Genomic DNA, 113718 nt, shown 5'->3' with positions numbered 1-113718 from the left:
CCGCATGATCACGAGCGTCCAGCGGTCCCCGATCACCGCGCTCGACCGCGCGACGGGGCACTGCGTGCTCGTGATCTCTGACCAGCCAGCCATACCGACGTCCTCCTCGTGAACTCGTTCCGCCCCCATCATCGCAGAGATCGAACGAGTGTCTATGAAAAACAGAGTTGGTAGCTATGTTTTTTTGAGTTACTCTCTGGGTGAGCCGAGAGAGCGTCCATGTGGCAAGGCGTGGACTCCTCGGCGCTTCTGGAGGCACCACTCATGACCGATACGCAGTACGACCCGGCGCACACGGGGCTGCTCCTGGTGGACCCGTACAACGACTTCCTCTCCGAAGGGGGCAAGGTTTGGCCTCTGGTCGAAGAGGTCGCCAAGGAGGTCGGCCTGCTCGACAACCTGCGCGCGGTGGTGGCCGCCGCGCGTGCGGCCGGCATCCAGGTCTTCGTCGTCCCGCACCGTCGCGGGCGCGAGGGCAACTACGCGAACTGGAACTACCTCACCCGGGACCAGGCCGCCGCCAAGGAGAACCTGGTGTTCGAAGACGGAGCCTGGGGCGGCGACTGGCACCCGGACTTCGTTCCCCAGGCGAACGATGTAGTGATCCACGAGCACTGGGCGCAGAGCGGGTTCGCCAACACCGATCTCGACTTCCAGCTCAAGAAGCACGGCATCACCCACGTGGTGACCGTCGGCATGCTGGCCAACTCCTGCATCGAGTCGACCAGCCGCTTCGCCATGGAGCTGGGCTACCACGTGACCCTGGTACGCGGAGCGACCGCCGCGTTCAGCCGGGAATTGCTGCACGCGGCCCACGAGCTGAACGGTCCGACGTACGCCCACGCCATCCTGAGCACCGACGAGCTCGTCACCGCCTTCAAGGGCGCACACGTCTGACGCTCACCACAGAATCGCCCAACGGGGGCGATATCTCTCGATTGCAAATGCATAGGTGACTCACTGCTCATGCGGTGCGTTGCACTGAGAAAGGATCAGATCTTGTCGAACGACCAGGTGGTACACACCCTGCAGATGACCGCGTCAGAGGTGACGGCTAAGGTCGACGCGCCGATCGAGGCGGTCGACATCGCTGACTGGGTGCTGAACCTGCCCGACGCGGAGTACCAGCGTTGCGCGCCGGGCGAGCACATCGCTGCGGGCCGGACGACCACGGATGACGGGCGCCCGATGGTCATCTGCGTGGAGAACGTCGGCGGCAGCCTCATCATCCAGCACTACGTGGCCGAGGTGCACGAGCCGCACCACTGCCGCATGGTGTCGCTGACCGATGCGCAGACAGCGGGCGTCTGGACCAAAGCCCAGGTCACGTGGGACCTGCGGGTGGAGCCGATCGATGACAAAACCTGCCGTCTGACCAACACCGTGACCGTCCACCCCACCCAAGGCTTCCTGGACCTTCTCGCTCAGGGTGGCGTGAGCTTTGACGACGCCGCCGCGCAACAGCAGGCCTCGACCCACGCCCACAACCAGCGCGAGACTCCGCTCTACGCGGCCAGCTTGGCACGCAAGGCACTGGCCAAGTCGGCCGTGAGCTGATCTCTCCGTCTCGGCGGCCACTGCTGCGCCGTCGCCCGCGCCCAGCGCCAGCTGCTGGGCGCGGGCGACGGCTTCCAGGACGGCCGGGGAGACGCCGGCGAGGTTGCCGCGCTCAAGCTTCGCGTAGTACTCCACGCTCATCAGCCCGGACACACGCCGTCGAGAACCGGCAGGCAGGCCGGCCTGCTCCGGGGTGATCTTCGCTCGCCGCGACGTGAGGAACTCGCACCGTCAAGGGTCCCGCCGACTGGTTCTCCGGAGACGTCTACATCGACGCCGTCGCCGCAGCGCCCGAGCCGTCCCGGGTCAGCACCGCCCTGGTGCACTTCACGCCCGGCGCGCGCACCCACAGGCACCGCCACCCGCTCAGCCAGACCGTCTTCGTCACCGAAGGAATCGGTCTGTGCCAGCGCCGGGGCGGACCGATCGAGGTCATCCGACCCGGTGACCGGGTGCTGTTCGAGGCTGACGAGGAGCACTGGCACGGCGCCGCGCCGAACCGGCTGATGGTCCACCTGGCCATCAACGAAAGCGACGCCGACCACGACGTCGTGCACTGGCTGACCCCCGTCACCGACGAGGAATACGCCGCTTCCCCGGCCACCGACTGACACCTGACCCGAACCAGCCCCCTGAACGAGGAACATCTGCGCATGCGCGTCAACGCCTACGCCGCCCCCGCCGCCGGCGAGCCCCTGACCCCCACCACCATCGAACGCCGTGACGTCGGCCCGAACGACGTCCTCATCGCGATCCAGTACGCCGGTATCTGCCACTCCGACATCCACACCGTCAACGGCGACTGGGGCCCCCAGCCCTTCCCCGTCGTCCCCGGCCACGAGATCGTCGGCGTCGTCGCCGAGGTCGGTGCCGACGTCACCAAGTACCAGGCCGGCGACCGCGTCGGCGTCGGCTGCATGGTCAACTCCTGCGGCGAGTGCGCCCACTGCCGAGGCGGCGACGAGCAGTACTGCATAAACGGCGCGGTCCTCACCTACGCCGGCGCCGACCGTGATGGCACCACCACACAGGGCGGCTACTCCACCCACGTCGTCGTGGACGCCGACTACGTCCTGTCCGTCCCCGACAGCCTCGATGCAGCCGCCGCCGCGCCGCTGCTGTGCGCGGGCATCACCACCTACGCCCCGCTGCGCCGGTGGGGCGCGGGCCCCGGCAAGAAGGTCGCGGTCGTCGGCCTCGGCGGCCTCGGCCACATCGCGGTCAAGATCGCCCACGCCATGGGCGCCGAGGTCACCGTGCTGTCGCAGTCGCTGAAGAAGCAGGACGACGGTCTGCGGCTCGGCGCCGACCACTACCACGCCACCTCCGACCCGGACACCTTCACCCAGCTCGCCGGCCGGTTCGACCTCATCGTCAACACCGTCAGCGCCGACATCGACACCAACGCCTACCTCGGCCTGCTGGCCCTCGACGGCGCCATGGTGAACGTCGGCATTGCCCCGGGGCCGCTGAGCGTAGGCGGAATCCTGCTGGGCAGCCCGCGGCGCATTCTCACCGGGTCGATGTTCGGTGGCATCGCCCTGACCCAGGAGATGCTCGACTTCTGCGCCGAGCACGGCATCGGCGCCGAGGTCGAGGTGATCTCCGCCGACCGGGTCAACGAAGCCTACGAACGCGTCCTGGCCTCCGACGTCCGCTACCGCTTCGTCATCGACACCGGCACCATCGCCTGACCTGCGGACGTGTCCGCCGAGAGGGCCGCACACCCTCTCGGCCTTGGCACCGCCAGGCACGGGCATCCTGCGCAGGTGCGCACGGTGCCAGGCAAGCACTGCCGGTACACCCCCTCCACAAAAACTCCTGACCGCCGCCCAACGCGCTTGCGTTGAAAGCTGTCGAGTTCCGCGGTGCCCAGACGCCGCTGCTGACTCCGTCTTCTCGCCCCTGTTCGATTGGAGCCGTGTGAGCCCCCCCCCGTGACCCCGAGCGTGCCGCGCGAGCGGACGGACGGTCGGTCGTGCCCTGGCCGTCGTTCTCGCGCTGCTGACCGTCTTCGGGCCGATTCGACCGCCGGCCCAGGCCGCCGAGCGGCGCGGCGGATCAGACGGGAAACGGTCCGTTCCGTGGCATCGGAGACCGGCCTCGTGGCGCCCGCCGCGAAAGCATCGCCCACCTTCACGCAGATGTAGATGACGGTCGCCGCCAGCGCGTCGGTCAGTTCGAGCCCGATCGAGTTGGGAATGTCCCGACGACGTTTCCTGCCGCCGTTCCGCAGCCTTCGGCGGGCGCCACGCACATGTCCCGCGATATCCGGCTCGAAAGCGGACGCCTCTTCCGGTGCCACCTCACGGAGCACGCACAGGGCGAAATTCTCCATCCATGTCAGCGGTGCCGGTTCGCTTGGTTTCACATGCACGAGGCGACCTCACATCAGCGGTGAGGGTCGGCCTTCAGGGCGTCGATGAAGGTGACGAAGGCCGCGGCCGGGATGGAGAGGGGTGGTGTGGTCGGGGTTTTTGAGTCGCGGATGGCTATGTGGGTGCGTCGGTTGGCGATCTCCACGCATGCGTTGCCGTCGCCGCCGCCGGAGTAGGACGACTTGCGCCAGTGGTCGGGGGTGGCCATGGGTGCCTCACACTTCCTTCGACAGCCTGTGGATGAAGTCACGGGATCGCTCTGCATTGAGTGACACCGCCTCCACTCTACGGAAATGCGTTCGGAATACGGTCAGTTGTGCCTCGGAGTCGATGAAGACCGTGCCATGAGGTCCATCGCGGACGACGGTGTCCAGCTTCGAGACGGTGCCGCCCGCGTACACCATGGCGGAGCCGAGGTCGGCGAAGTTCTCCAGCTCGAAGGGGATGACGCGCACGGTGATGTGGTCCTGCTCCGAGTGCTCCAGTACGCGGCCGAGCTGAGTTCGCGAGGCGGCGCGCCCGCCGACCCTCATGCGCAATGCCGCCTCGTGGATCAACGCTTCGTACGGGACCGGCGGCTCCTTCTCGATGATGCTGCGCCGCTGCATGCGGTGCTGGACGCGCAACTCCATGTCTTCATTCGGAAGTTCGGGAACCCGGGACGAGAAGAGAGCCCGCGCGTACTCCTCCGTCTGGAGGAGCCCGGGAACATGCAGAAATTCCACGTCCCATCGGTAGGAGGCGTAGTGCTCCAGCTCCGACAGGTCCAGGAACGACGTGGGGAGGAGGCCTCGGTACTCTTCCCACCAGCCATGCGTCCGATCGGCCGCCATGGTCGCCAGAGCGTCGATCAACTCAAGATCCGTGCAGGCGTAGTGAGCCGCGATCCTGCGTAGGCGTGCCTCGCTGACGCCCGCGAGGCCGGCCTCGATCTGGCTCACCTGGGCGGAGTCCGTCCCCAGCAGTGCGGCAGCCTCGCGTCCCCTGAGCCCTGCAGCCTCACGTAGTTTCCGCAGCTCGGCGCCCAGGCGCTCCTGGCGTGCAGTGGCCTGTTGCCTGCGTGGCATGGCTTCCTCCCTGACGCAACTGTCGTGCAGCGGCAACTCGTTCGTGCGGCAGATTACGGCAACGACTTGCGCGGGACCAAAATTGGCCCCTACCGTCAGTGACGCGACGCGCACCCTGCGGAACCCCGGGACCCCGGAAGCGCACCGCCCCGTCCTGCCATGACGGCTGCGGCAATGCCACCGCCCGCCGACCGCCACCCCCACCACTTGAGCGGAGTTGCCGCATGCCCGAAGGTGAAAACGAAGGCGAACCCTGGGAGTACTCCCTCTCCATCCCGAACGATCCCCGAGCCGTCACCATCAGTCGCCGCACCCTCCGTCTGATCCTCACCGTGCACGGACTGATCCGTCTCACCGACGTCGCCGAACTGCTCGCGACGGAGTTGGTCTCGAACGCCGTACGCCACACCAAGGGGCCCGCCGCACTGCGCGTGCGCTGGTCGGCCGGCGTTCTGCGTATCGGGGCGTGGGACGCGGACCCGGAGCCGCCCGAGCCGCCGGGCTCGTTCGAACAACCCGGAGAAGGGGAGGGTGGGCGGGGGCTCGCCCTGGTCAGAGCGTGTGCCGATCTGTGGGGGTGGCAGCCGCAGGCCCGCAACGGCAGTCGGGGCAAGTACGTGTGGTGCGAGCTTGCGGCCGCCTGAGCGGCCAGGCCCCCGTATCCCGACCCGATGGGGGAGCCGCGATCGAGCGTCGAGCAGAGATCGGCCAACAATTAATGCAAGCATGCTTGCTTGTTTTTGACCCCGCTGCCATGCTCCCCCCATGGCCGACCCGACCCCCGTGTTCGACGACCTGTATGCCGAAAGCGCCGAACTCGACCAGCTTGTAGCCGAGTTGAGTCCGGAGCAGTGGGCGCTGGCCACCCCCGCCCCCCGCTGGACCATAGCCCACCAGATCGCCCACCTCGCCTGGACTGACCACTCCGCACTGCTGGCGGTCACCGACGCGGACGCGTTCCAGCCGCTGGTCGAGAAGGCGCTCGCCGCGCCCGGGGCGTTCGTGGACGAGGGTGCGGAGGAGGGGGCGCGGCTCCCGGCCGCCGAGCTCCTGTCCCGGTGGCGGGAGGGGCGGGCAGCGCTCGACCGGGCCATGCGCCAGGCCCCGCCCGGCGCCCGCTTCCCCTGGTACGGGCCGCCGATGTCCGCCGCCTCCATGGCCACCGGCCGCCTGATGGAGACCTGGGCCCACGGCCAGGACGTCGCCGACGCGCTGGGAGTCACCCGTACTCCCACCGACCGCCTCCGACACGTCGTCCGCATCGGCGTACGCGCCCGGGACTTCGCCTTCGGCGCACATGAACTGTCCCCGCCGGCCGACGAGTTCCGCGTCGAACTCATCGGCCCCGGCGGCGACTTGTGGTCCTACGGTCCGGAAGGCGCCGTCCAACGCGTCACCGGCCCCGCCCTCGACTTCTGTCTCCTGGTCACCCAGCGCGCCCACCGCGCCGACCTCGCCCTGCACGCGGAGGGCCCGGACGCCGACCGCTGGCTGGACATCGCCCAGGCCTTCGCGGGCCCGCCGGGCACCGGGCGTCCGCCGAAGGGGGGCACGCCGTGACGGTGCTGCGCATAGGCAACGCCTCCGGCTTCTACGGTGACCGTTTCGACGCGATGCGCGAGATGCTCACCGGCGGTGAGCTGGACGTCCTGACCGGCGACTACCTCGCCGAGCTGACCATGCTGATCCTGGGGCGGGACCGGCTCAAGGACCCCGGCGCCGGGTATGCCCGCAGCTTCCTCCGCCAACTGGAGGAGGGCCTGGGCCTCGCGCACGAGCGCGGGGTGAAGATCGTCAGCAACGCCGGCGGTCTCAACCCGGCCGGACTCGCCGACGCCGTACGGCAGTTGGCCGAACGACTGGGCATTCCCGTCCGTGTCGCCCACGTCGAGGGCGACGACCTCACCGCCACCCACCCCGGCAGCCTCGCCGCCCACGCCTACCTCGGTGGCTTCGGCATCGCGGCCTGTCTGCGGGAAGGCGCGGACGTGGTCGTGACCGGGCGCGTGACGGACGCGGCGCTGGTCACCGGGCCCGCCGCCGCGCACTTCGGGTGGGGGCCGGGGGAGTACGACCGGCTGGCGGGGGCCGTCGTCGCCGGGCACGTGCTGGAGTGCGGGACGCAGGCCACCGGCGGCAACTACGCGTTCTTCGCGGAGGGCGGCCGCGATGTCCGCCACCCCGGCTTCCCGCTCGCCGAGATCCACCAGGACGGCACCGCCGTCATCACCAAGCACCCCGGCACCGGCGGCTTCGTCGACGTCGGCACGGTCACCGCGCAGCTCCTCTACGAGACCGCGGGCGCCCGGTACGCCGGCCCCGACGTCACCGCCCGCCTCGACACCGTACGGCTCACCCAGGACGGCCCCGACCGGGTACGGATCGAGGGCGTACGCGGAGAGGCTCCGCCGTCCACCCTCAAGGTCGGCCTCAACCGTCTCGGCGGCTTCCGCAACGAGGTCACCTTCGTGCTCACCGGGCTCGACGTCGAGGCCAAGGCCGCGCTCGTGCGTGGGCAGATGGCCGACGCGATGGCCAAGTCCCCGCCCCGAGAGGTCCGTTGGGACCTCGTGCGCACCGACCGGCCGGACGCCGCCACCGAGGAGACCGCGAGCGCCCTGCTGCGGCTCGTCGTCCGGGACCCGGACCAGAACGTCGTCGGGAGGGTGCTCAGCGGGGCGGCGGTGGAGCTGGCGCTGGCCAGCTACCCCGGCTTCCATGTGCTGGCGCCACCTGGAAAGGGCGCGCCCTATGGGGTCTTCGAGGATGTGTACGTCCCCCATGGTGCCGTCGACCATGTGGCGGTCCTCGATGACGGGCGCCGGATCCCTGTGGCCCCGGCCCACGACACCCTCGTACTCGACGACACCCTCGTACTCGACGACGTACCGGAACCCGCCCCACCACGACCTCTGCCGCCCGGACCCACCCGCCGCGCCCCCCTCGGCCTGGTCGTCGGCGCCCGCAGCGGCGACAAGGGCCCGAACGCCAACGTGGGGGTGTGGGCCCGGACGGAGGACGCCTGGCGCTGGCTCGCCCACACGCTCACCGTCGACGTCCTGCGCGACCTGCTGCCGGAGACGGCGGGTCTGCGCGTCACCCGGCACCCGCTGCCCGAACTCCGCGCCCTCAACTTCGTCGTCGAGGGCATCCTCGGCGAGGGCGTCGCCGCCCAGCACCGTTTCGACCCCCAGGCCAAGGCCCTGGGCGAATGGCTGCGCTCCCGCCACCTGGACATCCCGGAGGCCCTGCTGTGACCGTCATCAACTCCGGCCTGGACACCGGCGGTTCCGAGTACCGGGCGGCCCGCGACGCCATGCTCGCCAAGCTCACCGACCTCGACGCCGAACACGCCAAGGCCCTCGCGGGCGGCGGCGAGAAGTACGTGGCCAGGCACCGGGAACGCGGCAAGCTGCTCGCCCGCGAGCGCATCGAACTGCTCCTCGACCCGGACACACCCTTCCTGGAGCTGTCGCCGCTGGCCGCCTGGGGCAGCGAGTACACGGTGGGCGCCTCGCTCGTCACCGGCATCGGGGTCGTCGAGGGCGTGGAGTGCCTGATCACCGCGAACGACCCGACCGTGCGCGGCGGCGCGAGCAACCCGTGGTCGCTGAAGAAGGCCCTGCGCGCCAACGACATCGCGCTCGCCAACCGGCTGCCCTGCATCAGCCTGGTGGAGTCCGGCGGCGCCGACCTGCCCTCCCAGAAGGAGATCTTCATCCCCGGGGGCGCCGTCTTCCGGGACCTGACGCGGTTGTCGGCGGCCGGCATCCCCACCGTCGCCGTCGTCTTCGGGAACTCGACCGCGGGCGGCGCGTACATCCCCGGCATGTCCGACCACGTGATCATGGTCAAGGAGCGGGCGAAGGTGTTCCTCGGCGGCCCGCCGCTGGTGAAGATGGCCACCGGCGAGGAGAGCGACGACGAGTCGCTGGGCGGCGCCGAGATGCACGCCCGCGTGTCGGGCCTCGCGGACCACTTCGCCACCGACGAGCCGGACGCCCTGCGACAGGCGCGGCGCGTGATCGCCCGCCTCAACCACCGCAAGGCGTACGGCGATCCTGGCCCGGCCGCGCCCCCCAAGTACGACGAGGAGGAACTGCTCGGCATCGTCCCGGGTGACCTGCGCACCCCCTTCGACCCCCGCGAGGTCGTCGCACGGATCGTCGATGCCTCCGACTTCGACGAGTTCAAGCCGCTGTACGGGACCAGCCTCACCACCGGCTGGGCCACCCTGCACGGCTACCCGGTCGGCATCCTCGCCAACGCCCAGGGCGTCCTGTTCAGCGAGGAGTCCCAGAAGGCCGCCCAGTTCATCCAGCTCGCCAACCAGCGCGACATCCCGCTGCTGTTCCTGCACAACACCACCGGCTACATGGTCGGCAAGGAGTACGAGCAGGGCGGCATCATCAAGCACGGCGCGATGATGATCAACGCGGTCTCCAACTCCCGCGTCCCCCACCTCTCCGTCCTCCTGGGCGCGTCCTACGGCGCCGGCCACTACGGCATGTGCGGCCGCGCCTACGACCCCCGTTTCCTCTTCGCCTGGCCCAGCGCCAAGTCGGCCGTCATGGGCCCGCAACAGCTCGCGGGCGTGCTGTCGATCGTCGCCCGCCAGTCGGCGACCGCCAAGGGCCGGCCCTACGACGAGGACGCGGACGCCGCCCTGCGCGCCATGGTGGAGCAGCAGATCGAGTCCGAGTCGCTGCCGATGTTCCTGTCCGGACGGCTCTACGACGACGGCGTCATCGACCCCCGCGACACCCGCACCGTCCTCGGCCTGTGCCTGTCCGCGATCCACACCGCTCCCTACGAGGGCGCCCGCGGCGGCTTCGGCGTCTTCCGGATGTGAGGCCCATGATCACGACACTCCTGGTCGCCAACCGCGGCGAGATCGCCTGCCGCGTCTTCCGCACCTGCCGCGACCTCGGCATCAGAACGGTCGCCGTGCACTCGGACCCGGACCACGACGCGCTCCACACCCGCGCGGCCGACGCGACGGTACGGCTGCCGGGCGCGGCGCCCGCCGACACCTACCTGCGCGGCGACCTGATCGTGCGGGCGGCCGTCACCGCGGGCGCGGACGCCGTGCACCCCGGCTACGGCTTCCTCTCCGAGAACGCCGACTTCGCCCGCGCCGTCCTCGACGCGGGCCTTGTCTGGATCGGCCCGCCCCCGGAGGCGATCGAGGCGATGGCGTCCAAGACGCGCGCCAAGGAGCTGATGGGGATCCCGCCGCTCGGCGAGGTCACCGAGGCCGACCTGCCCGTGCTGGTGAAGGCGGCCGCGGGCGGCGGCGGGCGCGGGATGCGGATCGTGCGCCGGCTGGAGGAGCTGGACGCCGCGCTGGAGGGCGCGCGCGCCGAAGCCGCGAACGCCTTCGGCGACGGCGAGGTGTTCATCGAGCCGTATATGGAGGGCGGCCGGCACGTCGAGGTGCAGATCCTCGCCGACACGCACGGCACCGTCTGGCCCCTGGGCACCCGCGACTGCTCCCTCCAGCGCCGCCACCAGAAGGTCATCGAGGAGGCCCCGGCACCCGGACTCCCCGAGGAACTCACCCGGGACCTGCACGAGCTGGCCGTGCGCGCCGCCCGCGCGGTGGACTACGTCGGCGCCGGCACCGTCGAGTTCCTGGTCGCCGACGGCAGGGCCCACTTCCTGGAGATGAACACCCGCCTCCAGGTCGAACACCCGGTCACGGAAGAGATCTTCGGCCTCGACCTGGTAGCCCAGCAGATCCGCGTCGCCGAGGGCGCCGCACTGGAGGCCGACCCGCCGCTCCCGTCCGGCCACGCCGTGGAGGCCCGCCTCTACGCCGAGGACCCGGCGACCGACTGGACCCCCCAGAGCGGCACCCTGCACCGCCTCGCCGTCCCGGACGGCGTCCGCCTCGACACCGGCTACGGCGACGGCGACCGCGTCGGCGTCCACTACGACGCCATGCTCGCCAAGGTCGTCGCCCACGCGCCCACCCGCGCCGAGGCGGTCCGCAAGCTGGCGTCAGCCCTGGACAGGGCGGCACTCCACGGTCCGCTCACCAACCGGGACCTCCTCGTACGGTCGCTACGGCACCCGGAGTTCACCGCCGCCCGCATGAACACCGGCTTCTACGACCGCCACCTCACCGACCTCACCAAGCCCGCACCCGACCCGTACGCCCCCCTGGCTGCGGCCCTCGCCGACGCCCACGGCCGCTCCCGCTTCGGCGGCTGGCGCAACGTCCCCTCCCAGCCGCAGGTCAAGCGCTACGTCATGGCGGGGGAGGAGACCGAGGTCCACTACCGCCACACCCGGACGGGCCCGGCGGCGGACGGGGTCCGGGTCGTGCACGCCGACGCGCGTCTGGTCGTCCTCGAAGTGGACGGCGTACGAAGGAAGTTCGAGGTGACGCGATACGGCGACGAGCTGTACGTGAACACCACCGCGCTCAGGTCCCTCCCCCGCTTCCCCGACCCGACGACCCAGCTGGCCCCCGGCTCCCTGGTGGCCCCCATGCCGGGAACCGTGGTGCGCGTGGCGGAGGGCCTGGAGCCCGGATCGTCGGTGGAGGCCGGCCAGCCCCTGCTGTGGCTGGAGGCGATGAAGATGGAACACAAGATCACCGCACCGGTCACGGGCACGCTCAGCGCCCTGCACGTGGCACCCGGCCAACAGATATCGGTCGGCTCTCTGCTGGCGGTAGTACAGCCCACCTAGGGGCGCGGGGAACTGCGCGACCAGCCACAACGAAGCCCGCAGACGAAGGATCCAGCCCATGAGCCCCGTCATAGAACCCGACGAACACAAGGCCCTCCGGGCAGCCGTAGCCGCCCTCGGCAACCGCCACGGCCGCGGTCACGACCGAGAAGCCCTCTGGTCAGAGGCCGGCAAACTCGGCTACCTCGGCGTCAACCTCCCCGAGGCGTACGGAGGAGGCGGCGGCGGAATAGCCGAACTCTCCATCGTCCTGGAAGAGTTGGGCGCCGCAGGCTGCCCCCTCCTCATGATGATCGTGTCCCCGGCGATCTGCGGCACGGTGATCGCCCGCTTCGGCACCGACGACCAGAAACAGCAGTGGCTCCCCGGCCTCGCCGACGGCACCCGCACCATGGCCTTCGGCATCACCGAACCCGACGCCGGCTCCAACAGCCACCGCATCACCACCACCGCCCGCCGCGACCCCGACACCGGGGACTGGCTCCTCACCGGACGCAAGGTCTTCATCTCCGGCGTCGACCTGGCGGACGCCACCCTGATAGTCGGCCGCACCGAAGACGCCCGTAAGGGCACGCTCAAGCCCTGCCTGTTCATTGTCCCGCGTGACACACCCGGCTTCGAGCGACGACAGCTGGACATGGAACTCTCCGCCGCCGAGAAGCAGTTCGAGCTGACCCTCGACGACGTGCGCCTGCCCGCCGACGCCCTGGTCGGCGACGAGGACGCGGGCCTGCTGCAACTCTTCGCCGGCCTCAACCCCGAACGCGTCATGACGGCCGCGTTCGCGATCGGCATGGGCCGCCACGCCCTCGCCCAAGCGGTCAGCTACGCCCGCGACCGCACCGTCTGGGACACCCCGATCGGCGCCCACCAGGCCATCGCCCACCCGCTGGCGCAGGCGCACATCGACCTGGAACTCGCCCGCCTGATGATGCAGAAAGCGGCCCACCTCTACGACGCCGGCGACGACACGGCTGCCGGGGAGGCCGCCAACATGGCGAAGTACGCGGCGGGGGAGGCCTGTGTGAAGGCGGTCGACCAGGCCGTGCACACCCTCGGCGGCAACGGCCTCACCCGCGAGTTCGGGCTCGCCCGCTTGATAACGGCCTCGCGGGTGGCTCGTATCGCTCCGGTGAGCCGGGAGATGATTCTCAACTACGTCTCCCACCAGACCCTCGGCCTGCCCAAGTCGTACTGACCAGGCGCCGCGCCGCGCGAGGAGGAACCATGTTCCGCAGCGAGTACGCAGACGTGCCGCCCGTAGAACTGCCCATCCACGAGGCGGTGCTGGGCCGCGCGGCCGAGTTCGGCGACACCCCCGCCCTGATCGACGGCACCGACGGCACCACTCTCACCTACGACCAGCTCGACCGCTTCCACCGCCGGGTCGCCGCCGCACTCGCCGAGGCCGGAGTCCGCAAGGGTGACGTCCTCGCCCTGCACAGCCCCAACACGATCGTCTTCCCGACCGCGTTCTACGCCGCCACCCGCGCGGGCGCCCTGGTCACGACCGTGCACCCGCTCGCCACGCCTGAGGAGTTCGCCAAGCAGCTCGCCGACTCCGCCGCCCGCTGGATCATCACGGTGTCGCCGCTGCTGGAGACGGCACGCAAGGCGGCGGACCTGGCGGGCGGCGTCCAGGAGATCTTCGTCTGCGACAGTGCGCCCGGGCACCGGTCGCTCATCGACATGCTGGCGTCGGCGGCCCCCGAACCCGAGATCGCCGTCGACCCCGTGCAGGACGTGGCCGTCCTCCCGTACTCCTCGGGCACCACCGGCATCCCCAAGGGCGTGATGCTCACGCACCGCCAGATCGCCACCAACCTCGCCCAGCTCGAACCGGTCATCCCGGCGGGCCCCGGCGACCGCCTCCTCGCCGTACTGCCGTTCTTCCACGTCTACGGCCTCACCGCCCTCATGAACGCGCCGCTGCGGGTGGGCGCCACCGTCGTCGTCCTGCCCCGCTTCGACCTGGAGACCTTCCTCGCGGCCATCCAGAACCACCGCATCACCGGCCTGTACGTCGCCCCGCCGATCGTCCTGGCCCTCGCCAAGCACCCGCTGGTCGCGCGGTACGACCTGTCGTCCCTGACGTACATCGTCAGCGCCGCCGCACCCCTGGACGCCCGGCTCGCCGCCGCCTGCTCACAGCGCCTCGGCCTGCCCCCGGTCGGCCAGGCCTACGGCATGACGGAACTGTCCCCGGGCACCCACGCCGTCCCCCTGAACGCCGTGCGCGAGGCACCCCCCGGCACCGTCGGCAAGCTCATCCCCGGCACCGAGATGCGGATCGTCTCCCTCGACGGCACCGACAACGGCCCTGACAACGGCCCCGACGGCGACCCTGCCAACGACCCCGGCAACGACCTCGGCGTCGGTGAGTCCGGCGAGATCCTCATCCGCGGACCTCAGGTCATGAAGGGCTACCTGGGCCGACCCGACGCCACCGCCGCCATGATCGACGCCGACGGCTGGCTGCACACCGGCGACGTCGGCCATGTCGACGCCGACGGCTGGCTCTTCGTCGTCGACCGGGTCAAGGAACTCATCAAGTACAAGGGCTTCCAGGTGGCCCCCGCCGAACTGGAGGCACTCCTGCTCACCCACCCCGGTATCGCCGACGCCGCCGTCATCGGCGTCCCCAACGAGGACGGCAACGAGGTCCCGCACGCCTACGTGGTCCGCCGGCCCACCGCCACCGACCTGTCCGAAGGCGAGGTCATGATGTACGTCGCCGAACGCGTCGCCCCGTACAAGCGCGTCCGCCAGGTCACCTTCATCGACGAGGTGCCCCGGGCCGCCTCCGGCAAGATCCTGCGCCGCCGACTCAGGGAGCGCACATGACGACCCTGGTCGCCGCCACCCACGAACGCGGCATCACCACCCTCACCCTGGACGCACCGCACCGCCGCAACGCCCTCTCGGCCGCCCTCGTGGGCGAACTCGCCGACGCCCTGGAGCAGGTCGGCGAGGACGACGCCGTACGCGCCATCGTCCTCACCCACACCGGCACCACCTTCAGCGCGGGCGCCGACCTGCGCGACCCGCCCGACCCCGAGGCCCTCGCCGCCCTGCTGCGGCGGATCGTCGCCCTGCCCAAGCCCGTCGTGGCCAGGGTCACCGGACACGCACGGGCCGGCGGCCTCGGACTGATCGGCGCCTGCGACCTCGCGATCGGCTCCGACACGTCCACCTTCGCCTTCACCGAGGTCCGCATCGGAGTCGCCCCCGCCCTCATCAGCCTCCCCCTCCTGCACCGCCTCGAGCGCCGCGCCGCCGCCCGCTACTTCCTCACCGGCGAGACCTTCGGCGCGACCGAGGCGGCCCGCGTCGGCCTTCTCACGGCGACCAGCGGACAGCAGGACGCCGACGACGCCCTCGCCCCCGTCCTCGACGGACTGCGCCGGGCCGCCCCGCACGCCCTCGCGGAGACGAAACGGCTGCTCACGGCTAAGGTGCTGGAGGCCTACGACGAGGACGCGGGCCGGCTGACCCGGCTCTCCTCCCGCCTCTTCGCTGCCGCCGACGCCCGCGAGGGCATGACAGCCTTCCTCGAACGACGGGATCCACCATGGGTGCTGTGAGCACGGGTTCTGGAAGCCCGGGTTCCGGGATCGCGGGTTCTGGGATCGCGGGTTCCGGGAGCGCGGGTTCCGGGAGCGCGGACTCGGTGAGCACGGCCGAGCACGCACCCGGAGAGCGCGTCCCCAAGCAGGACCGCAGCCGCGTCACCCGGCAGCGGCTCCTGGAAGCCGCCGTGGCCTGTCTCGCCGAACGCGGCTGGGCCGGGTCCACGGTCACCGTCGTCGCCGAACGCGCCGGTGTCTCCCGCGGTGCTGCACAACACCACTTCCCCACCCGCGAGGACCTCTTCACGGCGGCGGTCGAGTACGTCGCCGAGGAACGCTCCACCGCCCTGCGCGCCCTCTTCCCACGGGGGGCGGCGGGCGACCACCGGGCGGTCGTGTCCGCCCTGGTCGACCTCTACACCGGCCCGCTCTTCCGGGCCGCCCTCCATCTGTGGGTCGCCGCCTCCAACGAGGAACAACTACGGCCGCGAGTAACGGAGTTGGAGGCCCGCGTCGGCCGCGAGACGCACCGGACGGCCGTCGAACTCCTCGGCGCCGACGAGTCCCGCCCCGGCGTCCGCGAGACCGTGCAGGGCCTGCTGGACATGGCCCGGGGCCTCGGCCTCGCGAACCTCCTCACCGACGACACCGGCCGCCGGGAGCGCGTCGTCACGCAGTGGGCGGGACTGCTGAGGGAGTCACTGAGCTGACCGTTCCACCGGGTCGGGGCGTTGTCGTCGCCGGTGCTCAGGGACTCAGCCGCTCCACCCGCCAGTTCCCGTCCGTCTCCGCCACATACCGCAACCGGTCGTGCAGCCGGTTCTCGCGGCCCTGCCAGAACTCCACCGCCTGCGGCGTCACCCGGAAACCGCCCCAGTGCGGCGGCACCGGCACCGGCGTGCCCTCCGGATACCGGGCCTCCAGCTCCGCGTAGTGCGCGTCCAGCCCGGCCCGGTCCGCGACCACCGTGGACTGCGCGCTCGCCCAGGCGCCCAGCTGGGAGCCGTGCGGGCGGGAACGGAAGTACGCGGCGGTCTCCTCCCGGCCGGTGCGCCGCGCGACGCCCGTCACGATCACCTGGCGGGCCATCGGATGCCACGGGAACAGCAGCGCCACGTGCGGGTTCACCGCCAGGTCGCGGGCCTTGCGGGAGTCGTAGTTGGTGTAGAAGACGAAGCCCTGCTCGTCGAAGGCCTTCAACAGCACCGTCCGGGAACTGGGCCGGCCCTCCGCGTCCGCCGTGGACACGACCATGGCGTTCGGTTCGAACAGCCGGCCCTCCGTCGCCGCCTGCCGGAACCAGCGCGCGAACTGTTCCACCGGGGTGGCGGCCAGATCGGACTCGCCGAACCCCTCCGCCCGGTACTGCTGGCGCATCGAGGCGGGGTGGAAGTGGTCAGGGCCGGGGAAGACGGTGTCTGCGTCGGTCACATCGTCATCCTGCCGCACCCGGGACCACCACACCGGAGGTGGCACTGAGTGCCGCGAACTCTCCCCAAAGGTGGCACTCAGCGATATGGTGCAGAAGCCATTCCGGTGGGGCGAACGTCGGCCGGACGGGCACCACCGGGGTGACCGCCCAGGACCGCGAGTCCCCGCACGGGACCGTGGATCCACCGGCGCCACCAGTCGTACACATCTCGAGGAGCCGCCTGATGTCCGACTTCGTACCCGGACTCGAGGGAGTCGTCGCGTTCGAAACGGAGATCGCCGAACCCGACAAGGAAGGCGGCGCCCTGCGATACCGGGGGGTCGACATCGAGGACCTGGTCGGCCACGTCTCCTTCGGCAACGTCTGGGGCCTGCTCGTCGACGGCGCCTTCAACCCCGGCCTGCCGCCCGCCGAACCGTTCCCGATCCCCGTCCACTCCGGCGACATCCGCGTCGACGTCCAGTCCGCCCTGGCCATGCTCGCCCCGGTCTGGGGCCTCAAGCCCCTCCTCGACATCGACGCCGACCAGGCCCGCGCGGACCTGGCCCGCGCCGCCGTCATGGCCCTCTCCTACGTCGCCCAGTCGGCCCGCGGCCAGGGCCTGCCCATGGTCCCGCAGCGCGAGATCGACAAGGCACAGTCCGTCGTCGAACGCTTCATGATCCGCTGGCGCGGCGAGCCCGACCCCAAGCACGTGGCCGCGGTGGACGCCTACTGGACCTCCGCAGCCGAACACGGCATGAACGCGTCCACCTTCACCGCCCGTGTCATCGCCTCCACCGGCGCCGACGTGGCCGCCGCGCTCTCCGGCGCCGTCGGAGCCATGTCCGGCCCCCTGCACGGCGGAGCCCCCTCCCGCGTCCTCGGCATGATCGAGGAGATCGAACGCACCGGCGACGCCGAGGCCTACGTCAAGCAGGCCCTCGACAACGGCGAACGCCTGATGGGCTTCGGCCACCGCGTCTACCGCGCCGAAGACCCCCGCGCCCGCGTCCTGCGCCGCACCGCCCGCGAACTAGGCGCCCCCCGCTTCGAGATCGCCGAAGCCCTGGAGAAGGCCGCCCTCGCCGAACTCCACGCCCGCCGCCCCGACCGCGTCCTCGCCACCAACGTCGAGTTCTGGGCCGCCATCGTCCTCGACTTCGCCGAGGTCCCGGCCCACATGTTCACCTCGATGTTCACCTGCGCCCGCACGGCAGGCTGGTCCGCCCACATCCTGGAACAGAAACGCACCGGCCGCCTGGTCCGCCCCTCCGCCCGCTACACCGGCCCCGGCACCCGCGACCCACGGGAGATCGAGGGCTACGACGACACCACGGCGGTCACTCGTTAGGGCATGGTCCGCCGCAGGGCAGGCCTGGGCCCGTACACCAGGCCTGGGCCCGTACACGCAGACGACCCGCGAGCTCGGGTCCCTCCGCCTGGCGGCGGAGAAGCCGGCCGGACGTACCGGCGAGCTCGCGGGTCGGGTGACTGCTTGAGATTGGGCCGGCTGCACGTGTCTCGCACGCACTGGTCCGGCACCGCACTGAATGTGGTGACGGGCCGCTAGCCCGCAGCCACCTCGCGCGTCCGGGTTTCATACATGTACCCGATCACCTCCTTTCGGCGTGAGACACACCCTAGGAAGCCGTCGGACACGGATCAACCGATTTTCCGGGATGTTGACCGCGCTGGTTCTGACCGGCTGCTGTACCCGTATCCATCGCCTCGTTGCAGAAGCCGCAGATTCGTGTGGGACACGTTGATCCGGCCTGCCGAGGTGTGCAGGCTGTGCTGTCCTCTGGCGCGGACAGAGATGCGCCCGGTCCACGTGCCTGCCCACTTGCCGGTCGGCACGGTGGCCCGGACGAGATCCCCCGTGACGTACCCGAAGTGCTGCTTGGCGCGAGCCCGCCGAAGCCGAGGGAACCCGAATCGGTCCGGAGTGGTGCGGGCATAGGACCCGCGTCCGGTGGCTTTGACGACGAGCACCTGGCCCGGCAGCCGCACAATGGCGTCGCCGCTCTCGTGATCCAGCCGTCCGACCGACAGCGCGTCCAGGGTGTGTGTCTTCTCCAGGCCCATGGCGTCGCGGTTCCACTTGGTACGGCCGCCCGACCAGGTGTGTACGGGGTTGCCGAGATCGCTCAGTGCCTCCACGAGCTGCCACCGGGTCGCGTTCATGGTGGCGGCGTCGCGGAGTGGCGTGGAGAGTCGCTGGAGGATCTTCGCGAGACGCTCGGGCCGGTGAGTGAGGAAGGCCTCGACGGATGTGTTGCCCTTGGCCTGGTTGCAGGGGACGCAGGCCAGGACGAGGTTGGAGATGCGGTTCGAGCCTCCTCGACTGCGGGGCCTGACGTGGTCGATGTTGAGGGGGATGCCGCTGGCGTCGCAGTAGGCGCAGGCGCTGTTCCACTGGGCGTGGAGGTAGGCGCGGGTTTCGGTTCCGGCGAGGGTGCCTTGCTGGTACTCGATTGCGGTCAGGGGTCTGCCGGCGCTCATGGCGTGGGTGTCGAAGGCGACGTGTTCGACGTGGATCTCGGTGACGGGTGCGTAGCGGCAGAGTCGCGCTGCCTGGGAGAAGGTCGTGTCGACCCGGTGGCGGAGGGACGGCGGTAGCCAACCTGTGCGGCGGGGGCGGTTGTGGAAGCGGGGTGCGCGGTGGCGGAGGTTGGCGGACCGGCGTCGGTGTCGGTATCCGGCGCGTTGTTGCATGGCCTTGTGGATCTGGTTGCCGCGGTGCTGGAGTTCGACGGCGACGAGTCCGCGTCTCACGGTGACGACGACTCCCTGCTGATCGATTTCCTTCTTCTCGTCTGTGAGGGAGAGGCCGGTGCCTTGGGAGCCGGGGTCGACGCGTAATTGCACGCCGTCGACTTCGGATTCGGCGCGGGTGCGGTCTTTGAGCCGGATGGTGAAAGGCATCTGCCGGGCGACCACGGCTCGCCCTTTGCTCAGGAGTTCGCGGGCACGGGCGGGGTGGCAGGGCATGAGGGGCGTTCCGTCCTTGGACAGTACGAAGACCCTGTTCGCGCCGATGCCGCCTGTGTAGGCCGGTTTGTGTGGGGGAGCGTCACCGCTCGCGTTCTCTGCCGCCTTCGCTGCCGTGGCAGCGTTCTTGGCGTGACGCCGACGGGTTTCGGTGCTGTGCCCGTCGGTCTCCCCTCGCCCATGTTCCCGGCCGGTGCCTCGCGCGGTGGCGAGGTGTCCGTGAGCCGTTTCGTCCCTGCTCCCAGGGGTGTCTGCTCTCACGGGTTCCAGAGCGGGCTGCTGAGGAAGCACAGCCTGGTGGGTCTGCTCGCCTGCGGGGAACGTAGTCATCGGGGCACCTCCCTGATCTTGCGGATCGCGATGACTTGGGCTGGTCACTCGGCCTGACTCTCTACGAGAGACAGGACCAGCTTTGGGCTGGTGGAGCGAGTGACCTCCTCTCTTCGGTGTGCATACAAAGCTATGGATGAAGCAGCGGTATGGAGGCCTGATCCATGGATAGCCCACGTCTGTGCGAAGATCGCTGATCCGTAGAACATGTAGCCGACAATGCTGCTAGGCGTCGCCTTGTGAGCGGTGGAGACCGTCGGCTGGTCACCCGGTGCCGCATCAGGCAACGTTCGCCCTGTCTATTTCCAGCGCTGTCAGCTCGCGCTGAGTGGTTCGGTTTGCTCAGTGTCGAGTTGGTGGTCGGCCCAGATGTAGCTTTCGGGAAGCAGGTCGGTGATGGAGACGGTCCGGAGGCGGTCGCCTGCCCCGACGATGACCTTCAGTGCCGGGAAGTAGTCGACGAGGACCTGGCGACACCGTCCACAAAGAGAAACGACCCCCGGTCGCGGTCGCCCACGGCGACGATCGTGTCGGCGTGGTCGATGCCGTCGAGGTGAAGTAGCGCAGGGCGGTGAACTGGGCCTCGATACGGTTCGAGCCGTGCTGGCCGGTGTTGGCGGCGGGCGTTCGGGGAGCTGTGTCCGGCGGGGGCGACCATGGTGATGTGGTGGGCTCGCGGATCCCTCGTATGCGGATCGAGATCGAGGTGTACGCGCGAAACGCGAGAGGTGGGGCAGCCGATGTCCGAGTTGCGTACCGAGGCCGTCGTGGGCGACGTCATGCTGGAGCAGTGGCGGCATGTGCACAACGTGATCGTGCCGCCCGCCGCGCTGGATCTGGAGGAGGTGCGGGAGCGGAGTGGGCGCAACCGGCTGGAGAACGCGTACCTGGGGGACGTGCTGGTGGGCTGCTCGACGGTCCGGCCGCCCGCCGGGGAGGAGGCCGTGGCGACGGTGATCGCGCGGGTGCTGCCCGGGTTCCGCGAGCGCGGGTTCGGGGCGGCGCTGTACGAGTGGGGTCTCGCGCACGCGCGCGGGCTGGGTGCCCGGGTGATCGAGACGTGTGTGCTGGCCGCGAATGTGGAGGGGCTGCGGTTCGCCTCGGCCCGCGGTTTCGTGGAGATCGAGCGGTATGTGCTGGAGGATGACGGTGATCTCTGGGTTGACCTGCGACTTCAGTAGGTGTTCGACTGCTGGGGTCGGCGTCGGCGCGGACATGGGCGGGTGGCTCGCGTACAACGATTCCTTCAATCTTGTGGGAACCCGGTGTGTGCTGCGTCACGTTCGAGTTGAATGATTGTTAGTGAGCGAACCCGCGTGCGGTGCACGTGGACGCGGCAGCCTGCAGGGGGTCGAGGTGAGTGCTTCCCGGCGTAGTGGGACCACCGACGAGATCGGGCCGGACGAGCCCGAGCGGGACGGTCCGGAGGGTTCGGACGGCTCGGATCTGCTGGCCGCGCTTCTCGACGGGATGGACGCGGCCCTGTGTGCCTTCGACGCGGACGGGGTGGTGACTCACTGGAACCGGGAGGCGGAGCGGATCCTCGGCTGGAGCGCGGAGGAGGCCGTGGGGCGGCACGGGTTCGCCGGGTGGGCGGTGCGCAGCGCCGACGCCGAGGAGGTCGAGGGGCGGCTGCTGTCCGCCATGCACGCGCCGGGCCGTCAGGTGCACGAGTTCGCCCTGCTGACCAAGGACGGCGGCCGGGTGCTCGTACGGACGCAGTCGGCGGCGGTGCGGGGGCCGGACGGGAAACCGGCCGGGGTGTACTGCGCGTTCAGCGAGGTGCACACGCAGATCGACCTGGAGCGTTCGATCGCCCTGAGTGAGGCCCTGTTCGAGGACGCTTCCTGGGGTGTCGTGCTCGTCGACGTCGATCTGCGGCCGGCCGTGGTCAACGCGCACGCGGCCCGGGCGCTGGGTGTCGGGCGTACGTCCGCGCTGGGGCGGCCGCTGGGTGATCTGCTCGTGCAGGGCGTGGAGGAGCTGGAGAGCGCGCTCGCCCATGTGCTGGCCGAGGGCGCCCCGCCGGCGCCCGCCGAGATCTGGGTGAGCGTGCGGACCCCGGAGGGCGAGAAGCGGCGTTGCTGGCGGTGCGGGTTCGTACGGCTGGCCTCGCCGCTCGCGGAGGAGCCCGTGCCGCTGGGGGTGGGCTGGCTCTTCAACGACGTCACGGAGGCCAGACAGGGCGAGCAGGAGGCGTCGCTGCTGCGGTTCCGCACGAACCAGCTGCACCGGGCGGCGCGGGCGGCAGCCGAGTGCGAGGACCCCCGGGAGGCGGCCGTCGTCCACCTCGATTTCGCGCTGGCGGGCTTCGCCGACCACGCGTTGATCGACCGGGTGGCGGGCGGTGCGGTGGCCGATGGCGAGGCCACCGGCCCGCTGCGGTTGGTACGGGTCGCCGCGACGCCGTCCGGCGCGCCGGGGCCGAGCCCGCTGACCGGGCAGGCGGGGTTGCCGGTGCGGTACCCGGAGGGGCATCCGGCGTTGCAGTGTGTGGAGCGGATCGGGGCGGTGCGGGCGAGCGCGGGGGCCATACCGGCCGAGGAGGTGCGGGAGTGGGCGTCGACCCGGCAGTGGCCGGAGGACGCGGTGCACGCGCTGTGCGCGGTGCTGCGGAGCCGGGGCCGGACGCTGGGTGCCGTGACGTTTCTGCGGAGTGCCGGGCGGAGCCAGTTCGAGCGGGCTGACGCGGTGTACGCGGAGGATGTGGCCGTGCGGATCGCGGGTGCGCTGGATCTGGGCGAGGTGCTGGGCGCCGTAGACGGGGACGGGCAGGGGTAGCGGGGCGGGAGGGGAGAGGGCCTTACCGGCAGCGGCAGCATTACCGGCTGGCAGCGGCGGCGCTACCGGCAGCGGCAGCACCACCGGCAGCGACGGCCCTACCGGTAGCGGCAGCACTACCGGTAGTGGCGTCAGGCAGGCGGCGGCCTCGTCAGCGTCGGTAGAAGATGCGTTCCGCGTACTCCTCGAACACGCGCCGGTTCCACTCGTGGCCGCCGTCCACGTTCCCCGAGCGCAGCAGCGGCGGCTCGATGCCCCGGTCGGTCAGGGCGCCGGCGGCGGTCGCCATGACCGCCTGGAGGATGGCCGCGGTGACCACCGTGGAGGCCGGGGCGAAGGGGGCCGGGACGGTGTCGAGGGTGAGCTCCGCGTCGCCGACCGCGATCTTGGAGTCCAGGACGACGTCGCAGTGGTCCTTCAGATACGTGCCGGAGGAGTGCCGGGACCCCGTCTGCGAGGCGTACGCCACCGACGTCACGCCGATGACCCGCACGCCCAGCGCACGGGCGGCCATGGCCATCTCCACCGGGAGGGCGTTGCGGCCGGAGAGCGAGATGATCACGAGGGCGTCGCCGGCGCGGAGCGGTGAGCACTCCAGGGCGGCGCTCGCGAGGCCGTCGACGCGCTCCAGGGCGGAGCCGAGGGTGGCCGGCATGACGTCCACGCCGACGACACCGGGGACGGCCAGCAGGTTCATCAGGGCGAGGCCGCCGGCGCGGTAGACGACGTCCTGCGCGGCGAGCGAGGAGTGACCGGCGCCGAAGGCGAACAGGCGTCCGCCCGAGGCCACGGTGTCCGCGAGGAGGTTCCCGGCCGCTTCGACGGACGAGGCCTCCTCGTCCCGGACCCGCCGCAGCAGGTCGATCGCGGCGTCGAGGAACTGACCGGACAGCGTGCCGTCGCTCATGCGGGCCCCTTCGGAGCGTCAGGGAGATGTCGAGGTGCCTGTGCCGCGGATCACCGTGCGGTCTGGACCACTGGGATGTCAATACGGCCGCGCGGCCCCCTTCGACACCCCTTGGTTACGACGGCGCGGCACGGTTGTCAGTGGTATCCGGCAGAATTGGGTTCAGGGCCAGCGCACGCGCCGCGAAGCTGTCGTGCTTCGGGCAGATCTCATCAAGGGGCACGTATGTCCGGACTGATCGACACCACGGAGATGTATCTCCGCACCATCCTCGAGCTGGAGGAGGAAGGTGTGGTCCCCATGCGCGCCCGGATCGCCGAGCGACTCGACCAGAGCGGGCCCACGGTCAGCCAGACGGTGGCGCGGATGGAGCGTGACGGCCTGGTGGGCGTCGCCACCGACCGCCATCTGGAGCTCACCGACGAGGGGCGCAGACTGGCCACCCGGGTGATGCGCAAGCACCGGCTCGCCGAGTGCCTGCTGGTCGACGTGATCGGCCTGGAGTGGGAGCAGGTGCACGCGGAGGCGTGTCGCTGGGAGCACGTGATGAGCGAGGCCGTCGAGCGGCGCGTCCTCGAGCTGCTGCGGCACCCCACCGAGTCGCCGTACGGCAACCCGATCCCGGGTCTGGAGGAACTCGGCGAGAAGGACGGCGCCGACCCCTTCCTCGACGAGGGGATGGTGTCGCTCGCGGACCTCGATCCCGGCCTGGAGGGCAAGACGGTCGTGGTGCGCCGCATCGGCGAGCCGATCCAGACGGACGCGCAGCTGATGTACACGCTGCGTCGGGCGGGCGTGCAGCCCGGTTCGGTGGTGAGCGTGACGGAGTCGGCGGGCGGGGTGCTGGTGGGCAGCGGGGGCGAGGCGGCCGAGCTGGTGTCGGACGTCGCCTCGCACGTGTTCGTCGCCAAGCGCTGAGCCGGACGCCGACGCGCCGGACGCCGGATGCCCGGCGCGGACGCCGTACGCCGGACGTCTGACGCCCGATGCCCAGCGCCCGTCGCCCAGGGCCCGAGACGTCGGCCGAGCGGAGTGGCCCGTTCCGCTCAGGGTTCGTCAACTCCTGGTGACGGTGAGGTGGTTGTGGCGCCTCGAAGATGTCGTCGAATCCGAGATTCAGTGTGCCGAATCGCAGCGTTCGGACGATTCGCGTGCGAGGCTGTCGCGTGAGGCATATGACCTGAGGGGCTCTTGGCGCGGGGCGGTGGTGCAACCGTCCGGCCGGGGAGGGGGCTGGGATGATGTGCCGTGAACATGGAGAGGGCCCCGGCGCCGTACGGCGCCGGGGCCTGTCCTCCCCTGTGCTGACCCGGAGCCCCGAGCTCTCAGGGTCATCCCCTGCGGACCGATTTCCCCGAGCGGTCCGCCTCCCGCTGAAGATCTCCCCGCGGTGGCGGCGATCATTCCTTGAGCGGGGTCACTCGAACGAGGGGTGTTACCGGTGAGATGGCGTCTTTCGAATGGACATTCGATACTCTTCGGGTGACACATCACACGGAATCTGCGCTTCAGGGGTGTCGGCAGGCACGACAGACACGGTAGGCAGGACGCGGTTCACAGGACCGTCCGCCCCGAGCGGGAGCGAGCGGTCCGAGCGGAGCTAGGGGGGTGCCAGACCTATGGCGCGACGCATCAACGTGACCGGGGCGGGGGGCGTACGCCTTGCGGCCTGGGAGTTCGGCGACCCTCCCAAGACCGATCCGGCGACGGACGGTCTGGGGGAGAGCGACCGGAACCCGGGGGTGCTGTTATTGCACGGGCTGATGGGACGGGCCTCGCACTGGGCGTCCACCGCCCGCTGGCTCTCCGAACGGCACCGGCCCGTCGCCCTCGACCAACGAGGCCACGGCCAGAGTGACAAGCCCCCGCGGGCGGCCTTCACCCGCGAGGCCTATGTCGAGGACGCCGAGGCCGCCCTCGAACAGCTCGGCCTCGGCCCGGCCGTCGTGATCGGGCACGCCATGGGCGCCCTGACCGCCTGGCAGCTCGCCGCCAAACGTCCCGACCTGGTCCGCGGGCTGATCATCTGTGACATGCGGGCCTCCGCGCTCGGTTCCGCCTCGCAGCGCGAGTGGGAGGCCTGGTTCAAGGCCTGGCCCGTCCCGTTCACCACCCTCGCCGACGTCCGCAGGTGGTTCGGCGAGGACGACCCCTGGGTGGAACGCCCGACCCCGTCCCGCGGCGAGTTCTACGCCGAGGCCATGCAGGAGTCCCCCGACGGCTGGCGCCCGGTCTTCGAACCGGAGCAGATGCTGAAGTCCCGTGAGACCTGGGTGTACGACGCGCACTGGGAGGAGCTCACCCAGGTGCAGTGCCCCGCCCTGGTGGTCCGCGGTCTGGACGGCGAGCTGGGCCGCGCCGAGGCCCAGGAGATGGTCCGGGTACTGCCCCGCGGCCAGTACGCGGAGGTCGCGAACACCGGCCACCTCCTGCACTACGACCAGCCGGAGGCCTTACGGGGCGTCATCGAGCCCTTCCTGGACGGCATCCTCACCGACCTCAAGGGCTGACCGGCCCCGCGAGATCGGCTCACCCCTTGCTGACCGCCCCCAGGATCTCCGGCAGCTGCCGGGCCGTCCGCGGCGCCGCCAGTCGCAGGCCCCCCACGGTGACGGCCGCCCCGTAGACCGCCCCCAGCGGCAGCAGCAGCCAACTCCACTCGTCGCCGCCCTCGCTGACGTTCAGCCAGATCGTCCCGGCGATGACGGGGGCGCACAGCAGGGCGGCCGACACCATGCCGCCCAGGACGGCCATGAAGGCCAGCCCGGACTGCCCGGGGGCCACGTTCTTGTAGCCCTCCTGCGGTATGGAGTACGGGAACCGCGCCGACGTCCACGCGCCGGTCGCCAGCATCGCCCCGAGCAGCGCGAACGACAGCCCGAGCACCTCGGGCAGCTTCGGCCAGTCACCGAGCAGCGCGGTCGTCAGGACGGTCACGAGGGTCGCGTACGGCAGGGTGATCGCCAGCAGCGCGAACGCCCGCGCACGCAGCTCGACGTACGCGTCCCGGGTCGACGAGATCGTCATCGCGACCATCCAGAACGCGGACGTGTCCTGCCCGAACTGGTTGTACATCTGCACGCCGAGCATCCCGGCGGCGAAGCACGCGAAGTAGATCGAGCCGGTGCCCTGCAGCGCGTTGAACACCGGCACGATCAGACCGATGGCGAGGGAGGTCACCCAGGCCGCCTTGGTCTTCGGGTCCCGCCACACATAGCGCAGGCTGCGCTCCATGACGGTGCCGGTCCGTCCGCCGGGCAGCAGCCGGGACAGCCCGGCCGAGTGCTGCCCGCGGGCCTTGGAGTCGGCGGCCTGGAGGGTGGAGCCGTCCGGCGCGGTCATCAGCCGGGTCAGATGCCGGGACCACACCACGAGCAGCGCCACCAGGGCCGCGGCGCTCAGCGCCAGCTGGAGGACGGCGACCCCGTACGATCCCTCGCTCGCGGAGTCGGCCGCCCCGATCGCCGAGGCGGGCGGCACCCACTTCAGCACATCGGCCGGACCGTCCAGCTGGGCCAGCCCGCCCGAGCCCAGCCGTTGCGCGCCGAAGTTCACCACCTGCGCCCCGACCGCGATGAGCAGTCCGCTCAGCACCGCCAGATCGCGGCCCTTGCGGCTGGTCAGCAGCCGGATGTTGGCGACGGCCACGGTCCGCGCGAGGGCCACGCACACCAGCAGCGCGAGCACCACACCGACGACGCCGACGACGTATGCCACCGCGCCGTGCGCGACCGACACGACGGAACCGGCGAGCAGGCTCACCGTGAACAGCGGCCCGATCCCCACCAGTGAGGCCGCGAGCAGCGCCCGGACCAGCGGGCCGGGCCGCAGCGGCAGCATCACCAGCCGGGTCGGGTCGAGGGTCTCGTCGCCGCTGGGGAAGAACAGCGGCATCACCGCCCAGCCGCCGGCGAGCACCGCCACCAGCAGCACCACCAGCGACCCGGCGTGCGCGTGCCCGCGCAGCGCGACCAGGCCGATCAGCTGCACCACGGAGTACAGCAGCACCGCGACGGCCGACCCGATGTACGCGGCCCGCCGCCCGGCGGACTGCTTCAGGCCGTTCTTCAGCAGTGACAGTTTCAGTCGTACGACGACAGCGGTGACGCCGGTGACGGGGGTGACAGGGGTGACGGAGGTGACGGGGGTGCTGCCGACGCTCACCGGGCCGCCCCGCCGCCCAGCCAGTCCAGATCGGACCCGGTGTCCCGCGCGCCCGCACCCACGAGTTCGAGGAACGCCCGCTGCAACGAGGGCGCGCCGCCCCGCACCTCGGCGAGCGTCCCCTGGGCACGGATGCGACCGGCGGCCATGACGGCCACCCAGTCGCACAGCGATTCGACGAGCTCCATCACATGGGAGGAGAAGACGACGGTCGCGCCGGACGCGGTGTACCGCTCCAGCACCCCTCGGATGGTCTGGGCCGACACCGGGTCGACGCCCTCGAACGGCTCGTCGAGGAAGAGCACCTCGGGATTGTGGAGGAGGGCGGTCGCGAGCCCGATCTTCTTGCGCATGCCGGTCGAGTAGTCGACGACGAGCTTGTGCTGGGCACCGGCGAGATCAAGGACGTCGAGGAGCTGGGTGGCCCGCTTGTCGACCTCGGCCGCGGGCAGGCCGCGCAACCGCCCGTTGTAGCTGAGCAGTTCCCGCCCCGACAGCCGCTCGAACAGCCGCAGCCCCTCGGGCAGCACCCCGATCCGCGCCTTCACCGCCACCGGGTCCCGCCACACGTCGTACCCGACGACCTCCACGGACCCCTGGTCGGGCCTGAGCAGCCCGGTCACCATCGACAGGGTGGTGGTCTTGCCGGCTCCGTTCGGCCCGACGAGCCCGATGAACTTCCCCGCGGGCAACGCCAGATCGATCCCCGCGACGGCGACCTGCTCCCCGAACCGCTTCCAGAGCCCCTGCACACGTACGGCGGCTGAACCCACCACTGCTCCCGACGTCATACCTGAACCCTACGGTTTGCGAGCGGGCCTCAGGAGCGCGGGGAGACCATGCTCGGACGGCGGGACGGCCCTGCGGAATCCCGGCGGGTCGGTCCCGGCCCATCGGTCCCGGCACTGCCGTGCCCGCTCTGCCGTGCCCGCTCTGCCGAGGTCGCTCCTCGATCGGGCAGGCCGGGGAGGAGCGGCCCTACGCTGCACGGTCGTTGAGGAACCAGCAGCATTCAGCGATCGGAGACAGATCCATGGCAGGCATCGAATTCGAGACGAAAGTCCTCGACATCGACCCCGCGAAAATCGCAGCGCTCATCACAGAGACCAGAGGCACCTGCACCACCGGGACCCGTCTCGTGCGCCGGTACGTGTACGACACCATCCCGGCCGTCCCTGGCCGCTGGGTGCGGCTACGCGACACCGGAACCGACGTCACCCTGTGCGTGAAGCAGATCACCACCGACGCCGTCGACGGGACCCACGAGACCGAGGTAACCATCGACAGCTTCGAGGAAGCCGTCGCCCTGCTACAGCTCACCGGCCTGACACCGCGCAGCTACCAGGAGAACCGGCGCACCTCGTACACCCTCGGCGCCGTCCGCCTCGAGGTCGACGAATGGCCGCGCATCCCGCCGTACCTGGAGATCGAGGCCGACGACGAAACGCAGGTGTGGACGGCCGCCACCACGCTGGGCATCGACCACGACCACCTCACATCGATCAACACGGTGAAGGTCTACAGCCTGTACGGCATCGACCTGAACTCCATCGCCGACCTGCGCTTCGAGTAGCCCGGCGCCTGCTGCTCCGGCCGCGGCACCGCGCCCCGGCCACGCCGACTTCGCCCTGGCCCTCGCCGCCGTCCGCGGCAGCGACTGACCAGATCACTCCGTCACGGGCAGGCACTCGGCGAGCAGGTCGACGACGTCGTGCCAGGCTCGCTGCGCATGCCGTGGGTGGTAGCCGACGCCAGGGACCATGGGATGGTCGACCGGCGGGTGGTGGAAGGCGTGCAAGGCGCCGCCGTAGACCACGAGGCGCCAGTCGACGCCCGCGACCTGCATCTCGGCCGTGAATGCGTCCCGTTGCGCGGGCGGCATGATCGGGTCTTCCGACCCGACCCCTGCCCACACCGGGCAGCGGATGCGCGCCGCCTCGCCCGGTCGGCCGGTGGTCAGCGCGTTGACGGTCCCGATCGCGCGCAGGTTGACGCCGTCGCGCCCGAGTTCCAGCGCGATCGCGCCACCGGTGCCGTAGCCGACGGCGGCGATCCGGTCGGAGTCGCTCCGCGGTTCGGCGCGCAGCACATCGAGCGCCGCGTGGCCGATGCCCCGCATCCGGTCGGGGTCGTCGAGCAGCGGCAGGCACCGGGCCAGCATCTCCTCGGGGTTGCCCAAATAGCGCCCGCCGTGGATGTCGAAGGCAAGCGCCACGTACCCCAGTTCGGCGAGGGCATCGGCCCGGCGGCGCTCGACGTCGCTGAGCCCCATGCCCTCTGGGCCAAGCAGCACTGCGGGCCGGCGGTCGATACCGGCCGGGAGCGCGAGGTGCCCGATCATCGTCAGACCGTCGGCCAGATACTCGACCGTGCGCGTGGTAATCGTCGTCATGAGACTGGACGGTAGTGATCGTTGGACCCGGTCGGGCTGGGTTCACCGCTGGCAGAACAGCGCGGGGTGTCCCTCTGGCCGCGCCAGAAACCGCTGAAGATACGGATGTTCCTCAGCTGCCGTGTCCGTGGGACGTCAGCTGCTGGAACCGATCGTTCCTGGTGCTGGCTGCCTCGGTGGCGGAGTCACTCGATGATTTCGTCGGCGCTTCCAGGGCTTGCAGGCGGCGACTGAACTGCTCGGCGAGGTGTTGGTAGGGGCGGTGCGGGAGGAGCCGTCACGGTTCTTCTTCGGGTAGCAGCCGGTGCGGGTGATCCCGGCCATTGCGGCGAGGGTCTTGGTGTCGCGTCGGCTGTCCTTTGTCGCACGCTGGTCGGCTGGCGCCTTCTCGGCGGGGCTCCCCGGTGGCCCCGCCACCCGGCCACTCCCCGCCGGTCCCGTCCTACCGCCCCGCCCTACCGATCCCTCCCACACGCATACGCCAGTGGCGAGATCAACTCCTCCGCGTCCGGCAGCCAGCGGTTCGCGGCCGTCGGGCGGCAGGCCCACTGGACGGCCCCCGAGGAGCCGAACCGGGTGGGCGGGCCGGCGACGTAGGAGCCTTCGCCCAGGGCGACGAGGTCGAGTGAGGGCGGGGACCAGCCCAGTTTGCGGACCAGCTCCGGTACCTTCGCCGTCGCCCCCGGCAGCACGAAGAACTGCATCCGCCGGTCGGGCGTCAGTGTCACCGGTCCCAGCGTCAGCTCCATCCGCTCCATCCGGGCCAGCGCCAGGAACCCCGCGGTCTCCGGCACCGAGATGGCGTCGAACGTCCGCCCCGTCGGCAGCAGGATCGACGCCGTCGGCTGCTTCTGCCACATCCGGCGCGCGACGGTCGCACTGCCCGTGGCCTGCGACGCCCAGTCCGCGCGCGCCGGATGCGCCCCGGGGGCGGCGCACGCGATGTCCTCGCACGAGCAGCGCTGCTCCCCCTCGACGGCTTCCAGCCAGGTCCCGGGGACGACGTCCCAGTGGCGTTCCTCGGCGTAACGGACGGCTGTCTCCAGCAGCGATTCCCCGCGCTGCTTCGGAATCTGAGCGGCTTCGGTACTCACGATCGTCTCTTCCACGTTCCACTCAACTCCCGCGTCCACCTGTAGTTACGGCCGGGCCCGTGCCGGGGGCGTGCGCGGGGGAGGAGCATCGATTCCGCGTCCGGGGCGCATGGGGGCATGTGCGGGGGCGCGCAGGAGGAACCCAGGAGTGACGTGGGTAACCAGGTACGGGGGCGGCAACTGCATTTACCCCGGCAATCCTCGCATGCCTCGCATTTTCGCCGTGTTTGTGGGGCATTGATCTTCACGGCCGGATCTTTTCGTTCCTGACGAGACCTGACGAGACCTGACGAGCAGCGAGTTCAGGAGTCCGGCCGTGGAAGACACGTCAACTCGGTGCGTGGGCAGGCACCGCAGCCACAGGGGGTACGCCATGGCCGCAAGGCCTCTCGTCGCGCGGCAGCCGAACGAACGGTTGCAGGCGCTCATCCAGGAAGCGGGCTGTTCGAACGCCGGGCTCGCCCGCCGGGTCAACATGTGCGGCGCGGAGCACGGACTCGACCTGCGCTACGACAAGACGTCCGTGGCGCGCTGGCTGCGCGGACAGCAGCCACGCGGACGGGCTCCGGCGATCATCGCGGAGGCGCTCGGCCGCAAACTCGGCCGTACGGTCACGATCGACGAGATCGGCATGGCCAACGGCAAGAACCTCGCCTCGGGCGTCGGCCTGCAGTTCTCGCCGACGGTGCTGGGAGCGATCGAGCAGGTGTGTGAGCTGTGGCGCAGTGACGTGGGCCGCCGGGACTTTCTGTCCGGCTCCTCCGTCGCCGCGTCGGCGCTCGTCGAGCCCAGCCGCGACTGGCTGATCTCGGCGCCCGACTCGCAGGTCTCACGCGCCGCCGGGCCCCGGGTGGGGCAGTCCGACGTCGGGGCGGTGCGGGCGATGACCCAGGCGCTGGTCGACCTGGACCACCAGTACGGCAGCGGGCACGTGCGTCCCGTCGTGGTGCACTACCTCAACAGCGTGGTGTCCGGGCTGCTGGCGGGCTCGTACCGGGAGGCGGTCGGCCGGGACCTGTTCGCCGCGGTGGCCCGACTCACCGAACTCGCCGGCTACATGGCCGTCGACACCGGCCAACCGGGCCTCGCGCAGCGGTACTACATCCAGGCGCTGCGGCTGGCGCAGGCGGCCGGTGACCGCGGCTACGGCGGGTACATCCTCGCCGCGTCGATGAGTCACCTCGCCGCGCAGCTCGGAAACCCGCGGGAGATCGCGCAGTTGGCGCGGGCGGCGCAGGAGGGGGCGCGTGGACGGGTGACCCCGCGGGCGGAGGCGATGTTCCACGCGGCCGAGGCGCGCGGGCACGCGTTACTGGGTGACGCGCGGTCGGCCCAGTCGGCGTCCGGGCGCGCGGTGAACGCGCTGGAGCAGGCGGACCCCTCCACCGGGGACGACCCGGTGTGGATCGCGCACTTCGACGAGGCCTATCTGGCCGACGAGTTGGCGCACTGCCACCGGGACCTGGGACAGGCCGAGGCGGCGGAGCGGTGTGCGCGGGAGTCCCTGGACGGGCACCCCGAGTCGCGGGCCCGCCGCCGGGCGATCGGCTATGTGCTGCTGGCCACCGCTCAGGTGCAGCAGCGGGAGGTGGAGCAGGCGTGCAACACCGGCCTGAAGGCGGTGGAGCTGCTGGAGACCCTCCGCTCCAACCGGGGCGCCGAGTATCTGGACGACTTCCAGCAGCGCCTGGAGCCGTTCCGGGACGAGCCGGTGGTGAGGGAGTTCGGGGCGCGCCTGGATCTGCAGGTGGCCGCGTGAGACACCGCCGTACGAGGGTGTGAACGGACGGAAAAGAAGGTGCGGGTGGGGAAAGGGGGCTGAATACGGCGAATGGGGGAAGGTTTCCGGCAGCACGGACATCAGGACGTGTGCGTGGATCTGTTACGGCGGTCACAGGGACCCAGGTCACGGTCTGAGCTGCGTAGCACCGTGCTCTGAGGACCCGGTAGCGTGAGCCGACGATTCCGCAAGTCCCCCATTCGTAGGAGTCCCGGTGACGCAGAGTGGACAGGGCGAGGAGCCCGAAGCGCGCGAAGCGCGTGAAGGCATCGTGCTGCCCTCCGACGGCGGGGAACCCCTGCTGCCGGGCATGACAGGCGGATACGGCGGCGGCCCGCCGGACCCGGCCGCTCCGGCATCCGGCACGGCGTACGGCCGGACGTCCGGTGAGCCGTACGACCAGGCACCGGGCTCGGCGTCCGGACCGGAGCGCGGGCAGGCGCCTGGACAGGCGTACGGGCAGGACTCGGGATCGGCGTACGGGCAGGACTCGGGATCGACGTACGGGCAGCGGCCCGGATCGGCGTACGGGCAGCCGAACGACCAGGCATACGGCGAGACGTACGGGCAGGCATACGGCGAGACGTACGGCCAGACGTACGGGCAGGCATACGGCGAGACGTACGGCCAGACGTACGGGCAGAGCTACGGACAGCCGCACGAGCAGGGCCACGGTCAGATACCGGGGCAGACGCCGGGGCAGGTTCCCGGTCCCGGATCGGCACCGGCCGGTGGTCAGGCCTGGGGCACGCCGTGGGGTCCGGACCAGGCCGGGGCGCAGGCCCCGGCCACGCAGCAGCAACAGGGCTGGTCGGCTCCGCCCGCCCAGCCCTGGAGCACCTCCGACTCCGGCCACCCGGCACCGCCCGCCGACTGGGGAACGCCCCAGGCGCCCGGCCAGGCCGCGTCCCAGGCCCTGCCCCCGGAGGGCGGGGGGCAGCAGTCCTCGGGCTACGGCGAGGCCTACGGTTCCCCCGGGGCGGCCGCCTCCGCGCAGCCCGCGGGAGCCGCCCAGGACCCGCCCACCTCCTACTACCTGCCGCCCGTCGGCCAGAACACCCCGCCGCCGCCCTCCGCGGACGCCTACGGCTCACCCGCCGCCGCGCCCCTGCCGCCCGCGGCGCCGGACGCTCCCGGCTCCGCCCAGCCGCCCGCGCGCCGCGCCGCCCCCGGCGCCGCTCCCCTGCCGCCGGCCGACGAGGGCGCCACCCAGTACATCCCGCCGGTCGCACCCGGGACCGGGGACGGCTCGACTGGGTATCCCGGGCAGCCCCCGGCGGCCGCGAGTGAGGGCGCGACCCAGTACCTGCCGTCGGTCGGGCCCGGGGCGCTGCCGCCCGAGGCGGGGTCGGGATCGTCCGCCGAGGCGACCCAGTTCCTCGGCCGCGCACCCCAGGGCGACTCCCGGCAGGGCGCCGGACCGCTGCCGCCCGCCGCCGGACCCGACGCCGAGGCCACCCAGTTCATCGCTCCCGTTCCCGGACAGCAGCCGCAGGCCGCTCCGTACGGCGGACCGCAGGGCGCGGACCGGCAGCCGCCCGCCGAGTTCGACAACCTCTTCCGCGGCGGCCCGGCCGACGAGCCGGCCGGCGCGACCCAGCAGATGCCCCGCCTCCAGCAGCCCGAGAGCGGCTACGGCGCCCAGCCGCCGTACGGACAGTCCGCGCAGCCGTCGTACGCCCCGCCCGGCGGCGGTGGACGCGGCGGCGCGTACGACGACGGGGACGACGGTCACGGTGGCCGGGGCGGCCGGCGCGGATCACGGGTGCCGGTGATCGCCGCCGTCGGTATCGGCATCGCCGTCCTCGGCATCGGGGCGGGCGCGCTGCTCGCCGGTGGCGGGGACGACGGCAAGAAGGCGGACGACAAGAACCAGACCGTGTCCGCGACGAAACCCGCGTCCGGTTCCGCCTCGCCGTCCGCCGATCCGGCCGAACAGCAGGCCGTCGCCCTGGACAAGCTGCTCGCGGACAGCGGCGGCAGCCGTACGACGGTGATCAACGCCGTGGAGGACGTGAAGTCCTGCGACAGCCTGGCCCAGGCGGCCAAGGACCTGCGGGGCGCGGCCCAGCAGCGCACCGGTCTGGTGACCCAGCTGTCGAAGCTCGAGGTCGACAAGCTGCCCGACCACGCCGAGCTGACCGATGCCCTCACCAAGGCGTGGCAGGCGTCCGCGTCGGCCGACAACCACTACGCGGCGTGGGCGGACCAGACGGCCGGCAAGAAGGGCTGCAAGAAGGGCCAGGCCCGGGTCACCGGCCAGACCCAGGCCGCCAACCGGGCGAGCGGCACCGCCAGCACCGAGAAGGTCAGGGCGGCGAAGTTGTGGAACGCGATCGCGAGGTCGTACGGCCTGACCGAGCGCCAGCCGACCCAGCTGTGACCGGGAGGCGGGACCCGGTACGGCCGGGTCCCGCAGTCCCGCAGTCCCTCAGCCGCTCGCTCAGTCCCTCAGTTCAGTCCCTCAGTTCAGGTCGGCGTTCCGCAGGGTGTCCGTGACGTCGGTGAAGCCCTTCTTGGCCAGCACCAGCCGGCCCTGCCTGACGACCTGAAGGGACACGTCGGTGTTGGCCAGGCGCGGGAAGCCGACGGCCGCGAGCGGGCCCTGGAACTTCCACTGGAGCGACGGGGTCAGCCCGCCGGTGCTGACCTTGATCCCGTCGTCCAGGGCTTTGCGTACGGTGTTGGAGGTCACCTCGCCGGTCAGTGACTCGACGACGTGCTTGAACGCGGTGTACGCGATCCAGGTGGTCTGCACCCCGGTGTCCGCGGCGTCGATGCGGTCGTCGCCGAAGGCCTGCTCGCTGATGACCTTCTTCATCGGGTCCCAGCGCGGGTCGGTCTCCACCGGGTACCAGCCGGTGATGTACGACCCCTCGTAGGGCCCGGCCTGCCCGCCGGAGGCGTTGATCTCCGTCTGGTCGACACTGCCGAGCACCATGGCGGTGCGGACCGGGGGGTATGTCCCGCGGTCGCGCCGGAAGGAGTCCATGAAGGTGCCGGTGCGGTCGCCGAGCGCGGGCACCACGCAGCCCTTCCTGGTCGGGTCGGTGGTGGTCTGCCGGAGCGCCCGGTCGGAGTTCTCGGCGTACTCGGTCGCGTCCTCGGGCGCCCGCAGGTCCTTGGTGGCCGCGTGTCCGCCGGCGGTCAGACCGGAGTCGAGCAGGCTGGAGAGTTCGTCGCCCGCGACGGTGTCGGGGCGGACCAGCGCGACGGGCCCGCAGTCGGACAGGGCCTTGCCGAGTCCGGCCAGGAGGGTGGGCTGGCCGCCGTTGACGGGGTAGGACAGCGGGCTGGTGAACTCCTCGGAGGTGACGCCGTAGCCGCCTATGTAGGGGATGCCGGCGCCCTCCAGCGGTGGCAGGAAGGAGTCGGCGTACTGGCTGTAGGAGCCGACGACCGCGACGACGCCCTCGCTGACGGCGCGCTGGGCGCACCGGGCCGCGGCCACGCTGTCGTTACGGTCGTTGCAGGTCAGGACGGTGATCTTGTGGCCGTTGAGGCCGCCGTGGGCGTTGACCCAGCGGGCGTAGGCCTTCGCGAAGGCGGGCATGCCCGGCTTGTTGGTGGCGTTGGTGTTCTCCGGGGCCCACGTCATGACCTTGATCGGATCGTCCCCGGAGCCCCCCGTGACCCCGGGGACGACCCCGCAGCCGGCGGTGAGCGACACGCACGCCACCAGAGCCGCCGCCGAGAGGGCGGTTGCTCTGACGGGCCGGGTGCACGTGGGGAGGAGAGTGCTGCGGAAGGGTCGCCTGCCGGTCATGTACGGACACGCTTCCCCCACACCGCTAACCAGAGTGTGATCCTCGGTGATGGGCGGGTGGCGTGAGGGTGAACAGCGGGGGGCCGGTGGGGCGCCCGGTGAAGGGAACGTACGATCGATGACCGTGCAAGGTTCGGAGAACTCTTCCCGTCGCGGCCGTCGCTCATCCACCATGGGTGACATGCCACAGAACGACATGCCGTGGTGGCGCTGGCGCAGCAATGTGCGCTCCGCGCTCCACATGCTCTCCGACCCGGTGTTCCAGAGAGATGTCTGGCTGGCGGGCGTGGAGGGGTACGGAGACGTCACCGACGCCGTGTACCGCCTCGTCGAGGACACCTGGCTGGACAACTGGTCCGCCGAGAAGTACGTCGGCACGATCTTCCGGGACTCCCAGGAGGCGGCGCTCGTCGACACCGCCGTCCTGCGGGTGCTGCGGATCATGCACCAGGTGGGGCCGGACGCCCCCGTCTCCGCGTACGTCGACCACCAGGGGTGGCCGGACGCGGTACGGGCGGCGCGTGACGCGCACGTACGGCTGGCGGTGGCCGACGGGGAGGACCCGGACGCGCCCCCGCGCACGCTGGAGGTGCTGCGGATACTGACGCGGTCCGCGTAGCGAGTCCGGTCTGCGTAGCGGGGGCCCGGTCTGCGTGGCGAGACGGCAGGGCGCCCCCGGCCCCGGGTATGGGACCCTGTCCGGCATGAATGAGCAGTCCGCCCGCGCCGCCGCCGCCGACCAGTACGTCCTCACCCTCTCCTGCCCCGACAAGCAGGGCATCGTGCACGCCGTGTCGAGCTACCTGTTCATGACCGGCTGCAACATCGAGGACAGTCAGCAGTTCGGCGACCACGACACGGGACTGTTCTTCATGCGCGTCCACTTCTCGGCGGACGAGCCGGTGACCGTGGACAAGCTGCGGGCGAGCTTCGCGGCGATCGGTGACGCGTTCCACATGGACTGGCAGATCCACCGGGCCGACGAGAAGATGCGCATCGTCCTGATGGTCAGCAAGTTCGGCCACTGCCTGAACGACCTGCTGTTCCGGTCACGGATAGGCGCGCTCCCGGTGGAGATCGCGGCCGTGGTGTCCAACCACACGGACTTCACCGAGCTGGTGGGCTCGTACGACATTCCCTTCCACCACATCCCGGTGACGAAGGACACCAAGCCGGAGGCCGAGGAACGGCTGCTGGAGCTGGTGCGCGAGCTGGACGTCGAGCTGGTCGTGCTCGCCCGCTACATGCAGGTCATCTCGGACGACCTGTGCAAGCAGCTCAGTGGGCGGATCATCAACATCCACCACTCCTTCCTGCCGAGCTTCAAGGGCGCGAAGCCGTACCACCAGGCGCATGCGCGGGGCGTGAAGCTGATCGGGGCGACCGCGCACTACGTCACCGCGGACCTCGACGAGGGGCCGATCATCGAGCAGGAGATCGAGCGGGTCGGGCACGATGTCACGCCGAATCAGCTGGTCGCGATCGGGCGGGACGTGGAGTGCCAGGCGCTGGCGCGGGCCGTGAAGTGGCATGCGGAGCGGCGGATTCTGCTGAACGGGCGGCGGACGGTGGTGTTCGCCTAGGGGGGCGGGGGTTCTGTTCGGGGGCGGCTGCGGGTGCTTCGTGGCTGGTCGCGCAGTTCCCCGCGCCCCTGGAGGTTGGGGCGGTGGTCCCGCGTTCATGGGGGCCGGGGGTTGTGTTCGGGGGTGGCTGCGGGTGCTTCGTGGTTGTTCGCGCAGTTCCCCGCGCCCCTTGGAGGTCGGCTCGCTATCCCACCCTTGAGGGGCGCGGGGAACTGCGCGACCAGCCACAACGCACCCGCAGCCGCCGACGAAACCTCGGCCGCCCCTACATCCGGCTCAACGACGCCGCCGCGAACAGGACGTCCCTGATCGCCTCCCGGTCCCCGACCTGCCCCGCCGCAGCTTCCGCAGGAGACACGTGGCCGGCCGCCAGGTGGCAGAACTCCACGTCGTCGAGCGCCACGTGGGCGACCTCGTGCGCGGCGGAGCCCACCGCCGCCGGGGAGTCGAGAGGGATCAGCCACTCTCCTCCGCCATGGCCCTCGATCTCCAGGCGCAGGCTGCGGCCCGGCTCGCCGGCCGATACGAGGTGGCGGCCCTGAGCCGGGGAGGCCAGCCCCGCATGGCGGCGCGCCGCCAGGACGGTCGGCAGCATCCGGGCCGCGAGGTCGATCATGCGGTTGAGGTGGCGCGGCGAGGGCGGGTCGTACGGGTAGTCCACCGCCTCGGCGATGTCCTCCGCGTGTACCCAGCACTCGAAGGCGCGGTCCAGCATCGCGTCGCGCAACGGCAGCTCGAAGTCGCCGTAGGGCACGGTCAGTTGCCTGGTACCGCCGGTGAAGGACACCCCGCGCACCAGGTCGTGGCTCTGCTCCCGCCACGGGACGCGCACCCCGCGGGTCGGCGGGAAGTGCGAGGCCCGCCAGTACGCCTCGGTCCGCGCGGCCGGTGTCGGCGCCAGCGCGTCCACCTCACCCAGCGGGTCGTCCAGGCCGAGCGCGACCGCGACCAGGCCGTCGACCGTGAGCAGGTGCGCGATGACCCCGGCGACCGTCGTACGACGGCTGGTCGCGCCCTCGCCCTCGAACCAGCGCAGCCGCACCGGCGCGTGCCACTCGGCGTCGCCGATGTCCTGGAGCAGGGCGTCGAGCCGGGCGGTCTCCGCGTCGTACGGCGTCGCCCACCGGGGCACCGGGATGCGCGGCGGGCGCCGGTCGAGGCAGCTCTCCAGGACGCGGGTACGCAGACCGGGGTCCAGGTCGAGGCTCTCCGGGCGGTGCAGCAGGCCGACCGCCTCACGCAGTCGCAGTGCCTCGTCCGCGCAGTTGCCGCAGTCGCCCAGGTGTTCCTCGACGGCCGCCGTCTCGGCCGGCGAGCAGGCGGCCAGCGCCCACGCCCCGAGCATCGACTTCAGGACGTGGTGCTCCAGGACCAGCGGGGCGGGCGGGGGCAGCAGGTCACCCAGCTCCTCCAGCGTGGGCAGGGGGCGCCCGGTGTCCTCGACGGAGGCGCGGGGCAGGGGGATGCGGGGCGGAGCGGGCTCACCGTCGCCGTGCGGGCGGCGGCCGTCGCCCGAGCCGCCCCCGGGCCGTTTGTCGTCCCCCTTGTCCCCGCCCATCCCGTCATCCCGGTCGTCCTGGTCCTCGCCGTCTTCCCCGTCGTCGTACGCCTTGAAGCGGCCGGCGTCGTTCACGCGGCACCCCCGTATCCGGGTGGCGCCCCGGGTGCGCCGGCGTCATGGGCGGTGGACAGCAGTTGCAGGCCCAGGCGGAGGCGGCGACGGGCCTCGTCCTCGGTGACGCCGAGGTCGACGGCGGTCTGGCGGTAGTCGCGGCGCTGGAAATAGGCCAGCTCCAGGGCGGCCCGCAACGGCGCCGGCATGGACTGGACGATGTAGTCGGCGCGGGCGGCGACCGAGGCGTGGCGGACCTTGCTCTCCAGTTCCTCGGTGCTGCCGTGGCCCTCCGCGGCGAGCGCGGCGGTCTCGGTGGCGCGCAGCCGCTGCACGGCGAGGCGGTGGGTCAGGGTGGCCACCCAGGTCCGCAGGGGGCCCTGCCTGGGGTCGTAGGTGTCGGGGTGTTCCCAGACATGGGCGAAGACCTCACGGGTGATGCCGTCCGCGGCGCGCTCGTTTCCGAGCACACGATGGGCGAGACCGTGCACGAGTGAAGCGAAACGGTCGTAGAGCTCGCCGAGGGCCGCCGCCTCGCCGCGCGCGAGCCGTTGCTGCATCCTGCGGTCCCAGCGGGGCGGTGCGTCCTTCTTCGCCATGCGGCCCTCTCAGCCTGCCCTTGTCCCGGCCCGTGTGCTTGTCGAAACCTGCGCCCACCTGCTCCTCGAATGTAGTCGGCACCTCTGGCGGCGCACGCCCCTTTGTCGCAATGTGCGCCCCCTGCGGAGCCAAGGGTGGTAGTGGGCGTTCGCCTACCCGTCCACGTGTCCGCCAGACACGATCGAACAGGATCGAATGTGACTAAAACAAGCCCCCTTCCCTTGCCATCTGTTTCTGGGCCCGTGTTTCAGGGAACGGCCGCTGGGCAGCCGCGCTGCAAGGAAGCGTAGGGAAGGCTTCCGTTTGCTTTCCGGCGAACGAAGGGAATGGTGGTGGCGTTCAATGTGACCGGCAACGGGCAGGGCGAGTGGGCCGTGCTCGAAGTGTCGGGCGAGCTGGACCTGGTGACGTCGCCGGTCCTGCGTCAGCGGGTGCACGACGAGGTGGCCGAGGGCCGCCACAGTCTCGTACTCGACCTCTCCGATGTGTTCTTCTGTGATTCCAGCGGCGTCGGCGTGCTCATCGCCTCCCGCCGCCTCATGAGTTCCTGCCAGGGCCGACTGCGTCTGATCCTCCCGGCCCAGGGCGCCGAGGACGGCTCCCACGTCAACCGGGTACTGGGCGCCCTGGGCGTCCGCCGACTGTTCGACGTCCACCCGGACGTGGCGTCGGCCGTGCGGGAGGACGCGGATCCGCTGTCCGCGTGAGCGGCGCGGGAACCGACACGGACCGGTACCCGGTCCGACGCGTACGGCACCGGAGTCGGCGCGAGCAGCACCCCGTGCGTCCGGTTCCGGGCGAGGTGAGTGCCACACCGTTGTCCCGAAATCCCCTCGGTCTTGGCACAAGCGTCACTTTCGCGCGCCCGGAGAGGCCTTCCCGTCGTACGCTCCGTGGCAGATGCACCCGATGTGATGTGAGGCGGTCCGAACAGACATGGTCAGCAGCGAGTACGAGCGCAGGATCGCCGCCCGCTTCGCCACCTTCGACCAGGACGGCAACGGCTATATCGACCGTGCCGACTTCAACGTGGCGGCCAAGTCCCTGCTCGCGGAGTTCGGCACCGCCGCCCGTTCCGACAAGGGGCAGTCCCTGTACATCGGCGCCGAGGCGTTCTGGCAGGGCATGGCCGGCATCGCGGACCGGGACGGCGATCAGCGCATCACCCGGGAGGAGTTCGTGAACGGCGCGGTCAAGCGCCTGCGCGACAATCCGGAGCGGTTCGCCGAGATCGCCCGCCCGTTCCTGCACGCGGCCCTCGCCGTGGCGGACGCCGACGCGGACGGCCGGGCCACCGTCGAGGACACCGTGCGGGTGCTGAAGGCGCTCGGCGCGAGCGAGGAGGCCGCCCGCACGGCAGCCGCCGCCCTCGACACGGACGCCGACGGCAAGGTCGCCGAGACGGAGATCGTGACGGCCTTCGCCCGCTACTTCACCGTCCCCGAATGAACCCGCCCGCGCACCGGCCTCTCCGGGAACGCCAGGCACCCTGACCGGACCCGTCCCCAGGGCCTGTCGTTCGGATCAGGCCCTACGCCCCCGCATACCGCTCCCGCAGCTTGTACTTGAGCACCTTCCGCAGCGTCTCGCCGCGCGGCAGGGCGTCCACCACCTCCACCTGCTCCGGCAGCTTGTGCGTCGACAGCCCTTCCGCGCGGAGGTACGCCGTCACCGCCTCCAGGGTCGGCCCCTGGGCCCCCGGCACCCGCTCCACCACCGCGCACACCCGCTCCCCGCGCTCCGCGTCCGGCAGCCCGACCACGGCCACGTCCCCGACGGCGGGGTGCGCGTGCAGCAGGTCCTCGATCTCCTTCGCCGAGATGTTCTCGCCCTTGCGGATGATCACGTCCTTCAGCCGCCCGGTCAGCACCAGGTGCCCGCTGTCGGTGACATGCCCGAGGTCCCCGGTGCGCAGGAACCCGTCCGCGTCGAACGCCTCCGCCGTCTGCGCCGGATCCAGGTACCCCTGGCAGACGGCCTCCCCCCGCAGCCGTACCTCCCCGTCCACGATCCTTATCTCCATGCCCTCGGGCGGTCGCCCCTCCGTCGTGGCCAGGTTCTCAGGGGTGTCGTCGGGCGACCCCATCGTGATCATCGGCACCTCGGTCATGCCGTACCCGTGGGTCAGCTGCACGCCCATCTCCCGTACGACGGAGTAGTAGACCTCCGGCGGCTTGGGCGCCCCGCCGCCCGCGAGCAGCCGTAACGACGGAATGACCGGCACCCCGGGCTGCTTCCGCTGCTCGGCGAGGAACATCGAGTAGAACGCCGTCGACCCGCCGGCCACCGTCACCCCGTGCCCGCGGTACCCCGCCAGCGCGTCCGGCAGCGCGAACTGCTCGAACATCACCGCGGGGAAGCCGTACAGCAGCAGCATCACCGTGTAGTCGGGGCCCGCGATGTGCGCGTAGGGGAAGGCCATCGAGCCCACGTCGGCCGCGGACAGACCCAGCGCGTGGGCGAGGCACGATCCGCCCGCGATCAGCGAACGGTCCGTGTGCAGGACGCCCTTGGGGGCGGAGGTGGTCCCGGAGGTCCAGTAGATCCAGCGCACCGAGGTGCCCTCGGAGGGCGGGGCGGGGAGGACGGCCGGGTCGCCCTCGGGCAGCTCGTCGTACGCCTCGAAGACGCCCTTCGCGCCCAGCCGACGCGCCATCGCCGTGTGGTCGAAACCGCGCCACTCGCCCGGCACCGCGAAGAACTCCGCCTTCGACTCGCGCAGCGCGAACCCGACCTCGCGGTCCCGGTAGAACGGGATGACCGGGCTCTGTACGGCGCCCAGGCGGGCCAGCGCGAAGGACAGCACGGCCGTCTCGATCCGGGTGGGCAGCTGCCAGGCCACGACCGTGCCGGGCCGAACGCCCATGTCGTACAGCCCCGCCGCGACCCGCTCGGCCCGATCGCGCAGCCCGCCGAAGCTCAGGGAGCGGCTGTCCTGGAGGAGCAGGGGCCGGTCGGGGGTGAGGTCGGCGCGGCGGGCGAGCAGGTCCCAGAGGGTGCGGGAGGTGCTGAGCGCGTGGGCGGTGTCGGTCACGGCGGCCCCCTGTGTAGCTGACGGGTAGTCAGATGCTGCGCAGAGCGTAGGGCTCGGCGCCTTGTCGGTCCAGGGGTGCGCGACTAGCCTGCTGGGCAAGTCAAATCTGACGAACCGTCAGATCGCTGCGTGTCGGCAACCGTGTGTCAGGCGGAGGGGACCCCATGACCGAACTGCCCCGCATCATCAGCGTCGACGACCATGTCATCGAGCCCGCGCACCTCTTCGAGACCTGGCTGCCCAAGAAGTACCGGGACCGCGGCCCCAAGGCCCTCACCGCCGGCATCGGTGAACTCGCCTACGTCGGCGGCAAGTACCAGATCACCATGGACCCGGACGGCCAGCCGACCGACTGGTGGATCTACGAGGACCTGAAGTTCCCGTACAAGCGCAACATCGCCGCCGTCGGCTTCGACCGGGACGAGATGACCCTGGAGGGGATCACCCGCCAGGAGATGCGGCGGGGCTGCTGGGATCCCGTCGCGCGGCTCGCGGACATGGACCTCAACCACGTCGAGGCGTCCCTGTGCTTCCCCTCCTTCCCCCGCTTCTGCGGCCAGACCTTCGCCGAGGCGCACGACAAGGAGGTCGCACTGGCCTGCGTGCGGGCCTACAACGACTGGATGGTCGAGGAGTGGTGCGGGGACAGCGGCGGCCGGCTGATCCCGCTGTGCCTGATACCGCTGTGGGACATCGACCTCGCGGTCGAGGAGATCCGGCGCAACGCGGCCCGCGGGGTACGGGCCGTGACCTTCTCCGAGATCCCCACCCACCTGGGGCTGCCGTCCATCCACTCCGGCTACTGGGACCCGTTCTTCGCGGTCTGCCAGGAGACCGGCACGGTCGTCAACATGCACATCGGCAGCAGCTCCCAGATGCCTGCCGCCTCGCCCGACGCGCCGCCCGCCGTGCAGGCCGCCCTCAGCTTCAACAACGCGATGGCCTCGATGATGGACTTCCTCTTCAGCGGCGTGCTGGTGAGGTTCCCGCGCCTCAAACTCGCGTACTCCGAAGGGCAGATGGGCTGGATCCCGTACGCCCTGGAACGCGCCGACGACGTCTGGGAGGAGCACCGCGCGTGGGGCGGCGTCCGCGGCACGATCCCCGAGCCGCCGTCGACGTACTACTACCGGCAGATGTTCTGTTGCTTCTTCCGCGACAAGCACGGGGTCGCCTCGCTGGACGTCGTCGGCCGGGACAACGCGACCTTCGAGACCGACTACCCGCACGTCGACTCGACCTTCCCGCACACCAAGGAGGTCGCCCTCGACCATGTGAAGGGCCTCGACGACGAGACGGTGTACAAGCTGATGCGGGGCAACGCCATCCGCATGCTGGGCCTCGACCTGGACCGCTAGTGGACCTCACCGACACACCCGAGGAGCAGGAGTTCCGGGCGCGCCTGCGGGAGTGGCTGGCCACAGCGCTGCCCACGCTGGCGCCGAAGCCGTCCCCGGACGACTGGCCGGCCCGCCGCGCCCATGACCTCGGCTGGCAGCGGATGCTGTACGACGCCGGGTACGCGGGGCTGCACTGGCCCGCCGACGCGGGCGGGCGGGGCGCCGGCCCCACCCAGCACCTGATCTTCCTGGAGGAGACGGAGAAGGCGGGGGCGCCCTACGTGGGCGCGAACTTCGTCGGGCTGCTGCACGCCGGGCCGACCATCGCCGCCGAGGGGACGGCCGGACAGCGGGCGCGCTGGCTGCCGCCGATCCTGCGCGGCGAGGAGGTGTGGTGCCAGGGCTTCAGCGAACCGGACGCCGGATCCGACCTCGCGGCCCTGCGCACCCGCGCCCGGCGGGACGGCGACGACTACGTGGTGAGCGGGTCCAAGATCTGGACCTCGCACGCCGAAGTGGCCGACTGGTGCGAACTGTTGGTGCGGACCGATCCGACCGCCGCGAAACACCGGGGCATCACCTGGCTCGCCATGCCGATGGACGCGCCCGGCATCACCGTACGGCCGCTGCGGACCCTCGCCGGGTCGGCCGAGTTCGCCGAGGTGTTCCTCGACGAGGTCCGCGTCCCGGTCGCCAACCGGGTGGGCGAGGAGAACGACGGCTGGCGCGTGACCATGGTGACCCTGGCCTTCGAGCGCGGCACGGCGTTCGCCGGTGAGGTCGTGGCCTGCCGGCGCGTCCTCGGCGAACTCGCCCGGGAGACGCGGCGCACCGGCCGCTGGGACGACCCGGTGCTGCGGCGGCGCCTCGGGCGGCTGAACGCCGAGTTCCGCGCGCTGTGGCGGCTGACCCAGTGGAACGTGAGCGAGGCGGAGGCGTCCGGCCAGGTACCCGGCGCCGCGGGCTCGGTCTTCAAACTGAGGTACTCGCACGCGCGTCAGGAGCTGTACGACGCCGCCGCCGACGTCCTGGGCGACGCGGCACTCGACCTCGACCGGCCCTGGGTCCTCGACCGTCTCTCCTCGCTCTCGTACACCATCGCGGCCGGTACCTCGCAGATCCAGCACAACATCGTGGCCGAACGGCTCCTGGGCCTGCCGAAGGGGCGCTGACGTGCGTTTTCAACTGTCCGAGGACCAGCGCGCCTTACGGGCGGGCGTACGGGAACTGCTGGCGCGGCGCTTCGACGCCGAGGCTCTGCGCGCCGCCGTGGACCGTCAGGGGCTCGACCGTGCGCTGTGGCGGGAGTTGGGGGAGGCCGGGTTCTTCGCGCTACGGCTGCCCGAGGCGGACGGCGGGGTGGGGCTCGGGCTTCCCGAGGCGGTACTCGCGTTCGAGGAGGCGGGTCGCGCCCTGCTGCCCGGGCCGCTGATCGCCACCCACCTCGCGGCGGGCACCGTACCGGGGGCGGCGACCGGCGAGACGGTCGTGGCGGACATCGACGGCGGCCTGGTGGAGTGGCTGGCGGAGGCGGACGTCGTGCGCGGGGGCGGGACCCCGCTGCCGCGGACGGAGGAGGCCGTGCCCCTGAGGTCGGTGGACCCGTTGACGCCGCTGCACCGGTGGGCCGGAGAGCCGACGTGGTCGCCGGACCCCGTCGCGGTCCTCCTCACGGCCGCAGAGCAGCTCGGCACGGCCACACGGGTGTGCGAGCTGGCCGTGCAACACGCGCGGACCCGTGAGCAGTTCGGCCGGCCGATCGGCGCCTTCCAGGCGATCAAGCATCTGTGCGCCGCCATGCTGGTACGGGCGGAGACGGCCCGCGCGGCCGTGTACGCCGCCGCCGTCACCTCCGCCCCCGTCGACATCGCGGCCGCCCGGCTGCTGGCCGACGAAGCGGCGCTGCGTAGCACGCGGGACTGCCTGCAAGTGCACGGCGGCATGGGGTTCACCTGGGAGAGCGAGGTGCACCTGCATCTCAAGCGGGCCTGGGTGCGGGCACAACGTGGCGGAACCGACACGGAGAGTGAGGAAACCCTCGCCGCCGACCTCCTGGGCTGACGGCCGCGAAGGGTCGCTGGGCTGGGACGACGCCGGAACGCCCGGAGCGGATGTCACGGACCGTGGCACACCGGGATCACGGAGCGTTGATATCGGGTTGTGTCCTACGCGTGACTCGTGGGTCCCGGAGACGGCCGCGCACTCCGGTACCTTGTGTGAAATGCGAGTGGCCCCGAGCACCAACCATGCCGGTGTTACCCCTGTTTGTTCGAGCCCTGGAGACGAGCGTCGCACAGTATGCCGCACGGGTACTCCTTCCCACTGGAATATGCCCGAAGCGCTTGTTGGCGTGACTGTAGGTCAACCATGCTGTCTCACAAGGGAGTCACGTTCGGTGACCCTGACTCCTGCCGTTGTTCTGGTCATGCAAAAAATGGCTACGATCGTGGCCCTCGTGAGGCGCGCGGTGATGTGTCCGCCGGTTCGGATGGTGTGAGCAGTGCAGGTGCTTCAAGTGCAGCTGGAGATCCGGCCCGACCCCGCGGAGGTGGCGCGGGCCCGCAGCTGGGCCCGCTCCCGCCTGGCCGGGTCGGGGATAGCGGCGGACGAGTCGCTCGCCGAGACCCTGATCCTGCTCGTGTCCGAGCTGGTCACCAACGCCGTGGTGCACACCGGCTGCCCGGCGGTGCTGCGCCTCTCGCTGCCGCTCGCGGCGGCCGAGCGGGCCACGGTCCGCCTCGAGGTGGCCGACCGCAGCGACCGCGCCCCGGTGCCACGCTGTGCGGACGGCGACGAGACCGGTGGCCGGGGCCTCGCCCTCGTGGACGGGCTCGCCGACCGCTGGGGCTGGCTCCCCGAGGGGGCGGGCAAGCGCATCTGGTGCGAGCTCGACCGGTACGCGCAGTCCCGGTCCGCGGCGACGACCTGCGGCAGTGACGCGTCGGCGTACGAGGGGCTGGCGTACGAGGCGGTGTGAGCGGTCTGCCGCGGGACGCGCGGTGGTTCGTGGCCGCGGATGTGCGGGGGCCCGCGGCCGCGGGGCGTCCGGCGGGGTGAGGTCGTGGAATGGGCGGTGCACGGACGCAGAATGCGCTGCTGTCCTTGATCGGCGCTGCATCCGTGCGCCGGGATGTGCTTCTGTGCGCGCCCACGGCAAACAGTACATACGTGATAAATCCCCGAACGGGTGTTGACGCCACGTGTCCGTTTGATCACGCTTGTGGTCAGCGATTCGCCGCGAGGGGACGCCGAGGGCTCCGGTGACGGGGGCCCTCGACGAGTGTGGGTCGTGATTCGGCGTCGGTTCCCTCAGGGCCGGGAGAACCGGGGCGGGTACGCCGGAGGCGGATGGCGGTGCGCGATGCCGTGCTCGGGGCGGGTGTCGCGCACCGCCACCCGACGGTCGGGCGGGCCGGCGGTCCTCACAGGATCGCGACGGGCGCCACCGGGGTCCCCGTCGCGCCGACGAAGGGCTCGGGCATCGCCGAGAGCAGGAACGAGTACCGGCCCTCTTGTCCACAGACTGTGGACAACTCTTCGAGATTCCAGTTCTGGCCCTGCAGCATCCCCATCTCCACCAGGTCGAGCGCGTGCACGGGCAGCCACAGATCCTCGATCTCGGGCGGGAACACCTCGAAGGTGAGGGTGTCGTTCGCGACCGCGGCGACATCGCGTGCGTGGAACCACTCGGGCGTACGGATCGACAGGCCCGGGGACGGATAGCCGTACGCCTCCCGACCGCCCGTCAGGTACACCTGCACCTGCCCGGTCCGCACCAGCACGATGTCACCCGCACGCACCCGCGTACCGGCGAGTTCCTCGGCGGCGTCGAGATCCTCGGGGGTGACGGCGTGCGCACCGTCCAGGCGGTCCCTGCCGTGTGCCCGGGCCACGTCGAGCAGCACCCCGCGCGAGACGATGTGCCGTGCCTTGTCGATCCCGCTGAACTCGGCCCCGCCGTGCGCGGTGATGGTGCCGGCCGGGCGGCCGTTGTAGAGGCGGCCCGAGTGCGAGACATGGGTGAGCGCGTCCCAGTGGGTGGCCGCCTGGAGTCCCATGGTCACCGCGTCGTCGCTGCACGCCACCGTTCCCGGACCGAAGATCTCCTGGTTGATCTGCACCATGGCGTGCAGTGGGTTGACCCGGCCGGGGATCAGTCCGGTCTGTACGCCGTCGTGTCGCAGGGGCAGCGCGAGAGGGACCCGGTGGCCCGTGCGGACCTCGGCCGCCGCCCGGCGTACCACCTCGTCGGTGATCAGGTTGAGGGTGCCCCTCTCGTCGTCCGGACCCCAACGGCCCCAGTTGTTCACGCGCTTGGCGATGTCGTGGAACGCGGGATGGAGCGCGGGCTGTGACATCCGTCCTCCCCGGGGCTTGTCTCCGGTCGGCCTGCCGGTGAAAAATCTAACGGACCGTCAGAAACCGCGGGAAGGGGCCGGCATGGGGAACTTCTTGGCAGGCAAGGTGGTCGCCGTGACCGGCGCCGGACGGGGGATCGGCCGGGCGGTGGCGCTGGCCGCGGCGGCCGAGGGCGCGCGGGTCGTCGTCAACGACTACGGCGTCGCCATGGACGGCGCCTCGCCGACCAGCGAGGTCGCCCAGTCCGTGGTCAAGGAGATCGAGGCGGCGGGCGGCGAGGCGGTCGCCGTGGCCGACGACATCTCCACGATGGCCGGCGGGCAGCGGGTGGTCGACGTGGCGCTGGCCTCCTACGGACGGATCGACGGGGTCGTGTGTGTCGCCGGGATCCTGCGCGAGCGGATGCTGTTCAACATGGCCGAGGAGGAGTGGGACCCCGTCCTGGCGACCCACCTCAAGGGCACGTTCACCCTGTTCCGGGCGGCCTCGGCGGTGATGCGGCGGCAGAAGTCGGGCACCCTCATCGGCTTCACCAGCGGGAACCACCAGGGCTCGGTGGCGCAGGCCAACTACAGCGCGGCGAAGGGCGGGATCATCTCGCTGGTACGCAGCGCCGCCCTGGGGCTGCACAAGTACGGGGTGACCGCCAACGCGGTGGCCCCGGTGGCCCGTACCCGGATGTCGGCGAACGTCCCCATGGAACTCACGGAGATCGGCGAACCCGAGGACGTCGCCGCGATGGTGGTCTACCTGCTGTCGGACAAGGCGCGGGAACAGGGGATCACCGGCCAGGTGTACACGATCGCCGGACCCAAGATCGCGGTCTGGGCCCAGCCGAGAGAGCTGCGGGCGGCGTACGCGGACGGCTCCTGGACGCCGCAACGGATCGCGGACTTCCTGCCGGGGACGGTGGGCGTGGACCCGATGCCGCTGCTGGAGCGGGTGGCGGGGATGGAGCGGGCGGCGCGGGAGGGCGACCGACCGAACGCGTAGCCATCCCCCGCCCGCATCAGTCCCAGCGACCTCCCAGGAAGGCGTATCCATGGACTTCGCATTCACCTCGCAGGACGATGCGTTCCGCGCCGAGGCGAGGGGGTGGCTCGCCGCCCACGCTGACGGCACGCAGGACCGCCGTACCTGGGAACGCGTCCTCGGCAAAGCCGGCTGGATAGGGCTCGGCTGGTCCCAGGAGGGCTACGGCAACCGCACCGCCACCCTCACCCAACAGGTCGCCTGGGCGGAGGAGTACGCCCGCTCGCCCGCGCCCCCTCGTTCCGGACACATCGGCGAGAACCTCCTCGCCCCCACCCTCCTCGCCCACGGCACCGAGGAGCAGAAGGCCCGCTTCCTGCCCCCGATCGCCGCGGGCGACGAACTCTGGTGCCAGGGCTACAGCGAACCCGGCGCCGGTTCGGACCTGGCCGGGGTGCGCACCGCGGCCGTCCGCGAACCGGACGGGACCCACTACCGGATCACCGGCCAGAAGATCTGGACCTCGCTCGCGCACGAGGCCGACTGGTGCTTCGTGCTCGCCCGTACCGAGCCCGGCTCCCGGCGCCACCACGGGCTGACGTTCCTGCTCGTGCCCATGGACCAGCCGGGCCGCGTCGAGGTCCGGCCGATCCGGCAGCTGACCGGCACGAGCGAGTTCAACGAGGTGTTCTTCGACGGGGCACGCGCGCGGGCGGAGCATGTCGTCGGCGCGGAGGGTGAGGGCTGGCGGGTCGCGATGGGACTGCTCGGCTTCGAACGCGGGGTGTCGACCCTCGCCCAACAGATCGGCTTCGCACAGGAGTTGGACAAGGTCGTCCGGACGACGGTGGCCACCGGCACGGTGCACGACCCCGTCGTACGGGAGCAACTGGTGCGACAGTGGGCCGAGTTGCGCGTGATGCGCTGGAACGCCCTGCGCACCCTGGGTGGTTCGGCCGACGCGGGCGCGTCCAGCGTGGCCAAGCTGCTGTGGGCCGGCTGGCATCAGCGGCTGGGGGAGCTGGCGATGCGGGTGCGGGGCGCGGCGGCCGCCGTGGGTCCGGTGGAGTGGTCGGCGGCGGCGCCGTACGAACTCGACGCGTCGCAGCACCTGTTCCTGTTCTCCCGGGCCGACACGATCTACGGCGGCTCGGACCAGATCCAGCGCACGATCATCGCCGAGCGGGTGCTCGGCCTGCCGCGGGAACCCAGGGGCCGACAGGGGGCTGTGTGATGCGAGGCGTGGTGTTCGACGGGAAGCGGGTCGAGGTCGTCGACGATCTCGTCGTACGGGATCCGGGGCCGGGTGAGGTGCAGGTGGCCGTCTCGGCGGCGGGGCTGTGTCACAGCGACCTGTCCGTGGTGGACGGGACCATACCGTTCCCCCTTCCTGTGGTGCTCGGCCATGAGGGGGCGGGCGTGGTGACGGCGGTGGGCGCCGGGGTCACCCATGTGCGCCCCGGCGATCACGTGGCCCTGTCCACGCTCGCCAACTGCGGTACCTGCGCGGAGTGCGACCGGGGACGGCCGACGATGTGCCGGCAGGCGATCGGGCGGCCGGGGCAGCCGTTCGCGCGGGACGGGCAGCCGGTGTTCCAGTTCGCCGCCAACTCCGCCTTCGCGGAACGGACCGTGGTGAAGGCCGTGCAGGCGGTCCGGATCCCCGAGGACCTTCCGATGCCGTCCGCCGCGCTGATCGGGTGCGGGGTGCTGACCGGCGTCGGCGCCGTGCTCAACCGGGCGAAGGTGGACCGCGGGGACAGTGTGCTGGTGATCGGCACGGGCGGGGTCGGGCTGAACGTCCTGCAAGGAGCGCGGGTCGCGGGCGCGCTGCGGATCGTCGCCGTGGACGCCAACCCGGCGAAGGAGGAGATGGCCCGGCGGTTCGGCGCGACACACTTCCTGACCTCCACGGACGAGGTGCGGGAGGTGCTGCCGACGGGCGCCGACCACGCCTTCGAGTGCGTGGGCCGGATCGAGTTGATCCGGGCGGCGATCGACTCGCTGGACCGGCACGGGCAGGCGATCCTGCTCGGTGTCCCGCCGGCCACGGCTCAGGCGTCCTTCCTCGTCTCCTCGCTGTACCTGGACAAGTCGATCCTGGGCTGCCGCTACGGATCCTCCCGTCCGCAGCGCGACATCGCCCTGTACGCCGAGCTGTACCGGGAGGGCCGGCTGCTCCTCGACGAACTGGTGACCAGGACGTATCCGGTCGAGGACTTCGAGAAGGCGGTGGCGGACGCGGAGGCGGGACGGGTGGCACGCGGGGTGCTGACGTTCTGACGCGAGGGGTCCCTCAGGGCGGGCGCGGTACCGGAGCCGTTCAGCGCAGGGCGCTGCTCACGTCCCCGGCGGATCCGTCGACGTCGGACGCGGCACCACCGGCTCCGTCGACGCCGGACCGGAAGGTGCGGCGGTACGCGGTCGGGGTGACCCCGAGAGCCGTCTGCAGGTGTTGCCGCATCGACTGGGCCGTGCCGAAGCCGCAGTCGCGGGCCACCAGGTCGACGGACAGGTCGGTGGACTCCAGGAGGTGCCGGGCCCGCTCCACCCGCTGCTGGGTGAGCCACTGGCCGGGGCTGACGCCGACCTCCTCGCGGAAACGGCGGGTGAAGGTGCGGACCGACATGGCCTCCTGCTCGGCCATGTCCCGCAGCTGGACCGGCTCGTGCAGGCGGCCCAGCGCCCAGGCGCGGGCGGTCCTCGTGGACGCCAGCTGCGGATCGGGCACGGGCCGCTGGATGTACTGCGCCTGCCCGCCGTCCCGGTGCGGCGGTACGACCGTACGGCGGGCCACGTCGTTGGCGACCGCCGTGCCGTGGTCGCGGCGCACCATGTGCAGGCACAGGTCGATCCCGGCCGCCACGCCCGCCGACGTCAGGACGTCGCCGTCGTCGACGAACAGGACGTCCGCGTCGACCTCGATCCGCGGGAACAACCGCTGGAAGTGCTCCGCGTGGGACCAGTGCGTGGCGGCCCGGCGGCCGTCCAGGCGGCCGGCGGCGGCCAGGACGTATCCGCCGGTGCAGATGGCCGCGAGCCGGGTGCCGGGCCGGATGTGGTCGAGGGCGGCGGCCAGTTCGTCGGTCAGCACGCCCTCGTCGAACACCGGACCGAGTTCGTACGACGCCGGGATGACGACCGTGCCGGCGGTGGCGAGGGCCTCAGGTCCGTGCGCGACCTGGACGGCGAAGTCGGCGTCGGTCTCCACCCGGCCCGGTGGACGGATCGAGCAGGTGACGATCTCGTACAGCGGCCGGCGTTCGGTGTCCCTGGGGGAGCCGAAGATGCGGTGCGGGATGCCCAGCTCGAAGGGGAGCAGGCCGTCCAGGGCGAGGACGACGACGCGGTGGGGGCGGAACTCCGGCTCACGACGCTCACGACTGGAGGGCATGGCCCGATCCTAACGAATGCTGTCCTCCGGGCCACTCGTTTGCGGCCGTTCCGGGATGGAAGCTCTCTTTCGTGACCCACACAACCGAGGCCGCAGCCGCCGCAGAGACCACCCCGCCGGTCAGAAAGCCCCGCATCCATCGCGCGTGGTTCGTCGCCGCCGTCACCTTCGTGACGATCATCGGCGCCGCCGCCTTCCGTTCGCTCCCCGGCCTGCTCATCGATCCGCTGCACGCGGAGTACGGCTGGTCGCGGGGCACCATCGGCGCCGCGGTCTCGGTCAACCTCGCGCTGTACGGGCTGACCGCTCCCTTCGCCGCCGCGCTCATGGACCGCTTCGGCATCCGGCGGGTGGTCGCGGTCGCGCTGACCGTGATCGCGCTCGGCTCGGGCCTGACGGTGTGGATGACGGCGGCCTGGCAACTGATGCTGTGCTGGGGCCTGTTGGTGGGCCTGGGCTCCGGTTCGATGGCGCTGGCCTTCGCCGCGACGGTCACCAACCGCTGGTTCGCCGAGCGGCGCGGACTGGTCACCGGCATCCTCACCGCCGCCTCGGCCTCGGGCCAGCTGATCTTCCTGCCGGTGCTGTCCTGGATGGTGGAGACCCACGACTGGCGCCCGGCGGCCGTGACGGTGGCCCTGGCCGCCCTCGCGGTCGTCCCCTTCGTCTGGCTGCTGCTGCGCGACCACCCGGCCGACGTGGGCCAGAAGCCGTACGGCGCCGAGGAGTTCGTACCGAAGCCCGCGCCGGTCCCGGGCGCCGCCCGGCGCGCGGTCAGCGTGCTCTTCAAGGCCGCCCGGACCGGCCCGTTCTGGCTGCTGGCCGGTACCTTCGCGATCTGCGGCGCCTCCACCAACGGACTGATCCAGACCCACTTCGTGCCCGCCGCCCACGACGCGGGCATGCCCGCCACGACAGCGGCCTCACTGCTCGCGGTGATCGGCGTGTTCGACGTCGTCGGCACGATCGCCTCGGGCTGGTTCACCGACCGCTTCGACGCGCGTCGGCTGCTGGCGGTGTACTACGCGCTGCGCGGCATCTCCCTGCTGTTCCTGCCGATGCTGCTGGTGACGTCCCGGGTCCATCCGCCGATGCTGTTCTTCATCGTCTTCTACGGCCTCGACTGGGTCGCCACCGTCCCGCCCACCGTGGCGCTGTGCCGGGAGCACTACGGCGAGGACAGCGCGATCGTCTTCGGCTGGGTCCTGGCCTCCCACCAGGTCGGCGCCGCGCTGGTGGCCTTCCTCGGGGGTGTCGCGCGGGACGTCTTCGGCACGTACGACATGGTCTGGTACGCGTCGGGCGCGCTGTGCGCGGTGGCGACGCTGATGGCGCTGGTGATCCGGCGCGGGCCGACGGCCACGGCGGTGCCGGTGCGGGACCTCGCGGGCACCGCCTAGAGGAAGTGCCCCTTGTGGAACAGAAGGGGCGCCGCGTCCTCGTCGTCGCCCGTGCCCAGCGCGTCGACCCGGCCCACGACGATGAGGTGATCGCCCCCGGTGTGCACCGCGTGGATCGTGCAGTCGATCCACGCGAGCGTGCCGGTGAGGCGGGGGGAGCCGGAGGCGGGGGCCGGCGTGTGCTCGACACCCGCGAACTTGTCCGCGCCGCGCACCGCGAACGCGCGGCACAACTCGCCCTGTCCGGCGCTCAGGACGTTCACACAGAAGACCCCGGCCCGTGCGATGCGCGGCCATGTCGTCGATGTGCGGCCGACCATGAAGGCGATCAGGGGCGGATCGAGGGAGAGGGAGGAGAAGGACTGGCAGGCGAAACCGGCGGGGGAGCCGTCGGGCTCGGTCGCGGGTGCGGTGACGACGGTCACGCCCGTCGCGAAGGCGCCCAGTACGCGACGGAACTCGGTCGGGTCGACGGGCGCGCGTTCGTTCTCCCCGACGCACCGCAGCTCCGGCCGCGGCAGCGCCTCGACGGGGCGCGTGAGCGGCGCGGCGGCGGCCGACCTGAGGTAACGGACGGCGGCTTCGGCCATCCCTGCTTGTCCCATCATGCCTCCCATTGAAGCTGACGGTATGTCAGATAGGAAGGTCCAGGGGCTTGAGGACCTTTTATGACGGATGGCGCCGCGATCACCCGACTCAGGAAACCCGGCCTCCCCCGCGCGGTTCGACCGGTGTGAGAACTCCGAGCCGGTCCTCGACCGCCTGGGCCGCGTCCAGGCACAGGTCCTCCCGGAACGCCCGCCCGACGATCTGCACTCCACAGGGGAGCCCGTCGACCAGCCCGGTCGGTACGGCCACACCGGGCACGCCCACGAAGCTGGTCACGGTGCACAGACGCATCGCCGACCCGACCCGTTCCCTCCCTGACCTGTCACGCGACTCCAGCCCCGGCTCGACCGGCGGCTCGGTGAAGACCGGGCCGAGCAACAGGGGGTATGCGTCGAGGAATTCGGCCCATGAGCGGCGGATGTTCATCCAGGTGCCCATCAGCTTCATGAACTCGTCCGCGCTCGCGGGCGGGGTCCGCTCCATCGTCATCTCCATATAACGGTCCCCGCCCCTCCCGAGCAGCTTGCGCACCACAGGCCAGGTCGGGGCGAACTCGGTCACAGTGATCCGGCCGTACGCCTCGAGGGCCTCGTCCATCCGCGGTACGCCCCGCACCTCGCGCACGTCGTAGCCGGCGTCGCGGAGCGCGTCGGCCGCGATCGCGACGGCTCCGAGCACCGTCGGGTGCACGCCGTGTCCCCCGGGGTCCGCCACGACCGCGACCTTCACCGGCCCGGCGAGCGGTTCGCCGTAGGCGGGCACCGGCACGGCCCGTGGGTCACGCGGATCGGTCCCGGCCAGCACCTCGTAAGCCAGCCGTAGGTCGCCCACGCTCCTGGCCAACGGGCCGTCGGTGACCAGTATCTGGGACGCGGGGCCGGGGTCGTCGGGGCCGAGGACGCGGTGGTCGGCGGGGAACCGGCCCGTGGAGGGCTTCAGCCCGGCCACGCCGCAGAACTGGGCCGGGATACGTACCGATCCACCGGAGTCGTTGCCGAGCCCGAGCGCTGCCATGCCCGTGGCGACGGCCACCGCGTCGCCTCCGCTGGAGCCGCCCGGGGTGCGGCTGCTGTCCCACGGGTTGACCGTGTCGCCGAACAGCTCGCTGCGCGTGTGCATCCCCGCCAGGATCAGGGTGGGGATGTTGCTGTGCCCGATGGGGATGGCCCCGGCCGCGCGCAGCCGTGCCACCGGGGGAGCGTCGACGTGCGCCACCACCGCGCGGAAGCGCTCCGCGCCGAACGTGGTCGGCACGCCTTCGATCGCGGTGCTCTCCTTCACCGTGAACGGCACGCCCGCGAGCGGCCCCAGCGTTTCACCGGCGGCCCGCCGACGGTCCAGCTGTGCCGCGGTCTCGCGTGCGCGCTCCGCCAGGAGCTGCGTGACGGCGTTCACCCGCGGATTCACCTCGACGATGCGATCCAGGTGACTGTCGACCAGTTCGACGGCCGAGGCTTCCGCGCTGCGCACAGCCTCCGCCTGCGCGGCGGCCGGCATTTTCCACAGGGCGTCCCGCATGGCTCTTCCCTCCCCTTCCCCGTACCAATGCACTTGCATCGGAACCGTACCCTTGGAACCGATACGAGCGCATCGCATAAAGTGCCGGGGAGCAGAGCGCTGTGCGACAGGGAGGTGACCGGGCATGCCCAAGCAGGTGGATCACGTGAGCCGGCGCCGCCTCATCGCCGAGGCCGTCTGCCACCTCGCCGACGAACGCGGACTGGAGGGCGTGACCCTTCGCGATGTCGCCGCCCGCGCGCAGGTCTCGATGGGCGCCGTCCAGCGGTGCTTCCGCACCAAGGAAGAGATGCTGGTGTTCGCTCTCGCGCACATCGGCGAGCGGATCAGCGAGCGTGTACGGGCCCGCCTCGTCAGGAGCCCGGCCCAGTCGGCCGGCACCGCCCTGGGGCACGCGGTCACCGAGATCTCACTGCTCCGGGAAGAGCACCGCGCCGAGGCCAGGGTCTGGCTGGCTTTCGTCGCGCAGGCGGCTGTCAGCAAGGCGCTCGCAGGAACGTTGCAGGCGAACTACGCAACCCTGCAGGAGGCGTTCACCCGCCTCATCTCGGAAGCCGGCGAGGGCCCTGACCGCACCGGGCCACGCGATCCGCGACGCGAGGCCCGCACCCTCCTCGCGCTCGCGGACGGCCTCACCACGCACGTACTCATCGGCCACCTCGCCCCGCAAGAGGCGCACGACGTCCTGCACGCGCACCTGGCCGGCCTCTGGGAGCAACCGGCCCGTCCTCCGCACACCACCTAGAACCTCTCGAACCGGCCGAACGCGATCCGACTCACCGTCCGCCGTCCGGGTCGATCCGACATGAATGCTGCTCGAGCCCCGTCTAACGCCCCCCGTACTCGGGGCTCCTGCGTTCCACGAAGCTCCGCACGCCTTCCCGCGCGTCCGCCGTCGTCATGTTGATCTCCTGCGCGGCGGCCTCGGCGGCGAAGGCGGCGGTGCGGTCGGTGTCGAGGGAGGCGTTGACCAGCTGCTTGGTGAGGGCGAGGGCGCGGGTCGGGCCGGTGGCGAGACGTGCCGCCCACACGCGGGCCGTCTTGTCCAACTCGGCGTCCGGAACGACTCGGTTGACCAGGCCCAGACGTTCCGCGTCCGGCGCCGGGAGCGCGTCGCCGAAGAACATCAGCTCCTTGGCGCGGTGCGGGCCGAGGATGCGGGGGAGCAGGTACGCCCCGCCGCCGTCGGGGACGAGGCCCCGTCGTACGAACACCTCGATGAACCGCGCCGACTCGGCGGCCAGTACGAGGTCGCAGGCGAACGCGAGATGCGCGCCGAGGCCCGCCGCCGTGCCGTTCACCGCCGCGATCACCGGCTTCTCGCAGTCCAGGACGGCCGCGATCAGACGCTGCGCGCCGAGCCGGATCGTGCGGGCGACATCACCGGCGACCGGTTCCCCGGCGGGGGACGCGTTACGGAGGTCCGCGCCCGCGCAGAACCCGCGCCCCGTGCCGGTGATCACCACGGCCCGTACGTCCGGATCGGCCGAGGCGTCCGACAGCAGTCCGATCAGGTGGTCCCGCAGCTGCGGCGTGAGGGCGTTGAGGGCTTCGGGCCGGTCGAGCGTGATGTGCGAGACCTGACCCTCGGTCTCCTGCCGCAGCCCCGCCGCCTCCCGCATCCGTGCCGTGTCCCCCGTCACCGGCACACCGCCAGTGCGTCCAGCGCCACCGCTCCCTGTCCCCTGGGCAGCACCATCAGCGGATTGATGTCGAGCTCCGCGAGGTCGTCCCCGAGTTCCAGGGCCATGCGCTCCACCCGCAGCACCACCTCGACCAACGCGTCGAGATCCGCCGGCGGCCGCCCCCGGACCCCGTCCAGCAGGGCCCGCCCGCGCAGTTCGGCGCACATGTCCCGGGCCTGCTCCTCGGCGAACGGCGGTACCCGGACGGCGGTGTCCCGCAGCACCTCCACCAGCACCCCGCCGAGCCCCACGGTCACCGTCGGGCCGAACAGCTCGTCGTGGGTGACACCGACGACCATCTCGACGCCCCGCTCGACCATCTGGCACACCAGGACACCGTCCAGCGGCACGTCCTCGTAGCGCGCGATGTCGGTCAACTCCCGGTAGGCGTCCCGGACCTGGCTGGCCGAGGTCAGCCCGATCTTCACCAGCCCGAGCTCGGTCTTGTGGGCGATCCGCGCACCGGACGCCTTCATCACCACCGGGTAGCCCACCAGCCCCGCCGCGCGCACGGCCGCCGCCGCGCTGGTCACCAGCTGCTCGCGCGGCACGCGAATGCCGTAGGCCCGCAGCAGTTGCTTCGCGGCGTGTTCGCTCAGCTGCTGGCCCGGCCGCATCAGGGCCTGCGCCTTGCGGAAGGAGGGAGAGACGGTGCGGGCCGCGGCGTCGAAGGGGGAACGGTAGCCGGTGGCGAACCGGTGGTGGTCGAGATGGGCGCGGACGGCCGTGATGCAGTTGGCGACCGTGCGGAAGGTGGCCACCCGGGAGGAGCCGAGCAGGACCTCCCGGTACGCCCGCTCGGTGCCGACCGGGGAGCCCCACACCACGCACACCAGCTTGTCCGTCCGCTCGGCCGCGTCCACCAGATCCTGGACGAGCCGGTCGCTGAGGGGCGGGAAGGGCCCGGTGACCGGGCAGATCAGGACGCCCACCTGCGGGTCGTCGAGGATCGCGTCGATGATCTTCCGGCCGCGCCAGTCGCCGACCGGGTGACCACCGTTGTCGACCGGGTTGGCCACGCTCAGGTACTCGGGTATCCACTGGTGCAGCTCGGCCTGCTTGGCCGCCGACAGCTCCGGCAGTCTCAGGCCCGCCTCGGTGGCCAGGTCGGCGAAGTGGGCGCCGGTGCCGCCCGAGATCGAGTAGACGACCACCCCGTCGGCGACCGGCGGCCGGGCGCGGGCCAACAGGGCCGCGGTGTCCTGGAGTTCGTCCAGTCCGTCGACCCGGATCACCCCGTACTGCCGCATCGCCGCGTCCACCACCGCGTCGGCGCCGGTCAGTTTGCCGGTGTGGGAGGCGGCGGTGCGGGCGCCGGTCTCGGTGCGGCCCACCTTGACCGCGACCACGGGCACCCCGCGCCGGGCGGCCCGGTCGGCGGCCAGCAGGAAGGAACGGCCGTCCTTGAGCCCCTCGACGTAGCAGGCGATGGCGCCCACCTCGGGCCGCTCGGCGAAGTAGGAGAGGAAGTCCGCGGTCTCCAGATCGGCCTCGTTGCCGGTGGGCGCCCAGTGGGAGAGGCGGATGCCGAGCTCCTGGAGGGCGAAGACCGGGCGGCCCTGGTGGCCGGACTGGGTGATCAGGGCGATGGCCGGCCCGTCCAGGTCGTCCCGGAACTCCTCGAAGGCGTTCAGGTTGGTGTTGGGGCCGAGCAGCCGCATCCCGGACCGTTCCACGGCGGCGCCGAGCCGGGCCTGGGCGGCCGCTCCCGCCTCGCCCGTCTCCGCGAACCCGGACGCGAAGACGACCGCGAACCTCACCTTCGTCTCCGCCAGTTCCTCGATCACCGGAAGGGGGTCGGAGACCAGCAGCACGGCGAGATCGACCTGCTCGGGCAGGTCGGCGACGGAGCGGCAACAGGGGATGCCGAAGACGGACGGACGGGTGGGATGCACCGGATGCAGTCGGGCCCCGACCCGCTCGGACCAGGCGAGCAGTTGCCGGGTGACCCCGGTGTTCGGCCGGCCCTCGGCGTCCGAGGCGCCGATCACGGCGACGGACTCCGGTCGGAAGAAGCGGTCCAGATCGGGGACGGCGGCGTACAACGGCCGGCCGCTGACGTCGAGGTCGTCCACCTCGTCGGGCCGCCCGTGCACGGCGGGCCCGGGGCGCTCGCCGCAAGCGATGACCCGGGCCCGGCGGGAGTCGGTGGTGAAGGTGCCGTGGGTTGATCCAAGCATCGGTCCCCGCTCCTGAGTGACTGGCAAGTAACTGACGCTCTGTCAGATTACAGACCTGATGGGATGTCAGGAATGGGCCTGCACGCAAAGGATGACCGGCTTTCCCGCGAGGGCTCCTCGGTAAGGGCTCCTCGGTGAGGGATGCCGGCGGACCGGCGTAAAGCTCCCACGGCGCGCTCACGGCGCGTCCACGGCGCCTACAGCGCCGCCACCACCTCCTTCGCCACCCGCTCGCCCGACCGCACCGCACCGTCCATGAAGCCCATCCAGTAGGTGGACGTCTCCGTCCCGGCCCAGTGGATACCGCCGACGGGCGCGCGCAGGGCGGGGCCGTACTGGGTCAGGACGCCCGGCGCGGCGATGGAGACGGGGCCGCCGCGGGTGTAGGCCTCGTTGTTCCAGCGTTGCAGGACGAAGGAGGTGGGGGAGGCCGCTTTCTCGCCGAAGTACGTCACATAGTCCTTCAGCACCGCCGCCCGGACCTCCGCCTCGCTCGCCGCGTCCAGCTTCCGGGCCTCGTCGGCCTCGATGAAGCCCATCAGCGCGCCGTGCGAGGCGTCGGGCGGGGAGTTGTCGAAGGTGGAGCTGACCACGCCGGTGTCGCTGACGACCTGGCCGTTGAGTCCGTCGGCCCGCCAGAAGGGGGTGTCGTAGATCGCGATCGCCTTGCCGACCGAGGCCATCGGCAGGCGCTGGGTGAGCTGGTCCCGGGCGGCGGGGAGGAGCGGGGCGTACGTGATGCGGGCCGCGAGGGGCGGCGGCAGGGCGACGACGACCTTCTTGGCGTCGACGGTGATGCCGTCGGCCGACACCACGTAGCCGCCGCCGGACCGGGTGATCGTACGCACCGGGGCGTTGAGCACCACCCGGTCGCCGAGCGTGGCGGCGAGTTTGATCGGCACCAGTTGGGATCCGCCGACGAAGCGCAGCTCCTGGGCGCCGCCCGCGGTCTCGGTGAGGCGCTCCAGGGTGCCGACGTTCGACTCGTTGCCGGCGGCGGCGATGTAGAAGAGGACGAACAGGAGGGAGAGTTCCCGGGGTTCGGCCGAGAAGATCGACGTGCAGGCCACGTCCAGGAGGAACTTGGCGGACGGGATGACGGCGTTGGCGCGCAGCCAGCTCTCGAAGGTCTGCCGGTCCCACTCCTCGGCCTTCGCGGCGGTCCAGGGCGCGTTCACCGGGATCTGCTTGGCCATGTCGTCGAGCGAGGCCTGCACGATCGCCGCGTTGGCGAGGCCTGCCGCGTCGATCGGCGGGACCGAGCCGAGCAGTCCGTCGGTGGCGTAGGCGGTCTTCTTGCCGTCCTTGTTGAGCAGGTTCTTGCCGGTGTTGTAGGTGGGGAAGGTCGCCACCCCCAGGGAGTCGGCGAGCGCCTTGATGCGGTCCTGGGTGGGGCCGATGAACTCGCCGCCGCCCTCGGTGACCTGGCCGTTGCCCAGCGGGAGGTTCACCACCCGGCCGCCGACCCGGTCACGGGCCTCCAGGACGACCACGGTCTTGCCGGCGGCGACCAGGTCCCGGGCCGCGGTGAGCCCGGCGAGGCCGCCGCCGACGACGGCGACGTCCACGCTGCGGGTGGCCGCGGCGGCCGTACCCGCGGCGGTGGCGGTGAGGGCCGCGGCACCCGCCGCTGCCGCGGCGCCGCCGAGCAGGGAGCGCCGGGAGAGCGGGGAGAGTCGGGGGCGAGGGGAGTGCTGGGGGCTGGGGCTCGGGGAGTGCTGTCTTTCGCGTGCCACGTGCGTCGTCCTCCGTCGTAGCGAGAGGTGGGGGTGGAGCCGGAAAGATGAACAGTGCTCACATTCTGGCCCCGTGCGGTGGCGGCGTACAGCTCTCCCGTCACATCTGACTCGCAAGTAACAGGAGTTGTACGTAAGAGAGTTGAGGGATGTCTACGCCGGACGCGCGGTCGGTGCGCCGTCGGACGCGGCTCAGGCGGGCAGCCGGGAGGGCTGGCGGACGGTGTCCCCGGCGATGCTCTTCGCGATCTTCTCGGCGTCGATGGCCAGCTCGCGGAACGTGCCGCTGATCGGGGTGACGAAGCCGGTGAAGTACAGGCCGGCCGCGTTCTTCGGGGCGCGGGCACCGTTGACGACCGGGTTGCCGTCGGCGCCGAGGACGTCGAGGTGGCCGACGAGTTCCTCCAGGGCGCGGACGTAGCCGGTGGCCGCGATCACGGCGTCCGGGCGGACACGGGTGCCGTCGGCGAGCACCGCCTCGCCGTCCTCGAAGCCCTCGACGGCGGCCACGATCTCGACCCGGCCCTTGCGCACCGCGTCGATCAGACCGACGTCCTGTACGGGGATCGCGCCCGCCTTGGCCCGGCTGTAGAGGCCGGTGTCGGGGCGGGGCAGCCCGTGCGTCGTCAGGTCGGGGACGCTCACCTTGGCCAGCACCGCGCAGAGCCGGTCGACGAGCCCGACCGGCAGCCGGCGGACGGCGATCCCGCTGTACTGCGCGGCCCAGCCGGCCGTCGAGCGGCGCACGATGTGCGGGACGGTGCGCACGGACAGCCGTACCCGTGAGGCACCGCCCTCCACCAGGTCGACGGCGATCTCGGCACCGGTGTTGCCGACGCCGACGACCAGGACGTCACGGCCGGTGAAGGGCTTCGGATCACGGTAGTCACCGGCGTGCAGCAACTCGCCCGGGTAGGTGTCGCGGCCCGGCCAGTCAGGAACCCGGGGCGTGTGGTTGTAGCCGGTCGCGACGACCACCGCGGCGCCGGTCAGCTCACGTCCGCCGGTGGCGTGCAGCAGCCAGCCGGTGCCGTCGGGCGAGCGCTCCACCCGGGAGACCTCGACCCCGGTGACGATCTCCAGCTCGTGGACCTCGGCGTACTTCTCCAGATACCGCACCACGTCGTCCCGGGCCACCCAGCGCCCGAACCGGCGCGGCATCGGCAGCCCGGGCAGGGCCGACAGCCGACGGGTGGTGTGCAGGTGCAGCCGGTCGTAGTGGCGCCGCCAGGACTCCCCGACACGGCCGGACCGCTCCAGCACGACGGCACGTATGCCCCGGGCGCGCAGGGCGTACGCGGTGGCGAGGCCGCCGGGGCCGCCGCCGATGACGTAGACGGGGCGCTGTTCGGGGTGGGGTGGTGCTGCGGGGGCGGTCGCCTCGGTCGGCGCGGCGGTCTTCGCGTCGGTCGTTGCGTCGCCCGTCGCGTCGGTCGTCGCTGGGTCCGTAACCGGGTTTGTCGCTGAGGTCGGCGCGTCGTGCGTCGGCTCCGTGGGGCTCGCGGAGGCTGGGGAGTCGGCCATGAGCGCGAGCGTAATCCTGGGCGCGATTGATGGGTCTCGGTCAAGACCGGAATTGGTTGCGGATTGATCACGGCTGTAGGAGGAGTGGGTGGGGCTCGTGGCGTAGGGCGACTGGTTGTGTGGGGTTGGGGGTGCCTCCATGTCTTTCGTCGAGCGAGGCGTGGGCTAGGAGCCACGGGTCGGGCGGTGCAGATAGGCGCCGACGGGCTCACCGACGAGCTTTCCCCCGCGCAGGACGTGGTGGCCCCTCAGAAAGGTGTCGGTCACCCGGGCGGTCAGCTCGAAGCCCTCGAAGGGCGTGTACTCCTGCGTCGACTCCGATTCCGCGGCCCGCACGGTCCAGGTGTGGCCCATGTCGACCAGCGCGATGTCGGCGTCGAAGCCGGGCGCGATGGCCCCCTTGGTGCGCAGCCCGTAGCGCCGGGCCGGGTTCCAGGACGTCAGCGCGGCGATCCGCCCCAGGGGCAGGCCCCGCTTCGTGCCCTCGGTGATCACACCGGGGAGGAGGTACTCGGCGCCACCGAACCCGGACCGGGCGAGGAAGACGTCGTCCTCGGGGTCGCCGAACTTCATCTCCTCACGGCAGCACGCGTGGTCGCTGACGACCCAGTCGACGGTGCCGTCGAGCACGTACTCCCACAGCGCCTCGACGTCGTCGCGTGGCCGCAGCGGCGGGTTCACCTTGCCGCCGAGACCGTGCGCGGTGGTGATGTCGGCGAGCAGATGCCCGACGGTGACCTCGCGGCGGAAGTCGATGTGCGGGAACGCCCGGCTCATCCGCACGGCCGCGTCGACCGCCTTGCGGGACGACAGATGCAGCAGATTGACGGTCGGTAACCCGGTTTCGTGTGCCAGGTAGGAGGCGATGGAGACCGCCAGCCCCTCGGAGTGCTGCGGCCGGGAGGCGCTGTAGGCCGCGAGCCCGGTCAGCTCGCCCGCCTCCTCGACCAGCTTGGTGTAGGCGGTCATGATCTCGGCGGTCTCGCAGTGCAGCGACAGCGAGATCTCCTCGGCGAGGTCGGGAAACCTCTCACGGGCCGCCTGCACCCCACGCATGACGAACTCGAAGTGCGCGTAGTCGTAACGCTCGTCCTCGGGGATCATCAGGAACGCGTTCTGGTCGGCGGACCTGCCGTGCAGCCCGTGACCGCCGTAGAACATGAAGACCTTGAACGACGTGACGCCGAATCGCTCGACCAGGTCGGGGATCTCGGCTATGTGGCCGCGCGATATCGGCGCGAGGTGGAAGGCGTAGTCGATGTGGGCGCGGCCGGAGGCGGCTGCCAGCACCTCGGGGAAGAAGTCGGCGTACGCGCCGCCCTTGTTGAGGTAGTACCGTCCGGTTCGCATGTAGGTCAGGGCGCTGGTCACCCCGCCCTGCGCGCACGCCCGGCTCTCGGTGACCGCGTCCTCGGCCAGTGGGTTGTAGATCCCCCAGTGCTGGTGCGCGTCCACGACACCGGGGAACGCCAACCTGCCGCCGGCGTCGACCACACGACGCGCGCCGGCCTCGGCGATGCCGGGAGCCACGGCGGCGATGCGCCCGCCGCTGACGGCGATGTCCGCGGGCCTTGCGTGGCCATGGTCATGGGTGACGACGCGGGCGTCCTTCACCACCAGGTCGTACTCGGTCACGCCTGCCTCCTGCCTCTCTTCTGATCCTGAAGTCCAAATGCGCCGGGCGCCCGGTTCTCCTCGGCCCAGAAGACGAGCCGCTTCTGGGCGAACCGGATGACGAAGTGGGCGATCAGCCCCAGTACGGAGAGCACCACCAGCACGGCGAACATCCCGGCGATGTCGAAGTTGTAGTTGGTCTGCAGCAGGAGGTATCCCAGGCCCTCCTTGGCCCCGATGAACTCGCCGACGACGGCGCCGAGGATCGAGAAGACGCTCCCGATGTCGAGACCGGCGAAGATGAAGGGGAGCGCGCTCGGCAGCCGCACCATCCTGAACACCTGGAACCTGCCCGCGCCGAACACGGTGAGCATCTCGATACGGTCGGCATCGGCCGCGCGCAGCCCCTCGATCACGTTGACCAGCATCGGGAAGAACGAGATCACCGCCGCCATGACGACCTTGCTCGTCATCCCGAAGCCGAACCAGACGACGAACAGCGGCGCCAGCGCCACCTTCGGCACCGTCTGGAAGGCGACGACGTACGGCATGAAGGTGCGCTCGATCAGCCGGACCTGCGAGATCGCGGTACCCAGCACCAGTGCCGCCCCCACGCCGATGAGGAAGCCGTACAGCGACTCCAGCACCGTGACCTCGAGATGGCCCCAGAACAACGGATCGGACAGCTGCGTCCGCAGCGCGTCGAGGATCTGGGAGGGGCGCGGCAGCACGTAGTCGTCGATGCCGAAGGCGGGGACCGCGAACTCCCAGGCCAGCACGACGATCACGAAGACGGCGGGAACGAGCAGCAGTTCGGGGCGCTCCCTCGGATCCACCCGGAGCCGCTTCATGAGTCGAACACGCCGGCGGCGTCGAAGTGCCCGCGGATCCGCTCCACATGGGCCCCGGCCCGGTCCGAGCCCATGACGCCGAGTGCCCGCGGGCGTTCCAGCTCGATTCCGACGATCTCCGCGACACGGCCGGGTCGTGGACTGAGGACCATCACCCGGTCGGAGAGGAAGACCGCCTCGGGGATCGAGTGGGTGACGAACACGATCGTCTGGCCGCTCTCCCGCCAGATCCGCAGCAGTTCGACGTTCATGTGCTCGCGGGTGAGGGCGTCGAGCGCGCCGAAGGGCTCGTCCATCAGCAGCACGGCCGGGTCGTGCACCAGGGCCCGGCAGATCCCGGCGCGTTGCTGCATCCCGCCGCTGAGCTCATGGGGGTACCTGCCCTCGAAGCCGTCGAGGCCGACCATGCCGAGCAGCCTCTCGGCGCGTTCCCGGTACGGTCGGGTGCCGAGCCCCCGCACCTCCACCGGCACCATCACGTTCTGCAGGATCGTGCGCCATGGAAGAAGGGTGGGCGACTGGAAGACCATGCCCACCTCGGGCAGTGGCCCCGTGACGTCGCGGCCCGCGACCCGGACCGTGCCCTCGCTCCTGGGGACGAGCCCGGCGAGGATCTTCAGCAACGTCGTCTTGCCGCAGCCCGAGGGCCCGACGACCGAGACGAACTCACCGCGCCGGACGGTGAGGGTGATGTCCGAGAGCGCGTGGGTCGGCCTGGACCTGCGCGGCCGGTAGATCTTGTGCAGTCCGTCGACCTCGATCCAGCGGTCTTCGTCCATGACGGCTTCCTGACCTCCCTGCTGGTGGCGTGCGGTCGCTCGCTACTTGGTGGCCTTCGCCTTCTGGATCACCGCCGCGCTGTCGAAGTCGTTCGCGTCCCGGAGCAGGCTGTCGTCCCACAGCTCCGCGACCTCGACGTCCTTGGTGATCTGGCCGGCTGCCTTGGTGTAGGCGGCCGTCTTGTTCCACTCCGCGTCGCTGATCGCGCCCCAGTCCTTGAAGCTCGCGGGCTCACCGGCGGCGGGAACGGCGGTTCTGATCCAGGCGTCGAGGCTCTTGCTGTCGTCGCCGATCCGGTCGTCGGCCTTCTTGCCCGTCAGCAGCCGCGGGAAGACCTTGTAGCCGTAGCGCATCGCGGCCTCGGGGTTGACGGCGGAGAAGAGCAGTGCCTTGTACGAGGCGCGCAGGTAGCGGGTCAGCACGTCCTTCTTCTCCTTCAGCGTCCGCTCGGTGACCGCGAAGGTCAGGGAGCGGATGCCGTCGAAGGCATCGGAGTTGGGGAGGTAGCGGAACGTCGCGCCGGTGTTCTCGATCGTGGTGTATGCCTGCGTGAACAGCGCGAGCACGTCGACCCTGCCGTCCTGAAGCGCGGACAGCGCCTGCGCGCCCACCCCGACCGGCAACAGCTCGATGTCCTCGGCCGCGTCCAGGCCGGCGTCGTCGGCGTACGCCCGCGCGTAGATGGCCGAGCCGGAGGCGAGGCTGATGACCCCGATCTTCTTGCCCTTGAGGTCGTCAGGGGTCTTGATCTCGCTGTCCGGGCGGACCGCCATGCGCCACGGCCAGTTCCGCACCAGGCCGCCGATGGCCCTGACCGGGACGCCCTTCTCCCGCGCGGCGAGGATGGCTCCCGCGTCGGCCGGTGTGATGTCGGCGCTGCCCGAGGCGACGGCCTGGACCGCGGCGACCGAACCGTCGGTGTTGATCACGTCGACGTCGAGCTTCTCCTCGGCGAAGTAGCCCTGGGCGTCGCCCACCGCGTACGTGGCGACCTCCTCCTTGGGAGCGACCACGGCCGAGGCGATGGCCAGGTCGAGTGTCGCCCGGTCACCTAAGTCGTCTCTGGAGGACGGCGAGGGCGAGGAATCCCCGCCCCCGCAGGCGGCGAGCGGGGCGAGGACGGCAAGGACGGCGGCACTGACGCCGAGCCGCAGGGAGCGCTTCATGTCGGGCACCTCTCTCGATCCGGTGGACCAGGGGGCAGTGACGCGCTGTTCCGCGATGGGGACGAGACCGGTATGGATCACGGTGCTGTCGCGCTGCTCGCTCAGCCGCCGGGCCGTACGCCCGCGCGGTGCTCGTCGAAGAGCCACCGGCAGACGTCGGCCGGCCCGGCGGCAGGCCTCCAGCATGTCGGAGGCGGACGGGACGCGGAAGAACGACTACCGGTGCGCCCGGCATCGCCGTGGGGCGTGGCTCAGCCGTGGTGCCCGATGGCGCACTCCTTCTCCGTCAGCGCACGCGCGTCGCCGGCCACCCTTCTGCACACGACACGCGACTTCGAGGCCCCCTCCTTGGTGCGCCAGACCTCCTTCAGGACGATGCTGTGGCCCTTCCTGCCGCCGTAGAGCGGGGCGTCGGTGAAGTCGATCGTGCCCGTGGCCATGCCCTGAAGCTTGACCGTTCTGAGGTTCACCCAGGTCGCGGCGCGGCTCTGCGGGACGCCGTCGCGGGAGGCCGCCCAGTACAGCGCACGCGTGGCGTCGTGGGACAGGGCGGTCTGGCCGCTGGCGAAGGCGGGCGTGTCGTAGCTGACGGGCTGCCCGCCGAGTCCCGGGAGGTACTTCCGGGCGTCCTCGTAGAACCTCGTCCCGGAGGCCGCCTCCTGCAGCTCGGCGAGGGCGGCGTGATACAGCGTCACGTTCGGGGCCACCGCGTCCTCGCCCTGTGAGAAGTCGGCCTTGGAGAGGTCGTCGCCTGTGATGACGGACATCTTCTTGCGCGCGCAGCCGGGTTCCGTGCCGAGCTGGGTCATCAGGGGATCGACGTCCTCGACACGGCCCGCGAAGTAGATCACGGACGGAACGCGGTCGCCGCGGCAGATCTCCTCGGTGTGCAGACGGAACTCGGGCTTGCCGCCGTTGAGGGTGTAGCGGCGCTCGGGCAGGGGCGTGAAGCCGTGGTCGGCGAGCATCGCACCGCCGTAGCGCGCCTGTTCGGTGGTGTAGCGGTCGTCGGTCTTCTTGGTGTCGCGGGCCAGTACGAGGGCGTACTGCGTCCTGCCGGGCGTGCGCAACTGCTGTGCGATCAGGCCGAGTTGGGCAGACTGCCATTCGTCCGTGGCGGCCAGGCTGAACCAGTTGGAGAAGTCGCGCGGCAGGTAGGTCGCGGAGTTCGTCCCGGACACGACGGGCAGCCCGGCGTTCCTGAGCTTGCGCGTCGTCTCCGTACTGGACTTCAGGTCCCGTCCGGTGCCGACGACCCCCACCACCGTCGGGTCCTTCGCCGCGTAGGCGGCTACGGCGTCGGCCATGTCGGCCTGGTGGTGCAGATCGACGCCCCCGTTGGCGACCAGGACGCGCAGCTTCACCGTGAAGGTGTCGTTGATCACGGCCTGCGCCAGGTACACGCCCGCCAGTTCCTCGAGCCCCTTCACCGGCGAGGAGCCACCGTCGGGGTCGGCGCTGAGCGGGCCCGCGTACACCACGGTGACGTAGCGGTCCGCGTGCTTGGCGAGGACCTCGTCGTTCTCCTTGGCGATACGCCCTTCCAGCTCGCCGACGGACCAGGGCGCGCCGTGCCCGTCGGACAGCGCCTTGGCGCCGGTTTCCCCGGTGTCGTGCGGCAGCCAGTCGGAGAAGCGCACGTCACCCGTCGCGATCCCGATGCACTCGGTGCCGCCGTCCGGCCCGGGTCTGCGCTCGGTGTCGCGGTTCGCGGTCAGCAGGGACGCCGAGCAGTACTCGTCGGAGAGTCTCCCGGTGCGCCAGGCGGCGGTCGCGACGGTCAGGACCAGCACCAGGGCGAGCGTGTGCAGGGCCCACACCACGCGGGCGACGGTGGGCCGGGTGGCGGCCTTCACGCAGTGTCGCTGGCGGTCCGGGAGCTGTCTCAGTTCGTCCTGGGGGAGCGGGATCTTCAACACCCAGGGCAGGACCGCTCGTTCGCGGCTCGGCGACTGCTCCGCGCGCAGATTCCGCGCCCACTCGTCGTACCAGCCCCGCAACCGGGCCTGGAACCCCTGGTCGGGACCGCCGGCGTGCACCCCCTGAACGACGCTGCGCTCCAGCCGGCGTACGTCGTCGGCGCGTACCGCCGCGACGAGCAGCAGCGGGTCCAGTTCGCTACGGCGGCTGCGTACGTCGCTGACGGCCTTGATCAGCTCAAGGCCGCCGTTGTCCGTGCCGGCCTGCGGAACGAACAGCATGGGCGGCCGCAGGCGTTTGAATCCGCGCAGGTCCCAGCTCCGGCGGCGGTGGTTGTCCCGCAGGTCCTCGAACAGGGCCAGTACGTAGAGCTGGAGCTGGAACTCGTGGCCCGCCTTCAGCGCCTCCGCCACGTCGTACGCACGCGCGGCGATCGCCTTCCAGGAGCGGACCGGCCGCAACAGGGACACCTCGGTGGGGCGGTCCTGGACGGCCGCCCTGAGGAAGGTCGTGGTCATGAACCAGCGGCTCTCCCGGCGCAGCCACAGGAAGATCGGCGCGCGCCCGGGCAGTACGTAGTTGAGCACCGCCAGCAGCAGCAGGAAGCCGACGCCGGACGCCACGGCCATATACCAGTCGCTTCGGGCGAGGAGCGCGGCAAGGACCGTCACCAGGCTGGCCGGGAGGATGTGCGCCATGTCGAACATGGGCAGCCCGGAGTGCCAGCGGGCGGTCCCCGAGGGGCGCCACCGCTGTTTGGCCAGCTGGTTCAGCAGGGCCTGCGCGGGATCGTGCCCGGTCTCCGGCGGCGCGGACCCGGCGGCAGGGCCGGGCCAGTCGGCCCCCAGAGCACCGACCGCGTCCTCGATGGCGTGCACGAGCCGAACACGGGGGAAGGCGTACCGCCGGTAGATCGAGTGCCGGCCGCCCCATTGCTTCGGGTCGCCGAGATCCCGTACGAGGTGCGCGGCCCTGAGGACCTCCGTGGGACCTTCCTGTGCCGTCGGCGCGACCGCGCAGCGCGTCCCGTGCGCGTTCTGCCCGTTGTGCAGTTCGCCGACGAGCCCGGTGACCCGGCTGTCCTCGGCTGCCTCCTCGGAGTGCAGGACCACGACGGGCATGGGTGGCTCACTGGTCCGGAAGTCACGGATGAGCGTCTCCAGCTGCCGCTGAACCTCGATCCCGCCCTCGGTCGACATCCCGGGATGATCCGCCGAGCAGGTCGGCAGTCTGTCACGATCCCCGTTGCGCACGTCCGTCCCCCGTTCACTTCGCCCACCGGCAAGCTCAACCGACTTCCTGTGGGACAGAAGTGCTTTCCCTCGTACCTCCGCGCACTAAACGAACCCGGGGGAGACGAAACGACAACGGGACGGACGCGGGGCAACGGTCAGGGTCCGGCCGTCAGCGGAGCCCGCGCGAGACCAGCAACCCGCACGCGCCCGTCACGCTCTCGCAGGCGGCGTTGCCCGCGGCCAGTACGGCGCGGGTGCCCGGAATGCCGTCGATGCCGAGGATCGAGCTGCCGACGCTCGTCGAGGTGAGCTCCGCCGGAAGTTCCTCGTCGGTCCAGGTGGTGCCGTCCCAGCGGGAGAGCAGGGTGTGGCCGCCGCCGTGGGGCGGCCAGCCCGCGACCCACACGCCCCCCGAGCCGTCCGTGCCCGCGGCGTTCACCTCGTCCACGGCGGGCGTGGGTATGGACTGCCAGGTGCGGCCGTCCCAACGTGTGGCGAGCAGTCCGCTCGGCACCTGGGGATCGTTGGTCTTGCCGAACACGTGAACCGTTCCGCGCTTGGTCGACACGATGTGGTTGGCCGCCCAGCCGGTGCCGTACTCGTACGGGACGGGGACGGCCCGCACCGTCCAGCGGCGGCCGTCGAAGTGCTGGAGCAGGGGCTTCACGACGCCGTCCGCTTCGCTGTTCGCGCTGACCCACACGTCGTCGGGGCCGGTGCCGGTGATGGACGAGGGCTCCACCGGACTGCCGTCCGGTGCCTTGGGCAGTGCGGTACGGCTCCACTTGCGGCCGTCCCAGTGCTCCAGGTGCCCGGCGTACGCCTTGGCCGGATCCGCTGTCGGGTTCCAGTCCAGGGTGGTCAGCCACACGGAGTCCGGGCCCACCGACTTCAGGTTCAGGACGAAACGGATCGATCCCTCGGCGGGTGCCGGACGCGACACCGACGTGAAGCGGGTGCCGTCCCAGTGCTGGAGCACGATCGGGGCGGCGGCCTCGGGGAGCGCGGAGCCCGCGCGGAGCCGGTCCGCCAGGGCGTCCGGCAGCCGGTGCAGAAGCGTGTCCGGCAGCCGGCCGGCCTCGCGGCCCCCCGGCGTCCGGGCGGCGGCGCCGACTTCGACGTCGGTGTATGTCCCGGCCGCCCAGGCGTCGTTGGGGCCCGAGGCGGCCACCGCGTCGAACTGCGCGGGTCTGCCGCCGGTCCCCGCGGGCCGGACATCGCTCCACCGGGTGCCGTCCCAGTGCTTGGCCACCAGAGCCGAGGCCAGGGACTCGTCCCAGGCGCGGCCGACCGCCCACGCGTCGGTCCGGCCCGTCGCGGTGACGTCGAAGAAGTCGGTCGCCTTCGCCGCGGACAGCGGTAACGCCATTGTCCAGGGCGACTTCGCGAGGGCGGCCTGCTGCCCGGCCGGTGTCTGTGCCGGTGCCTGTGGCTGTGTCTGCGTCTGTGTCCGCGTCTGTGTCTGAGGTTGCGCCTGGGCGGCATACGGGGTGAGGGCGATGGCGCAGGCCGCGAGTGCGGTGGCCACACGGAGGGCGGGTGAAGCAGGCCGTCGTACGGGTGTGGTCATCTTCTTCTGTGCTCCTACTGGATTTCTGGGTGTCCCGTCGGATCGCACGCGCTCAGCGCTCGGCGTTCTCCGGCACCTTGATCTGGCTCTCGCCCCAGCTCATCCGGGTGGTCGCCGTGTAGTTCACCGTCGTGCCCGCGTCGAGACCCGCCTCCCGGGCCCTGGCCGACGGTTCGACCAGCACGAGCTGCTCGCAGAGCATCTCTCCGGTGGACGGGTCCACGACCAGCCGCTGCTCCACGCTCCCCAGCGGTGTCGCATGCGTGCCGGGGAACGCGACACCGACGCCCTCGCGGCCCAGCGGATCGGTGACGTGCCCCAGACCCCGGACGCCGGGCTGTTCCGCCATCACCCGGTAGGCGGCCGCCCGGACGGCGGGCTTCACCGGCATCGTGATGAGGTCGGCCGCCTGGCGCAGCACGTAGGCCGTGCGGTCCTTGGTCTCGGCACCGCTGTCCTGCCCGTACCGGCGCTCCAGGTCCCGGCGCAACTCGCCGCTGTCGGCGGGCAGTTCACGCAGGTCCTGGTAGGTGACGTTCTGCGGGCCGAGGGCGTAGATCTTGTCGTCGGCGTCCGTGCGCATGACCGTCGGCCGCTGGGTTCCGATCGTGTACCCGAGGGTGCCGCCCTCCTCGTTCTCCGTGACCTCGGCCTCCACCGTCGCGGGTGAGCCGGCGGCCCGCCAGCGTGCCTCGTCCTGCTGGGTGCGGGGGGCGGTCACGGCGTCCAGACCGAGGACCATCAGGCTCGCGGTTCCCGGGCGCACACCCACCGACCACTTCGAGGTCCCCGTGTCGCGCACGGCGAAGAGCCGCCCCTTGTCTCCGGCCGCGCTGACGACGTTCACGTCCTCCGAGCGCGTGGTGGTCTGCCAGTACGTTCCTTCGGCGGTCGACGTCTCGGCCTTCTTCGCCGCACTGAGCAGTTCGAGACGGCCGTCGACGCGGACGTCACCCTGGCGGCCCGACGACGACGAACCCGGCCCCGCAGCAGCGGAGGAGGACTGCGGGGGCCCGCCCGGACGCACACCCAGGGGGTCCCCGTCGAGCGTGCTCACGACCACCGCGGAGGCCGCGACGGCTGCGAGGGCGGCCATGGTCCCGAACGGCCGGATCCCGCCCCGGAGGCGCCCCGGCACCCGGGAGCGTGCCGCGCGAGTCTCCGTCGCTCCGGCCAGGATGCGTGCCAGGTCCTCACGCTGCCGCAGGGAGCCCGCCAGCCTGGACGGGTCCAGTGCGTCGGGCCGGGCGCCCGCGAGCACCTTCATGACGTCGGGCCGCCGGGACCGTTCGTGGGTGGTCTTCATGCGAGTGCTCCTTTGCGGTCAGTTGTGCGGTCAGTTGTGCGATCAGTTGTGTGATCAGTGCGGCGCGGGGGCTGTGCGAGTGGGTCTGCCGGGTCCGCCGGGTACGTCGGCTCCAGGGCCTTCTCCAGACGGCGGCGGGCCCGGTGCAGCCGGACGGTCAGCGTCGCGGTGGTGCAGCCCAGGACTCGTGCGGCCTGCTTGGCGCTCAGCCCGTGCCAGGCGATGAGCGTCAGCAGTTCCCGGTCGGCCTCGGACAGACTCGCCAGGGCCTGCAACGCGGCGTCCCGATCGGTCACGTCCGCCGCGACGTCCCCGACGTCGGTCCGGGCGCCGCTGCTGATGCGCCGCGCCTCCGACGCCGCGAGGGCGTACTGGTGGCTGTCCCGGCGACGCAGCTCGCGCACCAGGTTGCGAGCCACTCCCAGGAGCCAGGGCAGCGCGGGGTGGGAAATGTCCCGCACCCGTCGCCAGGCCACGGTGAACGTCTCGCTGGTGATGTCCTCCCCTACCTGCCGTCCCACCAGGCTGGTGGCGTAGGCGAGGACACGCGGATAGCACTCCTCGTAGATGTCCCGGAAGCGTTGGGCATGTGTCATGCGCCGTCCCCTCATTTCGGCTCTCTCACCAAGCAATGCGCGCAGCGGCCCATTTCTTACAGGGGGAGCGGAAGTCGGATGACAACGACCGACAGGACGCCGGACGACGCCGGATGAGGACGCCGGATGACGGCGACCGATGAGTTTGTCCGTGTTCCGTGGTCATAGGTCATGGTTGGATCGCCGCAGCCGAGAGTGTGGCCGAAGCGTGCACCGACCGGAGCTGCTGAGAACCGGACACGAGACACCGAGGAAACTGAGATGCGCACCCTGATCAGCACCGCCTTCATCTCGCTCGACGGCGTGATGGAGGCCCCGGGCGGCGAGCCCGGATACCGGAACTCCGGATGGACCTTCAAGAACGTCGAGTTCCTCCCCGAGGCGTTCGAGATCAAGGGCCGGGAGCAGACGGAGGCCACCGCGATGCTCCTGGGCCGGGTGAGCTACCAGGCGTTCAGCCCGGTGTGGCCCGACATGGAGGACTTCGCCGACTACAAGGTGATGCCGAAGTACGTCGTCTCCACCACGCTCACCGAGGACGACCTGGTGTCGAACTGGGGCGAGACCACGATCCTGCGCTCACTCGACGAGGTCGCCGCGCTGAAGGAGACCGAGGGCGGCCCGATCATCGTCCACGGCAGCGCCGCCCTGAACCACGCCCTGTCGGACGCCGGCCTGATCGACAGATACCACCTGCTCGTCTTCCCGCTCCTGCTCGGGGCGGGCAAGCGGCTCTTCAGCGCCACCGACAAGGACACCCAGAAGCTGAAGCTCGTCGAGCATGAGGCGTACGCCAACGGTCTGCAGAAGAACGTCTTCGACGTCGTCCGATGACATCGTCCGCTGACGTCGTCCACTGACGATGCTCCGGCGCACCTCCCGCCGTCGCGTCCCCGGACGCGGCGGCCGACACGCCACCATCTGCCTGATTTTCCTTACTCCGAGTAGTGGACATGGTGAGACACCCGAGCCTCCCGGGGGAATCGCCATACCGGATCTCGGTCGTGACCGGCCGGGCTCCCCCACGACGTAAGGAGTCTCGGTGCGTTTCACCTCCAAGACGGGCGGCGCGCTCGGCGCCCTCACGCTCGCCCTCGGGCTGTCCGCTCTGTCCGCCCCGGCCTACGCCGCCCCGATCGCCTGTGACGCGGCCGTCCTCGTGTCCGCCGTCAAAGCGGCCAACGCCGCGGGCGGGGGCACCGTCCACCTGGCCGCGAACTGCGTCTACACCCTCAACGGGAGCATTCCCGGCCAGGGCAGGGGAGCGAACGGGCTGCCGGTGATCCGCGAGCGCGTCACGATCAAGGGCGACAACTCCGTCATCGAACGCTCCAGCGCGCCAGGCACCCCTGAATTCCGCATCGCCGAGGTCGGCGGCGCCAGGGGCGACCTCACCCTCAACGGCGTCACCCTGCGCAACGGCAATCTGGCCGGCGGCGGCGAGGGCGGTGCCGTCTACGTCAACGACCACCGCGTCCTGACCGTCAAGTCGAGCATCCTGACCAACAACACGGCCGCGACGGGCGGCGGCGCCATCCGCAACAACGGCACCGCCACCATCACCGGCAGCATCGTCAGCGACAACCACGCCCGAACCGGCGGCGGCATCTACGCCTACGGCGACAGCACCACCATCGTCTCCAGCACCGTGTCGGGCAACGAAGCCGTGTTCGGCGGCGGCATCGGCAACGAGACCAGCAAGCTGATCCTCCGGTCGAGCGATGTGCGGGACAACAGCGCCAGCTCCCAAGGGGGCGGCATCATCAACCTGGCCAACGCCACCCTCACCGTGGACAACAGCCAGATCCGTGACAACTCCGGTGGCGCCTTCGGCGGTGGCGTCAGCAACTTCGGCAAGGTGACCATGAGCGGCAGCTCCGTGCGCGGCAACACCGCCGCCGACGCCGCCGGGATCGCCAACAGCGGCACGCTCGAACTCACCTCCTCCCGTCTCGACGACAACAGGGCCGACTCCTGGGGCGGTGGGCTGGCCAACTACTCCGGCACGGCGACTCTCACCGGCTCGACCGTGACGGGCAACAGCGCGGTCGAAGCGGGCGGCATCTACGAGTACTCCGGCAAGGTCGACCTCGTGACCAGCCCCGTGACGGCCAACACGCCCAACAACTGCCGCCCCGACGCGACCCTTCCGGGCTGCACCGACTAGGGCTGAGATCACCTACGGGGGCCGCTCAGGGGGGGCGCCCCGGGCCCCCAGCGGGCCCGGGCGCGGGGCAGGCGGGACTTCGTGGTGGTCGGTCAGGACAGGATCTCGACGTACCCGTCGGTCCCGTGCACGCGGATCCGCTGACCGTCGCGGATCAGCCGGGTGGCCTGATCCACGCCCACGACGGCCGGCAAGCCGTACTCCCGGGCGATCACCGCGCCATGGGTCATCAGGCCGCCCACCTCCGTCACCAGGCCCGCGATCCCGACGAACACCGGCGACCAGCTGGGGTCCGTGAAGGTCGTGACCAGGATGTCGCCCGCTTCGAGATCGGCGTCCGCCATGTCGAGGACGACGCGGGCCCGCCCCTCGACGGTCCCGGCGGAAACCGGGAGGCCGACCAGCGCCCCGGCCGGCGCGTCGTCGCGCCGGTACGCACCGGAGACGGCCTCGCCGTCCGACGTGAGGACCCGGGGCGGGGTGAGCGCCTGGTACGACCGGAACGCGTCCTTGCGCTGCTGGACGATCCGGTCGTCCACCTGGTTCGAGCGCACGGCGTCGTGGAGTTCCTGGAACGTGAGGTAGAAGACGTCCTCCCGCTCAGGAAGCACACCCGCCCGCACGAGGCGCTCGGCCTCCTTGAGCAGGGCCCGCTTGTAGACGAAGTAGCGGCTGACGATGCCGTACTTCGGGTACTCCCGGTACCCGATGAAGGTCCTGACCCGGTCGATCATCCGCTTGGCCTCGTCGGCTTTCCGGTCCCCGTCCGGCAGGTCCCGCAAGCGTGACAGCACATCCTGTTCCTTCTGCAGGGCCCGCCGGCGCCCTTGTTCGAAGTGCCGCTCGGCGGCGCCCGGCTCGAAGTTCCTGACGTTGTCGAGGATCGCCGGCACCAGCGTGGTGGGACGCTCGCGCCAACGGGGCCTGGTGATGTCGATCTCGCCGACGCAGCGCATGCCGTACCGGTCGAGGTAGGCCTCGATCGCGTCGCGCGCCTCGGTCCCGCCCGCGCGCTTCGTCAGCTCGTCCAGGAAGGTGTCGTCGTCGGCGTCCCCGAGGTCCTGAAGGAACGTCACCACCTCCGGATGCGGGCGGATCACGTCCGCGACGTCGAGCAGCGCGAGGCCCATCTCCGACGTGACGTTGTCGGGGGCGGACAGCGTCAGCGTGTCAGCCGCGTTCTTCTCGCCCAGCCACTCGCGCAGCGTGTCGTTGAGCCACCAGGTGGCCTCCATCCCCGCCATGATCACCTGCATGCTCAGCGGGTCACCGAGGACGCGCTTGTGCTCCTGGAAGGCCTCAAGCAGGAAGTCGAACAGCGCCGGTCCGCTCTTCGTGCTGATGTCGCGCTCCAGGCCGGCGATGGACTCCCGGCTGCGCTCGATCAGTTCGGTGACGATGGCCGGATCGGTCTCGATCGGGGCGGGCGCGCCGCCGGCCGGCGGCCCGCCGGGAGCCGGGTCCGGGAGCGACGGGACGAAACCGTCGTGGTCGAGGACGGTCTCCAGCGCGTCCCTGACCAGCGGATCGCCCCTCCCCACCAGGTCCAGGACGGCGGCGCGGCTCGCGGGTGCGGCCAGGCGCCGGGTGACGTCGACGAACAGCCTCCCGCCCGCCTCGCTCATCGGCGTCATGGCCGTCAGCTGCCACATGGACAGCCCCAGAGGCTTCATGGGGTCGGTCATCATCTGCTGATGACCGACGGAGACATAGACGTGGTTCTCCCCGTCGCCGGTCTCGGGGATGGGGAACAGCGTCGTGATCGGCCGGCTCTGAACGATCTGGAAGTCGTCGTCGACCAGGCACCATTCGATGTCCTGCGGGCGGCCGAAGTGCGCCTCGATCCGCCGCCCGAGCCGCACCAGCCGCACCACCTGCGCATCCGTCAGCGCCGGCTGCTCCTGCCGCAGCGAGTCGACCGCCACTTCCCGCGTACCGCCGGTCGGCAAGGCGTGCACGGCACGCTGTTTGGCGGCGATCGTCCTGGCGACGACTTCGCCGTCCCGCACCGTGAAGACGTCCGGGTTGACCACGCCGGAGACCAGGGCCTCGCCGAGGCCGAAGCCGGCGTCCACGGTGGCGACCTTCCGGTTGCCCGTGACGGGGTCGGCCGTGAACAGGATGCCGGCCGCGTCGGGGAAGGCCATCCGCTGCACGACCACGGCCATGTGGACCGTACGGTGGTCGATGCCGTTGCGCCGCCGGTAGATCACGGCCCGCTCGGTGAACAGCGAGGCCCAGCACCGGCTGATGTGCTGGAGGACCGCCTCGGGCCCCACGACGTTCAGGTACGTGTCCTGCTGGCCGGCGAAGGAGGCCGTCGGCAGGTCCTCCGCCGTCGCGCTGGACCGGACGGCGTAGGCGGCCTGCTCGCCGAACCGGGCGAGCGCGCGGGTGATCGCCGACGCGAGATCGCCCGGGACGGCGACATCTTCGACGGTCCGGCGAATCCGCGCGCTGAGTGTGCGGATCGCCTCCTGGTCGTCCGGGTCCACGCGCGACAGCTGATCGATCAGCTCGTCGATCGACGGTGCCTGAGCCATGACCAGCCGGAAGGCGTCCGTCGTCACGCAGAAGCCGCCCGGCACGCGGACGCCTTCGATCCGCGACAGCCCGCCCAGGTGCGCGCCCTTGCCGCCGACGAGCGCGACCTGTGTCTCGTCGACCGCCTGAAGATCCACCACATACTGCTCGGTCATCGCGACACCTCCGAGTCGGTCGTGTCCCGTCGCACCGCGACGGCCGGTCGGATCATCGTCGATAACATGCGCACGTGGTGCCCCATTTCCGCAGGTTGTGGCCTCGGCCGACGATTCTGCGGCACCACCCGGGTCTTGTGGCAAGCCCCCCGGTGCGCTATACGTTGAGAGTGGCAAGGAGAGGCGGATCTCCTTGCCTTTGTCTTTTTCCGCGCCGTGCCTCTTGCCGGGGCGTCACCCCCCCCGCCGCCGCGACACCGACACCCCCGCCGATGCCCGGGACCACCGACCTGCTCTTGACTGGCTTCCTCGCCGGAGGCGCACGGGGTTCCCGGAACCAAGCATCTGACGTACCGTCAGATTCATGGACACGATCTGGCTCACCGGGGCGCAGTGGCTGGCCGTCCTGCGCATAGGGCTCGGGCTGTGGTGGCTGGAGAGCTGGCGGCACAAGGACAAGAGCACCTGGTTCGAGGGCGGCGGGATCACCTGGGCGGCCGACATCGCCGCCAAGCACCGGTGGACGGCGGTGCGCAGCGGCTTCGGCGTGGTGGTCACCCCACGCCCACGGACGATGGCGTACGTCGTCGCCTACGCCGAACTCGCCCTGGGCCTCGGGCTGATCCTCGGATTCCTGACCCCGTTCGCCCTGGTCGGCGGTCTGCTGCTCAACGTCCTCTACTTCACCCTCATGATCCACGACTGGGCCGAGCAGGGGCAGAACTCGATGATGGCCCTCATCTCCCTGGTCGCCCTGTTCTGCATGTCGTGGCAGGACTGGTCCCTCGACGGAGCGCTGGGGTGGTTCCAGTGAGCGCCGCCGCCCCGCGTCACGGCCTGCCGGGTGGTGCCGCCGGGCAGCGGTACGACGTGCCCGAGCCGGACGCCTTCACCCGCGCCTACTGGGAGGCCGCCGCGGAAGGCCGGCTGCTGCTGCGGCGCTGCGGGGCGTGCGGACGGGCCCACCACTACCCGCGCGAGTTCTGCCCGCACTGCTGGAGCGAGGACGTCGTCTGGGAGCCCGCGAGCGGCCGGGCCACGCTCTACACCTGGTCCGTCGTCCACCGCAACGACCTGCCGCCGTTCGGCGGACGCACCCCGTACGTCGCCGCCGTCGTCGACCTCGCTGAGGGCCCGCGGATGATGACGGAGGTCGTGGAGTGCCCGCACGGGGAACTTCGGGCCGGGATGGCACTGGAGGTCGCCTTCCGGGACGGGGCCGGTGTCCATGGCCGGGCTGCTCTCCCGGACGGGGTGGGCGTCCACCCCGAGGACGGGACGCCGGTCGTGCCGGTGTTCCGGCCGCGTGGGTGACGCCGAACGGCTTCAATGGCCCGCATGGCCCACCTCGACGACCAACAGAACGCCCACCCGCACCCGTACCCGGACCCTGACCCCGCCCCCGTCTCCGCCCCCCTCCGCATCCCTTTCCCCTTCCCCGAGTTGCTCGGGCACGGACTGCGCCTGCGCGCCTGGGACCCGGACTCCGAGGCCGACGTCGACGACTGGCTGCGCGGCTGCGTCGATCCGGACTTCCGGCGCTGGAACACGCCGATCAACTCGATCACCGACGCCGACAGCGCACGCGAGTCGCTGTACTCCAAGGCCGCCCAGGCGGCGGACGGCACCTCGGCGTCGTACCGCGTGACGGACGCCGACACCGGTACGACCCTCGGGCACATCGGCGTCAACGCCATCCACCCCGACCTGCGCCACGCCCGCGTCGGCTACTGGGTGCTGCCCGAGGCACGCGGCCGTGGGGTCGCCACCCGCGCCCTGGCCCTCGCCGTCCGCTGGGCCCACACCGAGCTGGGCCTGCACCGCCTCGAACTCGACCACGCCCTCGGCCATGAGGCATCCTGCCGGATAGCCGAGCGGTGCGGATTCCGGTACGAGGGGACGCTGCGGGGCGCCATGTTCGAGGCGGGCCGCCATGACGCGTTCCGGGACATGCACCTGCACGCACGCCTGGCGACGGACCCGGAGCCGAAGGTGGCGCGGGAGCCGGAGGCGTCGTAGGCCGGGGCGAACGCACCCCGCCAAAAATTCACGGGCGTCGCCGCCTTCGACGCGTGACCATGGGGCATGCACCCCGAACCCTGGTACCGCACCGCAGACCTCGACCGTTTCCTCGACCGTGCGGGAGACTTCCTGCGCTCACGGCCCGCCGCGCACACCGTCATGCTGTCGGTGACCGAGGCGGTGCGCAGACGTGGAGCGGGGGCCTACGGCGACGAACCTCCCGTCTACGGCGTCCTGGAGCGGGACGGCGCCGTGCGGGCGGCCTACCTCCAGACCCCGCCGTACCCGCTCCAGGTCACCGCGTTGGCCGCGGAGGAGGCCGACTCGCTCGCCGCTCACCTGGCCGGACTCGGTCACCGGGCCCCCGGCGTCGGCGGAGAGCGTGAGGCCGCCGCCGCCTTCGCCACGGCCTGGCAGTCCCGTACGGGCGCCACCGTCTCCCTCCGTGAGCGCCAACGGCTGTACCGCCTGGACACGCTGACCGTTCCGGAGCCTGCTCCGGCGGGCCGGGCGCGCATCGCCACCGCGTCGGACCGGCCCCAACTCGCCAAGTGGTACGACGAGTTCACGGAGGCCGTGGGTGAGCCCGGCATCGACGCGGGTTCCTGGGCCGACGCCCGTATCGCCTACGGCGGCGCGACCTTCTGGGAGACCCCGGACGGCACCCCCGTCGCCATGGCCGGGGTGACCCCGCAGATCGCCGGTCAGGTCCGGGTCGCACCCGTCTACACCCCGGCCGAGCTGCGCGGCCGGGGCTATGCCGGTGCCGTCACCGCCGAGGTCAGCCGGGCGGCGCGGGACGCGGGCGCGGACGAGGTGCTGCTCTTCACCGACCTGGCGAACCCGACCAGCAACGCGCTGTACCAACGGATCGGGTACCGGCCGGTCAGTGACTTCGCGGTGTACGACTTCGCGGTGGGAGATTGAGCGGCCGACGTAGTTGGCGCGTTCAGGGCCACAGCAGTTGCCTGGTCCAGTCGCCATCCCCGTCCTGCCCAGGCTCCCGCCGGTACGCCAGCCGCACGTGCTGCCGTCGCTCGTCCCCCTGGAAGAACTCCACCTCGCACGGCCGGAGGCGGTACAGCGTCCACGAGGTCACCGGGGCCTCCGGCTCGCGCTGCGCCCGCTCCCAGGCGTCCCGCGAGGTGCGTGCCAGCTCGTCGAGGGAGGTCAGGGGCTCGCTCTGCCGTCCGGTCAGGGCGGCCGCCAGCGCGCCGGTGGAGCGGGCGTGCAGGTCCGCCTGACCCTCCTTCGACGGGGCGGCGGTGACGGGCCCGCGGACCCGCACCTGGCGGCCCAGGGCCGGCCAGTAGAAGGCGAGGGCGGCGTGCGGGCGGGCCGCCAACTGGCCGCCCTTACGACTGGTGGCGTGGGTCGCGAAGGACCAGCCGTCCGCGTCGGCGCCGTGCAGCATGACGATCCGCACGTCCGGCCGGCCCTCCTCGTCCGCCGTCGCGAGGGACATGGTGTGCGGCTCGGTCTGGCCCGCCGCGACCGCCTCCGCGAACCAGTCGGCGAAGAGGTCGAGGGGGTCGTCGGGGGTGGTGCCCGGGTCGAAGAAGGGCAGCGCGGTGACCTCCGGGTCCCACACCCGCAGTGACCTCAGCAGCTCGTGCAGATCCGTTCTCATGCCTCAATTGTCACGCGCGCCCCGGGTTCCGCATCAGACCGCACATGCACGCAGGCCGCCCGCCCGCAGGTTCCTCGCGCTCAGACCGTCCCCAGGTCCGACGACACCCAGCGCTCGGGCCGCATACGGATCACGACCATCTCGTCGCGGTGATTCTTCCAGTCGGCGTCCACGTACCCGTCCACCTTCTCGGCCGGGAGGTAGCGCGCGGAGATCTCCCGGAGCTGCTCGATGGTGGCGGGGGTCGTGTCGAGGACCGGTCCCTCGAAGGATACGTACCGGATGGTGGGCTCCAGACGGTCGACCATCAGAGTGAACCGGCCCGCGGCGCTGATCAGTTCGTACTTACGGGACTGCCGCTTCGTGATGATCCACACCGTGCCGTCCGACTCGTACTGGTACCAGATCGGCACGGTCAGCGGGGCGCGCCCCGCTCCCGCGTCGACCGCGAGTGCGGCGACGTGCGGCTCGGCCAGGAACTCTTCGCGTTCTGCGCGGGTCAGGGCCATGTCTGGGTCTCCTCCGGACGGCTCGGGGTGCAACGGCATGGTCGACTGCGGCATGGTCGACTGCCACGCCACAACACCGGCTCCGAGCCCCTCTGTTCCCGCCGCTCACCCCCTCCCCAACACGACCGTCCCCGACGAGCAGAACCAGCCACCCGTCCCCGAGGCCACCCCCAGCCGCGGCAACCGCCCATCCGCACCCCGCACTTGACGGTCGCCGCCCTCACCCCGCAGCTGCCGCACCGCCTCCACCAGCAGGAACAGCCCCCGCATTCCCGGGTGTTGGGCCGACAGTCCGCCCCCGTCCGTGTTCACCGGCAGCTCCCCGCCCTCGACCCGAAGCCGCCCCTTCTCCACGAAGGCCCCGCCCTCGCCCTTCGCGCAGAAGCCGAGGTCCTCCAGGGTCACCAGGGTCATGTAGGTGAACGCGTCGTAGATCTCCGCGAAGTCGATCTCCGCGGGCCGCACCCCGGCCCGCTCGAAGGCGAGCCGTCCGCTCACCGCCGCCGGGGACACGGTGAAGTCGGGCCACTCGGACATCGCGGAGTGCGAGAGGTGCTCTCCGGTGCCGAGGACCCACACCGGCGCGGTGCGGCAGTCGGCCACGTACTCCTCCGCCGCCAGCAGCACCGCCGCCCCGCCGTCGGAGCGCAGACAGCAGTGCAGCTTGGTGAAGGGGTCCGCGATCATCGGGCCGGACAGGACGTCGTCCACCGTGATCGGATCGCGGAACATCGCCTCGGGGTTCAGGGCGGCGTTGGCCCGCGCCTGTACCGCGACCTCCGCCAACTGCTCGATGGTGGTGCTGTGTTCGAGCATGTGGCGGCGGGCCGCCATCGCGTACTTGGCGATCAGTGTGTGGCCGTAGGGCACCTCGAACTGGAGCGGGCCGCGTGCCCCGAAGGCGAGGTCGCCGGTCCGCCGGCCCGCCCTGATGTCCGCGCGCGCGGTGGAGCCGTAGGCCAGCAGTACCGCGTTCGCGTGGCCGGCGGCGATCGCGTCCGCCGCGTGGCCCGCCATCACCTCCCAGGTCGAGCCGCCGACGGAGGTGGAGTCGACCCAGGTGGGACGCAGGCCCAGGTACTCGGCGACCTCGACGGGCGCCAGGACGCCGGTGCCCGCCGAGGCGAAGCCGTCGACGACCGAGCGGTCCAGTCCCGCGTCGGCGAGGGCGCGGCGGGCGGCCTGGGCGTGCAGGGCGTACGGGGTCGCGTCATCCACGCGGCCGCAGTCGGAGAGGGAGACGCCGACGATCGCGACCTTCCGGGAACGCGCCATGAGTCTGCTCGCCATGAATCTGACGGTACATCAGATATGGCGCTCGGCGGCAGGTGTCGTGGGGCTGGGCATCCCGCCCTCGCCGCCCTAATATGACGCATCGTCAGATACGGTCCGGACGGGCGGACGGCAGACGGCAGACGGCAGACGGGAAGCCGAACGCCTGCGCCATCCAGCCAGGACCGGCGCACAGCCCCCAGCCGACGCTCCCGGCGGCGCGGACCCGCGGAGAAGGGCCCTCATGGACACCGACTTCACCGCCGAGCAGGACCAGATCCGCCGCACCCTGCGCGCACTGCTGCGAGACCGCTGCGGACCGGCGGAGGTGCGGGCCGCCGTGGACACCCCGGCCGGACACGACCCCGCCCTGTGGGCCGCCCTCGCCGAACAGCTCGGCCTGCCCGGGCTCGCGCTCCCCGACACCTACGGCGGGGTCGGCTGCTCGGTGACCGAACTCGCCCTCGCCTGCGAGGAGACCGGCCGCTTCCTCGCCCCCTCCCCGCTGCTCGCCACCGCCGGGCTCGCCGCGCCCCTGCTGCTGGATCTGGGCACCGAGGCCCAGCGCGCCGCGCTGCTGCCGCGCATCGCCTCCGGCGCGCTCACCGCCGCGCTCGCGGTGCCCGGCACCTGCCTCGCCACCGCCCTCGCGCTGACCGGCGACAACGGTGGCGGGTGGGCCGGGGGTGGACGCGCGGGAGGGGTGCAGGCCCGGCAGGCCGACCCGGGGTGGCGGCTGTACGGGCAGGTCGACCAGGTCCTCGACGGGCACCACGCGGGGCTGCTGCTGGTCGCCGCCCACGCCGGCGGGTTCGCCCGGTCGCGGACCCTGCTCTTTCTGGTGTCCGGGGACGCCGACGGGCTGGTACGGGTGCGGCAGACCGCGCTGGACGCGACCCGGCCGCAGGCGCGGCTGCAACTGCGCGATGTGCGGGCCGAGTTGCTGGGCGACGAGCGCGACGAGCGCGACGAGAGCGCAGTCGTGTCCGCCGCGCTCGCCCGGGCCGGTGACACGGTGGCCTCCCTGGTCGCCTGCGAGGCGGTCGGGGCCGCGGATCAGATGCTGTCCCGGACCGTGGAGTACGTCCGCAGGCGCGAGCAGTTCGGGCGGCCGGTCGGTTCCTTCCAGGCGGTGCAGCACCGCCTCGCCGACGTGTACGTCCAGACGCAGGCGGCGCGCTCGGCGGCGTACTACGCGGCCTGGGCCGCCGCCCAGGGGGAGCGGCGGGTGGCGGGGCTGGCCCTCGGGCAGGCTCTGGAGGCCCTGCGCGGCGCCGCCGCCGAGGGGATCCAGCTGCACGGCGGCATCGGTTTCACCTGGGAGCACGAGGCGCACCTGTATTTCAAGCGGGCCTCGGGCGACGAGCTGCTGTTCGGGCCGGCGCACCGGCTGCGAGCGCACGCCGCCGAGGCGGCCCAGCTCTTCACGGGACGGGAGGTTCGGGTGTGATCGGTGTCCGAGTGATCCAGAAGGTGTCGTCGACGCCGGGATTCGCCAAGGTGGCCCCGCATGTGATTCCCGCCCTGGACCGGGCCGTGCACCGGCTCACTCGGGGTCGGGTGCTGCTCAGCGCCCGGATGCTGCCGGGCGTGGTCCTGACCTCGACCGGAGCGCGGACCGGGCTGGCCCGGCGGACCCCGCTCGCCTGCATGCCGGAGCGGGACGGGGCGAGCTGGATCCTGGTCGGCTCCAACTTCGGACGCGCCGGCCATCCCGCCTGGACGGTCAACCTGCTCGCCCGTCCCGACGCCACGGTCAGCTGGAAGGGGCGGGACGTCCCGGTCCGGGCCCGGCTGCTGGAGGGCGGGGAGCGGACGGCCGCGTGGCAGGCGGTGGTGGCCTTCTGGCCGCCGTACGCCACGTACCAGGAGCGGGTGGAGCGGGAGATACGGCTCTTCAGGATCGAGCGGGTCACCGGCGATGACCTGGGCAGCGCGACGGGCGGCAGCCCACCTGGGTGAGCTGCCGCCCGCGTGACAGGACGTGGGGCCGCACCAAGGACGTCGTCGCTGACGTCGTCGGTGCCGGCGGGGGTTACTTCGTGGGCTTCCTGCCGGTCACACCCAGGTGCACCAACAGCGCCACGTTCGGTTTGAGTTCGGCCTGCTTCACTCCCCAGGTCTGGAATCCCTTCTGGTGCGAGGCGACGGCCGCGAGCATCGCGACGAGCGAACCGGCGACGGCAGCCGGGTTCACGTCCTTGTCGACCCTGCCCTTGGACTGCAGTTCCGCGACCGCGTCCGAGAGGGAGTTGTTGACCGAGTTGAGGATCTTCATCCGGAGTTTGTAGAACCGTTTGTCTCCCTCGGCGGCACCGAGATCGACGACTCTGAGGATCGCGTCGTTGCGGCGCCAGAACTCCAGGAACCCGTCCACGAGTTCCTGCGCGGTCTGCCAGCCGGCCTTGCCGACCCAGGAGCGGCCGGCGACCAGCTCGGTCAACTCGGCGCCCTCGGCGGCCATTTGCTCCGCGATCTCCAGGACGGCGCCCTCGACGTCCGGGAAGTACTGGTAGAAGGTCGCGGGCGAAGTGCCCGCCTTCCGGGCGACATCGATGACTTTGACGTCCCGGTACGGGGAGGAGCTGAGCATCTCGCTGAGGCAGTCGAGCAGCTTCTGTCGGGTCGCCTGCCCACGCCGGCCGGCCACCCGGCCGTCGACGGTACGCACTTGTCCTGTCATGACGTCAGCTTACCGAGGGGTGATGGGAGCGCGATTCGGCCGACTGCAAATGGGGTGCGCGGGGGCCTGGAGGCTGCTGTTCCTGGTCTGCGGCCTGCGGCGGTGGCCGCTACTTTGGCGACATGGCCGAAAACAGGGCATCGGGGTACGGAGAGGACGTCTACGGCGAGGGCGTCCCCTGCTGGGTGGACGCGCAGCTTCCGGACGTCGAGGCGGGCAAGCGGTTCTACGGGGAGCTCTTCGGATGGACCTTCGAGGACCCGCCGCAGGCGTACGGGAGCGCCGTATGGGCCCGCAGCGAGGGCGCGCCCGTCGCCGCGCTCGCCCGCAAGACGGACGGCCGCCTGCCGAGCGTGTGGACGGTGTACTTCGCCACCCCGGACATCGAGGGCCTCGCCGACCGGGTCTGGGCGGCCGGCGGGCAGGTCGTCACCGCGCCCGTCGCGGTCGGTGAGCTGGGCACGGCGGCGCTGGTCACCGACCCGGAGGGGGCCGTGTTCGGCCTCTGGCAGCCGGGCACCCACCCCGGCTTCGGCCGACGCCACGAGCCGGGCAGCTTCGCCTGGGCCGAGCTGTACGCCCGGGACACCGAGTCCGCCGACACCTTCTACGGCGGCCTCTTCCAGGACGCCCTCTTCGGACCGGAGGCCCACCCCGACTTCGGCCGGGCCCCGGTCGTAGCCGTCTTCGCGTCCGAGATGCCCCCGCACTTCCTCGTCCACTTCGCGGTGACGGACTGCGAGCGGGTCCTCGAGGCGGTGAACCGGCTCGGCGGGCGGGTCCAGGCTCCGCCCTTTGAGACGTCGTACGGAAAAGTGGCCGTCGTCACGGACAATCAAGGAGCGTCCTTCGCGGTCCTGGAGTCCCAGACGGGGTACTGAACGGCCACGGGCGGCGGTGAGTCATCCATATTCAGGTGGGACACCCTATTTGTCCTCGGGTTCGCCAGCAGCGCTCCGGCCAGGAAGAATCAGGGTGCGTGCCGCCATGGCGGTGCGGTGGTGAGACGCTGCACGGGGCCGCGTACATAGGTGACGCGGCTCGTACGGGGAGGTGGCAGGCAAGTGGTGGATCAGCTGACGCAGCACGATCCGCGGCGGATCGGGCCGTTCGAGGTGCTGGGACGGCTGGGTGCCGGCGGCATGGGGCTGGTCTATCTCGCGCGCTCGGCGTCCGGCCGGCGCGTGGCGATCAAGACGGTCCGGACGGAACTCGCCGAGGACCAGCTCTTCCGCGTCCGCTTCACCCGGGAGGTGGAGGCGGCCCGCGCGGTCTCCGGCTTCTACACGGCGGCCGTGGTCGACGCCGACCCTCGCGCGGCCGTGCCCTGGCTGGCCACCGCGTACGTTCCCGCGCCCTCGCTGGAAGAGATAGTGAACGAGTGCGGGCCGATGCCGGCCCAGGCGGTGCGCTGGCTCGCGGCGGGCGTCGCGGAGGCGCTGCAGTCGATCCACGGCGCCGGGCTGGTCCACCGTGACCTCAAGCCCTCCAACGTGCTCGTCGTCGAGGACGGCCCCCGGGTGATCGACTTCGGTATCGCCTCCGGCGTATCGAACACACGTCTGACGATGACCAACGTCGCCGTCGGCACGCCCGCCTACATGTCCCCGGAGCAGGCGAAGGACTCCCGCAGCGTGACCGGCGCGAGCGATGTCTTCTCGCTCGGCTCCATGCTGGTCTTCGCCGCCACCGGACACCCGCCCTTCCACGGCGCCAACCCGGTCGAGACCGTCTTCATGCTGCTCCGCGAGGGCCCGGACCTCGAAGGCCTCCCGGACGAGCTGCGCCCCCTGATCGAGTCCTGCATGCAGATGGAGGCCAAGGCCCGGCCCAACCCCGCCGACCTCCAGGCCCAGCTGGCCCCGCACCTCTTCGGCTCCGGCTCCGACGACAGCGGTACGGCCTCGGCCTGGCTGCCCGAGCGGGCGGTCGGCCTGATCGAGTCGCGACGCGGTAGCCGTACGGTGGTCCCGGCCGCGCAGGGCGGCGCGCGCAGCGGCGGCGGCCGCCTCGCCCCGCTGCCGCCCCCGCCGTCCCACGACCCCGTCGTCCCGGCGCCCGGCCCCGGCCCGGTGCCGTCGCCGCTGTCCGCGCCGCCCGGGCCCGTCAACAGCCCCGGCACCGGCCCGGTCCGGCTGGCGGGCGCGCAGGTGCCGATCGGGCCCGGCCCGCGGGTCGCCGACGCCCGCGCCGCCGCCGTCAAGGCGCCCCCGCCGGAGGCCGGCCTGGTCGCCTCCTGGTCCAGGCCCCGCCCCGGCGTCAACGGCACAGAACCGGCCGTGGGCCCTGCCGTACCCGCCGTCCCGGCGCCCGCGCCGGAGAGCGCGAGCGGCTGGCGGCCCTGGCGTTTCCGCATGTCCAACGACGTCTGGGGGACCCCCTCGGTCGCCGGTGACCTGGTCTACGTCACCTCCTTCGAGGTGCACGCCCTGGATGTGGCCACCGGCCGCCGACGCTTCAAGACGCGGGACGTGGCCTGGTCGATGGCGGTCGCCGACGGCCGTATCCACGCCTCCGACGGGCCCACCCTGTTCGCCCTGGACGCCCGGGAGGGCGGCGACCTGTGGCGGCTGTCCACGGACGCCTGGGTGTACTCCCTGAAGGCCGAGCGGGGGACCGTGATCACCGGCACCCGCGGCGGCGGCGTCCAGGCGTGGGAGGCCTCGGGCGGACAGAAGCTGTGGGAGATCACCGGCTGCCAGACCGACTTCGAGTCCCCGGAGGCGGGCCCGACCCTGCACGAGGGCACGGTGTACGTCTGGCAGGACGCCCGGGTGCGTGCCCTGGACGCCCGCACCGGCGACGAGCGCTGGTCGTACCCGATCGGCGACACGGCCTCCTGCGGCGGGGTGCCGGTGCGGCTGACGCCGGCCAACGACGGCTATGTGTACGTGTCCGCGGGCGCCCGGGTGCTGGCGCTGGACGTGGGCAGCGGCCATGTCCGCTGGCACTTCGAGGCGCCGGCGGTCTTCCTGTGCCCGCCGACCTTCGTGCCGGGCCCGGCGGTGACCGGCGGCGGCATCTACCTCACCGACTACCTCGGCACGGTGTACGCCCTCGACGCCACCGACGGCCGCGACCGCTGGCGCATCGCCACCGAGGCCCGCTCGTCCGTCGACTCGGTCCTGGTGGCCGCGGGCCACGTGCACGTCGGCAGCGGCAAGGGGCTCTACACCCTGGACGCCGTCACCGGCACCCCGAAGTGGCGCTTCCAGGCGGGCGGCGACATCGTGGGCGCCCCGGTGGTGGCGGAGGGCCGTATCCACTTCGGCTCCACCGACCACCTGCTGTACACGCTCAAGGCCGACGACGGCCGCCTGCGCTGGAAACTCGCGACCGGCGGCGAGATCACCGGCTCCCCGGTGGTCGAGGACGGGGTCGTGTACGCGTGCAGCAAGGACCGGTGCGTGTACGCGCTGGACGCGGAGAAGGGGACCGGGACGGCCAGGACCGCCTGAGAGTGGCCACATGTTTGCTTCAGTGATCGCGTGTGTGACTAGAGTGACCGTATGCATTCACGGGGGCGCACACTCAAGTTCACGGCTGTTCTGGCCATGGTGGTACTCGCACTGACGGGGTTCTCGACGGGCCGTCACGGCCGGAGCAGCAGTGGCGGCAGCGGTGGCGGCTGCAGCAGCTCCAGCCAGAACCACGGCGGCTCGTCGTCGAGTTCGGGCGGTTCGTCGGGCTCGTACGGCTCCGATGACGACGACTACGACTCCTCGTACGGCGACAGCGGCAGCGGCGACAGCTACGGCAGCAGCAGTACCAGCGGCGGGAGCGGTTACAACCGGCGACCCGGCTACCGCTCCACGCCCAGCTCCACCAGCACCGGCTCCGGCACGGCGCTGAAGGACGGCACGGCGAAGCTGGTCAGCTGTGCGACCGCGACCACTCCGTACGCCACGGTCGAGATCTCCAACCCGAACAAGCGCGAGGCCGACTTCCAGGCCTGGGTCACCTTCTACGACGCCGAGGGCACGGAGCTCCTGAAGAACATCTCCGTCACGGTCACCGTGCCGGCGAAGGGCAGGGCGAACACCAAGGTGAAGCTCGGGGACGCGTTGCTGGGGTCGGTCGACCACTGCCAGGTCGACCCGGAAGCCGAACTCGCGAACTGAGCGGTCAGGGCCTGTCCGGGCCGCTGAGCCCGGTGAGGAAGCCGACCAGCGCCTCGTTCACCTCGTCCGGACGCTCCTGCTGGGTCCAGTGGCCGCAGCCGGGCAGCACGAGCGGGTCGCGGACGAGGTTGGGCAACAGAGCCGGGAGCCGATTGATCAGTTCGGGGGTGCCCGGGAAGGCGGGGACCAGGTCGCGGTCGCCGTACATGTACAGCGCGGGCGGGGTGACGACGGCGCCGTGCCAGGCGGCGGTCAGTTCCCAGTTGCGGTCCAGGTTGCGGTACCAGTTCAGGGCGCCGGTGAAGCCCTTCGCGTAGCTCTCGGTCAGCTCGTCGAGGTCCTCCTCGGTGAGCCAGGCCGGCAGCACCTCCGGGTCGGTCATGTCCGCGAGCCAGCCCCGCTCCAGGTCCACCAGGGCGCTCTCGTGGCCACCGGCGTTCGGGGCGTCGCCGGAGGCGGAGAACAGCAGCCGGCGCAAGGTCGTGCGGGTGTCCACGGCGAACTCGGCGTCGGCGACGCCCGGCAGGCTGAAGTAATTCCAGTAGAACCGCCCGCCGAACAGTTCCTGCATGGCCCGCAGCGGCGGCCGCTCCCCACGGAACGGCGGCGGCACGCTCAGCCCCGCCACCCCGCGCACCACGTCCGGCCGCAGCAGCGCGGTGTGCCAGGCCACCGGCGCGCCCCAGTCGTGGCCCACCACGAACGCCCGCTCCTCGCCCAGCGCGTGGATCAGCCCGACCACGTCCCCGACGAGGTGGAGGATGCTGTACGCGTCCACGTCCTCGGGGTGATCGCTGCGGCCGTAACCGCGCTGGTCCGGCGCGACCACCCGGAACCCGGCCGCGGCCAGCGGGCCGAACTGGTGCCGCCAGGAGTGCCAGGACTCGGGGAAGCCGTGCAGCAGCACGACGAGCGGTCCCGTGCCCTCCTCCGCGAAGTGCAGACGGATGCCGTTCACGTCGATCATGCGGTGCTCAACCATGCCCGCGAGCGTACACCTGCGTGATACACGCAGATTGCTACCGCAACCTGAACTCCCGTTGCCGGGCCCGGAACAGCCCGGCCTGCCGTTCGGCCGGCAGGTTCCCGAGCGCCACCAGATGCGGAGCCTGCGCGTAACCCCGTGCCAGCGACGCCTCCTTGGCGGCCCACAGGGCGCGCACCGTGCCCTGCACGGCCTCGGGAGGGTACCCGGCGATGACCGCGGCGGCGGCGGTTGCTGCTGCCAACGCGCCGCCGGGCTCGGTGAGTTCGGTGACCAGCCCCACCTCGTGGGCGCGCCGCGCCGACATTCGCTCGGCCGTCCCCATGAGCGCGGTGCGGGCGGCCTCCCCGTGCGGCATCATCTGGGCCATCAGGACCGCCTCGTACGCGCTGACCATGCCGTAGGTGGTGTGCGGGTCGAAGAAGGTGGCCGTGGTGTCCGCGACGAGGAAGTCGCACTCGCCGAGCAGATAGAAGGCCCCGCCGCAGGCCATGCCCCGCACGGCCGCGACGACCGGCTTGAACAGGTCGTTCGTCTTGGGCCCGATCCGCAGCAGCGGATCGTCCGCCATGAAGGGGGACGCCGGCTGCGGCACGGCCGCGTCCCGGTCGATCCCGGTGCAGAACGCGCGCTCCCCGCGGCCCGTGAGCACGACGGCCCGCACCGCGTCGTCGAACCTCAACTCCCGCCAGACGCCCTCGAGTTCCTCGACCGTGCCAAGGTCGATGGCGTTGAGCCGCTCGGGCCGGTCGAGGGTGACGACCGCGACGCCGGTGTCCTTGTCGGGGCTGACGGTGACGTTCACGATCGCTCCAGGACCCACTGGGGAAGCCCGGTCGCCGGGTCGACGACGAACCGCACCCGGGCGCCGATCCGGATGCCGTGTGGATCGACGGAGTCCAGAGGGTCCCCGGCCGCGCCGACCAGGTTGCCGACCAGCCGGATGCGGGGAGCGTCGGCGAGTTCGACGACCACGACGTTGTACGGCGCCCGTGCCGCGTACTCCGGCAGCAGCGGCGGATGCGGAACGGCGTACGACCAGACGCGGCCCTGTCCGGACATCGGGCGCCACTCGCTCGTGAGGGACTGGCAGTGCGGGCAGCACGGCCGGGGCGGGAAGCGGAGCTCACCGCAGTCGGCGCAGGCCTGGACACGCAGCTCGCCCTCGGCGGCGTACCGCCAGAAGGGGGCGCCGTCGGTGTCGGTGACGGGGGTCAGCATGGCGGGTCAACTCCTCAGGATCCGGGGGCCCGGGTCTTCACGTGGTCAGGCCCTCAGGAGCAGGGCGGAGGTGGGGACGCCCTCACCGGCGGTGACCAGGCAGGTCGAGGCTCCGGGCAGCTGCGCGGTGCTCGTCCCGCGCAGCTGCTTGACGCCCTCGTTGATGAGGTTGAAGCCGTGCACGTAGGCCTCGCTGAGTCCGCCGCCGCCGGTGTTGAGGGGCAGCAGTCCGCCGCTCTCCAGGGCGCCCTGCTCGGTGAACGCCCCGCCCTCCCCGCGGCCGCAGAACCCGTAGCCCTCCAGGGAGAGGGGGATGAGGGGCGTGAACGCGTCGTAGATCTGGGCGACGTCCACGTCCTGAGGGGTGAAGTCGGCGTGTTTCCACAGGTGCCGGGCGGCGGTCCAGGCCGGGCCGGTCAGCGGGTCGTCGTTCCAGTAGTTGACCATGCCGTGGTGCTGGGCGGGCAGGCCCTGGGCGGCGGAGTGGACGTACACGGGTGTCCGGCGGCAGTCCCGGGCCCGCTCGCTGCTGACGACCACGCACGCGAGCGCGCCGTCCGTCTCCAGGCAGTTGTCGTACAGGCACAGGGGCTCGCTGATCCACCGGGACGACATGTACATCTCGCGGGTCAGGGGGCGCTCGTACATCACCGCGTCGGGGTTCTGGTTGGCACGGTTGCGGCAGGCGAGGGCGACGTTGAAGAGGTGGTCGCGGGTCACGCCGTACTCGTGCATGTAGCGGCGGGCGAGCACGGCTATCTCGTCGACGGGCCGCAGCAGGCCGAAGGGCCGGGTCCACTGCGCGGGGGTGCGCAGCTGGACCGTGGTGTTGGTCCAGGGGCGCGGGCCGCTGCCCCGCTTCCGCGACCGCCACGCGACCCCCACCGTGGCCTGCCCGGAGGCGATGGCCGAGGCGAGGTGGGCGACGGTGGCGCAGGAGCCGCCGCCCCCGTACCCGACCTTGCTGAAGAAGGTCAGGTCCCCGAAGCCGACGGCCTTCGCCAGCTCCACCTCGTCGGTCTCCTCCATGGTGAAGGAGGCGAGCGCGTCGACCTCGCCGGGGGCGATCCCGGCGTCGTCGAGGGCGGCGAGGACCGCGCGGCAGGCGAGGGTCCGCTCGTCCTCGGGGAGGTTCTTGGCGAAGGGCGTCTGCCCGATGCCGACGATGGCGGTGGCGTCCTTGAGTCCTGGGCCTCCGGTCATGGTGCGCACACCTCCGCAGACGGGCGGGCGAGCTGACAGGCCGTCAGGCTACCGCTAATCTGACGGACAGTCAGCTACTGGGTTCAGGAGGCTGGTTGTGCGCGGAGACATGGAGTGGGGCAGCATCCCGGGCCTGGTCCGGTCGGCGGCCGAGCGGTACGCGGACACCGAGGCGGTGGTGGACGGCCGTACCCGGATCTCGTACGGCGAACTGGGCGCCCGGGTGGAGCGCGCGGCGGCGGCGTGCGTCGCGAGCGGGGTGCGGGCGGGCGACCGGGTCGGGATCTGGGCCCCCAACTCGCTCGACTGGATCGTCTCGGCGCTGGGCGCGGTGTCGGCGGGCGCGGTCCTGGTGCCGCTGAACACCCGCTTCAAGGGGGCCGAGGCGGCCGACGTGCTGGCCAGGAGCGGGGCCCGGCTGCTGTTCGTGACGGGCACGTTCCTCGGGACGTCGTATGTGGCGTCGCTGCGGCGGGCCGCGGGGGAGGGGACGGGCCGCGGCCCGCTGCCGGGACTGCCGGAGCTGGAGCAGGTGGTGGTGCTGTCCGACGACGCCCCGGCGGACTTCCGCACCTGGAAGGAGTTCCTGGCGGCCGGGGACGAGGTGCAACCGGCGCGGGTGCGGGCCCGCGCCTCGGCCGTGCACGGTGACCAGCCCTCCGACCTGGTCTTCACGTCCGGCACGACGGGCCGCCCCAAGGGCGCCGTCATCACCCACGCCCAGACCTTGCGGGCGTACCGGATCTGGACCGACCTGGCGGGTCTGCGGCACGGCGACCGCTACCTGATCGTGAACCCCTTCTTCCACACCTTCGGCTACAAGGCGGGAGTGATCGCCTGCCTGATGCGGGGCGTGACGATGATCCCGCAGCCGGTGTTCAACGTGGACACGGCGCTGGCGAACATCGCGGCGGAACGGGTGTCGGTGCTGCCGGGCCCACCCACCCTGCACCAGTCACTGCTGGACCATCCGGCCCGCGACGCGCACGACCTGTCGGCGCTGCGGCTGGTGGTGACCGGCGCCGCGGTGGTCCCGCTGCGGCTGGTGGAACGCCTGCGCGGCGAACTGGGCGTGGACACCGTCCTGACCGCCTACGGCCTCTCCGAGGCGAGCGGCATCGTCACGATGTGCCGCCGCGGCGACGACCCGTCGGTGATCGCGTCCACCTCCGGGCGGGCGATCCCGGGCACCGAGGTACGGGTGGTGGACGCCGAGGGCACTCCGCTCGCGGCCGGTGTGCCCGGCGAGGTCCTGGTCCGGGGCTTCACCGTGATGCGCGGCTACTACCAGGACGAGCCGGCCACGGCGGAGGTACTGGGCGAGGACGGCTGGCTGCGCACCGGAGACGTGGGCGTCCTGGACGACGCCGGCAACCTGCGGATCACCGACCGGATCAAGGACATGTTCATCGTCGGCGGCTTCAACGCGTACCCGGCGGAGATAGAGCAACTCCTCGGCCTGCACCCGGACGTCGCCGACGTGGCGGTGATCGGCGTCCCCGACGCCCGCCTGGGTGAGGTCGGCAGGGCGTACGTGGTGCGGCGGGCCGGGTCGGTGGTGACGGGCGACGACCTCATCGCCTGGGCCCGCCGCGAGATGGCGAACTACAAGGTCCCCAGAACGGTCGAGTTCCTGCGGGAACTCCCACGCAACGCCGGCGGGAAGGTGGTGAAAGGCGCGCTGCGGGGGCGGGCGGGTTGACCGGCCGGCGCCCCCACGCCGACCCGCACCCCGCCCGCCCCCGCAAGCCATCGACCGCGGCGGCTCCCCCTACCGCGCCGCCGCGGTCGAACCCCGTGAGGTGAAAGCTCAGTTGGACGGCTCGCTGGTGGCGTGGAAGTCGTCCGGCTTCACGGTCTCGCCACCCGTGGCGTGGAAGTCCTTGGTCGTGATGTCGGTCTTCTTCTTCTCGGAGTCCGCGGCTGCGAGCACGGTCTCCTCGCCGGTGGCGTGGAAGTCGTCGGGCTTGACGTCGCCGTTGTTGTCGGCCATGAGACTGCTCCCTTTGGGACGTGGGACTTAGGACGAACGAGACTGATGAGAACCCGCCCGGCAGCTCCCCCGCGGGCCGCCGGGCGGGCGTCACAGAGCCGTTCACCTTAGTGGTACGACCCTGGTGCCGTGCCGTCTGCCCCCCGACACGACGGTCCGGCACTCATGAGAGTGCCGGGTGGCGATAAACGAATGATGAACGTGGCGCCCGGCTCGCCGATTTCAGGCGATCGGAGCGGTGGCGAGCAGCTGTCGCACGTCCTTGGCCTCGGGTGATCCGGAGCTCTCGAAGATGGTCAGGGCTTCCTGCCAGCAGACCTTGGCCCGGTCCGTCTGGCCGATGCCGCGCAGGCCCCGGCCCAGCACCGTCAGCACGTTGGCGCGGCGCCAGTCGCCGCCGATGCCGTGCAGCACCACGAGCGCCTGCTCGGCACTGGCCGCGGCCTGCGCGGCCCGCTGGTCGGCCAGGTGGACCTCGGCGATGCGGAACAGCGTCATGCCGTGCCACAGGCGCTGCCGGGCGGCCTGGAACATGTGCAGGGCCTCGGTGAGCGTGTCCTGCGCCAGCCGGGTCCGGCCGAGGCTGGTGAGGGCGAGCCCGAGCGCGTACTTGCCGTTGGCGAGCCGCAGCGCCATGCCGGTGTCGTCCCGCTCGTACAGGGCGACCCCCTGCCGGGCCAGCGAGACGGCACTGTCGGTACGGCCCGTCGCGAGGTGCACCCGGGACAGGTTGCACAGGGCGCTCGCCTCGCCCGGGTTGTTGCGGTCCTCGCGGAACGCGGTCAGCGCCTTCGTCAGATGCTCCTCGGCCTCGTCGTGCCGCCCGTCGTACAGGGCGATGATGCCCTGCTGGTTGGGCGCCTGGGCGCAGACCACCGGGTCGTTCGCGACGAGCCCGAGCTTCAGGGCCCGGCCGGCCTCCAGGCTGGAGTCGGCGAACTGACCGGCGATGCCGAGCAGATGGCTGTGCATGAGGCGGGCCCGGCCCTCGGCGAGGGCGTCACCGGCCTGCCGCGCCGCCGTGATCACCGCGGCGCAGGATCTGACGTACTGGCGTGAGTTGACGCCCGACTCGCCGAGGTCGATGCCCACCACCAGCAGGTCCGCCGCCCGCCTCACCAGGCCCTCGCCGCCCGCCTGTTGCACCGCCGCGAGCAGCGCGCTCGCCTCGCTGAACAGCCAGTCCAGTGCCTTGTCCCGGTCGGTGAAGGTCAGCCCCGGGTAGTCGACCCGGCTCAGATGGTCCAGGACCCGCTCGCCGGGCCGCTCGATCGCGTAGACCGCCGACGCCGTCGCCAGATAGAAGTCCAGCAACCGGGACATCGCCGCCGCCCGCTCGCTCGGCGGCCACTCGTCCCGTTCCGCGCAGGCACGCGCGTAGAGCCGGACCAGATCGTGGTAGCGGTAGCGGCCCGGCGCCGCCGATTCCAGCAACGACGTGTCGACCAGGGCCTCCAGGAGGTCCTCCGTGTCGTCCGTCGGCAGGTCCAGCACCGCCGCGGCCGCCGCCAGCGAGATGTCCGGGCCGTCCGCCAGGCCCAGCAGCCGGAACGCGCGGGCCTGGACCGGCTCCAGCTGCCCGTATCCCAGCTCGAAGGTCGCCTTCACCGCGAGGTCGCCGGCCTGGAGCTCGTCCAGGCGCCGCCGCTCGTCCGCGAGCTTCGCCGCCAGCACCGAGACCGTCCAGGTGCGACGGGCGGCCAGCCGGGACGCCGCGATACGGATCGCCAGCGGCAGGAAACCGCACGCCGCGACCACGTCCAGCGCCGCCTCCCGTTCGGAGCCGACCCGTTCCTCGCCGACGATCTTCGTGAACAGGGCCAGCGCCTCGTCCGGGGACATCACGTCCAGGTCGACGAGGTGGGCCCCGGCGAGGTCGACCATGCGGACCCGGGAGGTGATCAGGGCCGCGCAGCCCTCGGTGCCCGGCAGCAGCGGGCGGATCTGGGCCGCGTCCCGCGCGTTGTCCAGCAGCACCAGCACCCGGCGGCCGTCCAGGACCGAGCGGTACAGCGCCGCCCGCTCCTCCAGCGAGTCGGGGATGGCCGAGTCCGGGGTCCCCAGGGCGCGCAGGAAGGAGCCAAGGACCGTCTCGGGTTCCGCCGCCCTCGATCCCGCGCCCTGGAGATCGACGTACAGCTGACCGTCGGGGAAGACACCGCGCGCCTGGTGGGCGACGTGCACCGCCAGGGTGGTCTTGCCGACCCCGCCGATCCCGGCCAGCGCGGACACGGCCATCACCCGGCCCTCCGCGGAGGCCAGCACCTCGCCGAGTTCCGTGACGAACGACGACCGCCCGGTGAAGTCCGGGACGGTGGCCGGGAGTTGGGCGGGGCGCACCGGTACGGCGTCGGGTTCCGCCTTCTTCGCGGACGGTTCCGCCAGGCCCGGATCCGCCTGGAGGATGCGCTGCTGGAGTTCGCTCAGGCCCGGGCGCGGGTCCACGCCCAGTTCGTCGGCCAGGAGCCGGCGGGTGTCGGCGTACACCGCCAGCGCCTCCGCCTGACGGCCGCTGCGGTACAGGGCCAGCATCAGCAGCTCGCGCAGGCGTTCCCGGAGGGGGTGCTCCGCGGTCAGCGCGGTCAGTTCGGAGACCGCCTCCGCGTGGCAGCCCTGCTCCAGGTCCATGTCCAGGCGGGTCTCCAGCAACTGGAGCCGCCACTCCTCCAGCCTGACCCGCTGCGCCTCCGCGTACGGGCCCGGCACCCCGGCCAGCACCTCGCCGTCCCACAGGGCGAGCGCCCGGCCCAGGACCTCACGGGCGTGGCACAGGTCCCCGGCGCCGCGCGCCTTCTCCGCCTCGGTCGCCAGGTCCTGGACGACGGTCACGTCCAGCGCGCCCTCGGAGAGCCCGCGCACCGCGTACCCGCCGGACTCGCTCACCAGGACCCCGGGGTCCAGCACCTTGCGCAGCCGGGAGGCGTACGTCCGTACCGCCGCCAGGGCCCGCGCGGGCGGTTCCTCGCCCCACAGGGCGTCGATCAGCTCGGCGGCGGTCGCGGTCCGGCCCTCGCGCAGCAGCAGGGCGGCCAGCAGGGCCCGTTGCTGCGGGGAGCCGGTGCTCAGCGGTTCCTCGTCCCGCCAGGCGCGCACCGGTCCGAGCACGCCGAACCGCAACGACACCGTCTCCGTCTCCGCCCCCGCCCGGTCCGCGGAGCCGGGACGCCTCTGCTCCGGCACGCGCGGTACCTCCGGCACTCGCGGTACACCGTCCATCGCCGTCCCCCCTGGAAATCCTGAGCAACCCCGCCAGTTTGCCTTGTTCATGGCAGATGCGTCAGCTGTGGAGAGTGTGATCACAGGCAGGCACGCGGGATATCACAAGGCCCGCACGCCTTCTTCGCACAGACTCGCGCGGAAATCACCACAAGAGGGGGCCGCTCACAGAGCTGACGGATCGTCAGATCGGCGCTACCGTCAGCGCCATGGACACCGCCATGGACACCGCCACGGACACGCAGACCCCGCTGCCGCTGATCATCTCCGTCGACGACCACACCGTGGAGCCCGCCACCGTCTGGCAGGACCGGCTTCCGAAGAAGTACCTGGACACCGGGCCCCGGATCGTCCGCGCGCCCCTGAAGGAGATGACCTTCCTCGGCGGCCGCTTCAAGCCCGTGATGGGCGCTCAGGGCACCGAAGGCCCGCTCGGCGACTGGTGGGTCTACGAGGATCTGCACCGCCCCCTGACCCGCCTGGACACCGCGGTGGGTTACAGCAGGGACGAGATCAAGCTGGAGGTCATCACCTACGAGCAGATGCGGCCCGGCTCCTACGACGTCCCGCAGCGCCTCGCCGACATGGACGTCAACCACGTCCAGTCCGCGCTCTGCTTCCCGACCTTCCCGCGCTTCTGCGGCCAGACCTTCACCGAGGCGAGTGACCACGAGCTCGGTCTGCTCTGCGTTCGGGCCTACAACGACTGGATGGTGGAGGAGTGGTGCGGGCCGACGGCGCACGGCCGTCTCATCCCGCTCACCCTGATCCCCCTGTGGGACGCCGAACTGGCGGCGGCGGAGGTGCGGCGCAACGCCGCCCGGGGCGTCAGGGCCGTGGCGTTCTCCGAGATACCCCCGCACCTCGGCCTGCCCTCCGTGCACACCGACGACTGGGACCCCTTCCTGGCCGCCTGCGACGAGACCGGCACCGTCATCGCCATGCACATCGGCTCCAGCAGCCGGATGCCCTCCACCTCCGCCGACGCCCCGCCCGCCGTCGGCTCCACCATCACCTTCGCCAACTGCTGCTTCTCGATGGTCGACTGGCTGATGAGCGGCAAGTTCGAACGCTTCCCGAACCTCAGGGTGATGTACGCGGAGGGCCAGATCGGCTGGATCCCCTACATCCTGGAGCGCGCCGACATCGTCTGGGAGGAGAACCGCGGCTGGGGCGGCGTCGCCGACAAGGTCCACCGCCCGCCGTCCGAACTCTTCGCCGAACACGTCTACGGCTGCTTCTTCGACGACGCCTTCGGGCTCAGGAACCTCGACTCCATCGGTGTCGGCAACGTCCTCTACGAGACCGACTACCCCCACTCCGACTCCACCTGGCCGAAGTCCCGCGAGGTCGGCGAGGCCCAGATGGGGCACCTCGCCCCGGATGTGGTGGAGCGGATCGTGCGGGGCAACGCGATCGAGCTGCTGGGGCTCACCCCGGACGGCCTCTGGGACGGCTCCCGGTGACGGCGATGCCCCCCAACCCCCGTCTCTCCTACGGCATCCAGCTCCCCGTCCAGTCCCAGAGCACCCTCTACGCCGAGCCGTGGGAGGCCGACGCCGGTCCGGACGACCTGGTCGAGATCGCCCGGACCGCCGACCGGGCCGGGTTCTCGTACGTCGCCTGCTGCGACCACGTGGCCATTCCGCGCCGGCTGGCGCCCGCGATGAGCACGGTCTGGTACGACCCGGTCGCCACCCTCGCCTTCCTGGCCGCCGCCACCGAACGCGTCCGGCTGCTCAGCCATGTCGCCGTCGTCGGTCTGCGTCATCCGCTGATCGGCGCCAAGCAGTACGTGACCCTCGACCACCTGAGCGGCGGGCGGCTGATCCTCGGGGTGGGTGCCGGGCACGTGCGGGAGGAGTTCGAGGCGCTCGGAGTCGACTTCCCCCGGCGCGGGGCCGTGCTCGACGAGTCGGTGGACGCCCTGCGCGCGGCGCTCGGGCCCGAGGAGTTCCCCGAACACCACGGCAAGCTCTACGACTTCCAGGACCTCGGCCAGCGCCCCCGGCCCGCGCAGACCCGCGTCCCGCTGTGGGTCGGCGGCTCCTCCTCCGCCGCCGTCCGCCGGGCCGCGCTCCGGGGGGACGGCTGGCTGCCGCAGGGGGACCCGCGGGAGCGGCTGCCCGCGCAGATCGCGCGGATCCGGGAGATCCGCGCGGAGCACGCGATCCAGGGGCCCTTCGTCGTCGGCGCCATCGCCGAGCCGCTGTACGTCGGCGGCCCGGCCTGGGACGTCGGCCGGCGCACGCTCAGCGGCCCGCCCGAGGCTCTCGCCGAGTCCCTGCGGGCCTACCGCGCGATGGGGGTGGACCAGATCCAGGTCCGCTTCCGCAGCCGAAGCCGTACCGAACTCACCGACCAGATTGCCGCGTTCGGCACGGAGGTGGGCCCGCTGCTGGCGGATTCGTAGGGCGGCCCGCGCGGTAGGAGTCGTGGCGGTGCCCGCATAGGAGTCGGGAAGCAACCTGTCAGACAGCTGGAGCTTTTCTTCTTGAATCTTTGAACATGCCCACGCCGAGTCGCGTACGTACAGACGTACGGACGTGATAGTTCCGGCGGAAGGGCCCGTGCAGTGCGATCCTCCGAACGACTCTCCGTTGCCCTGGCCTGCACCGAGGGTGCCTGGCCGCACGACGACTGGCCCGCCCCGGACGATCCGTACGTGGACGGAGTCCTGCGGATCTCCCCGCCCTATCGCGAGCTGCGGGAGAGCGCGGTGGACGTCGCGGTGCTGCGCTGCGCGGAGCCGGGGGTGTCCTTCCCGGAGCTGCTGGAGGCCTTCGGTACCCGCGGCGTCCCGGTGATCGTCGTCAGTCCACGCCAGGACACCGAGACGGTGGTCGAGGTGTTCCGGTCCGGGGCTGGCTATCTGGTCGAGGGGGACTACTGCTCCCACATGCTGTCCTCGGCGGTCATGGCGGCGACCGTCGGGCACACCTACCTCTCGCCGAGCGCGTGCGCCGCACTGCGGGAGGGGGCCCGGCGGATGCCCACGGCCGGCGACGCGATGGAGCGGCTGCGGGCCCTGCTCTCGCCGCGCGAGCAGCAGATCATGGAGTTGTTGTCGACCGGTCTGGGCGCGCAGGAGATCGGGCTGCGCTTACGGCTGAGCGAGAAGACCGTCCGCAACAACCTCAGCAACATCTACGCCAAGCTGGACGCCCGGGGCGGCACGGACGCGGTCCTGCGGTGGCTGGGAGCCACGCCCGTGCTTCGCACCTGAGAACGTCCTAGGGGAATGTCAGGGCGCCGGGATCTCGCTCAGCGGGATCTCGACGTCGGTGACATTCTCGCCGCCCTCACCGAATCCGGGTTCCGTCCTGATGCTGTTCTCCGAGCTCTGGATTCCGTTGGCCTGGGGAGTTCCGCACTCGACGTTGCGCAGCCAGAGACGGCCGTCGGGGGTGCCGTTCTTCAGGAGTTGCGGATAGAAGACGTGCACGCTCGTGCCGCCCTCGCTCGGCGAGAAGAACACCTTCTGGCCGTCCTGCTCCTCCTTGTAGGTGGCCCTGAGGAATCCGCTCACGTCGGTTCGCTTCTCCGACCACATGAAGAACCCGATGTGGTTGGGTTTCACGGTGTCGGTCCGGGAGAAGTCGAATCCGGTTCCCGTGTCGTCGCGCTTGAGGGTGAACTCCGTCGTGTTGAACTTGGCGCCGATCTCGAAGAACGAGTTCCCCAGCTTCGAGTCGGCGGAAGCGGTGAACCCGTCCTCCAGTGTGATGGACCGCGTCACCGACGTGGACACGCTGAAGCTCTTCGACAGGGCACTCGTGGAACCGCAGTTGTCGGTCGGGGTGGAGACGCGCTTGTTGGCGCCCAGACTGTTTCTCTTGAACTGGACGTCGACGAATTCACAGTTGTCCAGCTTGGCGGCGTTCTCCGCGCAGTCCTTGGTCACCTCGGAGGGGGTGGCGGCACCCGCCTGATTCATCAGCGGAATGGCCACCGCGATGGCCACCACTGGAGCCATGGCGATGACCATGCGCTTCTTCTTGCTCCGGTGATGGCCCTTGCGGCCGGTGCGGGTCGTCATGGTGCGTCTCCTTGCGGGGGAGCCTGCGGGTAGGGGGGAGTTGAATGCTTTGGGTTGGAGGGAGTTGCATGCTTTTCCGCAGCTCGATGGGGCTGCGACGGGGTGATGGGGGGGTGAGGGGGAGGGCTCAGCAGTCGGTCAGGACGGGCTTGGCCACCCCGTCCGCGATGCCTGCGGCTCCGGCGGCGCCCGGCAGGATGGCGGGCCCCTCGACGAGTTCCGACGCGACGAAGTTCTGCTCCGGCGTGGGGTTCGTCGCGAAGCCTCCGGGGTCGGCGTCGATCCGCACCCGCCATTCGCCGGTCATGCGCTGCATCTTCGGCGTGAACTCCATGTGCAGGACCTTGCCGACCGGAACCTCGCGGTTCTCCGTGTCGCCCGCGGTCACCGTCCTGACGGTCATGTCGGTCGTCCCCTTGTGCTTGAGCCAGGATCCGCTCAGAAAGCCGAAGAGCCCGCCGCCGGCGCCCTGCTGGGTCGCCGTGTACTTGCCCGACCCCTGGGCCACGGTGGACTTCCAGGAAATCGACACCTTCGCCGGTTCGGTGGCGTTCGGCTCGCAGTTCGGGAAGTCGATCGAGGCCTTCTCCGTGGGGCCGTCGAACGACTCGAAATTCGTCTCGACGTAGGTGCAGTTGTCGGCCGCGAAACCGTCGCCGAAGCTGGCCCCGAAATCACTCACCGACCGCTGTTCGCCGTTGATCACCGCGGACCTTTCGCACATCGCGACGATCTGCTCGGGTGTCTTCTCCTCGGCCGCGTTCGCCGACGGAAGGAGAGCGATGATCGCGCCGCCGGTCGCGAGTGCGGAACCGATCGCCACGAGCCGGATCTTCTTGTTCTTCAGACGCCTCTTGGCCATGCCACTCCGTCCCTGGGAATCCTTGATGTTCGCTTTACCTGGCCGTGAAGGATTATTGGCGTCACCGGTCGGTCCGCGACAGGGTCAAATATCCCTACTCCTCGGTCACTTGGTGTGTGCTCCCGCACACACCGCGCAGTATCTGACGCATCGTCAGACCCGGCGGTACGATGCTGACCTCCACCGATGCGAAGGGGTTCCGCATGGGCAAGCTCGAGGGACGGGTCGTCATCGTCACCGGCGCGGCACGAGGTCAGGGGGAGCAGGAGGCCCGGCTGTTCGTGGCGGAGGGCGCGCGGGTGGTGGTGGCGGATGTGCTCGACGGTCAAGGGGAGGCCCTCGCCAAGGAGTTGGGCGCGCTGTACGTCCACCTCGACGTGCGCGAGGAAGCGGAGTGGCAGGCGGCTGTCGCCGCGGCCGAGAAGGCGTACGGCCGGGTCGACGGGCTGGTCAACAATGCCGGCATCCTTCGCTTCAACACCCTCCTCGACACGCACCTCGACGAGTTCATGCAGGTCGTCGAGGTCAACCAGGTCGGCTGCTTCCTCGGCATCAAGGCGGTGGCCGCCCGGATGGCCGACGGGGGCACGATCGTCAACACCGCCTCCTACACCGGCGTGACCGGGATGGCGGCCGTGGGCGCCTACGCGGCCAGCAAGCACGCGATCCTCGGGCTCACCCGGGTCGCCGCCCTGGAGCTGGCCGCCCGGAACATCCGGGTCAACGCCATGTGCCCGGGCGCCATCGACACCGCGATGTCCAACCCCGCCCACCTGGATCCGACCGGAGCCGCGGACACCGAGGAGGCGGCACGGGCCCTGGACCGCTTCTACCGCAAGCTCGTACCGCTGGGGCGGATCGGGCGGCCCGAGGAGGTGGCACGGCTCGCGCTCTTCCTCACCGGTGACGACTCCTCCTACATCACCGGCCAGCCCTTCGTGATCGACGGGGGCTGGCTGGCGGGCGTGAACGTCGTCTGATGGGCCGTCAGCTATTGACGCTCCCAGGGGCCGGTGGAACAGTCTGACCCATGAATCTGACGATCCGTCAGAAATAACGTTCGGAACCGACCGTGGGGACGGTGACCTCCGTGGAATTCGGGCTCTTTGTACAGGGATACGTGGGCAAGCGCGCCGAGACCGACCCGCTCGCCGAGCACAAGGCGCTGATGGAGGAGACCGAGTACGTCATCCAGGCCGACCGGTCCGGCTTCAAGTACGCCTGGGCCTCCGAGCACCACTTCCTGGAGGAGTACTCGCACCTCTCCGCCAACGACGTGTTCCTCGGCTACCTCGCACACGCCACCGACCGGATCCACCTGGGCTCCGGCATCTTCAACCCGCTCGCCCAGGTCAACCACCCGGTGAAGGTCGCCGAGAAGGTCGCCATGCTCGACCATCTCACTGAGAACCGCTTCGAGTTCGGCAGCGGACGCGGCGCCGGCTCGCACGAGATCCTCGGGTTCATACCGGGTGTGACCGACATGAATTACACCAAGGAGATCTGGGAAGAGACCATCGCCGAGTTCCCCAAGATGTGGCTCCAGGACGAGTACCCCGGCTTCCAGGGCAAGCACTGGCAGCTCCCGCCGAGGAAGATCCTGCCCAAGCCGTACGGGAAGTCCCACCCGGCGATGTGGTACGCCGCCGGGTCGCCGCCCTCGTACGCCATGGCCGCCCGCAAGGGGCTCGGGGTGCTCGGCTTCAGCGTGCAGAAGGTCTCCGACATGGAGTGGGTCCTCGAGCAGTACAAGACCGCGGTCGTGGACGCCGAGCCGATCGGCGACTTCGTCAACGACAACGTGATGGTGACGACCACGGCGATCTGCGCGCCCACCCACGAGGAGGCGGTACGGATCGCGGTGAACGGCGGGCTGCACTATCTGCCGTCGCTGGTCTTCCGGTACCACGACACGTTTCCTCGTCCCGAGGGGTTCCCGGTGTGGCCGGAGACCCTGCCCGAGTACAACGAGGAGCTCATCGAGCTGCTCATCGCGGAGGAGCTGCTGATCTGCGGGGACCCGGACGAGGTGCTCACGCAGTGCAAGCGGTGGGAGCAGGCGGGGGCGGACCAGTTGAGCTTCGGGCTGCCGGTGGGGGTGCCGAAGGAGGAGACGTTGCAGACGATCCGGCTGGTCGGGGAGCACGTGATTCCGAAGATCGACACGGATCCTGTGCATCGGACGTCGCGGTTCCGGGCTGCCGGGTGATCGCCGTTGCGGGGTGCGGGGGCGTCGTGGCTGGTCGCGCAGTTCCCCGCGCCCCTGAGGTGGGGAAGCCCGGCCGGGGTTCAGGAGGTGAGGCTCGTGCTTGATCACGTCATCAAGGGCGCGGCCGTTGTCGACGGTACCGGCGCCCCGGCGTACACCGCTGACGTCGGCATCCGGGACGGTCGTATAGCCGCTGTCGGGAACGTCACCGAGGGAGCTCGCACCACCGAGAACGCCTCCGGGCTCGTCCTCGCCCCCGGCTTCGTCGATCCGCACACGCACTACGACGCCCAGCTGTTCTGGGACCCGTACGCCACGCCCTCCCTCAACCACGGGGTGACCACGGTGGCCGCCGGGAACTGCGGGTTCACCCTCGCGCCCCTGAACCCGGCCCGCCCCGAGGACGCCGACTACACCCGCCGGATGATGTCCAAGGTGGAGGGGATGTCCCTGGTCGCGTTGGAGGAGGGGGCGCCCTGGAGCTGGCACGGGTTCGGGGAGTACCTGGACGCCCTGGAGGGACGGATCGCGGTCAACGCGGGCTTCATGGTGGGGCACTGCGCGCTGCGCCGGTACGTGATGGGGCCGGACGCGGTCGGCGGACAGCCCAGCGAGGAGCAACTCGCGCAGATGCTCCGGCTGTTGCACGAGGCGATGGACGCGGGCGCCTGGGGTCTGTCCACCACCCAGTCGTCCACCCACTCCGACGGTGACGGCCGACCGGTCGCCTCCCGGCACGCGCTCCCCGCTGAACTGCTGGCCCTCGCGCGGGCCGTCGGGGAACACGAGGGCACCCAGATCGAGGCGATCGTCGCCGGCTGCCTGGACCAGTTCAGCGACGCGGAGATCGACCTGTTCGCGGAGATGAGCGCGACCGCCGGACGGCCCCTGAACTGGAACGTCCTGACCATCGACGCGTCCGTCCCGGAGCGGGTGCCCAGGCAGTTGCTCGCGAGCGAACAGGCGCGCAAGGCGGGCGGCAGGGTGGTGGCGCTGACCATGCCGATCCTCACGCCGATGAACATGTCCCTGGGCACGTTCTGCGCCCTGAACCTCATCCCGGGGTGGGGCCCGATCCTCGGCCTGCCCGTCCCGGAGCGGGTGGAGAAACTCCGCGACCCCGACATACGGGCCGGGATGCTGCGGCGCGCCGGGTCCAAGGAGGCCGGCGTCTTCCGGCGGCTGACGAACTTCGGGCGGTACGTCATCGGCGACACGTACAGCGAGACGAACCGGGGTCTGAGCGGGCGGGTGGTGCAGGACATCGCCGCGGAACGCGGACAGGAGCCCTTCGAGTGCCTGGTGGAGATCTGCGCAGCCGACGACCTGCGGACGGTCCTGTGGCCCATGCCGACCGACAACGACCCGGCGTCCTGGGAGCTGCGCGCCGAGACCTGGCAGCACGAGGACGTCCTCCTCGGCGGCTCCGACGCGGGCGCGCACCTGGACCGGATGTGCGGGGCGCCGTACACCACCCGCTTCATCGGCGACTGTCTGCGCGGCCGGAAACTGGTCGGCCTGGAGCAGGCGGTGAAGATGCTGACGGACGATCCGGCGCGGCTGTTCGGGCTGCGTGAACGGGGTCAGGTGCGGGAGGGATGGCATGCGGACCTCGTCCTCTTCGACCCGGAACGGATCGGCGCGGGCACGGCCACCCTGGTGCACGACCTGCCGGGTGACAGCCCGCGGCTGGACTCCAGGGCGATCGGCATCCGGGCCGTGTGGGTCAACGGGGTCGAGGCGATCAGGGACGACGCGGTGAGCGGGGCGGTGCCGGGCAAGGTGCTGCGCTCGGGGCGCGACACCCGGACGGTGGCGACGAGGTGACCGAGGAACAGCGGCTGTTCGTCGGCGGCGCGTGGGCGGAGCCGGAGGGCGGCTACTACGAGGTGGTCGACCCGGCGACCGAGGGAATCGTCGGGTGGGCGCCGGAGGCCTCGCGGGATCAGGTGCGCGCCGCCTGCGCCGCGGCCCGCGAGGCCTCCGGTCCGTGGTCGCGTACCGCGCCGGAGGAACGGGCGGCGATGCTCGGCCGGGCCGCGGACGTCATCCGCGCCCACGTCGAGCCGTACACCTCGCTGGCCCGGGCGGAGACCGGCGCGACGACGGCGACGGCGCGGGCCATGCAGGTCGGGGTCGCCGCCGCCCGGTTCCGGCGCTACGCGCGGGTGGAGCCCGCCGAATGGGCGATCCCGCCGCAGATCAACGAGGGCGGGCCGATGGGCCGGGCGGCGGTGATGGGCGCGCTGGCAGTGCGGCAGCCCGTCGGGGTCGTCACCTGCATCACCTCGTACAACAACCCGTGGGCGAACCCGGCCGGCAAGGTGGCGCCCGCCCTCGCGATGGGCAACACGGTGGTGGTGAAACCGGCCCCGCAGGATCCGCTCTCCGTCTACCGGATGGCCCAGGCACTGGAGGCGGCCGGGGTGCCGCGCGGGGTGGTGAACGTCGTCTCCGGCCGGTCGGTGGAGGTGGGGGAGGAGGCCGTGGCCTCCCCCGACGTCGACATGGTGAGCTTCACCGGGTCGACGGCGGTCGGACAGCGCATCGCCTCCGTGTGCGGCCGGGACATGAAACGCCAGCTGATGGAGCTGGGCGGGAAGGGCGCGGCGGTCGTCCTCGACGACGCGGACATCGGCGCGGCGGTCGCCGGGATCGGCACGACGTTCTCCTTCTACAGCGGCCAGATCTGTACGGCGCCGACGCGGGTGCTGGCGCAACGCGGCGTGTACGACCGCCTGGTCGAGCAACTGGCCGCCTACGCCATCCGGTTGAAGGTGGGTGACCCGAGCGAGCGGGACACGGTCGTCGGGCCGGTGATCTCGGCGGCGCACCGGGACCGGGTGGAGTCGTACGTCGAACTCGGCCGCAAGGAAGGCGCGGTGGTGGTGGCGGGCGGTGAACGACCGCTCCTGGACCGGGGTTTCTACGTCGCCCCGACCCTCCTCGCCGACTGCACCAACGAGATGCGGGTCGCCCGCGAGGAGATCTTCGGCCCGGTGGTCGCGGTCATCCCCTTCGAGGAAGAGGAGGAGGCGGTGCGCCTGGCCAACGACACCGACTACGGCCTCATCGACTACGTCTGGTCGACGGACGTGGCCCGCGCCTTCCGGGTGGCCCGGCAGCTGCGAGCAGGCGGGGTCGGCGTGAACACCGTCGGCCGCAACATGGAGGCACCGTTCGGGGGGTTCAAGAAGAGCGGGGTGGGGCGGGACGTGGGGTCGTACGCGCTGCATGCTTACAGCGAGGTGCAGGCGATCGTTTGGCCGGGGTGACGAGCGACTGCCGGCTCACGGCTAGAGGTCGAACACGGCACGAAGGCCGATCTCGACTGCTTCCATGACGCGCTCGTCCACGGGTCCCAGGTCTTCGGTGAAACGGACGGCGGACAGGGTGCGGAACTCACCGAGCACGATGGTGCCGACCGAGGGCGAGCCGACCGGGATGTCCACGAGCGTGGCCTCGCGGACCTGTTGCGGGTAGATCAGTACGCAGGTCGCGGATTTGTGCTGGGCGTTGAGGGCGTCGGACGAGATGACGAGGACATGCGCGGGCCCTCCGGCGAACGACAGTTCGTAGACGTGTCCTCGCTTCACCGTCCTGCCACCCGCGCCCACCGCTCCAGCGTGTCCTCTTCGCTCTCGGCGGGCTCTGAGGTCGTCGCCGCGATCCCGGCTTCGGCGCGCACACGTGCTGACTTCTCCAGTTCCTCGGCGAGCATCTGCCGGCGCAGTATGCGAGCCGTATAGGCCGAAGCGTTGCCCTTGGACTTCACGAAGGTGGCAATATCGTCCGGCAGGCTCATCGTCATGTTCATCGTCATGCGGCCATCATATGGCATGCCATGTCAGGGCATGAAGGAGATCGCTTTCTCGTCAGGCGCTGGAGCAGCAGAAGAAGGAAGGGCAGGGCGGATGAACCTCGGCACCATGGCCGACCTGACGGCCGACATCACCCCCGAGAAGCGCGAGCGCATCGACGCCATCGAGGCGGAGCTGGTCGACGCCGAGCGGGGCCATGAGCTGGCCGCTCTCCGCAAGGCGCAAGGCTTCACGCAGGTGCAGGTCGCCGGTGCCATGGGGGTCACCCAGGGGCGGATCAGCCAGATCGAGCGGCTGGACACCTCGACCATGGCCGCATACCTGCGATCGGCGGCGAGCTGACCATAACCGCCACCGTGGGGAACCTTTCGGTGAGGCTTTGAGGTGCCCCCTGGCCGTGCCGTTCAGCCACGTCCGGGGTTGTCGGGATCCGGATCGCGGACCGGGAGACGGGGGGCCCGGTCGGGCCGGGTCCAGAAGCGGGTGCGCGCCGGACGCGCCTCGGAGTAGTACCGGCGCTCGACTTCGTCCGGGTTCTCGCCGACGGCGGCCATCAGGTCCAGGTGCAGACGCTCCGCGTGGCTGGGATCGAGCCGTCGGCCCACTCCCTCCGCCCCCCAGCGCACGACGAGTTCGGCTGCTCGGGTCAGTTCCTCGTCGCTCGCCTGGGGAAAGGCCAGAGCAAGGGAGGCGCGGGCGAGTTCCACGGCACTCTCGGTGGGCATGAGTCACCTCCTCGTCGTCATCGAGCGTTGCACACCCGGCACAGTCCGTACACGGCGGGCGGGCGGAGATGGATGAGTGCGAAGCTCTGCGCCGCACGCAGACACTCGTGCCGGTCCAACTGCGCGTATTCCTCGGTGCACATGGCGTCCCGGACGGCGATCTCCCAGTGGTTCAGCGCGAGTCGCCAGTTGTTGTTGTGGGCGACGCGCACGAAGACATAGACGAATTCCCGCTTGCCCGCCCCGATGAGGGTGGCCGGGTTGGCGTGCACGTAGCGGGTGAGGTCGTCTATCAGGTAGGGGAAACGCATCCGCTGGCCGAGCGTGCGCCGCTGGTACAGCTTGCCGGTGGGCAACGACTTCACGTTCTTGATGCGGTTCGCGATCACCTCACCGGCCACACCACCGATGATCGCGGGCACCAGGAGCCAGCCGATGAGCGACAGGAGCCAGAGCCACTTGCGCTCGGGTGAGTCCATCAGAGTCACCGCCTGATAGACGTCCAGCGGAGTCTCCGCCCGCGCGGCCAGGACCCAAGCGAGGGCGAGCACCGCGACGACAGGTACACCCAGGTCGATGAACCACTGGGTGATGCCCGACAGCGCCTTCCTGGACCGCCAGAGCCGACGCGTCAACCGCCAGGGGTTGGTGCCGGGGGGCGGATCCAGGTCGTTCGGCTGCGAAATCCCGCTGACCGTCAACGGCACCCCCCGGTGATGTTATGTGCGTATCGTGAATATCGCCGTGATCGTCATGTCTCATGCGTACCGGAGGTCGGGAATCTGGGCCCGGTTGGCCGGCCCGGAGGTGTCAGGGCGTTGGGCTCATGGCGTGTGACGGTCAGGTAGACATCACGGACGAGCGGCTA

The 113718-nt window shown here is 71.3% G+C and carries 100 protein-coding genes and 3 pseudogenes (1 of these 103 cut by a window edge); 54 read left to right on the top strand and 49 right to left on the bottom strand.

The window, feature by feature from the left end; all coding sequences use genetic code 11:
* A protein-coding gene (locus ACFYRY_RS21360) for a winged helix-turn-helix transcriptional regulator (protein WP_389147663.1) crosses the window boundary here: on the bottom strand, window positions 1–132 show its beginning. It extends 426 nt beyond the left edge of the window; only the first 132 of its 558 coding nucleotides appear in the window; it begins with the start codon at window positions 130–132; the stop codon falls past the left edge of the window.
* Window positions 133–264: 132 nt separating this feature from the next.
* Between ACFYRY_RS21360 and ACFYRY_RS21355 the strand changes: the two genes are divergently transcribed.
* Both ACFYRY_RS21355 and ACFYRY_RS21350 read left to right on the top strand, forming a co-directional pair.
* Window positions 265–897 (top strand): isochorismatase family cysteine hydrolase, encoded by a 633-nt coding sequence (locus ACFYRY_RS21355; RefSeq protein ID WP_389147660.1) that lies wholly within the window; start codon window positions 265–267, stop codon window positions 895–897.
* A 102-nt stretch (window positions 898–999) separates the two neighbouring features.
* A complete protein-coding gene (locus tag ACFYRY_RS21350; RefSeq protein ID WP_389147658.1) occupies window positions 1000–1557 on the top strand; it encodes an SRPBCC family protein in 558 nt (185 codons plus the stop codon).
* Window positions 1558–1605: 48 nt separating this feature from the next.
* On the opposite strand, the pseudogene ACFYRY_RS21345 reads toward ACFYRY_RS21350, so the two are convergent.
* Window positions 1606–1755, bottom strand: a pseudogene (locus ACFYRY_RS21345) (transcriptional regulator); the annotation flags it as partial.
* 29 nt (window positions 1756–1784) lie between these two features.
* Here ACFYRY_RS21345 and ACFYRY_RS21340 point away from each other — a divergent pair.
* Together ACFYRY_RS21340 and ACFYRY_RS21335 are read left to right on the top strand one after the other, a co-directional pair.
* Window positions 1785–2168 (top strand): annotated as a pseudogene (locus tag ACFYRY_RS21340) (cupin domain-containing protein); the annotation flags it as partial.
* Window positions 2169–2210: 42 nt separating this feature from the next.
* Window positions 2211–3251, top strand: a complete 1041-nt coding sequence (locus tag ACFYRY_RS21335) for an NAD(P)-dependent alcohol dehydrogenase (protein ID WP_389147655.1) — start codon at window positions 2211–2213, stop codon at window positions 3249–3251.
* A 697-nt stretch (window positions 3252–3948) separates the two neighbouring features.
* Here ACFYRY_RS21335 and ACFYRY_RS21330 read toward each other — a convergent pair.
* Both ACFYRY_RS21330 and ACFYRY_RS21325 read right to left on the bottom strand, forming a co-directional pair.
* Complete coding sequence (locus tag ACFYRY_RS21330; RefSeq protein WP_389147652.1) at window positions 3949–4143, bottom strand: DUF397 domain-containing protein; 195 nt, start codon at window positions 4141–4143, stop codon at window positions 3949–3951.
* A 7-nt stretch (window positions 4144–4150) separates the two neighbouring features.
* Window positions 4151–5002 (bottom strand): helix-turn-helix domain-containing protein, encoded by an 852-nt coding sequence (locus ACFYRY_RS21325; RefSeq protein ID WP_389148395.1) that lies wholly within the window; start codon window positions 5000–5002, stop codon window positions 4151–4153.
* Window positions 5003–5226: 224 nt separating this feature from the next.
* Here ACFYRY_RS21325 and ACFYRY_RS21320 point away from each other — a divergent pair, with 224 nt between their 5' ends.
* The 9 genes from ACFYRY_RS21320 (at window position 5227) to ACFYRY_RS21280 (ending at window position 15980) form a co-directional block, all read left to right on the top strand.
* Window positions 5227–5646 carry an ATP-binding protein gene (locus tag ACFYRY_RS21320; RefSeq protein ID WP_389147649.1) on the top strand — a complete coding sequence of 140 codons (420 nt, stop codon included), beginning with the start codon at window positions 5227–5229 and terminating at the stop codon, window positions 5644–5646.
* 121 nt (window positions 5647–5767) lie between these two features.
* A complete protein-coding gene (locus ACFYRY_RS21315; protein ID WP_389147646.1) occupies window positions 5768–6562 on the top strand; it encodes a TIGR03084 family metal-binding protein in 795 nt (264 codons plus the stop codon).
* Window positions 6559–8259: an acyclic terpene utilization AtuA family protein gene (locus ACFYRY_RS21310; RefSeq protein WP_389147644.1), complete on the top strand. Its 1701-nt coding sequence runs from the start codon at window positions 6559–6561 to the stop codon at window positions 8257–8259. Before ACFYRY_RS21315 ends, ACFYRY_RS21310 begins: the two co-directional genes overlap by 4 nt.
* On the top strand, window positions 8214–9854 hold the full coding sequence (locus ACFYRY_RS21305) for an acyl-CoA carboxylase subunit beta (RefSeq protein WP_389147641.1): 1641 nt from the start codon (window positions 8214–8216) through the stop codon (window positions 9852–9854). Before ACFYRY_RS21310 ends, ACFYRY_RS21305 begins: the two co-directional genes overlap by 46 nt.
* 5 nt (window positions 9855–9859) lie before the next feature.
* Complete coding sequence (locus ACFYRY_RS21300; protein WP_389147639.1) at window positions 9860–11701, top strand: biotin carboxylase N-terminal domain-containing protein; 1842 nt, start codon at window positions 9860–9862, stop codon at window positions 11699–11701.
* 58 nt (window positions 11702–11759) lie between these two features.
* The gene (locus ACFYRY_RS21295; protein ID WP_389147637.1) at window positions 11760–12899 is read left to right on the top strand and encodes an acyl-CoA dehydrogenase family protein; all 1140 of its coding nucleotides are present in this window, start codon (window positions 11760–11762) and stop codon (window positions 12897–12899) included.
* Between the two features lie 29 nt (window positions 12900–12928).
* On the top strand, window positions 12929–14545 hold the full coding sequence (locus ACFYRY_RS21290; RefSeq protein WP_389147635.1) for a 4-coumarate--CoA ligase family protein: 1617 nt from the start codon (window positions 12929–12931) through the stop codon (window positions 14543–14545).
* Window positions 14542–15285, top strand: coding sequence for an enoyl-CoA hydratase family protein (locus tag ACFYRY_RS21285; RefSeq protein ID WP_389147633.1), 744 nt, complete (start codon window positions 14542–14544; stop codon window positions 15283–15285). The genes ACFYRY_RS21290 and ACFYRY_RS21285 overlap by 4 nt, the downstream gene beginning before the upstream one ends.
* 86 nt (window positions 15286–15371) lie before the next feature.
* Window positions 15372–15980, top strand: coding sequence for a TetR/AcrR family transcriptional regulator (locus ACFYRY_RS21280; RefSeq protein ID WP_389147631.1), 609 nt, complete (start codon window positions 15372–15374; stop codon window positions 15978–15980).
* A 37-nt stretch (window positions 15981–16017) separates the two neighbouring features.
* On the opposite strand, the gene pdxH is transcribed toward ACFYRY_RS21280, so the two are convergent.
* The gene (gene pdxH, locus ACFYRY_RS21275; protein WP_389147629.1) at window positions 16018–16701 is read right to left on the bottom strand and encodes a pyridoxamine 5'-phosphate oxidase; all 684 of its coding nucleotides are present in this window, start codon (window positions 16699–16701) and stop codon (window positions 16018–16020) included.
* 224 nt (window positions 16702–16925) lie between these two features.
* On the opposite strand from pdxH, the gene ACFYRY_RS21270 reads away from it, so the two are divergent.
* Window positions 16926–18035, top strand: a complete 1110-nt coding sequence (locus ACFYRY_RS21270; RefSeq protein WP_389147626.1) for a citrate synthase 2 — start codon at window positions 16926–16928, stop codon at window positions 18033–18035.
* 311 nt (window positions 18036–18346) lie between these two features.
* On the opposite strand, the gene iscB is transcribed toward ACFYRY_RS21270, so the two are convergent.
* On the bottom strand, window positions 18347–19699 hold the full coding sequence (gene iscB, locus ACFYRY_RS21265) for an RNA-guided endonuclease IscB (protein WP_389148392.1): 1353 nt from the start codon (window positions 19697–19699) through the stop codon (window positions 18347–18349).
* Between the two features lie 620 nt (window positions 19700–20319).
* Window positions 20320–20537 (bottom strand): annotated as a pseudogene (locus ACFYRY_RS21260) (cytidine deaminase); the annotation flags it as partial.
* A gap of 208 nt (window positions 20538–20745) precedes the next feature.
* On the opposite strand from ACFYRY_RS21260, the gene ACFYRY_RS21255 reads away from it, so the two are divergent.
* Together ACFYRY_RS21255 and ACFYRY_RS21250 are read left to right on the top strand one after the other, a co-directional pair.
* The gene (locus tag ACFYRY_RS21255; RefSeq protein WP_389147623.1) at window positions 20746–21186 is read left to right on the top strand and encodes a GNAT family N-acetyltransferase; all 441 of its coding nucleotides are present in this window, start codon (window positions 20746–20748) and stop codon (window positions 21184–21186) included.
* Window positions 21187–21361: 175 nt separating this feature from the next.
* The gene (locus ACFYRY_RS21250) at window positions 21362–22786 is read left to right on the top strand and encodes a PAS domain-containing protein (protein ID WP_389147620.1); all 1425 of its coding nucleotides are present in this window, start codon (window positions 21362–21364) and stop codon (window positions 22784–22786) included.
* A gap of 151 nt (window positions 22787–22937) precedes the next feature.
* On the opposite strand, the gene ACFYRY_RS21245 is transcribed toward ACFYRY_RS21250, so the two are convergent.
* Window positions 22938–23693, bottom strand: a complete 756-nt coding sequence (locus ACFYRY_RS21245; RefSeq protein WP_389147617.1) for an SIS domain-containing protein — start codon at window positions 23691–23693, stop codon at window positions 22938–22940.
* Window positions 23694–23918: 225 nt separating this feature from the next.
* Between ACFYRY_RS21245 and ACFYRY_RS21240 the strand changes: the two genes are divergently transcribed.
* Window positions 23919–24611, top strand: coding sequence for a metal-dependent transcriptional regulator (locus tag ACFYRY_RS21240; RefSeq protein WP_362449456.1), 693 nt, complete (start codon window positions 23919–23921; stop codon window positions 24609–24611).
* 701 nt (window positions 24612–25312) lie between these two features.
* Window positions 25313–26203: an alpha/beta fold hydrolase gene (locus ACFYRY_RS21235; protein WP_389147614.1), complete on the top strand. Its 891-nt coding sequence runs from the start codon at window positions 25313–25315 to the stop codon at window positions 26201–26203.
* 19 nt (window positions 26204–26222) lie between these two features.
* On the opposite strand, the gene ACFYRY_RS21230 is transcribed toward ACFYRY_RS21235, so the two are convergent.
* A complete protein-coding gene (locus ACFYRY_RS21230) occupies window positions 26223–27857 on the bottom strand; it encodes a transporter (protein ID WP_389147611.1) in 1635 nt (544 codons plus the stop codon).
* Window positions 27854–28648, bottom strand: a complete 795-nt coding sequence (locus tag ACFYRY_RS21225) for an ABC transporter ATP-binding protein (protein WP_389147609.1) — start codon at window positions 28646–28648, stop codon at window positions 27854–27856. The genes ACFYRY_RS21230 and ACFYRY_RS21225 overlap by 4 nt, the downstream gene beginning before the upstream one ends.
* 242 nt (window positions 28649–28890) lie before the next feature.
* On the opposite strand from ACFYRY_RS21225, the gene ACFYRY_RS21220 reads away from it, so the two are divergent.
* Window positions 28891–29430, top strand: a complete 540-nt coding sequence (locus ACFYRY_RS21220) for a CYTH domain-containing protein (protein ID WP_389147606.1) — start codon at window positions 28891–28893, stop codon at window positions 29428–29430.
* Window positions 29431–29523: 93 nt separating this feature from the next.
* Here ACFYRY_RS21220 and ACFYRY_RS21215 read toward each other — a convergent pair whose 3' ends face one another.
* Window positions 29524–30249 (bottom strand): dienelactone hydrolase family protein, encoded by a 726-nt coding sequence (locus ACFYRY_RS21215; protein ID WP_389147603.1) that lies wholly within the window; start codon window positions 30247–30249, stop codon window positions 29524–29526.
* A 455-nt stretch (window positions 30250–30704) separates the two neighbouring features.
* A complete protein-coding gene (locus tag ACFYRY_RS21210) occupies window positions 30705–31358 on the bottom strand; it encodes a bifunctional DNA primase/polymerase (RefSeq protein WP_389147601.1) in 654 nt (217 codons plus the stop codon).
* 358 nt (window positions 31359–31716) lie between these two features.
* Here ACFYRY_RS21210 and ACFYRY_RS21205 point away from each other — a divergent pair, with 358 nt between their 5' ends.
* Complete coding sequence (locus ACFYRY_RS21205) at window positions 31717–33102, top strand: transcriptional regulator (RefSeq protein WP_389147598.1); 1386 nt, start codon at window positions 31717–31719, stop codon at window positions 33100–33102.
* A 235-nt stretch (window positions 33103–33337) separates the two neighbouring features.
* The gene (locus ACFYRY_RS21200) at window positions 33338–35506 is read left to right on the top strand and encodes a hypothetical protein (protein ID WP_389147596.1); all 2169 of its coding nucleotides are present in this window, start codon (window positions 33338–33340) and stop codon (window positions 35504–35506) included.
* Window positions 35507–35587: 81 nt separating this feature from the next.
* Here the strand turns inward: ACFYRY_RS21200 and ACFYRY_RS21195 are convergent, their stop codons facing one another.
* Window positions 35588–36889 (bottom strand): ABC transporter substrate-binding protein, encoded by a 1302-nt coding sequence (locus ACFYRY_RS21195; RefSeq protein WP_389147593.1) that lies wholly within the window; start codon window positions 36887–36889, stop codon window positions 35588–35590.
* A gap of 118 nt (window positions 36890–37007) precedes the next feature.
* On the opposite strand from ACFYRY_RS21195, the gene ACFYRY_RS21190 reads away from it, so the two are divergent.
* Complete coding sequence (locus tag ACFYRY_RS21190) at window positions 37008–37508, top strand: hypothetical protein (protein WP_356777144.1); 501 nt, start codon at window positions 37008–37010, stop codon at window positions 37506–37508.
* 85 nt (window positions 37509–37593) lie between these two features.
* Window positions 37594–38472: a formyltetrahydrofolate deformylase gene (gene purU, locus ACFYRY_RS21185; RefSeq protein WP_389147590.1), complete on the top strand. Its 879-nt coding sequence runs from the start codon at window positions 37594–37596 to the stop codon at window positions 38470–38472.
* Between the two features lie 265 nt (window positions 38473–38737).
* Here purU and ACFYRY_RS21180 read toward each other — a convergent pair whose 3' ends face one another.
* Together ACFYRY_RS21180 and ACFYRY_RS21175 are read right to left on the bottom strand one after the other, a co-directional pair.
* Window positions 38738–40105 (bottom strand): zf-HC2 domain-containing protein, encoded by a 1368-nt coding sequence (locus ACFYRY_RS21180; protein WP_389147587.1) that lies wholly within the window; start codon window positions 40103–40105, stop codon window positions 38738–38740.
* Window positions 40102–40683, bottom strand: coding sequence for a sigma-70 family RNA polymerase sigma factor (locus tag ACFYRY_RS21175; RefSeq protein WP_389147584.1), 582 nt, complete (start codon window positions 40681–40683; stop codon window positions 40102–40104). The genes ACFYRY_RS21180 and ACFYRY_RS21175 overlap by 4 nt, the downstream gene beginning before the upstream one ends.
* A gap of 327 nt (window positions 40684–41010) precedes the next feature.
* Between ACFYRY_RS21175 and ACFYRY_RS21170 the strand changes: the two genes are divergently transcribed.
* Complete coding sequence (locus tag ACFYRY_RS21170) at window positions 41011–41391, top strand: STAS domain-containing protein (RefSeq protein ID WP_389147581.1); 381 nt, start codon at window positions 41011–41013, stop codon at window positions 41389–41391.
* A gap of 229 nt (window positions 41392–41620) precedes the next feature.
* Window positions 41621–42133 carry an EF-hand domain-containing protein gene (locus tag ACFYRY_RS21165; protein WP_389147577.1) on the top strand — a complete coding sequence of 171 codons (513 nt, stop codon included), beginning with the start codon at window positions 41621–41623 and terminating at the stop codon, window positions 42131–42133.
* Window positions 42134–42215: 82 nt separating this feature from the next.
* On the opposite strand, the gene ACFYRY_RS21160 is transcribed toward ACFYRY_RS21165, so the two are convergent.
* The gene (locus tag ACFYRY_RS21160; protein WP_389147574.1) at window positions 42216–43718 is read right to left on the bottom strand and encodes a class I adenylate-forming enzyme family protein; all 1503 of its coding nucleotides are present in this window, start codon (window positions 43716–43718) and stop codon (window positions 42216–42218) included.
* Between the two features lie 164 nt (window positions 43719–43882).
* Here ACFYRY_RS21160 and ACFYRY_RS21155 point away from each other — a divergent pair, with 164 nt between their 5' ends.
* The 4 genes from ACFYRY_RS21155 (at window position 43883) to ACFYRY_RS21140 (ending at window position 48035) form a co-directional block, all read left to right on the top strand.
* A complete protein-coding gene (locus ACFYRY_RS21155; RefSeq protein WP_389147571.1) occupies window positions 43883–45076 on the top strand; it encodes an amidohydrolase family protein in 1194 nt (397 codons plus the stop codon).
* Window positions 45076–46230 carry an acyl-CoA dehydrogenase gene (locus ACFYRY_RS21150; RefSeq protein ID WP_389147569.1) on the top strand — a complete coding sequence of 385 codons (1155 nt, stop codon included), beginning with the start codon at window positions 45076–45078 and terminating at the stop codon, window positions 46228–46230. Before ACFYRY_RS21155 ends, ACFYRY_RS21150 begins: the two co-directional genes overlap by 1 nt.
* 1 nt (window position 46231) lies before the next feature.
* Complete coding sequence (locus ACFYRY_RS21145; protein WP_389147566.1) at window positions 46232–47119, top strand: acyl-CoA dehydrogenase family protein; 888 nt, start codon at window positions 46232–46234, stop codon at window positions 47117–47119.
* Between the two features lie 454 nt (window positions 47120–47573).
* The gene (locus tag ACFYRY_RS21140; RefSeq protein WP_389148390.1) at window positions 47574–48035 is read left to right on the top strand and encodes an ATP-binding protein; all 462 of its coding nucleotides are present in this window, start codon (window positions 47574–47576) and stop codon (window positions 48033–48035) included.
* Between the two features lie 445 nt (window positions 48036–48480).
* Here ACFYRY_RS21140 and ACFYRY_RS21135 read toward each other — a convergent pair whose 3' ends face one another.
* Window positions 48481–49416, bottom strand: coding sequence for a cyclase family protein (locus tag ACFYRY_RS21135; protein WP_389147563.1), 936 nt, complete (start codon window positions 49414–49416; stop codon window positions 48481–48483).
* A gap of 82 nt (window positions 49417–49498) precedes the next feature.
* Between ACFYRY_RS21135 and ACFYRY_RS21130 the strand changes: the two genes are divergently transcribed.
* Genes ACFYRY_RS21130 through ACFYRY_RS21120 form a run of 3 tightly spaced genes read left to right on the top strand, consistent with a single transcriptional unit; the run spans window position 49499 to window position 52672 of the window.
* Window positions 49499–50410, top strand: coding sequence for an SDR family NAD(P)-dependent oxidoreductase (locus ACFYRY_RS21130; protein ID WP_389147560.1), 912 nt, complete (start codon window positions 49499–49501; stop codon window positions 50408–50410).
* Between the two features lie 49 nt (window positions 50411–50459).
* Window positions 50460–51623, top strand: a complete 1164-nt coding sequence (locus tag ACFYRY_RS21125) for an acyl-CoA dehydrogenase family protein (RefSeq protein WP_389147557.1) — start codon at window positions 50460–50462, stop codon at window positions 51621–51623.
* A complete protein-coding gene (locus tag ACFYRY_RS21120) occupies window positions 51623–52672 on the top strand; it encodes a Zn-dependent alcohol dehydrogenase (RefSeq protein ID WP_389147554.1) in 1050 nt (349 codons plus the stop codon). The genes ACFYRY_RS21125 and ACFYRY_RS21120 overlap by 1 nt, the downstream gene beginning before the upstream one ends.
* A gap of 40 nt (window positions 52673–52712) precedes the next feature.
* On the opposite strand, the gene ACFYRY_RS21115 is transcribed toward ACFYRY_RS21120, so the two are convergent.
* Complete coding sequence (locus tag ACFYRY_RS21115) at window positions 52713–53783, bottom strand: GlxA family transcriptional regulator (RefSeq protein ID WP_389147551.1); 1071 nt, start codon at window positions 53781–53783, stop codon at window positions 52713–52715.
* 71 nt (window positions 53784–53854) lie between these two features.
* On the opposite strand from ACFYRY_RS21115, the gene ACFYRY_RS21110 reads away from it, so the two are divergent.
* Complete coding sequence (locus ACFYRY_RS21110; RefSeq protein WP_389147548.1) at window positions 53855–55183, top strand: MFS transporter; 1329 nt, start codon at window positions 53855–53857, stop codon at window positions 55181–55183.
* On the opposite strand, the gene ACFYRY_RS21105 is transcribed toward ACFYRY_RS21110, so the two are convergent.
* Both ACFYRY_RS21105 and ACFYRY_RS21100 read right to left on the bottom strand, forming a co-directional pair.
* Complete coding sequence (locus ACFYRY_RS21105) at window positions 55180–55788, bottom strand: flavin reductase family protein (RefSeq protein ID WP_389148388.1); 609 nt, start codon at window positions 55786–55788, stop codon at window positions 55180–55182. The two genes, ACFYRY_RS21110 and ACFYRY_RS21105, sit on opposite strands and share 4 nt — an antisense overlap.
* Window positions 55789–55879: 91 nt before the next feature.
* Window positions 55880–57310 (bottom strand): amidase, encoded by a 1431-nt coding sequence (locus tag ACFYRY_RS21100; protein ID WP_389147545.1) that lies wholly within the window; start codon window positions 57308–57310, stop codon window positions 55880–55882.
* A 124-nt stretch (window positions 57311–57434) separates the two neighbouring features.
* Between ACFYRY_RS21100 and ACFYRY_RS21095 the strand changes: the two genes are divergently transcribed.
* Entirely contained in the window at window positions 57435–58055 is a 621-nt protein-coding gene (locus tag ACFYRY_RS21095; RefSeq protein WP_389147543.1) for a TetR/AcrR family transcriptional regulator, read from the top strand.
* An 82-nt stretch (window positions 58056–58137) separates the two neighbouring features.
* Here the strand turns inward: ACFYRY_RS21095 and ACFYRY_RS21090 are convergent, their stop codons facing one another.
* From ACFYRY_RS21090 to ACFYRY_RS21035, 12 genes are all read right to left on the bottom strand, one after another.
* Window positions 58138–58932, bottom strand: a complete 795-nt coding sequence (locus tag ACFYRY_RS21090; RefSeq protein ID WP_389148385.1) for an enoyl-CoA hydratase/isomerase family protein — start codon at window positions 58930–58932, stop codon at window positions 58138–58140.
* 17 nt (window positions 58933–58949) lie between these two features.
* The gene (locus ACFYRY_RS21085; protein ID WP_389147540.1) at window positions 58950–61175 is read right to left on the bottom strand and encodes an acetate--CoA ligase family protein; all 2226 of its coding nucleotides are present in this window, start codon (window positions 61173–61175) and stop codon (window positions 58950–58952) included.
* 197 nt (window positions 61176–61372) lie between these two features.
* Window positions 61373–62911 (bottom strand): flavin monoamine oxidase family protein, encoded by a 1539-nt coding sequence (locus ACFYRY_RS21080; protein ID WP_389147537.1) that lies wholly within the window; start codon window positions 62909–62911, stop codon window positions 61373–61375.
* A gap of 192 nt (window positions 62912–63103) precedes the next feature.
* On the bottom strand, window positions 63104–64435 hold the full coding sequence (locus tag ACFYRY_RS21075) for a flavin-containing monooxygenase (RefSeq protein WP_389147534.1): 1332 nt from the start codon (window positions 64433–64435) through the stop codon (window positions 63104–63106).
* 165 nt (window positions 64436–64600) lie between these two features.
* Window positions 64601–66070 (bottom strand): dihydroorotase family protein, encoded by a 1470-nt coding sequence (locus ACFYRY_RS21070; RefSeq protein ID WP_389147531.1) that lies wholly within the window; start codon window positions 66068–66070, stop codon window positions 64601–64603.
* Window positions 66067–66900: an ABC transporter permease gene (locus ACFYRY_RS21065; RefSeq protein WP_389147529.1), complete on the bottom strand. Its 834-nt coding sequence runs from the start codon at window positions 66898–66900 to the stop codon at window positions 66067–66069. Before ACFYRY_RS21065 ends, ACFYRY_RS21070 begins: the two co-directional genes overlap by 4 nt.
* Window positions 66897–67679 (bottom strand): ABC transporter ATP-binding protein, encoded by a 783-nt coding sequence (locus tag ACFYRY_RS21060; protein WP_389147526.1) that lies wholly within the window; start codon window positions 67677–67679, stop codon window positions 66897–66899. The genes ACFYRY_RS21065 and ACFYRY_RS21060 overlap by 4 nt, the downstream gene beginning before the upstream one ends.
* Window positions 67680–67721: 42 nt before the next feature.
* A complete protein-coding gene (locus tag ACFYRY_RS21055; RefSeq protein ID WP_389147524.1) occupies window positions 67722–68846 on the bottom strand; it encodes an ABC transporter substrate-binding protein in 1125 nt (374 codons plus the stop codon).
* A 251-nt stretch (window positions 68847–69097) separates the two neighbouring features.
* Complete coding sequence (locus tag ACFYRY_RS21050) at window positions 69098–71965, bottom strand: ABC transporter substrate-binding protein (RefSeq protein ID WP_389147521.1); 2868 nt, start codon at window positions 71963–71965, stop codon at window positions 69098–69100.
* A gap of 205 nt (window positions 71966–72170) precedes the next feature.
* Complete coding sequence (locus ACFYRY_RS21045; protein WP_389147518.1) at window positions 72171–73571, bottom strand: hypothetical protein; 1401 nt, start codon at window positions 73569–73571, stop codon at window positions 72171–72173.
* Window positions 73572–73623: 52 nt separating this feature from the next.
* The gene (locus ACFYRY_RS21040) at window positions 73624–74877 is read right to left on the bottom strand and encodes a CU044_5270 family protein (protein ID WP_389147515.1); all 1254 of its coding nucleotides are present in this window, start codon (window positions 74875–74877) and stop codon (window positions 73624–73626) included.
* On the bottom strand, window positions 74874–75473 hold the full coding sequence (locus ACFYRY_RS21035) for an RNA polymerase sigma factor (protein WP_389147512.1): 600 nt from the start codon (window positions 75471–75473) through the stop codon (window positions 74874–74876). Before ACFYRY_RS21035 ends, ACFYRY_RS21040 begins: the two co-directional genes overlap by 4 nt.
* Window positions 75474–75734: 261 nt before the next feature.
* Between ACFYRY_RS21035 and ACFYRY_RS21030 the strand changes: the two genes are divergently transcribed.
* Window positions 75735–76307 carry a dihydrofolate reductase family protein gene (locus tag ACFYRY_RS21030; protein ID WP_389147509.1) on the top strand — a complete coding sequence of 191 codons (573 nt, stop codon included), beginning with the start codon at window positions 75735–75737 and terminating at the stop codon, window positions 76305–76307.
* A 208-nt stretch (window positions 76308–76515) separates the two neighbouring features.
* On the top strand, window positions 76516–77640 hold the full coding sequence (locus ACFYRY_RS21025; protein ID WP_389147506.1) for a right-handed parallel beta-helix repeat-containing protein: 1125 nt from the start codon (window positions 76516–76518) through the stop codon (window positions 77638–77640).
* Window positions 77641–77732: 92 nt separating this feature from the next.
* Here ACFYRY_RS21025 and rph read toward each other — a convergent pair whose 3' ends face one another.
* The gene (gene rph / locus ACFYRY_RS21020; RefSeq protein WP_389147503.1) at window positions 77733–80339 is read right to left on the bottom strand and encodes a rifamycin-inactivating phosphotransferase; all 2607 of its coding nucleotides are present in this window, start codon (window positions 80337–80339) and stop codon (window positions 77733–77735) included.
* 364 nt (window positions 80340–80703) lie between these two features.
* Between rph and ACFYRY_RS21015 the strand changes: the two genes are divergently transcribed.
* The 4 genes from ACFYRY_RS21015 to ACFYRY_RS21000 all read left to right on the top strand — a co-directional run bounded on the left by ACFYRY_RS21015 (window position 80704) and on the right by ACFYRY_RS21000 (window position 83288).
* Window positions 80704–81153, top strand: coding sequence for a DoxX family membrane protein (locus tag ACFYRY_RS21015; RefSeq protein WP_389147500.1), 450 nt, complete (start codon window positions 80704–80706; stop codon window positions 81151–81153).
* Window positions 81150–81653 carry a Zn-ribbon domain-containing OB-fold protein gene (locus ACFYRY_RS21010; protein ID WP_389148382.1) on the top strand — a complete coding sequence of 168 codons (504 nt, stop codon included), beginning with the start codon at window positions 81150–81152 and terminating at the stop codon, window positions 81651–81653. Before ACFYRY_RS21015 ends, ACFYRY_RS21010 begins: the two co-directional genes overlap by 4 nt.
* A 24-nt stretch (window positions 81654–81677) precedes the next feature.
* Entirely contained in the window at window positions 81678–82358 is a 681-nt protein-coding gene (locus ACFYRY_RS21005; protein WP_389147497.1) for a GNAT family N-acetyltransferase, read from the top strand.
* A 66-nt stretch (window positions 82359–82424) separates the two neighbouring features.
* On the top strand, window positions 82425–83288 hold the full coding sequence (locus ACFYRY_RS21000) for a GNAT family N-acetyltransferase (RefSeq protein WP_389147494.1): 864 nt from the start codon (window positions 82425–82427) through the stop codon (window positions 83286–83288).
* Between the two features lie 22 nt (window positions 83289–83310).
* Here the strand turns inward: ACFYRY_RS21000 and ACFYRY_RS20995 are convergent, their stop codons facing one another.
* The 3 genes from ACFYRY_RS20995 to ACFYRY_RS20985 all read right to left on the bottom strand — a co-directional run bounded on the left by ACFYRY_RS20995 (window position 83311) and on the right by ACFYRY_RS20985 (window position 85790).
* Entirely contained in the window at window positions 83311–83991 is a 681-nt protein-coding gene (locus ACFYRY_RS20995) for a pyridoxal 5'-phosphate synthase (RefSeq protein WP_389147491.1), read from the bottom strand.
* A gap of 80 nt (window positions 83992–84071) precedes the next feature.
* Complete coding sequence (locus ACFYRY_RS20990) at window positions 84072–84500, bottom strand: pyridoxamine 5'-phosphate oxidase family protein (RefSeq protein ID WP_389147488.1); 429 nt, start codon at window positions 84498–84500, stop codon at window positions 84072–84074.
* A 105-nt stretch (window positions 84501–84605) separates the two neighbouring features.
* Complete coding sequence (locus ACFYRY_RS20985; protein ID WP_389147485.1) at window positions 84606–85790, bottom strand: acetyl-CoA acetyltransferase; 1185 nt, start codon at window positions 85788–85790, stop codon at window positions 84606–84608.
* A gap of 226 nt (window positions 85791–86016) precedes the next feature.
* Between ACFYRY_RS20985 and ACFYRY_RS20980 the strand changes: the two genes are divergently transcribed.
* Together ACFYRY_RS20980 and ACFYRY_RS20975 are read left to right on the top strand one after the other, a co-directional pair.
* A complete protein-coding gene (locus tag ACFYRY_RS20980) occupies window positions 86017–87222 on the top strand; it encodes an acyl-CoA dehydrogenase family protein (RefSeq protein WP_389147483.1) in 1206 nt (401 codons plus the stop codon).
* On the top strand, window positions 87219–87734 hold the full coding sequence (locus ACFYRY_RS20975) for a nitroreductase family deazaflavin-dependent oxidoreductase (protein WP_389147480.1): 516 nt from the start codon (window positions 87219–87221) through the stop codon (window positions 87732–87734). The genes ACFYRY_RS20980 and ACFYRY_RS20975 overlap by 4 nt, the downstream gene beginning before the upstream one ends.
* 73 nt (window positions 87735–87807) lie before the next feature.
* On the opposite strand, the gene ACFYRY_RS20970 is transcribed toward ACFYRY_RS20975, so the two are convergent.
* Window positions 87808–88443, bottom strand: coding sequence for a TetR family transcriptional regulator (locus ACFYRY_RS20970; RefSeq protein WP_389148380.1), 636 nt, complete (start codon window positions 88441–88443; stop codon window positions 87808–87810).
* A 134-nt stretch (window positions 88444–88577) separates the two neighbouring features.
* Here ACFYRY_RS20970 and ACFYRY_RS20965 point away from each other — a divergent pair, with 134 nt between their 5' ends.
* From ACFYRY_RS20965 to ACFYRY_RS20955, 3 genes are all read left to right on the top strand, one after another.
* Window positions 88578–89336 (top strand): VOC family protein, encoded by a 759-nt coding sequence (locus ACFYRY_RS20965; protein WP_389147477.1) that lies wholly within the window; start codon window positions 88578–88580, stop codon window positions 89334–89336.
* A 183-nt stretch (window positions 89337–89519) separates the two neighbouring features.
* The gene (locus ACFYRY_RS20960) at window positions 89520–91913 is read left to right on the top strand and encodes a PQQ-binding-like beta-propeller repeat protein (protein WP_389147474.1); all 2394 of its coding nucleotides are present in this window, start codon (window positions 89520–89522) and stop codon (window positions 91911–91913) included.
* A 51-nt stretch (window positions 91914–91964) separates the two neighbouring features.
* Window positions 91965–92576, top strand: a complete 612-nt coding sequence (locus ACFYRY_RS20955; RefSeq protein ID WP_389147472.1) for a hypothetical protein — start codon at window positions 91965–91967, stop codon at window positions 92574–92576.
* Window positions 92577–92580: 4 nt separating this feature from the next.
* Here ACFYRY_RS20955 and ACFYRY_RS20950 read toward each other — a convergent pair whose 3' ends face one another.
* From ACFYRY_RS20950 to ACFYRY_RS20935, 4 genes are read right to left on the bottom strand one after another with little or no spacing between them, the layout of a single operon-like run.
* Window positions 92581–93558 carry an alpha/beta fold hydrolase gene (locus ACFYRY_RS20950; RefSeq protein WP_389147469.1) on the bottom strand — a complete coding sequence of 326 codons (978 nt, stop codon included), beginning with the start codon at window positions 93556–93558 and terminating at the stop codon, window positions 92581–92583.
* Window positions 93559–93595: 37 nt separating this feature from the next.
* A complete protein-coding gene (locus ACFYRY_RS20945) occupies window positions 93596–94366 on the bottom strand; it encodes an enoyl-CoA hydratase/isomerase family protein (protein ID WP_389147466.1) in 771 nt (256 codons plus the stop codon).
* The gene (locus ACFYRY_RS20940; protein WP_389147463.1) at window positions 94363–94782 is read right to left on the bottom strand and encodes a Zn-ribbon domain-containing OB-fold protein; all 420 of its coding nucleotides are present in this window, start codon (window positions 94780–94782) and stop codon (window positions 94363–94365) included. Before ACFYRY_RS20940 ends, ACFYRY_RS20945 begins: the two co-directional genes overlap by 4 nt.
* A 45-nt stretch (window positions 94783–94827) precedes the next feature.
* Window positions 94828–95985, bottom strand: coding sequence for a lipid-transfer protein (locus ACFYRY_RS20935; protein WP_389147461.1), 1158 nt, complete (start codon window positions 95983–95985; stop codon window positions 94828–94830).
* 97 nt (window positions 95986–96082) lie between these two features.
* Between ACFYRY_RS20935 and ACFYRY_RS20930 the strand changes: the two genes are divergently transcribed.
* On the top strand, window positions 96083–97687 hold the full coding sequence (locus tag ACFYRY_RS20930) for a FadD3 family acyl-CoA ligase (RefSeq protein ID WP_389147459.1): 1605 nt from the start codon (window positions 96083–96085) through the stop codon (window positions 97685–97687).
* Window positions 97688–97795: 108 nt separating this feature from the next.
* Here ACFYRY_RS20930 and ACFYRY_RS20925 read toward each other — a convergent pair whose 3' ends face one another.
* Both ACFYRY_RS20925 and ACFYRY_RS20920 read right to left on the bottom strand, forming a co-directional pair.
* Window positions 97796–97978, bottom strand: coding sequence for a hypothetical protein (locus ACFYRY_RS20925; protein WP_389147456.1), 183 nt, complete (start codon window positions 97976–97978; stop codon window positions 97796–97798).
* Window positions 97979–98200: 222 nt separating this feature from the next.
* Window positions 98201–101194, bottom strand: coding sequence for a BTAD domain-containing putative transcriptional regulator (locus tag ACFYRY_RS20920; protein WP_389147453.1), 2994 nt, complete (start codon window positions 101192–101194; stop codon window positions 98201–98203).
* Between the two features lie 209 nt (window positions 101195–101403).
* Between ACFYRY_RS20920 and ACFYRY_RS20915 the strand changes: the two genes are divergently transcribed.
* The 3 genes from ACFYRY_RS20915 to ACFYRY_RS20905 all read left to right on the top strand — a co-directional run bounded on the left by ACFYRY_RS20915 (window position 101404) and on the right by ACFYRY_RS20905 (window position 104420).
* Window positions 101404–102660, top strand: a complete 1257-nt coding sequence (locus tag ACFYRY_RS20915; RefSeq protein ID WP_389147450.1) for an amidohydrolase family protein — start codon at window positions 101404–101406, stop codon at window positions 102658–102660.
* 5 nt (window positions 102661–102665) lie between these two features.
* Complete coding sequence (locus ACFYRY_RS20910) at window positions 102666–103607, top strand: TIGR03619 family F420-dependent LLM class oxidoreductase (RefSeq protein WP_389147447.1); 942 nt, start codon at window positions 102666–102668, stop codon at window positions 103605–103607.
* A 162-nt stretch (window positions 103608–103769) separates the two neighbouring features.
* Window positions 103770–104420 carry a LuxR C-terminal-related transcriptional regulator gene (locus tag ACFYRY_RS20905; protein WP_389147444.1) on the top strand — a complete coding sequence of 217 codons (651 nt, stop codon included), beginning with the start codon at window positions 103770–103772 and terminating at the stop codon, window positions 104418–104420.
* An 18-nt stretch (window positions 104421–104438) separates the two neighbouring features.
* Here ACFYRY_RS20905 and ACFYRY_RS20900 read toward each other — a convergent pair whose 3' ends face one another.
* Window positions 104439–105233 (bottom strand): hypothetical protein, encoded by a 795-nt coding sequence (locus ACFYRY_RS20900; protein ID WP_389147442.1) that lies wholly within the window; start codon window positions 105231–105233, stop codon window positions 104439–104441.
* A 127-nt stretch (window positions 105234–105360) separates the two neighbouring features.
* Window positions 105361–106095, bottom strand: a complete 735-nt coding sequence (locus tag ACFYRY_RS20895; RefSeq protein WP_389147439.1) for a hypothetical protein — start codon at window positions 106093–106095, stop codon at window positions 105361–105363.
* 203 nt (window positions 106096–106298) lie between these two features.
* Here ACFYRY_RS20895 and ACFYRY_RS20890 point away from each other — a divergent pair, with 203 nt between their 5' ends.
* From ACFYRY_RS20890 to ACFYRY_RS20875, 4 genes are all read left to right on the top strand, one after another.
* Entirely contained in the window at window positions 106299–107075 is a 777-nt protein-coding gene (locus ACFYRY_RS20890) for an SDR family NAD(P)-dependent oxidoreductase (RefSeq protein WP_389147437.1), read from the top strand.
* A gap of 110 nt (window positions 107076–107185) precedes the next feature.
* Complete coding sequence (locus ACFYRY_RS20885; RefSeq protein WP_389148377.1) at window positions 107186–108304, top strand: LLM class flavin-dependent oxidoreductase; 1119 nt, start codon at window positions 107186–107188, stop codon at window positions 108302–108304.
* A 96-nt stretch (window positions 108305–108400) separates the two neighbouring features.
* On the top strand, window positions 108401–110131 hold the full coding sequence (locus ACFYRY_RS20880; protein WP_389147434.1) for an amidohydrolase family protein: 1731 nt from the start codon (window positions 108401–108403) through the stop codon (window positions 110129–110131).
* The gene (locus ACFYRY_RS20875) at window positions 110128–111579 is read left to right on the top strand and encodes an aldehyde dehydrogenase family protein (protein ID WP_389147431.1); all 1452 of its coding nucleotides are present in this window, start codon (window positions 110128–110130) and stop codon (window positions 111577–111579) included. Before ACFYRY_RS20880 ends, ACFYRY_RS20875 begins: the two co-directional genes overlap by 4 nt.
* Before the next feature lie 21 nt (window positions 111580–111600).
* Here the strand turns inward: ACFYRY_RS20875 and ACFYRY_RS20870 are convergent, their stop codons facing one another.
* Both ACFYRY_RS20870 and ACFYRY_RS20865 read right to left on the bottom strand, forming a co-directional pair.
* Window positions 111601–111900, bottom strand: a complete 300-nt coding sequence (locus ACFYRY_RS20870; protein WP_389147428.1) for a type II toxin-antitoxin system PemK/MazF family toxin — start codon at window positions 111898–111900, stop codon at window positions 111601–111603.
* On the bottom strand, window positions 111897–112127 hold the full coding sequence (locus ACFYRY_RS20865) for a hypothetical protein (protein WP_389147425.1): 231 nt from the start codon (window positions 112125–112127) through the stop codon (window positions 111897–111899). The genes ACFYRY_RS20870 and ACFYRY_RS20865 overlap by 4 nt, the downstream gene beginning before the upstream one ends.
* Window positions 112128–112218: 91 nt before the next feature.
* Between ACFYRY_RS20865 and ACFYRY_RS20860 the strand changes: the two genes are divergently transcribed.
* Window positions 112219–112467, top strand: a complete 249-nt coding sequence (locus ACFYRY_RS20860) for a helix-turn-helix domain-containing protein (RefSeq protein WP_389147424.1) — start codon at window positions 112219–112221, stop codon at window positions 112465–112467.
* A 62-nt stretch (window positions 112468–112529) separates the two neighbouring features.
* Here the strand turns inward: ACFYRY_RS20860 and ACFYRY_RS20855 are convergent, their stop codons facing one another.
* Together ACFYRY_RS20855 and ACFYRY_RS20850 are read right to left on the bottom strand one after the other, a co-directional pair.
* On the bottom strand, window positions 112530–112850 hold the full coding sequence (locus ACFYRY_RS20855) for a hypothetical protein (protein ID WP_389147422.1): 321 nt from the start codon (window positions 112848–112850) through the stop codon (window positions 112530–112532).
* A gap of 17 nt (window positions 112851–112867) precedes the next feature.
* Window positions 112868–113557: a DUF6313 family protein gene (locus ACFYRY_RS20850; RefSeq protein WP_389147420.1), complete on the bottom strand. Its 690-nt coding sequence runs from the start codon at window positions 113555–113557 to the stop codon at window positions 112868–112870.
* Window positions 113558–113718 lie beyond the last annotated feature (161 nt).

This window comes from Streptomyces sp. NPDC005263 (assembly GCF_042872365.1).
GTDB lineage: Bacteria > Actinomycetota > Actinomycetes > Streptomycetales > Streptomycetaceae > Streptomyces.
The sequence above is the reverse complement of the archived record's forward strand: the minus strand, read 5'-3'. Positions and strand labels throughout refer to the sequence as shown.

Bases quoted from the DNA above. Each gene is read 5' to 3' on its own strand.
- ACFYRY_RS21355 (WP_389147660.1), top strand. From the start codon at position 265: ATGACCGATACGCAGTACGACCCGGCGCACACGGGGCTGCTCCTGGTG.
- ACFYRY_RS21335 (WP_389147655.1), top strand. From the start codon at position 2,211: ATGCGCGTCAACGCCTACGCCGCCCCCGCCGCCGGCGAGCCCCTGACC.
- ACFYRY_RS21330 (WP_389147652.1), bottom strand. From the start codon at position 4,143: ATGGCCACCCCCGACCACTGGCGCAAGTCGTCCTACTCCGGCGGCGGC.
- ACFYRY_RS21325 (WP_389148395.1), bottom strand. From the start codon at position 5,002: ATGCCACGCAGGCAACAGGCCACTGCACGCCAGGAGCGCCTGGGCGCC.
- ACFYRY_RS21320 (WP_389147649.1), top strand. From the start codon at position 5,227: ATGCCCGAAGGTGAAAACGAAGGCGAACCCTGGGAGTACTCCCTCTCC.
- ACFYRY_RS21315 (WP_389147646.1), top strand. From the start codon at position 5,768: ATGGCCGACCCGACCCCCGTGTTCGACGACCTGTATGCCGAAAGCGCC.
- ACFYRY_RS21305 (WP_389147641.1), top strand. From the start codon at position 8,214: ATGGCTGCGCTCCCGCCACCTGGACATCCCGGAGGCCCTGCTGTGACC.
- ACFYRY_RS21300 (WP_389147639.1), top strand. From the start codon at position 9,860: ATGATCACGACACTCCTGGTCGCCAACCGCGGCGAGATCGCCTGCCGC.
- ACFYRY_RS21295 (WP_389147637.1), top strand. From the start codon at position 11,760: ATGAGCCCCGTCATAGAACCCGACGAACACAAGGCCCTCCGGGCAGCC.
- ACFYRY_RS21290 (WP_389147635.1), top strand. From the start codon at position 12,929: ATGTTCCGCAGCGAGTACGCAGACGTGCCGCCCGTAGAACTGCCCATC.
- ACFYRY_RS21285 (WP_389147633.1), top strand. From the start codon at position 14,542: ATGACGACCCTGGTCGCCGCCACCCACGAACGCGGCATCACCACCCTC.
- ACFYRY_RS21270 (WP_389147626.1), top strand. From the start codon at position 16,926: ATGTCCGACTTCGTACCCGGACTCGAGGGAGTCGTCGCGTTCGAAACG.
- ACFYRY_RS21255 (WP_389147623.1), top strand. From the start codon at position 20,746: ATGTCCGAGTTGCGTACCGAGGCCGTCGTGGGCGACGTCATGCTGGAG.
- ACFYRY_RS21245 (WP_389147617.1), bottom strand. From the start codon at position 23,693: ATGAGCGACGGCACGCTGTCCGGTCAGTTCCTCGACGCCGCGATCGAC.
- ACFYRY_RS21240 (WP_362449456.1), top strand. From the start codon at position 23,919: ATGTCCGGACTGATCGACACCACGGAGATGTATCTCCGCACCATCCTC.
- ACFYRY_RS21235 (WP_389147614.1), top strand. From the start codon at position 25,313: ATGGCGCGACGCATCAACGTGACCGGGGCGGGGGGCGTACGCCTTGCG.
- ACFYRY_RS21225 (WP_389147609.1), bottom strand. From the start codon at position 28,648: ATGACGTCGGGAGCAGTGGTGGGTTCAGCCGCCGTACGTGTGCAGGGG.
- ACFYRY_RS21220 (WP_389147606.1), top strand. From the start codon at position 28,891: ATGGCAGGCATCGAATTCGAGACGAAAGTCCTCGACATCGACCCCGCG.
- ACFYRY_RS21215 (WP_389147603.1), bottom strand. From the start codon at position 30,249: ATGACGACGATTACCACGCGCACGGTCGAGTATCTGGCCGACGGTCTG.
- ACFYRY_RS21205 (WP_389147598.1), top strand. From the start codon at position 31,717: ATGGCCGCAAGGCCTCTCGTCGCGCGGCAGCCGAACGAACGGTTGCAG.
- ACFYRY_RS21195 (WP_389147593.1), bottom strand. From the start codon at position 36,889: ATGACCGGCAGGCGACCCTTCCGCAGCACTCTCCTCCCCACGTGCACC.
- ACFYRY_RS21190 (WP_356777144.1), top strand. From the start codon at position 37,008: ATGACCGTGCAAGGTTCGGAGAACTCTTCCCGTCGCGGCCGTCGCTCA.
- purU (WP_389147590.1), top strand. From the start codon at position 37,594: ATGAATGAGCAGTCCGCCCGCGCCGCCGCCGCCGACCAGTACGTCCTC.
- ACFYRY_RS21175 (WP_389147584.1), bottom strand. From the start codon at position 40,683: ATGGCGAAGAAGGACGCACCGCCCCGCTGGGACCGCAGGATGCAGCAA.
- ACFYRY_RS21170 (WP_389147581.1), top strand. From the start codon at position 41,011: ATGGTGGTGGCGTTCAATGTGACCGGCAACGGGCAGGGCGAGTGGGCC.
- ACFYRY_RS21165 (WP_389147577.1), top strand. From the start codon at position 41,621: ATGGTCAGCAGCGAGTACGAGCGCAGGATCGCCGCCCGCTTCGCCACC.
- ACFYRY_RS21155 (WP_389147571.1), top strand. From the start codon at position 43,883: ATGACCGAACTGCCCCGCATCATCAGCGTCGACGACCATGTCATCGAG.
- ACFYRY_RS21135 (WP_389147563.1), bottom strand. From the start codon at position 49,416: ATGTCACAGCCCGCGCTCCATCCCGCGTTCCACGACATCGCCAAGCGC.
- ACFYRY_RS21130 (WP_389147560.1), top strand. From the start codon at position 49,499: ATGGGGAACTTCTTGGCAGGCAAGGTGGTCGCCGTGACCGGCGCCGGA.
- ACFYRY_RS21125 (WP_389147557.1), top strand. From the start codon at position 50,460: ATGGACTTCGCATTCACCTCGCAGGACGATGCGTTCCGCGCCGAGGCG.
- ACFYRY_RS21120 (WP_389147554.1), top strand. From the start codon at position 51,623: ATGCGAGGCGTGGTGTTCGACGGGAAGCGGGTCGAGGTCGTCGACGAT.
- ACFYRY_RS21115 (WP_389147551.1), bottom strand. From the start codon at position 53,783: ATGCCCTCCAGTCGTGAGCGTCGTGAGCCGGAGTTCCGCCCCCACCGC.
- ACFYRY_RS21105 (WP_389148388.1), bottom strand. From the start codon at position 55,788: ATGGGACAAGCAGGGATGGCCGAAGCCGCCGTCCGTTACCTCAGGTCG.
- ACFYRY_RS21100 (WP_389147545.1), bottom strand. From the start codon at position 57,310: ATGCGGGACGCCCTGTGGAAAATGCCGGCCGCCGCGCAGGCGGAGGCT.
- ACFYRY_RS21095 (WP_389147543.1), top strand. From the start codon at position 57,435: ATGCCCAAGCAGGTGGATCACGTGAGCCGGCGCCGCCTCATCGCCGAG.
- ACFYRY_RS21090 (WP_389148385.1), bottom strand. From the start codon at position 58,932: ATGCGGGAGGCGGCGGGGCTGCGGCAGGAGACCGAGGGTCAGGTCTCG.
- ACFYRY_RS21085 (WP_389147540.1), bottom strand. From the start codon at position 61,175: ATGCTTGGATCAACCCACGGCACCTTCACCACCGACTCCCGCCGGGCC.
- ACFYRY_RS21075 (WP_389147534.1), bottom strand. From the start codon at position 64,435: ATGGCCGACTCCCCAGCCTCCGCGAGCCCCACGGAGCCGACGCACGAC.
- ACFYRY_RS21065 (WP_389147529.1), bottom strand. From the start codon at position 66,900: ATGAAGCGGCTCCGGGTGGATCCGAGGGAGCGCCCCGAACTGCTGCTC.
- ACFYRY_RS21060 (WP_389147526.1), bottom strand. From the start codon at position 67,679: ATGGACGAAGACCGCTGGATCGAGGTCGACGGACTGCACAAGATCTAC.
- ACFYRY_RS21055 (WP_389147524.1), bottom strand. From the start codon at position 68,846: ATGAAGCGCTCCCTGCGGCTCGGCGTCAGTGCCGCCGTCCTTGCCGTC.
- ACFYRY_RS21050 (WP_389147521.1), bottom strand. From the start codon at position 71,965: ATGTCGACCGAGGGCGGGATCGAGGTTCAGCGGCAGCTGGAGACGCTC.
- ACFYRY_RS21045 (WP_389147518.1), bottom strand. From the start codon at position 73,571: ATGACCACACCCGTACGACGGCCTGCTTCACCCGCCCTCCGTGTGGCC.
- ACFYRY_RS21040 (WP_389147515.1), bottom strand. From the start codon at position 74,877: ATGAAGACCACCCACGAACGGTCCCGGCGGCCCGACGTCATGAAGGTG.
- ACFYRY_RS21035 (WP_389147512.1), bottom strand. From the start codon at position 75,473: ATGACACATGCCCAACGCTTCCGGGACATCTACGAGGAGTGCTATCCG.
- ACFYRY_RS21030 (WP_389147509.1), top strand. From the start codon at position 75,735: ATGCGCACCCTGATCAGCACCGCCTTCATCTCGCTCGACGGCGTGATG.
- rph (WP_389147503.1), bottom strand. From the start codon at position 80,339: ATGACCGAGCAGTATGTGGTGGATCTTCAGGCGGTCGACGAGACACAG.
- ACFYRY_RS21015 (WP_389147500.1), top strand. From the start codon at position 80,704: ATGGACACGATCTGGCTCACCGGGGCGCAGTGGCTGGCCGTCCTGCGC.
- ACFYRY_RS21005 (WP_389147497.1), top strand. From the start codon at position 81,678: ATGGCCCACCTCGACGACCAACAGAACGCCCACCCGCACCCGTACCCG.
- ACFYRY_RS21000 (WP_389147494.1), top strand. From the start codon at position 82,425: ATGCACCCCGAACCCTGGTACCGCACCGCAGACCTCGACCGTTTCCTC.
- ACFYRY_RS20995 (WP_389147491.1), bottom strand. From the start codon at position 83,991: ATGAGAACGGATCTGCACGAGCTGCTGAGGTCACTGCGGGTGTGGGAC.
- ACFYRY_RS20990 (WP_389147488.1), bottom strand. From the start codon at position 84,500: ATGGCCCTGACCCGCGCAGAACGCGAAGAGTTCCTGGCCGAGCCGCAC.
- ACFYRY_RS20985 (WP_389147485.1), bottom strand. From the start codon at position 85,790: ATGGCGAGCAGACTCATGGCGCGTTCCCGGAAGGTCGCGATCGTCGGC.
- ACFYRY_RS20980 (WP_389147483.1), top strand. From the start codon at position 86,017: ATGGACACCGACTTCACCGCCGAGCAGGACCAGATCCGCCGCACCCTG.
- ACFYRY_RS20965 (WP_389147477.1), top strand. From the start codon at position 88,578: ATGGCCGAAAACAGGGCATCGGGGTACGGAGAGGACGTCTACGGCGAG.
- ACFYRY_RS20955 (WP_389147472.1), top strand. From the start codon at position 91,965: ATGCATTCACGGGGGCGCACACTCAAGTTCACGGCTGTTCTGGCCATG.
- ACFYRY_RS20950 (WP_389147469.1), bottom strand. From the start codon at position 93,558: ATGGTTGAGCACCGCATGATCGACGTGAACGGCATCCGTCTGCACTTC.
- ACFYRY_RS20940 (WP_389147463.1), bottom strand. From the start codon at position 94,782: ATGCTGACCCCCGTCACCGACACCGACGGCGCCCCCTTCTGGCGGTAC.
- ACFYRY_RS20935 (WP_389147461.1), bottom strand. From the start codon at position 95,985: ATGACCGGAGGCCCAGGACTCAAGGACGCCACCGCCATCGTCGGCATC.
- ACFYRY_RS20925 (WP_389147456.1), bottom strand. From the start codon at position 97,978: ATGGCCGACAACAACGGCGACGTCAAGCCCGACGACTTCCACGCCACC.
- ACFYRY_RS20920 (WP_389147453.1), bottom strand. From the start codon at position 101,194: ATGGACGGTGTACCGCGAGTGCCGGAGGTACCGCGCGTGCCGGAGCAG.
- ACFYRY_RS20915 (WP_389147450.1), top strand. From the start codon at position 101,404: ATGGACACCGCCATGGACACCGCCACGGACACGCAGACCCCGCTGCCG.
- ACFYRY_RS20910 (WP_389147447.1), top strand. From the start codon at position 102,666: ATGCCCCCCAACCCCCGTCTCTCCTACGGCATCCAGCTCCCCGTCCAG.
- ACFYRY_RS20900 (WP_389147442.1), bottom strand. From the start codon at position 105,233: ATGACGACCCGCACCGGCCGCAAGGGCCATCACCGGAGCAAGAAGAAG.
- ACFYRY_RS20895 (WP_389147439.1), bottom strand. From the start codon at position 106,095: ATGGCCAAGAGGCGTCTGAAGAACAAGAAGATCCGGCTCGTGGCGATC.
- ACFYRY_RS20890 (WP_389147437.1), top strand. From the start codon at position 106,299: ATGGGCAAGCTCGAGGGACGGGTCGTCATCGTCACCGGCGCGGCACGA.
- ACFYRY_RS20865 (WP_389147425.1), bottom strand. From the start codon at position 112,127: ATGACGATGAACATGACGATGAGCCTGCCGGACGATATTGCCACCTTC.
- ACFYRY_RS20860 (WP_389147424.1), top strand. From the start codon at position 112,219: ATGAACCTCGGCACCATGGCCGACCTGACGGCCGACATCACCCCCGAG.
- ACFYRY_RS20855 (WP_389147422.1), bottom strand. From the start codon at position 112,850: ATGCCCACCGAGAGTGCCGTGGAACTCGCCCGCGCCTCCCTTGCTCTG.